Source organism: Pseudonocardia xishanensis, assembly GCF_039541715.1.
In the GTDB taxonomy this organism is placed as follows: Bacteria; Actinomycetota; Actinomycetes; order Mycobacteriales; family Pseudonocardiaceae; genus Pseudonocardia; species Pseudonocardia xishanensis.
Genome location: NZ_BAABGT010000002.1, coordinates 1 through 85693, shown reverse-complemented (window position 1 = coordinate 85693; position 85693 = coordinate 1). Strand labels below are relative to the sequence as shown.

Annotated in this window: 67 protein-coding genes and 3 pseudogenes; 45 read left to right on the top strand and 25 right to left on the bottom strand. The window is 70.0% G+C overall.

What is annotated here, in order from left to right:
• Positions 1-560 precede the first annotated feature (560 nt).
• On the bottom strand, positions 561-1271 hold the full coding sequence (locus tag ABD993_RS00365) for a hypothetical protein (RefSeq protein WP_345411487.1): 711 nt from the start codon (positions 1269-1271) through the stop codon (positions 561-563).
• Positions 1272-1629: 358 nt separating this feature from the next.
• Between ABD993_RS00365 and pglW the strand changes: the two genes are divergently transcribed.
• The 7 genes from pglW to ABD993_RS00330 all read left to right on the top strand — a co-directional run bounded on the left by pglW (position 1630) and on the right by ABD993_RS00330 (position 20720).
• Complete coding sequence (gene pglW, locus ABD993_RS00360; protein ID WP_345411485.1) at positions 1630-5793, top strand: BREX system serine/threonine kinase PglW; 4164 nt, start codon at positions 1630-1632, stop codon at positions 5791-5793.
• Between the two features lie 85 nt (positions 5794-5878).
• Positions 5879-9748 (top strand): BREX-2 system adenine-specific DNA-methyltransferase PglX, encoded by a 3870-nt coding sequence (gene pglX, locus ABD993_RS00355; RefSeq protein WP_345411483.1) that lies wholly within the window; start codon positions 5879-5881, stop codon positions 9746-9748.
• Positions 9749-10000: 252 nt separating this feature from the next.
• Positions 10001-13627 (top strand): BREX-2 system ATPase PglY family protein, encoded by a 3627-nt coding sequence (locus ABD993_RS00350; RefSeq protein WP_345411481.1) that lies wholly within the window; start codon positions 10001-10003, stop codon positions 13625-13627.
• Positions 13614-16229 (top strand): BREX-2 system phosphatase PglZ, encoded by a 2616-nt coding sequence (pglZ, locus tag ABD993_RS00345; RefSeq protein WP_345411479.1) that lies wholly within the window; start codon positions 13614-13616, stop codon positions 16227-16229. Before ABD993_RS00350 ends, pglZ begins: the two co-directional genes overlap by 14 nt.
• On the top strand, positions 16229-17542 hold the full coding sequence (gene brxD, locus ABD993_RS00340) for a BREX system ATP-binding protein BrxD (RefSeq protein ID WP_345411477.1): 1314 nt from the start codon (positions 16229-16231) through the stop codon (positions 17540-17542). Before pglZ ends, brxD begins: the two co-directional genes overlap by 1 nt.
• A complete protein-coding gene (locus tag ABD993_RS00335; RefSeq protein WP_345411475.1) occupies positions 17542-19635 on the top strand; it encodes a DEAD/DEAH box helicase in 2094 nt (697 codons plus the stop codon). Before brxD ends, ABD993_RS00335 begins: the two co-directional genes overlap by 1 nt.
• Positions 19636-20219: 584 nt before the next feature.
• Complete coding sequence (locus ABD993_RS00330; protein ID WP_345411473.1) at positions 20220-20720, top strand: Rv3235 family protein; 501 nt, start codon at positions 20220-20222, stop codon at positions 20718-20720.
• A 401-nt stretch (positions 20721-21121) separates the two neighbouring features.
• Here the strand turns inward: ABD993_RS00330 and ABD993_RS00325 are convergent, their stop codons facing one another.
• Positions 21122-22276, bottom strand: a complete 1155-nt coding sequence (locus tag ABD993_RS00325; protein ID WP_345411471.1) for a GntR family transcriptional regulator — start codon at positions 22274-22276, stop codon at positions 21122-21124.
• A 134-nt stretch (positions 22277-22410) separates the two neighbouring features.
• Here ABD993_RS00325 and ABD993_RS00320 point away from each other — a divergent pair, with 134 nt between their 5' ends.
• Positions 22411-23394 carry a hypothetical protein gene (locus ABD993_RS00320; RefSeq protein WP_345411469.1) on the top strand — a complete coding sequence of 328 codons (984 nt, stop codon included), beginning with the start codon at positions 22411-22413 and terminating at the stop codon, positions 23392-23394.
• Between the two features lie 99 nt (positions 23395-23493).
• Entirely contained in the window at positions 23494-24279 is a 786-nt protein-coding gene (locus tag ABD993_RS00315) for a hypothetical protein (RefSeq protein ID WP_345411467.1), read from the top strand.
• Between the two features lie 172 nt (positions 24280-24451).
• Here ABD993_RS00315 and ABD993_RS00310 read toward each other — a convergent pair whose 3' ends face one another.
• From ABD993_RS00310 to ABD993_RS00295, 4 genes are all read right to left on the bottom strand, one after another.
• Positions 24452-25483, bottom strand: a complete 1032-nt coding sequence (locus tag ABD993_RS00310; protein WP_345411465.1) for a serine hydrolase domain-containing protein — start codon at positions 25481-25483, stop codon at positions 24452-24454.
• Positions 25484-25554: 71 nt separating this feature from the next.
• The gene (locus ABD993_RS00305; protein WP_345411463.1) at positions 25555-26535 is read right to left on the bottom strand and encodes a hypothetical protein; all 981 of its coding nucleotides are present in this window, start codon (positions 26533-26535) and stop codon (positions 25555-25557) included.
• Positions 26536-26561: 26 nt separating this feature from the next.
• A complete protein-coding gene (locus ABD993_RS00300) occupies positions 26562-27047 on the bottom strand; it encodes a hypothetical protein (RefSeq protein ID WP_345411461.1) in 486 nt (161 codons plus the stop codon).
• Positions 27040-27639 (bottom strand): RNA polymerase sigma factor, encoded by a 600-nt coding sequence (locus ABD993_RS00295; RefSeq protein WP_345411459.1) that lies wholly within the window; start codon positions 27637-27639, stop codon positions 27040-27042. Before ABD993_RS00295 ends, ABD993_RS00300 begins: the two co-directional genes overlap by 8 nt.
• A 177-nt stretch (positions 27640-27816) precedes the next feature.
• Here ABD993_RS00295 and ABD993_RS00290 point away from each other — a divergent pair, with 177 nt between their 5' ends.
• The 8 genes from ABD993_RS00290 to ABD993_RS00255 all read left to right on the top strand — a co-directional run bounded on the left by ABD993_RS00290 (position 27817) and on the right by ABD993_RS00255 (position 37132).
• Positions 27817-28338: an RNase H family protein gene (locus ABD993_RS00290; protein WP_345411457.1), complete on the top strand. Its 522-nt coding sequence runs from the start codon at positions 27817-27819 to the stop codon at positions 28336-28338.
• A gap of 61 nt (positions 28339-28399) precedes the next feature.
• Positions 28400-29158, top strand: coding sequence for a hypothetical protein (locus tag ABD993_RS00285; protein WP_345411454.1), 759 nt, complete (start codon positions 28400-28402; stop codon positions 29156-29158).
• The gene (locus tag ABD993_RS00280) at positions 29145-29792 is read left to right on the top strand and encodes a hypothetical protein (protein ID WP_345411452.1); all 648 of its coding nucleotides are present in this window, start codon (positions 29145-29147) and stop codon (positions 29790-29792) included. The genes ABD993_RS00285 and ABD993_RS00280 overlap by 14 nt, the downstream gene beginning before the upstream one ends.
• 15 nt (positions 29793-29807) lie before the next feature.
• The gene (locus ABD993_RS00275) at positions 29808-30662 is read left to right on the top strand and encodes a hypothetical protein (protein ID WP_345411450.1); all 855 of its coding nucleotides are present in this window, start codon (positions 29808-29810) and stop codon (positions 30660-30662) included.
• A gap of 293 nt (positions 30663-30955) precedes the next feature.
• A complete protein-coding gene (locus ABD993_RS00270; RefSeq protein ID WP_345411448.1) occupies positions 30956-32134 on the top strand; it encodes an OmpA family protein in 1179 nt (392 codons plus the stop codon).
• 19 nt (positions 32135-32153) lie between these two features.
• Positions 32154-32585, top strand: a complete 432-nt coding sequence (locus ABD993_RS00265; RefSeq protein ID WP_345411446.1) for a hypothetical protein — start codon at positions 32154-32156, stop codon at positions 32583-32585.
• Between the two features lie 284 nt (positions 32586-32869).
• Positions 32870-34459 carry a type IV secretion system DNA-binding domain-containing protein gene (locus tag ABD993_RS00260; protein WP_345411444.1) on the top strand — a complete coding sequence of 530 codons (1590 nt, stop codon included), beginning with the start codon at positions 32870-32872 and terminating at the stop codon, positions 34457-34459.
• A gap of 222 nt (positions 34460-34681) precedes the next feature.
• Entirely contained in the window at positions 34682-37132 is a 2451-nt protein-coding gene (locus ABD993_RS00255; RefSeq protein WP_345411442.1) for a hypothetical protein, read from the top strand.
• A 4-nt stretch (positions 37133-37136) separates the two neighbouring features.
• Here the strand turns inward: ABD993_RS00255 and murD are convergent, their stop codons facing one another.
• The 3 genes from murD to ABD993_RS00240 all read right to left on the bottom strand — a co-directional run bounded on the left by murD (position 37137) and on the right by ABD993_RS00240 (position 40377).
• Positions 37137-38450, bottom strand: a complete 1314-nt coding sequence (murD, locus tag ABD993_RS00250) for a UDP-N-acetylmuramoyl-L-alanine--D-glutamate ligase (RefSeq protein ID WP_345411440.1) — start codon at positions 38448-38450, stop codon at positions 37137-37139.
• Complete coding sequence (locus ABD993_RS00245) at positions 38425-39750, bottom strand: MurL-like N-terminal domain-containing (RefSeq protein ID WP_345411438.1); 1326 nt, start codon at positions 39748-39750, stop codon at positions 38425-38427. The genes murD and ABD993_RS00245 overlap by 26 nt, the downstream gene beginning before the upstream one ends.
• Positions 39751-40209: 459 nt before the next feature.
• Positions 40210-40377, bottom strand: a complete 168-nt coding sequence (locus tag ABD993_RS00240; protein WP_345411436.1) for a hypothetical protein — start codon at positions 40375-40377, stop codon at positions 40210-40212.
• A gap of 1064 nt (positions 40378-41441) precedes the next feature.
• Here ABD993_RS00240 and ABD993_RS00235 point away from each other — a divergent pair.
• Entirely contained in the window at positions 41442-41642 is a 201-nt protein-coding gene (locus tag ABD993_RS00235; RefSeq protein ID WP_345411434.1) for a DUF397 domain-containing protein, read from the top strand.
• Between the two features lie 7 nt (positions 41643-41649).
• Here the strand turns inward: ABD993_RS00235 and ABD993_RS00230 are convergent, their stop codons facing one another.
• Positions 41650-42495: a helix-turn-helix domain-containing protein gene (locus tag ABD993_RS00230; RefSeq protein ID WP_345411432.1), complete on the bottom strand. Its 846-nt coding sequence runs from the start codon at positions 42493-42495 to the stop codon at positions 41650-41652.
• Between the two features lie 379 nt (positions 42496-42874).
• Between ABD993_RS00230 and ABD993_RS00225 the strand changes: the two genes are divergently transcribed.
• From ABD993_RS00225 to ABD993_RS00160, 14 genes and pseudogenes are all read left to right on the top strand, one after another.
• Positions 42875-43267 (top strand): hypothetical protein, encoded by a 393-nt coding sequence (locus tag ABD993_RS00225; protein WP_345411430.1) that lies wholly within the window; start codon positions 42875-42877, stop codon positions 43265-43267.
• A gap of 33 nt (positions 43268-43300) precedes the next feature.
• Positions 43301-43585: a hypothetical protein gene (locus ABD993_RS00220; protein ID WP_345411428.1), complete on the top strand. Its 285-nt coding sequence runs from the start codon at positions 43301-43303 to the stop codon at positions 43583-43585.
• A gap of 190 nt (positions 43586-43775) precedes the next feature.
• Positions 43776-47060 carry an FtsK/SpoIIIE domain-containing protein gene (locus tag ABD993_RS00215; protein ID WP_345411426.1) on the top strand — a complete coding sequence of 1095 codons (3285 nt, stop codon included), beginning with the start codon at positions 43776-43778 and terminating at the stop codon, positions 47058-47060.
• Positions 47057-47947, top strand: coding sequence for a hypothetical protein (locus tag ABD993_RS00210; protein WP_345411424.1), 891 nt, complete (start codon positions 47057-47059; stop codon positions 47945-47947). The genes ABD993_RS00215 and ABD993_RS00210 overlap by 4 nt, the downstream gene beginning before the upstream one ends.
• Entirely contained in the window at positions 47944-48165 is a 222-nt protein-coding gene (locus tag ABD993_RS00205; protein WP_345411422.1) for a hypothetical protein, read from the top strand. The genes ABD993_RS00210 and ABD993_RS00205 overlap by 4 nt, the downstream gene beginning before the upstream one ends.
• 15 nt (positions 48166-48180) lie before the next feature.
• Positions 48181-48444, top strand: coding sequence for a hypothetical protein (locus tag ABD993_RS00200; protein ID WP_345411420.1), 264 nt, complete (start codon positions 48181-48183; stop codon positions 48442-48444).
• Positions 48441-48902: a hypothetical protein gene (locus ABD993_RS00195; protein WP_345411418.1), complete on the top strand. Its 462-nt coding sequence runs from the start codon at positions 48441-48443 to the stop codon at positions 48900-48902. Before ABD993_RS00200 ends, ABD993_RS00195 begins: the two co-directional genes overlap by 4 nt.
• A 19-nt stretch (positions 48903-48921) precedes the next feature.
• Positions 48922-49521, top strand: coding sequence for a hypothetical protein (locus ABD993_RS00190; protein WP_345411416.1), 600 nt, complete (start codon positions 48922-48924; stop codon positions 49519-49521).
• A 54-nt stretch (positions 49522-49575) separates the two neighbouring features.
• Positions 49576-50241 (top strand): hypothetical protein, encoded by a 666-nt coding sequence (locus ABD993_RS00185; protein WP_345411414.1) that lies wholly within the window; start codon positions 49576-49578, stop codon positions 50239-50241.
• Complete coding sequence (locus ABD993_RS00180; protein WP_345411412.1) at positions 50225-50770, top strand: hypothetical protein; 546 nt, start codon at positions 50225-50227, stop codon at positions 50768-50770. Before ABD993_RS00185 ends, ABD993_RS00180 begins: the two co-directional genes overlap by 17 nt.
• Before the next feature lie 145 nt (positions 50771-50915).
• Complete coding sequence (locus tag ABD993_RS00175; RefSeq protein WP_345411410.1) at positions 50916-51251, top strand: hypothetical protein; 336 nt, start codon at positions 50916-50918, stop codon at positions 51249-51251.
• Between the two features lie 214 nt (positions 51252-51465).
• A complete protein-coding gene (locus tag ABD993_RS00170; RefSeq protein WP_345411408.1) occupies positions 51466-52428 on the top strand; it encodes an MvdC/MvdD family ATP grasp protein in 963 nt (320 codons plus the stop codon).
• 649 nt (positions 52429-53077) lie between these two features.
• On the top strand, positions 53078-53335 hold the full coding sequence (locus tag ABD993_RS00165; RefSeq protein ID WP_345411404.1) for a hypothetical protein: 258 nt from the start codon (positions 53078-53080) through the stop codon (positions 53333-53335).
• A gap of 1179 nt (positions 53336-54514) precedes the next feature.
• Positions 54515-54967 (top strand): annotated as a pseudogene (locus ABD993_RS00160) (transposase); the annotation flags it as partial.
• 348 nt (positions 54968-55315) lie between these two features.
• Here ABD993_RS00160 and ABD993_RS00155 read toward each other — a convergent pair.
• Positions 55316-55657 carry a PIN domain-containing protein gene (locus ABD993_RS00155; protein ID WP_345411399.1) on the bottom strand — a complete coding sequence of 114 codons (342 nt, stop codon included), beginning with the start codon at positions 55655-55657 and terminating at the stop codon, positions 55316-55318.
• 1 nt (position 55658) lies between these two features.
• Complete coding sequence (locus tag ABD993_RS00150) at positions 55659-55844, bottom strand: hypothetical protein (RefSeq protein ID WP_345411397.1); 186 nt, start codon at positions 55842-55844, stop codon at positions 55659-55661.
• 282 nt (positions 55845-56126) lie between these two features.
• On the opposite strand from ABD993_RS00150, the pseudogene ABD993_RS00145 reads away from it, so the two are divergent.
• From ABD993_RS00145 to ABD993_RS00130, 3 genes and pseudogenes are all read left to right on the top strand, one after another.
• Positions 56127-56384, top strand: a pseudogene (locus ABD993_RS00145) (transposase); the annotation flags it as partial.
• A 63-nt stretch (positions 56385-56447) separates the two neighbouring features.
• Positions 56448-57565 (top strand): annotated as a pseudogene (locus ABD993_RS00135) (IS256 family transposase); the annotation flags it as partial.
• A gap of 441 nt (positions 57566-58006) precedes the next feature.
• On the top strand, positions 58007-58951 hold the full coding sequence (locus ABD993_RS00130) for an alcohol dehydrogenase catalytic domain-containing protein (protein WP_345411395.1): 945 nt from the start codon (positions 58007-58009) through the stop codon (positions 58949-58951).
• Between the two features lie 37 nt (positions 58952-58988).
• Here ABD993_RS00130 and ABD993_RS00125 read toward each other — a convergent pair whose 3' ends face one another.
• The 6 genes from ABD993_RS00125 to ABD993_RS00100 form a co-directional block, all read right to left on the bottom strand.
• Positions 58989-60329: an MFS transporter gene (locus ABD993_RS00125; RefSeq protein ID WP_345411393.1), complete on the bottom strand. Its 1341-nt coding sequence runs from the start codon at positions 60327-60329 to the stop codon at positions 58989-58991.
• A gap of 221 nt (positions 60330-60550) precedes the next feature.
• Positions 60551-62479 (bottom strand): flavin-containing monooxygenase, encoded by a 1929-nt coding sequence (locus ABD993_RS00120; RefSeq protein WP_345411391.1) that lies wholly within the window; start codon positions 62477-62479, stop codon positions 60551-60553.
• Positions 62480-62505: 26 nt separating this feature from the next.
• Positions 62506-65673: an acetyl-CoA carboxylase family protein gene (locus ABD993_RS00115; protein WP_345411389.1), complete on the bottom strand. Its 3168-nt coding sequence runs from the start codon at positions 65671-65673 to the stop codon at positions 62506-62508.
• On the bottom strand, positions 65670-67241 hold the full coding sequence (locus ABD993_RS00110) for a class I adenylate-forming enzyme family protein (protein ID WP_345411387.1): 1572 nt from the start codon (positions 67239-67241) through the stop codon (positions 65670-65672). The genes ABD993_RS00115 and ABD993_RS00110 overlap by 4 nt, the downstream gene beginning before the upstream one ends.
• A gap of 28 nt (positions 67242-67269) precedes the next feature.
• Positions 67270-67761: a nuclear transport factor 2 family protein gene (locus ABD993_RS00105; protein WP_345411385.1), complete on the bottom strand. Its 492-nt coding sequence runs from the start codon at positions 67759-67761 to the stop codon at positions 67270-67272.
• Between the two features lie 40 nt (positions 67762-67801).
• Positions 67802-69493 (bottom strand): class I adenylate-forming enzyme family protein, encoded by a 1692-nt coding sequence (locus tag ABD993_RS00100; protein WP_345411383.1) that lies wholly within the window; start codon positions 69491-69493, stop codon positions 67802-67804.
• Between the two features lie 260 nt (positions 69494-69753).
• Here ABD993_RS00100 and ABD993_RS00095 point away from each other — a divergent pair, with 260 nt between their 5' ends.
• Both ABD993_RS00095 and ABD993_RS00090 read left to right on the top strand, forming a co-directional pair.
• Positions 69754-70866, top strand: a complete 1113-nt coding sequence (locus ABD993_RS00095) for an LLM class flavin-dependent oxidoreductase (protein ID WP_345411380.1) — start codon at positions 69754-69756, stop codon at positions 70864-70866.
• 190 nt (positions 70867-71056) lie between these two features.
• Positions 71057-71749: a TetR/AcrR family transcriptional regulator gene (locus ABD993_RS00090; protein WP_345411378.1), complete on the top strand. Its 693-nt coding sequence runs from the start codon at positions 71057-71059 to the stop codon at positions 71747-71749.
• Between the two features lie 46 nt (positions 71750-71795).
• Here the strand turns inward: ABD993_RS00090 and ABD993_RS00085 are convergent, their stop codons facing one another.
• Complete coding sequence (locus ABD993_RS00085) at positions 71796-72617, bottom strand: mycofactocin-coupled SDR family oxidoreductase (protein WP_345411376.1); 822 nt, start codon at positions 72615-72617, stop codon at positions 71796-71798.
• 98 nt (positions 72618-72715) lie between these two features.
• Between ABD993_RS00085 and ABD993_RS00080 the strand changes: the two genes are divergently transcribed.
• Complete coding sequence (locus ABD993_RS00080; RefSeq protein WP_345411374.1) at positions 72716-73396, top strand: TetR/AcrR family transcriptional regulator; 681 nt, start codon at positions 72716-72718, stop codon at positions 73394-73396.
• Between the two features lie 36 nt (positions 73397-73432).
• On the opposite strand, the gene ABD993_RS00075 is transcribed toward ABD993_RS00080, so the two are convergent.
• The 6 genes from ABD993_RS00075 to ABD993_RS00050 all read right to left on the bottom strand — a co-directional run bounded on the left by ABD993_RS00075 (position 73433) and on the right by ABD993_RS00050 (position 78553).
• The gene (locus ABD993_RS00075; protein WP_345411372.1) at positions 73433-74155 is read right to left on the bottom strand and encodes a carboxymuconolactone decarboxylase family protein; all 723 of its coding nucleotides are present in this window, start codon (positions 74153-74155) and stop codon (positions 73433-73435) included.
• Entirely contained in the window at positions 74152-75855 is a 1704-nt protein-coding gene (locus ABD993_RS00070) for a class I adenylate-forming enzyme family protein (protein ID WP_345411369.1), read from the bottom strand. The genes ABD993_RS00075 and ABD993_RS00070 overlap by 4 nt, the downstream gene beginning before the upstream one ends.
• Before the next feature lie 79 nt (positions 75856-75934).
• Positions 75935-76441 carry a nuclear transport factor 2 family protein gene (locus tag ABD993_RS00065; protein ID WP_345411366.1) on the bottom strand — a complete coding sequence of 169 codons (507 nt, stop codon included), beginning with the start codon at positions 76439-76441 and terminating at the stop codon, positions 75935-75937.
• 44 nt (positions 76442-76485) lie between these two features.
• On the bottom strand, positions 76486-77259 hold the full coding sequence (locus tag ABD993_RS00060; RefSeq protein WP_345411364.1) for an enoyl-CoA hydratase-related protein: 774 nt from the start codon (positions 77257-77259) through the stop codon (positions 76486-76488).
• Positions 77256-78080 carry an enoyl-CoA hydratase-related protein gene (locus tag ABD993_RS00055; protein ID WP_345411363.1) on the bottom strand — a complete coding sequence of 275 codons (825 nt, stop codon included), beginning with the start codon at positions 78078-78080 and terminating at the stop codon, positions 77256-77258. The genes ABD993_RS00060 and ABD993_RS00055 overlap by 4 nt, the downstream gene beginning before the upstream one ends.
• Positions 78077-78553 (bottom strand): nuclear transport factor 2 family protein, encoded by a 477-nt coding sequence (locus ABD993_RS00050; protein WP_345411361.1) that lies wholly within the window; start codon positions 78551-78553, stop codon positions 78077-78079. The genes ABD993_RS00055 and ABD993_RS00050 overlap by 4 nt, the downstream gene beginning before the upstream one ends.
• 364 nt (positions 78554-78917) lie before the next feature.
• Here ABD993_RS00050 and ABD993_RS00045 point away from each other — a divergent pair, with 364 nt between their 5' ends.
• From ABD993_RS00045 to ABD993_RS00015, 7 genes are all read left to right on the top strand, one after another.
• A complete protein-coding gene (locus tag ABD993_RS00045) occupies positions 78918-79418 on the top strand; it encodes a flavin reductase family protein (RefSeq protein ID WP_345411360.1) in 501 nt (166 codons plus the stop codon).
• Positions 79418-80557: a 3,4-dihydroxy-2-butanone-4-phosphate synthase gene (gene ribB / locus ABD993_RS00040; protein WP_345411359.1), complete on the top strand. Its 1140-nt coding sequence runs from the start codon at positions 79418-79420 to the stop codon at positions 80555-80557. The genes ABD993_RS00045 and ribB overlap by 1 nt, the downstream gene beginning before the upstream one ends.
• A 42-nt stretch (positions 80558-80599) precedes the next feature.
• A complete protein-coding gene (locus ABD993_RS00035) occupies positions 80600-81754 on the top strand; it encodes an LLM class flavin-dependent oxidoreductase (RefSeq protein ID WP_345411358.1) in 1155 nt (384 codons plus the stop codon).
• A gap of 28 nt (positions 81755-81782) precedes the next feature.
• Complete coding sequence (locus tag ABD993_RS00030) at positions 81783-82181, top strand: nuclear transport factor 2 family protein (protein WP_345411356.1); 399 nt, start codon at positions 81783-81785, stop codon at positions 82179-82181.
• Between the two features lie 63 nt (positions 82182-82244).
• Positions 82245-83348: an LLM class flavin-dependent oxidoreductase gene (locus tag ABD993_RS00025; protein ID WP_345411355.1), complete on the top strand. Its 1104-nt coding sequence runs from the start codon at positions 82245-82247 to the stop codon at positions 83346-83348.
• Between the two features lie 50 nt (positions 83349-83398).
• The gene (locus ABD993_RS00020) at positions 83399-84514 is read left to right on the top strand and encodes an LLM class flavin-dependent oxidoreductase (RefSeq protein ID WP_345411353.1); all 1116 of its coding nucleotides are present in this window, start codon (positions 83399-83401) and stop codon (positions 84512-84514) included.
• Positions 84515-84775: 261 nt separating this feature from the next.
• Entirely contained in the window at positions 84776-84904 is a 129-nt protein-coding gene (locus tag ABD993_RS00015) for a hypothetical protein (RefSeq protein WP_345411351.1), read from the top strand.
• The last annotated feature ends 789 nt before the right edge of the window (positions 84905-85693 follow it).

Sequence of the window (85693 nt, the reverse complement as noted above, 5' to 3'; positions counted from 1 at the left end):
ACCCACAGCGTCACCGATGTCCTGATGCAGACTCGTCACCCATGTCCTGAGACATGGCACCAGGTCGTGACGGCTTCTGCGGCTTCCGCGACTTTTGCGGCGGACTCCGGTCGACAGAGTCCGGTGTCAGTCCATGCACTGGGATCGCGGTACATCTCGCGCAGCGTGTGCTCGGCCGCCAGGATCCGCCGCCGCGGGAACGCAGAGCGAGATCCAGGTCAGGCGAAGGCCGCCATGATCAACGATCCGTTAAGGAACGGCTGGGAACGGAGATGCCCGTGTCGGGCCGTCCCACGCCCCCGAGGCCAGATCATTCTCCAGGTCGTTGACGAAGCACTCGTGCGCCTCCTCACTGAGGGCGTCGAGGACGCCGTGGCCACGTGCGGCTCCCATATCGTGACGAGCACCGGGCAGCCGGAGGCTTGTCAGGGACGAGTTGATCTAGTCAGTCGCCCGTCTACCAGGAGCTTCACTCAGTCCGCTGACGGCGAGCCGCAGCAGCTCGCGCTCGCCTCCGACCAAGATGGAAAGGGCTGTGTGCCAGAGCGGCCAAGCCGCTGCTACTTCTCGCTGCCGTCCTCTTCCGGGAGCTGAGCAATCTCCTTTGGCTTCGAGGCGGTCCAGCCGAGGAGCAGACGGGTCCGGAGCGGCGCCTTGACTTTGGCGAACTCAGGATGACTGTTGAGCCAGGCCTGCTCCCACTTCTGGGTCTCCTTCTCCTCTTCGGCATAGACCGTCTCGCGCAGCTCCACGTCGAGATCGGCTAGCGACGCGATGATCCGTTGTAGGTGCACCGGCTTCTCGGGCGGCCCACCCCCTCGGACAACGGCGGCGCACACCTCCTGTGCGTAGTTGAAGGCAGCGGCGCGGATCGAGTACGTCGACCAGTAGAACAGCCCCATCATCACCAGTGAGGTGGCCTCATGAACTATCTGTAGGCAAGTCTCGACGTCGGACCGGGCCTGCTCCGGCAGTTGTAGCGCGGCGAGCCTGATCTGCCGACGCACGGCGTTCACCTCGGCGCTGTGCTGGACATTGGCCTCGCCGGAGATCTCGTCGCCCTTCTCATCTAGCTCGTGGTAGTCCACTAGCAACGAGCTGACCTGGGTGGCCGCAGCGATCTCCCGGCCACGCGCCTCCTTGGCTGCCTCAACCTTGAGACCTCGGCGGTGCTGAAGCCGGCCTGACCAGATGGTGCTACCGGAGCCAACGATGGCACCGCATAGGCCAGCACCCGCGCTGACGATCGCTGTGAGGAGGGTGGGATCCACGGCCAGCAAGATAGATGGCCGTCGGCCCGATCTCGGTAACGGCGCCTCGCGTGTCCCCGGCGTCAGTCGCATGTCCCGCGTACGGATCATTCGGCTCGCTGCGGTGGGCGTGCTGATCGTGAGCGCGGTGTTGTTCATCGTGTTGCAGTCGCGACCTGGTGGCGTCCAGTCAGGCGACCTTGACCTCAGGCGGTGGCGGCAACCCGTCCGGCCAGCTCAGGGGTGCGACGGCTCGCGTATTCCCCGGGAGTGGCGTTCGTCGACCAGAGCGATCACCTGGAGGAGGGGCCCACCCGGACTTCTCACGTCTGCGAGGCGCCTAATAGCCTGATGGAGGACTACAGGGGGGGGAGGCCGGGTGGAAGCGAACTCGAGCCGGTGGCACGAGATCACCCCGTCCTCGTTCGCCCATGAGCAGGCCGCCCTCCGCTACGTTCGTGACCTGCTGCCGGATCGCCCTGCTGTGCAGGCCTGGAGCAACTTCACCTTCGTCTCTGACCAGGGCCACCTCCGTGAGGTCGACCTGCTGGTCCTCACCGAGACCGGCCTGCACCTCGTCGAGATCAAGAACTTCCGCGGCCGGCTGTCGAACCGCGGCTCCACATGGGCGCTCTCCGGTGGGCGCACCTTCGACAACCCGCTCCCGCTCGCGGACCAGAAGGCCAAGGAGCTGAAGTCGCTCCTCGCCCGCGCGGCGGCGAAGGACCGCGGGATCCGCATCCCGTACGTCAGCTCCGCGGTGTTCCTCGCCGAGCCCGGGATGCAGTGCGAGCTCGACGACGCCCAGCGCCACCACCTCTACGCCCCGGACAACGCGAAGAACGACCTCCCGAGGCTCGGCGCCGACCTGCTGCTCGCCGCACCGCGCCACCAGCCGCCGCAGGCGGAGTTCGTGCGCTCGCTTGGACGCCTCCTGAAGAAGGTGGGCATCCACCGGACGAAGAAAAGCGTGACCGTCGGGCCGTGGCAGATCGACCCGCGGCCCTACGACAGCGGCCCGACCTGGCAGGACCACCACGCCTCCCGCGAGGACATCGCCGGTGCCTACCGGCGGATCCGCGTCTACCTCTATGAGCGCGAGTCGGACCGCGAGGCTCGCGACTCCGTCCGCCACGCCGCCGAGCGCGAGTTCCAGGCCGCAGCGGGCATCGACCATCCTGGCCTGCTCGTCCCGCGGGACCTTCTCGACCACGAGATGGGCCCGGCGCTCGTCATCGAGCAGCACAAGGACGCCGAGCGGCTCGACCACTTCATGGCGGGCAAGGGCGCCGCGCTCGACCTCCCGGCGCGCCTGCGGCTTGTCCGCCAGCTCGCCGAGGCCGTCGGCTACGCCCACAACCGCCGACTCGTGCACCGCGCGCTCTCCCCGCGCGCCGTGATCGTCGAACCCGGGGCCGAGGGCTGGGCCGACGCCCGGGTCCGGGTGGGGGAGTGGCAGTCCGCGGCCCGTGGGCTATCGTCGTCGAGCACCTCCAACCGCGTGGTCCCGACGACCCACGCCGCCCGTCACGTCGAGGCGGCCGCCGCCGCGTACCTGGCCCCGGAGTTCGCTGAGGACGCGGACGGCACGGTCGCCATCGACATCTTCGGCCTCGGCGCCACGGCGTATCTGATCCTCACCGGCCAGGCACCCGCGGACAGCCGGGCGGGCCTTGGCGAGCGGCTCAAGCAGGAGGACGGGCTCAACCCGTCCGCGGTAGTGGAGTCGCTCCCCAACGACCTGAACGTAACGATCGCGCTGGCCACCTCACCGCGGGTGGGGGACCGGTTCGCCGATGTCGAGGACTTCCTCCAGCATCTCGACGACGCCATCGCCGACGCTCTCCCGGCGGACGAGGGCGTCGATCCACTCGACGCCCAGGCCGGTACCGAGCTCCCGGACGGCTACCTGGTCACCCGGGTCCTCGGCACCGGCGCCACCGCCCGCGCCTTCCTCGTGGAGCGGGACGGGCTGCGCTCCGTCCTCAAGGTGGGCCGCTCCGCGAAGGCCGAGCAGCGGCTCGACGAGGAGGCCAAGGCTCTCGAGGACCTGCGCCACGACCACCTCGTCGTCCTCCGCCGCGGGGTCTTCGCGCTCGGCTCCCGGCACGCGATCGAGATCGACTACGCGGGCGACGAGTCGCTGGCCCAGCTCCTGAAGAAGGAGGGGATCCAGCTCCCCGACCAGCTGCAGAGCTTCGGCGAGCAACTCCTCGACGCTGTGGACTACCTGCACGGCAAGGGCACGTTCCACCGCGACATCAAGCCGGACAACCTCGGGGTGCGGCGGCCCGCGAAGAAGGCGCCGCTCCTCGTGCTCTTCGACTTCTCCCTCGCCGGCGCCGCGGCGGACGACTCCATCGCCGGCACCCGCGGCTACCGGGACCCGTTCCTCGGCTCCGACCGACGTCCGGTGTTCGACGAGGCGGGCGACCTCTACTCCGTCGCCGCCACCCTCCACGAGATGGCCAGCCTGGAGCTGCCGACCTGGGGGGACGACGGGACGGACGCCCAGTACGTCGACGAGCCCACCATCTCGTCCGAGATCTTCGCGGCGAGCCTGCGCGAAAGCCTCACCACCTTCTTCCGGCGGGCGCTGCACCGGGACGCGGACAAGCGGTTCGGCTCTGCCGTCGCGATGCGCAAGGCGTGGTCCGCGCTATTCACGGCGATGGACGAGGAGTCGCCCGCGCGCACCAGCCACACTGAGACCGACGATCCGCAGGAGCGGCTGGACGAGGCCGCCGCCGATGCCACGGCGAACACCGCCCTCGACGCCGCTGGCCTGTCGCAGCGCGCCGTGACGGTGGCGCAGAGACTCGGCGCGGACACGGTCGGGGAGCTCGTCGCCGTCCCGACCCGGATGCTGTGGAAGGCTCGCGGGCTCTCCCGCGCCACCCGCCTCGAGCTGGTCAACCGGGCGAGCTACTGGCGCAAGCGCCTCCCGGTCGCGGCCGACGAGCCCGGCGACGCCGCCGAGAGCCGGGGTGCCGGCCTGGACGGCATCGCCACCCGCCTCCTCCCGCCCGCGGGTGGGCGCGGCAAGGTCACCCCGCGCGAGACCGCGCGGATGCTGCTCGGCCTCCCGGACGGCAACGGCGAGCTTCCCGAGTCGCGGTGGCCCAGCCACACCGATCTCGCCGCGACGCTCGGCCGCGAGGCGGAGGAGCTGCAGCGGCTCACCCAGAAACGCCGCATCGCCTGGCTCGCGGACGAGACCGTGACCGGGATCCGCGAGCAGCTCGCCACCCATCTGCGCGGCCGCAACCGGGTCGCAGAGGCCAGCGAGCTCGTCGAGCACCTGCTGCTCACCCGAGGCTGCGACCGCGAGGACGATCCCGCACGACGGCGAGCGTGCGGCTACGCGGTCCTGCGCGCGGCCGTCGAGGCGGACTCCGTGGCGGAGGAGCAGACCTTCGCGACCCGACGGCACGGCGAGCGTGTGCTGGTCGCGCTGCAGGTCACCGAGGACGAGTCCTTCGACACCCCGAACGACGCCGAGCTGCTGGACATGGCCGTCGCGCTCGGCGAGGAGGCAGTGCGCCTCGCCGCCGCTGATCCGCTGCCGACCCCGGTTGCCGTGGTGCGGGCACTGGAGATCGTCGCGAAGCGCCACGAACAGGTCCCCGCCGAGCAGCGCCTCGTGCAGCTGGCCGCCGCCGCGACCACCGGCGTGCTGACCAACGCACGCCTGGAGCTCTTCCCCGTCGACCTGGACCCGGTCCGCGCGCTGCGCCTGTCGCAGGCCGGGGCCGGCGTCCCGCCGGACGGCCTGACCCCCGAGGCGCTCGGCCGACGCGTCGCGGCGAGGTTCCCCGGCATCCGCCCCCTGCCGGATGGGCCGGACCTGGCCAAGCTGCTGAACGATGCCGGGTTCGAGCTGCACTGGACCGGTGAGCGCTACGCCCCCCCTTCCACTGCGGAGGAGCTGAGCTCCTCGCAAACCGGGGTGTCGATCGGCGGCGTCGTGCCCGTCGTCTCGGTCGGGGAGAGTGGCCCGGATGACCGCCTCCAGTATGCCCTCCGCCAGGGCGGCGCGCGCGTGGTGACGTTCCGCCGGTCGCGGTGGGCTCCCACGAGCGTCCACATCGCCGCCGTGACCGGCGCCGAGGTGGTCGACGCATCGGCGGCGTTCGTCCGCACGCTGCGCGCGGTCGCCGCCGAGCGCCGGATCCCGGACTTCGGCGTCGTCCTCCGGGCGGACGCCCCGGACGCGGACGCTCGCGCCCAGGGCAACCTCGGACGGCTCGTCGGCGAGGCGTGGGAGCGCCTCGACCAGGAGTGGGCGCAGGCGGACGTGCTGGTCCTCGACGACCTCACCGCCTTCGCCCGCCACGACGCGGGCACCGCATTGCTCAACCGCCTGCTCGACGCCGCCCGCCGCGGCGGCCGCGAGCGCGGGCCGAGAGTGCTGGTGCTGCTGGTCGCCGCGGCGAACGAGCAGGACGCGCCTCGGATCGGGGACCAGGCCGTCGGCCTGGTGACCTCGGAGGAGTGGATCGTCGCGCCTTCGAGCTGGGCCGCGGCGACCTCGGCGGCATGAGCCGCCCCACGAGATGTGAGGTGCCGCCCGAGCGGGCGGCGCGGACCGGGTGCGCTGGGCGCACCCGGTCGGGAGAGGACGCACGATGATCGACTCGAAGCTGCTGCTTGCGGACCTGCAGAAGCAGGTTACCGCCCTGGAGCAGGATCTCGCGGAGCAGCTCGTCGCGCTCCCCGAGGTCGCCGCCCTGCTCGACGCCGAGTACGAGGCAGAGAAGCGCGCCCGCCGCGCGGGCAACGGGTCCTTCGCCTGGCGCCAGGAGCAGCTGACCCAGATCGCCGTCGCATGGGTCCTCGGCACCGTCTTCCTGCGCTGGTCCGAGGACAACAAGCTGATCGACCCGGTGTTGTCCGGTCCGGGGGAGCGACTCGCCCAAGCCGAGGACGCCCAGCTCGAGCACTACCGCCGCCACCCGGAGCACACGGACGCGGACTGGCTCGCCGAGCAGTTCGAAGTGCTCCGCGGCACGGACGCTGGCAAGCTCCTCTTCGACCCCGAGCACAACCCGATGTACTGGGTGCCGATCTCCCACGACGCAGCAAAGGCGCTGACCGCCTTCTGGCGCGGCTCGGACGGGGCGACGCTCCGCCACGAATTCACCGACCCGGACTGGGGCACCCGCTTCCTCGGCGACCTCTACCAGGACCTGTCAGAGGACGCGAAGAAGCGCTACGCCCTGCTCCAGACTCCACGCTTCGTCGAGTCCTTCATCCTCGACCGCACTCTCACACCCGCCATCGAGGAGTTCGGCCTCGACGGCCTCCGCCTCATCGATCCCGCCTGCGGAAGCGGCCACTTCCTGCTCGGCGCCTACGAACGCCTGGTCGAGGCGTGGAAGGAGGAGTCGTACTCGATCGAGCCGTACCAACTCGCCGAACGTGCTCTCGCCTCCGTCCACGGCGTCGACACCAACCCCTTCGCCGTCGCTATCGCCCGCTTCCGGCTCATGGTCGCGGCGCTGAAGACGGCAGGGGTGACGACACTGAAGCAGGCTGCAGGTCAGCGCTGGCGCCCTCTCGTAGCCTGCACCGATTCCCTGCGCACATTGGAGCGTCAGGAATCCTTTGAGCTTGTTGACGAGGCGATCGGCTATCGAGCCCGCTGGGAAGACATCCAGGACTTCGACGACCAGAAGCTCCTGTATTCAGGCAGCTACCACGTGGTGGTGGGCAATCCGCCCTACATCGTCCCTAAGGACCCGGACCAAAGCGAGTACTACCGCAAGCGCTGGTCTGCATGCTATCGGCAGTACCAACTAACTGTTCCTTTTGCCCAGCGCATCTTTGACCTTGCGCGGCGTTCGCAGGACGATGGCCTGGGCGCAGGTTTCGCCGGACAGATCACCTCGAACGCGTTCATGAACAAGGAGTTCGGGAAAAAGCTCGTCGAAGAGTTTCTACCGACTGTCGAACTGGCCTACGTGATCGATGCTTCGGGCGCCATCATCCCAGGCCACGGAACTCCGACGGTGATCTTGATTGGCCGGCGCGCAGCGCCAAGTCGACGTGATTCAGTCCGGGCTGTCCTTCGGGTCCAAGACGAGCCGGGAATTCCTGTCGATCCCGCAAATGGGCTGGTTTGGTCATCGATCGTTCGACAAGTCGAAAAACCTGGCTCCGAGTCTGAATTTGTTAGTGTCGTGGATATCCCTCGGGGTCGCTTAACTGGCCATCCGTGGTCGCTATCGGGGGGTGGCGCTGACCAGTTGATGAATCGGTTGCGTCAGTGTCGACTCAATCTTGGCGAGGGGATTCAGAGGCCTATCGGCCGAGCTGTTCGGATGGGTTCCGAGGAGGCTTTTGTTCGCCCGCGGAGGCGAACCCAGCTTGTGCCTCCTAGATCGATATGGCGCGGTCTTGTCGATGGTGGGGAGGTGAGGGACTACCAAGTCAAGCACCTCCCTCCCGTGCTGTATCCGTACGCCGACTCTGGGGCATCTACATTTCTAGAGCGCGAGCTGTGGCCGTTCAGGCGAACTTTAGAGGAGCGGCGCACGTTTTCCGGAAACATGGCTGATGGGGGGCGTGCGTGGTGGGAATACATGCAGCACACTGCATCGGCATATACGACACCGCTCTCGATATGTTTCGCGAATGTTTCAACTCACAATCATTTCGTGCTTCGGCGAGGCGGTGAAGTGTTCGATGCGCACGCTCCGGCAATAAAGCTCCATTCTAGCGCGTCAGAAGCCGACCATCATGCTCTGCTCGGACTACTCAATTCGTCTGTGGTTTGCTTCTGGCTCAGGCAGACCAGTCCGCCAAAGGGTGGTAGTGGAATCGGCAGAGGTATACAGCCGGAGCCCTGGATGGAGCGCTTTGAATTTAGTGGATCTAGCGTCGAGAAAGTGCCGCTGCCGTCGGGTGCGGTGCCCTCCGGTGTTGAACTCGACAGCCTGGCTTCCAAGCTGGCCGCTTTAACTCCGAGTCAGATTGTGGCTGATGCGCTGCCAACGAGGGATCGCCTAAATAATGCGAGACGGGAGTTCGAGACGCTCCGGTCGAAAATGATCTATCTTCAGGAGGAGCTTGATTGGCGTGTGTACAGATCGTATGGGTTGATCTCGGCGGAGGACTCCGTTGGAGTGAGTTGGGACGGCGAACCGGTCCCGCTCCTTCTTGGAGAGCGCGCATTTGAGATTCTCCTTGCGCGAAGGATAGCGGCGGGAGAGTCGGACTCGAAGTGGTTTGTCCGGCATAGGTCGGCGCCTGTGGTGGGAATGTCCGACGACTGGCCCGAGGAGTACCGACGAGTCGTCGAAGCAAGACTCGATCTGATGAAGAAGCGGCGGGAGCTTGCGCTGGTCGAACGGCCAGAGTGCAAGCGACGGTGGGTGTCGGAGCCGTGGGAGAAGCAGCAGGAGCGTGCGCTTCGGGGCTGGTTGCTCGACCGGCTCGAAGGACGCGAGTTGTGGTTCGAGGTCGACATCAACGGGGAGGAACAGCCTGCACCGCGGAGCGTGAGCGCCCTCGCTGATCTGCTCCGTACAGACGAGGACTTCACCTCGGTCGCGTCGCTCTGGGCGGGTGATGCGCTTGGCCGGCCGGACGCCGAACTGGTCGAGGTGATTGGTGAACTCGTCGACTTTGAGCACGTCCCCTTCCTCGCGGCGTACCGCCACAAGCCCGCGGGCCTCTCCAAGCGCGCCGAGTGGGAGCGGACGTGGGACCTCCAGCGCCAGGAGGATGCGGTCGCGAACCGGCTCGGCTTCGACGAGCCCACCCATGCTGGCGTTCGGGACAAGGTGCTCGCCGAGGTCGGCCCAGTGCCGGTCCCGCCCAAGTACGGCTCCGGCGACTTCCTGCGCAACTCTTACTGGACCCAGCGCGGCAAGCTCGACGTCCCCAAGGAGCGGTTCATCTCCTACCCGGCCGCGACCCGCGACGGCGACGGCAGCCTCCTCCTCGGCTGGGCGGGCTGGGACCACCGGCAGCAGGCGCAGGCGCTCGCTGTGCTCGTCGGGCAGCGGCGTGGGGAGGACGGCTGGGGCGCCGAGCGCGTCGCACCTCTCCTCGCGGGCCTGGTCGAGGTGCTCCCCTGGGTGCACCAGTGGCACAGCGAGGTCGACCCGCTCTACGGCGCCGCCCCCGGCGACATCTACGACGGCTTCCTCGACGCTCAGCTCGGCGAGCTTGAACTGAGCCGCGCCCAGCTCGCGGCCTGGCGCCCGACCGGCCGCGTGGACGTCGCACCCCTGCCGCGCCGAACGGCGTCACGCGCCCGCAAGGCTGACGGAGCCGAGCCCCGCACCCGCAGGCCGCGCACGGCCCCCGACTCGGCTCACCTTGACGTGATCGTGACCGCCGCCGCGCAGGGCCCGCTCTCCAACGAGCAGATCCGCGACCTCACCGGGCTCGACGCCCCAGGCGCCCGCGCTGCCGCCCAACACCTCGTCGCCGAGGGCCGCCTCGTCACCACCGGCCAACGCCGCGGCATGCGCTACCAGCTGCCCTGACTTGCACCGATACCAACCGGACCCGAGTGAAGGAGCCCTGTGGACCGCTTCTCCAACGACGCGATACTGCTCAGCGAGCTGTTAAAGCGCGCGCAAAGCGGGTCGCTGCAGCTCCCGGACCGCCAGCGTGGCTGGGTGTGGGGCGACAGGCCGAACTGACCGTGGCGCCTCACCCGATCGTGATCGCGGTGGGGGGCTCCTTCCGGCCGCCGACTAGGCTCGCGGCACGGTGCGACGAGGGGACTGCAGGACGTGACGACACCGGTGCGAGGTGGCCAGCCGCTCCTCCGTGAGCTGATCGACATCCCGGAGCGGATCCATCAGGGCGACTTCGTCCTGCGGCTCACCGAGGGTGTCCAGCGGCGGGCGGCGACGCTGGACAGCTACGTCATCACCCCGCAGCTGGAGACGGCGTTCGACCAGGCGCTCGGGCTGATCAGCTCGGCGCTGTCCGACGGACGGTCGCGGGCCAGCTACCTGCACGGGTCATTCGGTTCCGGTAAGAGCCACTTCATGGCGGTGCTGCACGCGCTGCTCGACGGGGACGTGCAGGCGCGCTCGCGGCCCGAGCTCGCCGGCGCGATCGCGAAGCACCAGTGGCTGGGGGACAAGAAGTTCCTGCTCGTCCCCTTCCACCTGATCGGCGCCGAGAGCCTCGAAGCGGCCATACTCGGCGGCTACGCGGACTTCGTCGCGAAGAACCACCCGGACAACCCGCTCTGGTCGATCTACCGCACGGACGGGATGCTGCGCGACGCCCGGCAGATCCGGGAGCGGATGGGGGACGAGGCGTTCCTCGCCGCGCTCCCGCAGACCGGTGGGCCGGACGAGTGGGGCGACCTCGGCGCGAGCTGGACCCGCGAGCAGCTCGATGAGGCCTTCGCCGCCCCGCCGGGATCGAAGAGCGAGCAACGGCTGATCGCGGACGTCGGCGACTCGATCATGCCGAGCTGGGCGGCCACGCTCCGCGGCGCGGCCAGCGCGTTCGTACCGCTCGACCACGGGCTCGTGGAGATCAGCGCGCATGCCAAGGGCCTCGGGTTCGACGGCGTCGTCTTCTTCCTCGACGAGCTCGTGCTCTGGCTCGCGGGCAAGATCGGCAACCCGGACTTCGTGGCGCGCGAGGTCGAGAAGGTCGCCAAGCTCGTCGAGGCGTCCGACGCCTCCCGGGCCGTGCCGATCATCAGCTTCATCGCCCGCCAGCGGGACCTGCGCGAGCTGATCGACACCAAACGCACCGGCGAGGAGTCGCTGTCCTTCCAGGACCAGCTCTCCTACTGGGACGGCCGCTTCTTCACCGTCACGCTCGAGGATCGGAACCTCGAGATGATCGCCGAGAAGCGCATCCTCAAGCCCGTGAACGCCGCGGCGGGGCAGCAGATCGCGGAGGCGTTCCAGCGCACCGACCGGCTGCCCGGCGCCACCCGGGACGTGCTGCTCACCGACGGGGACGGCGAAGCCTTCCGCCGGACGTATCCCTTCAGCCCGGCGTTCATGCAGACCCTCGTCCACGTGTCCTCGGCGCTGCAGCGGGAACGCACCGCGCTGAAGCTGATGCAGCAGATCCTGGTGGAGCGACGAGGGGACCTGCGGCTCGGCCAGCTCGTCCCGCTCGGCGACCTGTTCGACGCCATCGCGGACGGCAACGACCAGCCCTTCACCGAGAAGCTCAAGTACGAGTTCGACCGCGCGCGCTCGCTTTACCAGCGGACCCTGCGGCCGATGCTGTTGGAGCAGCGGAACCTCACCGAGGACCAGGCCCGTGGTCAGGTCGAGGCGAACCCCGCCCTCGTCACGGCGTTCCGGGCGGACGACCGGCTGGCCAAGACCTTGCTGCTCTGCGCGCTCGCCCCGGACGTCCCGGCGCTGCGCGGGATGTCCGCGCGGCGGCTCGCCGCGCTCAACCACGGCACGATCCAGGCGATGATCCCCGGCCAGGAGGTCGCGGAGGTCGCGCGGCGGCTGCGGTCCTGGGCCGGGCGGGTGCCGGAGCTGAAGGTCGGGCAGGAGGACGACCCGAGCGTCAGCATGGAGCTCGTCGGCGTCGACACCCAGCAGATCATCGACAACGTCGTCGGGCTGGACAAGGACGCGGATCGCCGCAAGCTCTTCCGCGGGCTCCTGCTCGGCGAGCTCGGCATCAGCGACAACGGGGCGTTCGACCTCGAGCACGCGATCGCCTGGCGGGGGAGCAGGCGCACGGTCGAGGTCGTCTACGGCAACGTGCGGGACCGGACTGAGCTGCGGGACGAGATCTTCGATCCCGCCCAGCCGGAGCACTGGCGGCTGATCGTCGACTTCCCGTTCGACGCCGCCCAGTTCTCCGCGGTGGAGGATCGGAACCGGCTCGTCGAGCTACGCGCGGACCGGGCTCGGCACACGCTCGCGTGGCTGCCGGGGTTCGTCACCGGCGCGGTGATCCAGAAGGCAGCGACGCTCGTCAAGATCCGGTTCCTGCTCACCGGCGGCAACCTGGACACCCACGCCACCCGACTCAGCGCGGACGACCGTCAGCGTGCCCGGGACCTGCTGCGCAACCAGGGCGACAGCCTCACCGCCGACCTCAAGATCGTCCTGCGGCAGGCCTACGGACTGGCCCGGGCGGAGGACGACAACGTCCTCGACTGGAGCGACCACCTCTTCAGCCTTGACCCGGCGCTGGACCCGCGCCTGGACGTCGGCCGGTCGTTCCCCGACGCGCTGACCTCGCTCGTCGAGCAGTGCTACGAGGCCACCTATCCGGATCACCCCGACCTGGACCCGCTGCGGACGGGCCGGCAGGTCAGCACGGCGGAGCTGAAGACGGTCCTGGCGGTAGTTCGCCGCGCCGTGGACCTGGAAGGCGGGCGCGCCGAGACGGAGAAGGGCGAGCGGGCCGCTCTCCAGCGCCTCGCACACCCGTTGCAGCTTGGCGAGGAGCACGGCGGCGCGTTCGTGCTGTCCCGGCACTGGGAGACCGAGTTCGAGCGCCGTGCCGCCCGGCTCGCAGGGGCGGACGTCGCCGTCCGGGAGATCCGCGGCTGGCTGGCGGACAAGGGCCTGGAGACACGCGTCGAGAACCTGGTGATCGCCACCTACGCCGAGCTGAGCAAGCGGGCGTGGGTGCGGGCGAACCAGATCGTCGAGGCGCCCGCCACCGTCGACGACGTGCGAGACGACATGGTCCTGCGCCCGCAGACCATGCCGGCCAAGGAGCACTGGGACCTGGCCGTCGAGCGTGCGGGACTGTTGTTCGGCGAGGACGTCAGCTCGCGGGTGATCTCGCCGCGGTCGTTGGCGCGCTTCGGTCGGGTGATGACGAAGGCCGAGCAGTTCCGCATTCCGGCCGCCGAGCTGGTGGCGGTGCTGGAGGAGCGGCTGCCGAGACTCGGCGTGGCGTTGCGCCCTGAGTCCGCCCGGCTACAGACGGCGAAGGCCGCCGACCGCGTGCTTGCCGCGCTTCGGCATGCGAGCGACGCGGCCGCGTTCGTCGATGCCCTTGCGTCGGCCACGATTGACGTCCCGCTGGTGACGCTCGGAAAGTCGATGACCTCGGCCGTTGCGGTCGCGCAGTCCCTCCGGAGTGCCGACTGGCAGGTGCTCGACCAGCTCGCGAGTCTCGACATGGCGGGAGCGGACGACATCCGGCACACCCTCGGTCTGGAGTCAGCGACGAACGAGGACGCCGCCCCGATCGCCGCCGCACTCGCGCAGGCGCGGAAGCACACGATCGACCTCCTCGTCGTGACCCCGCCTCCGCAGCCCCCGCCGCCTCCGGTTGTCGGGTGGAAGACGCTGCGAGGCGACCGGGCCACGGTGCTCCTGACCTTGAGCGAGCACGTCGAGGCGGGTGCCGAGATCGAGGTGCAGTACCGGGTGATCCCACGTGACCGCGACTGACACGGCGACAGCCGGCGAGCGAGCGATCCTGGGGCGCATCCGCACCCAGCTCGGCAAGCTCGCCCCCACCTGCCGTGCCCTCGGCATCCGAACCGCCGAGGAGCCGCGGTGGCGCGGTGAGCCCACGGCCGTGATCGAGGGACGGCGGCTGCGGATCGCCCCCTGCTCGTCCGTCCTGGGTGTGCTCGACGCGCTTGCCTCCGCTGCGGACGACGAGATCACCGTCCTGCTCACGAACCTCGCTGAGCGGGACCTCGGCGATGCCGTGCTCGCCAAGCTCCACAAGGGGCGCCTCCTCGAGGCGGACCGCTACACGCTCGTCCGGGACCTGCTCGGCGCGCGCTCGCTCGACCCGAGGATCAGCAAGGACGTCTGGCTCGTCGACGCGCTGATCACCCTCGCCAATGCCGAGCGGATCCCGTCCCTGACGGGGACCACGCTGAGCCGCCGCCGCGCGGTGTCGCTCGTGGTGCAGGCGCGTCTCGGAGCCGATCCCGAGCAGGCAGACCTCCCGGCCCTCGTGAGCGCCTTCGACGACACGCTCGTCAGGGCCGAGTGGCGTGGGCTGTCCGAGGCGGAGCGCCGGGGACTGGTGGGGGAACTCGTGAACAGCCACGGCCCCGGGGTCGGTGCGGTCGCCGCTCTTGCCGAGACGCGGGACGACCTGCTGGCGGAGCTGCTTGTCATCCAAGCGGTGACGGACGCGCCGGAGGACCACAAGCGCGCGATCGCCACGTTCGCCGTCGTCCAGCACCGCTTCGAGCAGCCACGACCGACTCGATCGGCTCTCGCTGAAGCCGGAGCCGCCGCCGTCGCGTCGGTCGACGCCGCGCCCGAGGCGCGGTTGGCACAGCAGATCCGGGTCGCGGACGCGAAGCTCGAGGAGCTCTCCGCCACGGAGCTGGCCGAGCACAGCCCGGTCCTGGGGCGCGGCTTCACCGAGCGGCTCGCGCGGGCGGCCCAGTTCCAGACCAAGGAGTCCTTCGCTGCGCTGGAGGGACACCGGTCCGCGAGGGCAGAGCGCCACCGCGTCGAGCGGGTGCGCGCGGCCGCTCGCCTGGAGCGGTGGTTGGTCGGCAAGCCTGCGACCGGTGTCGACACCGTGGCCGCGGGCCTCTCCCGGCACATGGCCGAGATCGCTTGGGTGGACCGGGCGCTCACGCAGGTTCGCGCCGGCGACCCCGACCCTCGTGTCGCGACGGTGCTGGCATCCGCGGCCACGCGCGCGGGAGGAGTGCGCGCGGACCTCGACCGGGCCTTCGCCGCTCAGCTGGCGCGACTGGACCGCACCCCGAGCTCGGTCCTGGCGGTCGAGACGTTCCTCGAGAAGGTCGTCGCGCCGCTGGGTGCACAGACGCGCGTGCTCCTCGTCGTGGTGGACGGGATGTCCGGTGCAGTGGCCACAGACCTCGCCGAGGAGCTGACGGCCCGACGTACCGGCTGGACCGAGATCGTTCGATCAGAGTCGCCGGGCCGCGAAGCGCTGGTCGCCGCACTCCCCACCGAGACCGCCTACAGCCGCACCAGCCTCCTGTGCGCGCGGCTCACCACCGGGGATCAGGCGAAGGAGAAGGCGACCTTCCCCGGCCACCGCTTCTGGCCCGCCAATGGTGCGGCGCTCTTCCACAAGGCCGCCGTCGCCGGTGCGGACGGCGCCGACCTCGGCTTCGATCTGGACCAGGCGGTGGGGGAGGAAGGACCCGCCGTCACCGCCGTCGTCCTCAACACCGTCGACGACTCCCTGGCGAAGGGGCGGCAGAGCCGGGACCCGCGCTGGCGACCCGACGACGTCGCGGGTCTATCCGCGCTGCTGACCCGCGCCGTCGGTGCCGGCCGAATCGTGCTCCTGGTCAGCGACCACGGGCACGTGCTCGAACACGGCTCGGTCCTCCGTAGCGCGGCAGGCGCAAGCGCACGATGGCGCCCCGAGAGTGGTGTCGTCGGCGCGGACGAGGTGTTGGTGACCGGCGAGCGGGTGCTCACCGCCGAGCGCCGGGCCATCCTGGCCGCGACCGAAGAGGTGCGGTTCGGGGCGAAGGCCCACGGCTATCACGGTGGCGCGACCCTCGCCGAAGCCGTGATCCCGCTGGTCGCGCTCCTGCCGCCGGGTATGGAGGCGCCCACCGGGTGGACCGCCACCAGCATCGCCCCGCCCACGTGGTGGGATGACCTCCCCGAGCCGGTCGTCGTGGGTCCGCCCGACCCGCCGCGTCGCAAGCCGGGCAAGCGGAAGCCCGAGCCGCAGGGCGACGGCCTGTTCGATCTGACGCCTGCGCCGGTCGCCGCGACGCGCGGATCGCGGCTCGTGGGTTCGCCGACGTTCGTGGAGGCGCTGTCCGAGCTGCCCGCGAACCGGGTGCCCGCGGCGGAGGTGTTCCGGGACGTCGTCGACCTGCTCGTCGCGTCGGGTGGGCGCGCCGCGCTCACGGGCCTCGCCTCCGCGGGCGGTGTCGCGGGCCGGAACCCGCGCGCGCTGGTCAGCGTGCTTCGGCGGGTTCTCAACCGGGACGGCTACCCGGTGCTGGAGCTCGTCGACGGAGGTCGCGCGGTGAAGCTCGACATCGCGCTGCTCGACGAGCAGTTCCCGGACAAGCGGTCCTGATGGCCATCGCCAGCCCCGCCCGCAGGCGGACGATCCTCGCCGCCCTCCGCCGCGGCACGGTGCCGGACAGCGGCCTCGACCTCTTCGCCGTCGGCCTCGACCGGCTCGTGCCCACAGTGGACGCCGAGCTGACCGCCTGCAGCGGGGGAGCCGCGGCGTTCACCGCGATCCGCGGCGACTACGGCTCCGGCAAGACTTTCGTCTCCCGCTGGCTGGGCGAGCGGGCCAAGACGCGCGGGATGGCGTTCGCCGAGGTGCAGATCTCGGAGACCGAGACTCCACTGCACCGCCTGGAGACGGTCTACCGGCGGCTCTGCGAGCGCCTGACCACCGCCAGCGACCTGCCCAGCGCCTTCCGACCCGTGCTCGACGCCTGGCTCTACGCGCTGGAGGAGGACGTCCTCGCGGACGGCACCGTCGACGCCGCGGACTCGGCCGCGCTGGGAACGGCGGTCGACGCGCTGCTGGAGCAGCGTCTCAGCGCCCTGGGCCGGATCGCGCCGGGGTACTCCGCCGGCCTGCGCGGGTATCGGCAGGCGTTGGCCGACGGCGAGATCGAGGTCGCGGACGGCGTGGCGGCCTGGCTGGCGGGCCAGCCGCACGTCGCGGCCGCGGCGAAGCGGGCGGCAGGAGTCCGCGGGGACATCGACCACTTCCTCGCGCTAGGGTTCTTGCAGGGGCTGCTCACCGTGCTCCGGGACTCCGGGCACCCAGGCCTGGTCTTGGTGCTCGACGAGGTCGAGACGCTGCAACGGGTACGCAGCGACGCCCGAGCGAAAGCGCTCAACGCACTTCGCCAGCTGCTCGACGAGGTCGATGGCGGCCGGTTCCCCGGCCTCTACCTGGTCATCACCGGCACCCCGGCCTTCTTCGACGGTCGTCAGGGAGTCGCCCTCCTGCCGCCCCTCGCGCAGCGCCTCCACACGGACTTCTCCACCGACCCGCGCTTCGACAATCCGCGAGCCCCGCAGGTCAGGCTGCTCGGCTTCGACCTGGACCGACTCGTCGAGGTCGGCGGACGTGTGCGTGACCTGTTCGCCGAAGGCGCCACAGACCCGCAGCACGTCGACCGGATGGTGGACGACGACTACCTGCGCGTCCTCGCCAAGGCGGTCGCCGGCGGACTCGGCGGCAAGGTCGGGGTGGCGCCGCGGGTGTTCCTGCGCAAGCTCGTCGGAGACGTCCTCGATCGGGTGGACCAGTTCCCGGACTTCGACCCGCGTCGCGACTACACGCTCACGCTGACCAGTGGCGAGCTCACGGACGCCGAGCGGCAGGCGACCTCTCCGGACGACGTCGAACTCGACCTCTGATGACGGCGCCGTTCGATCTGCTGCACCCCGTGGTTCAGCACCACGTGGTGAACACCCTGCAGTGGCCTACACTCCGGCCTCTGCAGGAGGCGGCGGTTGAACCCGTCCTCGCAGGCGTCGACTGCCTCCTGCTCGCTCCGACGGCGGGTGGAAAGACCGAGGCCGCGACGCTGCCGGTGCTCAGCCGGATGGCGCGTGAGGCATGGACCGGCACCTCGGTCCTCTACGTGTGTCCACTTCGGGCGCTGCTCAACAACCTCGAACCGCGGCTCGCGGACTATGCGGCCTGGCTCGGCCGCACCGTCCAGCTCTGGCATGGCGATACCACCCAGGGGGCGCGCCGCCGGACCCAGTTGGAGCGCCCGGACATCCTCCTCACCACGCCCGAGTCCCTGGAGTCCATGCTCGTCTCCATCTCGGTGGACTCGCACCGCTTCTTCGCAGACCTTCGCGCGGTCGTCGTCGACGAGGTCCACGCCTTCGCGGGCGACGACCGCGGCTGGCACCTCCTCCACGTCCTCGAGCGACTCGGGCACCTCGCGGGCAGGCCGTTGCAGCGCATCGGGCTGTCCGCGACCGTTGGCAATCCCGTCGAGCTGCTTGCCTGGCTCCAGGGAGCGGCGGTGGGGCGGCCCTCGACGGTCGTCGCTCCGCCCGCGGCGACGCCGACGTGCGACGTGCAGCTCGACTACGTCGGCTCGGTCGAGGGTGCTTCGCGCATCATCAGCAGCCTGCACCGCGGCGAGAAGCGGCTTGTGTTCGTGGACAGCCGTCGCCGGGCCGAGGAGCTCGGGTCGGCCCTGCGGTCGAAGCAGGTCGACACCTACCTGTCCCACTCCTCGCTGTCGGCCGCCGAACGCCGTCGCTCCGAGGAGGTGTTCGCTCAGGCCCGGGACTGCGTGATCGTGGCGACGTCCACCTTGGAGCTGGGCATCGACGTCGGCGACCTGGACCGGGTGATCCAGATCGGCGCACCCCGGACGGTCGCCTCGTTCCTGCAGCGGCTCGGGCGCACCGGCCGCCGGCCCGGGAGCTCCCGGAACTGCCTGTTCCTCGCGGTCGACCAGGACCAGACACTGCAGGCAGCTGGGCTGCTAACGAAATGGGCGGAGGGCTGGGTCGAACCCGTAGTCCCGCCTGCCGCGCCGCGGCACATCGTCGCGCAGCAGCTCCTCGCGCTGACGTTGCAGGAGCACAAGCTTGGGCGATCGACCTGGTCGGAGTGGTGGGGCGGGCTCGGACCAATGAGCTCCGACGGCGCCGAGATCCTCGACTACCTCGTCGAGAAGGGCTTCCTCGACACCGACGGGGGGATCGCGTTCATCGGCCCCGAGGCCGAGCGACATTTCGGCAGGCGACACTTCATGGAGCTGATGGCGGTCTTCACCGCGGCACCGGAGTTCCACGTCTACGCGGGTCGTGAGGAGATCGGGTCCGTCGGGGACGACGCGCTCCTGGCCGACACCTCCGGTGCGCCGCGTGTTCTCCTGCTGGCGGGACGGGCCTGGCTTGTGACCCATGTGGACTGGAAGCGGCGGCGAGTCCACGTCGAGCTGTCCGACCTCCCCGGTCGGGCGAAGTGGGGCGGCGACGGGGGCGGGCTGTCCTTCGAAATCACGCGCGGCATGCGGGATGTGCTGCTCGGCCAAGACCCCGCCGGCGTGCACCTGTCGAAGCGAGCCGAGACTGTCTTGAGCGACCTTCGTGATCACCACGAGGGCATCGTCGCTGAGGGCGCCACCGTCCTCCGACGGAGTGCCGACGGTGATGTGCACTGGTGGACGTGGGCGGGCGCGGCCGCCAACCGAACCTTGCACGCCTCGCTCGACCTCATCGACCCGCGCCAACGGATCGGCGATCAGGTCCTTCGACTTCGGCACGGCACTGACCTGCGGGCGGCGGCTAGCGCACTCCGAGGCGGACGAGTCCAGGATCTGCGGGAGCCCGCCGTCAATCCTCATGGTCTCCGCGGCCTGAAGTTCTCAGCTGCCTTGCCGGAAGCGCTCGCGACGACCACGGTCGCCTCCCGGCTTGGCGACCCGGCCGGAGCTGCGGCAACGTTGCGCGAGGACCGTCTGCTGAGGAGCGAGTAGAGCTTCCGGAACGACCCCGCCCGTGTCAGTCACCGCTGCGGCAGCTGACGGCGTCCACGGTCGCACCCACGGGGCCTCCGACGAGGGGGACCAGTTGCTGAGATTGATCAGGCCCTTCTCGCCGGGCTTCGAGATGAGGCGGTACCCAGCCTTCTTGTTGATCTCGATCAACGCTCGGCCCGGTATGTGGTGGAAAGCGGCTGCGGTCGACTTCTTCCCGATCTCGACGCCGGTTCGTTTGACTGTCTCCGCGCCGCTGCTTCCGAGTCGAGAGACGAGGCCGGCGCTGCGGACTGCCTCGGACTCGAGGTCGTAGCCCGGGGCCGCAGTGCGGCTTGGTCCGGCCTTCGGCCGGGCTGTTCCTTCTGGTGGGGCCGCTTACTCCGCCCGGTCTCACGGGAAAGGGTGCCTCCGGCATCGGCTGGCGCCGACGGCCCTGCGGGCCGCCCTTGCCCGCGAGCCTCGCCGGGCGGAGTCGGGCGCGGGGGAAAGGGCGGGCGCTTCGCACCGCGCCCCGCAGCCAGCCCCACCGATCAACTTCACCCAGCTCCGGGCTGGCTGTCGACCCTTCCCAGGAGGCGGCCATGACCATCACCCACGACAGCGAGGAGACCACACAGGACGCACTGCGACAGGCCCTGGACCCGGTCCGAGCGTGGGTGTGGGACGGCCGCGAGCTGCTCCCGACGTGCCCGACCTGCGGGCACCGCCCGGACCTGCCGCCCCCGGCGCCGCTGCCGGAAGGCGAGCCAGTCATCGACGTCGTGGCGGACCGGGCGGCGTTGCGGGAGGCCGCGCGCATGGTGGCGCTGCTGGTGGACGTGATGGACCAGCGTCGCCCGCCGCGTCAGGTCCGGGACCTGGTCCACCCGCGGGTGCTGCGGTACGTGGCGGCGGTCCCGGCGGACGGGTCCGGTTCGCGGGGCGGGGCGCGACTGCTGAGCGTGCACCCGGTCCAGCCGCACGAGGGTGCAGTGGAGGTGGCCGCGATGATCCGGCTCCGCGGTCGCCGCCGGGCGCTGGCCGCGTCGTTCGAGGCGTCCGGGGCGGCGGGATGGATGTGCACGACGATCCGGGTCCTGTGACCCCTCGGGTCGGGCGGGAGAAGGTTCCCGCCCGGTCCGGGCGGGTGGTGTCGACCTGGCGGGCGGTGTCGTCCCCGCGCTCGCGGGAACGGCGTGGTGCGTGCCGTCCCCGCGACCGCGGCGGGTGGGGCTCAGGGCCGCCCCGGGCCGGGAACCGCGGGAGGACCGCCGTTCGGCGGGCTGATCCGGGCGGGTGCCGGAGCTTGGGTCACTTCGCCCCCGCCGGACAAGGCGTGGATGAACCCGGCGCTGAGGTGGTCCGGCGCGCGTTGCTCGCTGATCGTCATAGCGAGCAGGCGCTCGGGCACCGTGCCGGCGGGGGCGTCACTCACCTCGCCGAAACCAGGGCGCGACCGGCCGGGAGGTTGCCGAGGTCGGTGCGGCACACCCTGGTGTGCTGTTCAGGTGGGGTCGGTCTGCTCGGCGATCCAGGCAGTGGCGCGTTCGACGGCGGCGGCGCGTTCGGGCATGCCTGCGGTCATGGCCCCGGTGACGTAGTGGTCGGGGCCGTAGCGGGCGGCGACTTCGGTCATGCGCTCGTCGAAGGTCATGGCCTGCCCCTGCGGGCCGACGGTCATGTCGCACAGCCAGAGCAGGTCGCGGACGGGGCCGGGTTCGTCATCGAACTCGGCGAGCTCGTCGGCCAGGCCGATCTGGTCAGCCTCGGACCGGGCGGCGGAGTGGTGGGCTACCAGGGCGGCGACGCGGTCGTCGAAGCCGCGGTCGCGCAAGAACCGGGCGCCGTCGAGGGGATGGAAGCCGGTGGTGGCGAGTTCGGGGGAGTAGCCGATGTCGTGCAGCCAGGCGGCGTTGACCAGGGCGTGGAAGTCCTGGTCGTCGAAGCTGTGGGCGAGCTCGACCGCGTGGACCGCGACGGCCTTGGTGTGTTCCCAGCGCTGGGGCAGGGCGTCGGCGAGGTACTCGCGGGCGAGGTCGTGGGCCCAGGCGTACGGGGAGGACGGGAACGGGGAGTCGATCAGTGGGGCGGACATCGCGGTGGCGATGTCCTGCACGCCGCGTTGGAGCGCGTCGAGCTGGACGGTGCAGCGGCCGGTCTCCCGCTGGGTGCGGGGCAGCAGGGACAGGACGTGCCCGGCGGCGCGGACGGCGCTCAGGGCGGAGTCCAGCACGGACTCGGCGACCTCGGAAGTCAGCCTCGGCGAGGCGAGTCGTTCGGCGTGGAGCACGTCCAGAGCGCGGCGGGCGGTGTCGGTAGGGACCCCGGTGCGGGCGGCGAGCTCGTCGGCGTCGGGGACGGCGCCGGTGGCGCGGGCGCGGCGCAACACATCGGCCAGGTCGAACGAGCCGGCCCCGGTCCGGCCGGTCACGAACACCCCCTGGCCCTGCCGTCCGACGACGAGCCCGTCCCCGGCGAGCTCGGCGATCGCGGACTGCACGGTCATCCGGGCCACCCCGAAGTGCGCTGCCAGCACCGCGCCCGAGGGCAGCTTCGTACCGGGCGGAGCGCTGCGGATCGCGGTGTGCAGCCGCAACGCGATCTGGCGGTAGGGCGGGAGGCTCGAGTTCGGGTCGAGCCTGCCGAGGTCATCGAGCACAAAGCCGACGGTAGCCAGGAGGCGGGGCTTCCCGTGGCGGAATGTCGAAACCGGGTCCGGCTCCTTCGGGGAGCGTGATCGCCGCGGCCGGGCCAAGATCGCAGGGAAGCTGACACAGACGGAGGGGTCACGTGATGTCGCAGCCTGATGCACGACGGGCGACACGCCTGTCCCGGGTTCGCGGGCTGCTGCTCGGGCTCGCGCTCGGTGACGCCGTCGCCGCCGGTGACGATCGGGCGTCGGGTGCGCTGACCGCGACGGTCACCACACAGCTGGCCTGCTTCACCTCCGAGGCCGTGGTCCGGATGTGGGTCCGGGGCGATCACAAGGGGATCGGGCCGGCTCTGGGCATCCATCGGAACGCCTACCGCCGGTGGGCGAGGATCCAGGGTATCGGGCTGGGCGACAACGACATCGAACTGGACGGGTGGCTCCACGAGGTGCCGAGGCTGGCCCGGCGACGAGGGAACGCGCCCGCCGTCGTGACCGCCCTGCAGAGGGGCCGAGGGGTCGAGGCGGCGCCGGCACCCGCCACGAGCGGCGGGCACCACGCGCTGACACTGCTGCTGCCGGGAGCGGTCGCGCCGTGGTTGACCGGCCAGCACGTTCGGCAGCTCGTCGCGGCCACCCACGGTGCTCCGGAGGCATCCGCGGCGGCGGTACTCGGGGTGGCCCTCGCGCGGGCGGCGCTGGACTCCGAGAGCACGAGCGAGGTTCTCAAGCTGTGCCGGGACGAGCCGCTGCTCGGCGGCGTCGCCGGTGCCGAGCTCCCGCTCTCCCGGATCGCCGCGGGTCACGATGCCGTGTCGGCGCTGCGAGGTGGGGTCGCGCTGCTGGCGCGGTGTCCGGAGGGTTCACCCGACACCGTCCGGAGTGCTCTGCTGTCGGCACGGCGGGCGGGGGTGCCCGCCGCGGTCGGGCCGGTCGCCGGGGCACTTCTCGGGGCAGTCCACGGGGTCGGGTCCCTCCCGGTCGACATGCTCGACCGCCTCGACGTCGCGTGGGTCGTGGACACCCTCGCGCGCGACCTGGTCGCCCAGGACCTCGACAAGCCGGGCGGATCCGAGTTCGAACCCGCTCGCGATGCAGCGTGGTGGAGTCGGTACCCCGGCGGGTGATGGGGCGGTCAGGAGGCTGTCGTTCCACGCCCGCGGAGGACGGGTCGGGGCCTGCGATAGCGTCCTCGACGACCCGATGCAGTACAAAGCCCCGGTCGCGTGACCATCGAGGGTCAGAGGCTTCCGGGGCTATTCGTCAGCCAGGATACACGGACCTGGCGTGATGTGGCATCTCCCGGTCTCCGCGACGACGTGAAAGTGATGATGAGCGAGCCTGACACGTGGATCGAGGACTGGCTCTCGGCGCCCCGGTTCGCCGTCTACCTCGTCGATGCCGCCAGCGACCGAGGCCTCGCGCTCGCCCGCTACCAGTGGAACGCCGACGTCGCCGCCGCGTTCCATCATGACCTCGGGCATCTCGAGGTCGGCCTCCGCAACGCCTACGACCGCGCGCTCTCCTATCGAGACCGGTCCGAGGATCAGCACTGGGTGTACGACCCGAGCCGGCACTTCCCGGTGCAGCGCCGCCAAGGCCGAGGCGGCAGCACCTATGACGCGAACGCCACGACTCGCCGGAAGATCGCCGAGGCCATCTCCGCTGCTTCCGACGCCGCCGGGTCCCAGCATCCGGCGCCGGGGAAGGTGATCGCCGAGCTCAATCTCGGGTTCTGGCGGTATCTCACGGTGCGGCGGCTCGACCAGCTATGGCGTACTCACCTCTACCGGGCCTTCCCCCGCGGCACGAGACGCGGCGACATCGGGGACCTGGTCGATGGCCTACATAGCCTGCGTAACCGCGTCGCTCACCACGAGCCGCTCCTCCGGATCCGGCTGGCCGACCGCCATGCGGACATTCTCACGCTCGCTGGGCTCCTCTCCGTGCCGCTCCGCGATCACATCGCGAACCACACCGCGGTCTCCGAGCTGCTCGCCACACGTCCATAATGGATACAGCGGCGCCGCCGAGCAGTCCCCGAACGTCTCGTTGTCCGATGGGGGCGGAGTAGACGCCGAAACTACTCGTCACCAGCTGAGCCAGGGTCTGCGAGCCCTGCATGGTCCGGCAGAGGTACTTTCGCGATTAATAAGAACCCGGCTGACGATTCTACTTTTCGCACTAGCGTGTCGACCACGTAGCTGCGACGGTGTCCAACAGCTCGGTGCACCACCTCGTGAACGGCTCCCGGTCACCCCGTTTCGGGTGGATGCGATTACTCAGGATGACGACGGCGTAATCGCGCGTGGGTTCGACCCAGATGCGAGTTCCAGTGAATCCCGACATGCCGTAGCTCCCCGTTCCGTACCTGGTGCCGCCGATTCCGTGGGTGGGTGGCAGCCACCAACCGAGGCCGAACTGCTCCCCATCCCGGTTAGAGGAGTGCCGACGCACCGACTCCAGGTGCAGGGGTGCCGTGTCTTGTAGGAGCGCCAGGGCGGCGTCGACGACATCGTCGAGCGTCCCGAAGGCGCCGGCGTGGCCTGCGACTCCGTCGAGCGCGAAGGCGTTCTCGTCGTGCACCTCGCCGACGATCAGGCGTTGCCGCCACGGACAGACCTCGGTGGCGGCAGCGACACCCGTGATTGGGCCATAGGTCAGGCCGGCCGCCGCGGCCACGTCGGTGAGCGGCGTAAAAGACCGCTCCGCCACGTATTCGCCAAGCAGGATGAAGCCGATGTCGCTGTAGACGGCCGCGCCTCCCGGTGCCGTCGACAGCTCGGTGCGCATGACGTGCTCGACCAGCACCGTCCGGGGTCCCAGGTCCAGCTCGTGGAAGGGACGGTGCGCTGGCAGGCCGGCCGAGTGCGAGAGGAGCTGGGCAGGGGTGCTTACACCGAACGGTCGGTGCCGGGCCCGCCCCCACTGCGCCGCCAGGGGCACGTCGAGGTCGACGCGGCCTGTAGCGACGAGGCTGAGCAATGCGGGAAGGGTGACCAGCACCTTGGTGAGACTGGCGAGGTCCCACCACACCTCGGCATGGACTCGGGTTTCCCCGGTGGAGTCCGTGCTGCCCGCAAACCAAGACGAGCGGGCCCCGGCTCGATCCACGATGCCGACCGCGCAGCCCGTCATTTGGCTGTGGTCGACGAGCCGGGCGACGTGGTCCGCCAATCGGGCGTCGAGGGGGAAGGCCCCGGCAGCCGCGTCCATAGCTACGACGTCGGGCCCGGCACCGGGCTCGCTACTTTTGCTGATCATGCAGCGCCTGAGATCTCTGGTGGCTAGTTTCGAAGCTGCGCGGCGAGGAGGTTGCGGTATCCGCGAATCGCCGATCGGATCTCCTGTAAGTATTGAGACGGCCCGAACGGCTGCGCGAGTGCCGGTAATACGTCGCCGGGGATGACTCCCACGGTCTCGACGGCGACTCCGAACGGTAATGCAAGCATCCGCAGTGCTGCCGCTTGTTGGGCGGGCACGTAAATCGCCGTGGTGACCGCCAGGAGCGACTGTCCTTTCTCGAGGCGGGCCAGGTGGCTGGCAAACCAGGCGTAGGTATCGGCGGTGTTGGCGCGGCGCTCGGCGGGCACGCTCGACGGCGCCGCTGCGACGTTCACCCGAAGCCCGGACGGGTCCTCGTAAGTCCGGACCGACCAGGTGCCACCGGGCAGGTCCGAAGTCGCGCCCTCCTGCGCGATCGGATTACCGAGCCCGAAGGCATGGCGGGTTCCTGCGTCCAGAGCCTCATACTCCTCTTCGATGGCTGGAATGCCAGCGCGACGGGCGAGCTCTGGTTCGTCGCCGCCGAATGGGCGATGCCCGCCGAGGGCCGTGACCACGGGGGCCCAAACCGTGCCGGACCGGATCAGCTCGGCCGCGTAGGCGGGGCGCACGAGGCACGCGCGCACCAATCCGCCGAGTACGAAGATGTGGTCGTAACGCGCCCGCGACGGCGGCACAGGATGGACGAGCCCGAGCGCCCGGGCCGCTGCGAGGACCAGGTTCTCCTGGTCCGGGGTGAGATCTAGGGTCGCGGCCAGGTTGCGCTCGGCACCGCGTCGGGTGTCCCAACGATCCGAGAAGGCGTCGAGTCGCTCCAAACGGCGGGCGACCTCGTCGCCGAAGCGGTCATCGCCGAAGAGGACGTCACTTCCACCGAAAGCCGCGACGAGCCGGCGCAGCGGCTCGGAACCAGTCCACGCAGCGATGTCGCCGGTCAGATCCTGACCCGTCCCGACGGCGGGGACGGACGCGAAAACGGTCATGTCGGGAGGCTACTCAGGGTGGCGAGTCAACCCGCGAGACGCTCGACGCGCACCCGGTCGGGCGCGGACTGCTGCGGCCCGGCCGGAATCACTGCCTGCCCGGTCATGCCGTCGCGCAGCTCGATTTCGACTGCTACCACCTCCTGTCCCCAGGCGAGGGTGACGCGGTACCGACCCGCCGATGCCCCGCCCAACCGGACGTTCCAGCTGCCCGCTGCCCGCCCCGCCCTGACGACGACCCGGCCACCGGTCGCCGGATCGACCGCGGAGACCGATCGTGGGGCTTCCGTCGCAGGGTTGTCGCGATAGGAGACCTCGGCCGCCAAGAGCAGGAACAGCTCCAGGTCCAGGTCGTCAGGCACGGCCCGACGCTGGTGAAAGCGGCCCACCAGCTTGCGCGCCTCGGCGAGCTCCTCTTCGGTCACCGGCTCAGCCATCAGCTCGTCGGCCTCAAGATGCGCGTCGACGATCCCGAGCAACCGGTCCAGGTCGTCCTGTGAGTGGTCAGACATCGTGATCATTCTCCGGTCGTGCCCCCAAGTCGATCAGAACGTCGCGCAACCGGCGCAGCGCCGCGTTCTTCCGGCTCTTCACCGTGCCTTGCGGAACAGCGAGTTCCGTCGCCAGCTCCTTTTCCGACATCGCCCGGAAGTCGCCCTTCACCGGGTCAAGACACAGGCCAAGGATCCTCTGGTGATCGGGCGGTAACCTGGCTATCGCCGCTTCCAAGATTTTCGCCATCCCCTCTGACCACACCCGGGCGACTACGGCCTCCGCCATGTCTCTGGGCTGAGTGCGCGGGCGGAGGAGGAATTCCCGGACCGCGCGGTCCCGTTCCCGCTGACGGGACCGGAGAAGGTCGACTGCAATGCGCCGGGCTACGAAGTACACCCAAGCTGTCGGCTCGTACTCCGGCAATCGTGCGGGGCCGGCCCACAATTCCTCGAGCGTGTCCTGTGACACGTCCTCGATCATGTGTACGTCGCCCGCGAAGTAGCGTCGCGCGACACGTCCGACGACGACTGCGGCGTCCTCGATCTTCATTCCGACGTGCTGGGCGAAGAACTCTTCGTCGGATCCGCCTTCCCACACCTCGCTCGCCAACTCACGCCCTTTCCGAGCACGACGCCCGGCGAGATCCGGGCCCGCGGCAGATTACACAGCCGACTGCTCGCCGTCATCAGTCGAGAAAATCTTCGTCGGATCCCGAACCTGGCCGCGAGCGGTGCCGTCCCCCTGCGACGGCGCCACCCGGCAGCCGCCCGACGAAGGGATCCGCCCGTGAACTTCTCGCTCGCGCAGCACGAGGTCTACACCGACGCCTCGGTCGGCCACCACTACGGTCGCCCGGTCGGCGGGATCGCCTGGATCGACAGTGACGGACAGTACGAGGTCGGCACCCACGTCACTCGGGTGCCGCTGGTCGCCGAGCTCGCCGCGATCCATCTTGCCTTGCTCGCACACCCCGGCCGCCCGGTGACCGTGGTCAGCGACTGTCGACCGGCACTCAAGGCGCTCGACCATGCCGCCCGCACCGGGGTCATCGCCCTCCCGCCCAGCCCCGGGGGCAACCGCGAGGCGGCCCGGCTGGTGCACCGGATCGGCCTGGAGCGGCAGGGCCGCGCGGTGACCCTGCGGTGGGTCAAGGGCCACGCCGGGCATCCGCTCAACGAGGCCGCGGACCGGCTCGCGGTGCAGGCCCGCCGGTGCGTGCAGAACGGCGGTCGTCTCCGTGACATCGCTGTGCTCGCCGAGCGCATCGCAGCCGATGTGCGGATCCCGGCCCCCCGCCGGGCGTCCTGACCCAACATCTCGGCGGGGCCCGCACCAGCGGGCCCCGCTTCCCCCGACCCGAGGAGATCCCGTGTCCCGCATCCGCTCCACCAACCCCCTGACCGACGACGTCCGGACCGCCGATCGGATCCGCGTTCTGCAGCGCTACCGGCTCGCAATCCGCGTGGGCGACTGGTGGGCCGGCCGCCGCGACGGGCGCCGCGGCCTGCCCGAGCGCGAGGAGAACACCCAGTGGATGCGCCGGCTGGCGGCCCAGAACCGCGAAGGATGCCAGGCGGTCCGACGGGCCGTCGACCGGAACTCCGCGTCGGCGGTGGCCCGGCTTCAAGGCCTGATCGCGGAGCTGGCGAACGTCGAGGAGCACCTCGCGGAGCTCACCGAGCGACTCGACACACTCCCCGAGGAGCCCTCGGCCGAGGAGCTGGCGGTGCGCGGCCCGGCCGAGGCTCACGCGTCGGAGGCTGTGCTCGCTACCCGGGCCCGGCGCCGGCACGCCACCATCCTCGCGGCCGCCCGCTCGAACCGTGACGCCGTGCTCGCCCGCCGTCGGGCCCTGCTGGTGGATGTCGAGCTGGTCCGGGCCGAGCTCGACATGCTGCACGCGCTCGGCCGGACCCAGGCCTTCCGGGTGGTGGAACACCACCGCAGGCGACTGCACGTCTACCTGCGGGCACTGGTCCGCCAGCACGCCGAACGGTCCCGCGTCGTCGACCTCTACGACCGGCACCCGGTCGATCCGCCGGAGTGGGCGACCGCGACGTCGCCCTGGACCACTGAGCCCACCCCGCCCACGATCACCGGCTCTGGTCGATGGCTTGAACTGGCCTGACATCGAACCGCGACTGCCGCGGCGCCGTCCCTTCTGTACATCCCCGTTCATGACTCCAGCCCCGGAGGACCCGATGCCCTTCCGCCGCCACCGCCCCGATGATCGCCCCGAGCTCGTCGACCCCGACCGGCTGTCTCAGGCCACTGCGCCGTTCACCAAAGTGGACCGGCCGGACTCGCTGCGCATCGTGCGCCACCCGAAGCCGCTGACGCCCGTGAACGCGGCGGACTGGGAGCTCGAGATCGTGCAGTGGATCGACGAGTTGCACGCCGCAGGCGCGCTCGATGAGGGCACCTTCGCCGTCGCGGACAAGATGATCGACACTCGGCTGGCCGCCGAGCTCGCCCTGGTCGACGACGAGGTGCGTGAGGGCACCGCCATCGAACGGGGCCTGCTTCGGCCGAACGACGTGGCCAACGCCCACCTCGCGCGGAACGAGGTGGAGGACCTGCGCGAACGCCGCCGCCGGCTGCACGCCGAGGTCGAGGTGCACACCGCGCGCTTGCAGGGCCGTGAGCCGGCGATCGAGCCCGACGACCTCGCCTCGGTCGGCCCCGCGGCGGCTGAGCCGCGTCCCTTGCCTGCGCCCTCCGACCTGAACGACCTGCACCGCCCGCCCGTCCTGCCCGCCTGAGCACCTGGAGCAACGATGACCCGCCCCCTTCCCGACGACGAGCCGCCCGCGGCCGAGCCTCCCGCCCGCTCCGCCCTGGTTCCGCTGCCCACCCGACCCCGTCGTCAGTCCTTGCGTCGGCTGACCGAGCCGCGCGGCTGGGTCGCGCCGCACCTGGTCAACGCCGGCTGGCAGCGGGTGCTGTGGTCCGTCGTCGTCGAGGCGGTAGTGCTCGCCATGAGCCTCGGAGCCGACCTGGTCTTCATCAAAACCACGCTCGACCCGCTGATCGGCCAGGACGAGATCCTTTCGTGGCTCGTCGCCGTTGCGCTGGGCGTGCTCAGCGCGGTTCTGCCGCTGCACGCGGGCGCCCACGCGCGCACCTTCCGGGCCGTCGGGCACGGTTGGGTGCAGGCGCTCGGGCTGACCGTGACGTGGCTGCTACTCGGGGCCGGCCTGTTCTGGCTGCGCTGGGCGGCCGCGGACCTGAACCCCGGCGACCTGATAGCCGATCCCGATGCCATCGACAGAGCCACCTCGGCCCACCACGTCATGGCGGTCGTGCTCGCCACGCTGTACCTCGCCACCGGGGCGGCCGCTGCTGTCGGCGGGTACCGGCTGACGAATCCGGAGGCCAGCGCCCTGCGGATGGCCCGAGCGGCGCTGCGCCGCGTCGAGGCCGCACTCGGACCGGCCGAGGCGGCATACGCGCGACTGCTCGACGCGGTCGCGGCCCGGACGGCAGACATGACCGACGCTGACCCCGCAGCCGAGACGGCCAGGCAGCTCCGCCGGGCCGTGGCCGACCACATCCGCGCGGTGGCGCGGGTCCGGATCGCCCAGCATCTCGCCGATCCATCGGCGACCGGGGGCGCATTGCCCCAGCCCTGATCGCCGCGGGTTCACAGCGCCGGCGAACCACCGGCTCGCCGGTGCGGTTCTTCCTACACCTACCCCCTGCACACCGGAGACCCGATGGACCTGTCCCGACTCCGCATCGTCAGCACCCGCACCCGCACGGGCTGCCGCCAATGCGACTCGCTCCTGGTCGCCTGCCCGCGCGGCGCCGCCTGCTCCGGTTCGTCGATCCCGGGGGCGGCACTGTGTCTCGACTGCTCATGGGGGTTGCGCTGCCCCCGCCACGGCCGCCGCTGGACCACCGCATGAACCCAACCGGAGGACCCATGTCCCGTCTCGTCCCCGTGGCACTCGCCGCGACCGCGCTCACCGCCGCCCTCGCCGCCTGCGGCGGGCCCGCCGTCCCGACCGGTGTGGACTGCGCGCCCGCGGAGGGCGCCCTCGTCCTAGTGGTGGGGGCACACGCGAACGCGCCGCTGCCGGACATCCCGGCGAGCCTGGGCTGCCTGATCCGGTCGTCGATCGCGGCGCACCGGCCGATCGGGGTGGTCGGCGTCGACGGCACCCCTGAGGTCGATCCGCGGCTGGCCGGCAAAGTGTTCTCCCTGCGCACCGGCAACTCGGCCGCGCTCACCCAGGACATCAACGCCGCCGCCGGGTCGGTGGTGAGTGCAGTCCGCGGACTCCACCCGGACAGTGACGGCGCGGACGTAGTGAGTGCACTGGGCATCGCCCACGATCTCGCCGTCTCCGCAGGGGGCGGTCACGCGACCGTGGTGGTGCTCGACCCGATGCTCCCGGACAGCGGGCCGCTCAAGCTGACCGAGCCGGGCTGGGCCGGGGCCGACCCCACCGAGGTCGCCGACCACCTCGAGCGCTCCGGCCAGCTGCCGCGGGCCGACGGGCTGAGCTATGAACTCGTCGGCGTCGGATACACCGCGGCGCCGCAGCAGCCGCTGCCTGCAGCGATGCGGGACAACGTCTCCGCGATCTGGACCGAGGTGCTGCGGCGCGGCGGGGCGATCGTGACCGTTGATCCCGCGCCGCGTCAGGGCGACGGCCCGATCACCCCGTTTACCACCCGCACCGTGCCGCTGGCCGAGATCGCGCAGCCGTCGCTGTGCGCCGGCCGACGGCTGGTGTTCGACAACGCCTCCGCGCTCGGCTTCGTCGCCGACTCTGCCGAGCTGCGCGACCCGACCGGCGCGGCCGCGGCGCTCGCCGGGGTGGCGGACTGGCTGCGCGGCGACGCCGGGCGGCGGGCCGACCTCGTGGGCACCACCGCCCGAGTCGGCGACTCCGCGGGCCAAGTGGCTTTGAGCCGCCGACGGGCCGAGGCGGTAGCGCAGGCGCTCGTCGGGCTCGGGGTGGCCGCCGGGCGGTTGCATGTCGAAGGCGTCGGCAGCGACTTCGACGGCTACGTGCCCGACGCCGGCGACCCGGCCGCGCGCCAGCTCAACCGCACGGTCCGCCTCACCCTGTCCGGCCCGTCAACCTCCTGCTGAACCGAACCGAGGAGTCCTCGTGACCACCCTGCTCTCGGCCCTCCTGCCGCTCCTGTTCCTCGGCGGCCTGCTCGCGGTCCTGCTGCGCGGCCGCCCCCTGCGCTTCCGACCGGGCGCCGCGATGATGCGGTTCCGGTCGCCGGCCGGACCGTTGGTGGCGACCTGGCTCGCCCTCGTCGCCGCCACCTGGGGCCTGCTCGACGCCGCAGCCAATGGCTGGCTCCCACTGCCGCCGGCCGTCCTGGTGACCCTGATGGTGGCGGCGGTGGTCGGGCTGGTCGTGGCCGAGCGGGTGACGCTGTTCGTGCTGGCCCTGGCCGGGCTCGCGGCCCAGCTCGGCGGGATCGCCGAGGACCACGGGCTACCGGCAGCGATCATTGTGATCGCGGGCGCCGGCCTCGTGACCTGGTTGTTCGGTGCGGCACGCGGTCTGCTCGGCGGTGCGCGATGACCGAGCTCGCCAGCGGGCCTGCGCCCCGGCTCCTCGCGGTTGACTGCCGCCGCGCGCTCGCCGTAAGCAGCGCGGGGGAGCCGGACCTGCCGCTCTTCCGGGCCGCCGCGTCTGCGGCCGGGGTCCTGCTGGAGCTGCCCGTGCCGGTTCGGTGGACCTGGACGATCCAGGCCGGCGGAGGCGAGCCGGTGTCGGCTCGGTTCGAGGTCGCCGGAATCGACTCGGCGTCGACCGAGCTGGCCGTGGAGGCCGCCACTGCTGCCTTGGGCGCGACACTGCCCTGGGTGAGCTGGGCCGACGCGCCCGCCCAGGAGCTGTCAACCCTGCCGGTCGCGGCGGACGTCGTCGCCGGGACCGCGTCTACCGAGCCGGCCGACAAGGCTGAGGCGATCTGGGGTCCCGACTTGCTGCTTCCGTTTTGGCGCGGGGTGCGGAACGGCCCAGTCCCGGTGCGGGTGACGCTGTCCCAGCGCGGCCTCGGGATCGGCGTGCTCGCCGTGTCCTCCACCGGTCCAGCCGCGTTTGTCTACGCGAACGCGCTCGCCGCCGCCCTTAGCCGCGGGCCGGGCGAGCTGGTGGCCGTCCCGCACCGAGGGGACGGCGAGCCGCTCGCGCTGACGGCGGTTCGGGCCGGCCGTTGCCTCGCGGCTGTCGGGCTACTCCCAGGGGCGTGGCCGAGTCGCGAAGCGGTCCCGCCGGCATCGATTGTGGCGCGGCTTGCGGCTCGCACGCCGCCGCACACCGTGCTGTTCGGCGGCAGCGGTCTGGGCAAGACGACGCTGCTGGAGGCGCTCGTCGAGGACCGGCTCGCCGCAGGTCGGACGACGGTCGTCATCGACCCTCACGGAGACCTCGCGGCCCGAGCCGCGGTGTCGGCGCAGGCCCTGGATCAGCCGGCGAGCTGCGTGGACTTCGGTGACATTGAGCAGCCGCCGCGCTGGAACCTCACCCGGCCGCCCATGGACGCCGATCCTCGGGAGTGGGCGACCGAGCTGCTCGACTCCATCCAAGCTTGCTGGGCCGACGCCGACCGACAATGGTTCGGCCCGGTATTCCGGCGCAGCATGCACAGCCTGCTGCTCCCGCTGATCCTCGACCCCCGTGGGCCGTGGCCGCTGACCCGGCTGCCTGACATTGCAGCCCCACGCTCGCCCCGGTCCTCGGAAGGCCCGGATTGGCGGACTGAGGTGCTCGCCCGGATCGGCGATCCCGCCGTGACCAGAGATCTCTGGGAAGCGGTCCGGATGATGGACGCCGACCGGGAGAGCCACGCGCGAACCTGGCTGCTCAGCAAGCTGGAGCCGCTGCTGCGGCACCCGGGGATGCGGCGGGTCGTCGAGACCCGGGACGGGACCGTCGACGTCGACGGGATCCGCAGCGGCCGGTCGCTGTTCGTCGCGGCGCCGGCTAGCGCGCTGGGCGACGAGGGCGCGACCGTGGTGAGCCTGCTCGTGCTGCGGCGGATCTGGGGCCTCGTGCGGCGCGAGGGGCCACCGTCGGGGGGCCTCGACGTCGTTCTCGACGAGGCGCACCGGATGCCGGCGGGGCTGTGCAGTGAGCTGCTGGCCGAGGGCCGCAAGTACGGGGTCCAACTACGGTTGGCAAGCCAGTCACCGAGCCTGCTGGCGCCGGAGCTGCGAGCGGCGCTGCTCACGAACGCGGGCACAGTCGCGACCCTAAGGCTGGGGACGCAGGACGCGGTGCACGTCGCTAGCCGCCTTGCCGCCCTGTCCCGGGACGAGCTGAGCACTTTGCCGCCGCACCAGGTCGCCGTTGCCGTCGACGGCGAGGTCGTCATCGGCGCGGGTCCGCCCGGCCGGGGGCCCGACGATGGCACACAGTTGCGGACCGCACACCGTAAGTCACTCGGCTGATACCGTCCAGCCACGCCCAGACGCCTGTTGGCGACGGAGTGTTGCCGGGCCCCGGCGCCCTCGGGTCTTCTTGCGGAAGACGATCAGGGCGACGCCCTCGGGCGCACGGCATGGGGGGCTCCGGCGATGGCGGACGAGCAGTGGCCGATCTGGACCGCGCCGGCACAGCCGGACCTGCACCGGGACGGGTACGGCGGGATCGCCAGGTTCGTGGTCCCCGCGGTGCTGGAGGAGCGGCTTCCGCATGCTTTCCCACTGGGCCTGCGGGCTCGCTCGGTCGGCCCTGACGGGTACGAGACCGACCGCCGCGTGGCGTCTGGTCTATGGGCCGCTTACGCCGCTCACGGGATCAGCTACACCGCGCCCGCCTGGCACCCTGCCGAGGGACAGCGGGTCCGCGATCCCGAGTGGCTGTGGCGGAACTCGGGCTCGGGCACTTGCCTGGACCTGGCGCTGCTGCTGGCGGCGGCGCTGCTCAACGAGGACCTGGACACCTCACTGGTGCTTCTCCGCGGCCGGGCGTCGGCCCACGCCGCGCTCCTCGTCCAGCTGGGCAGCGCACCCGGCGCCGCCGACCTGCCGATGGGTGTCGCGTTGACCTCGGAGGCCGGTGTCGGCCGAGTGCTGGACCGGGAGCTGTTCGTCGACGAGCAGGACGTGCTCTTCCTGGATCCGACGACCGCGGCCGCCGGATCGTCGGACCCCTCGATGGAGCGCTCGTCGGCTGCGCTGACAGAGCTCATCCTCAGTGACCGGTACGACGATGTGCACGTCGTCGACGTCGCCGTGCGGCAACGGCTCGGGGACATGCCCTTGCCCCCGCCCGCCCGGCGGGGCGCGCTGCGTAACCGGCTCGCGGTCCCACTACTGCCCGGTGCCTGGACCTTCCCCTCCCGTGCCCGCGTGCGCGGCACGCTTGCCACGCACGGGCGCGGGACGATCGTGCTGCACGGGCCGGAGGGCACCGGCAAGAGCACGTTGGCGCGCCAGTTCGCGGTCGCCGCCGACCACGGCTTCGGCTGGCTCCTTGCGGGTGAGAGCCGTCGTACCTATCAGGCGTCCCTCGCCAGAGCCGAGCTCGCCGAGCGTGGGCAGGAGATGACCGACCTCGATCCCGGAATCGAGGCGGAGCTGGCGGACGCCGCCCTCGACCGGCTTGCCGGCACGACCGGTGACTGGGTGGTGGTGCTCGACAACGCCAACGAGGGCCCCGAGCCGCTGCGGCGGCTACCGGAACCGCGCGACAACCAGATTCTCGTCGTCACCACGACCGGTGACCCCGGTCTCTGGCCGGGAGGCACCGCGGTGCCGTTGGCCCCGCTCGACGCCGAGGATCTCGATGACGTCAACGACGCGCTCGGCCGCGTGACTGCCGGAAGTCCTCTGTTGCTCGGCGCGTTCACCGCCCTCGCCGCGCTCGACGACCGGGCGCTCGAACTGCTGCCCGTCTCGTCCGTGCCTGACGTCGAGGCGGGGGCGCGCGTCTACTGGGAGCGGCTGAGGGCACTGCATCCGTCCTGGTGTGAAATGGCCGAACGATTGGCCTTCCTGCCTCCGGACTCCATCACGCAAGCTGTGGCGGACCGGCTGCAACCCGGCGTGGCGGCACAGCTTCGCGCCGCGGGGCTGCTTACCGCGTCGACGGACGACACCTTCGCCCTTCACCGGGTGTTCGGCCGCGTCATCCGCAGCAGATCACAGGCGCCGGCCCTGGCTGCGTCGGACGTGCTGGAGAGCCCGCTGGCATTCGAGGCGCTGGTCGGGCTCGGCGACACCCACCTCACCGCCCAACTCGTCAACGCCCTGCGAGGTCATGGCGACAGCCTGGCTCTGGCCCGGCTCGGCGCCCTTCAGGAGTTTCACGACGGCCTGCTGGACTCGCTGGCCACCTACCAAGAGGCAGAGAAGCTGCTGACCCACATCGCGCCCGAACCAGGCTCGGAGCTCGCGGGGGCACTCGCTGACTGCCTGCACGCCCGGGCCCGCGAGGTCAACCAACGCAGCAGCCGGCCACGCCCCGAGGAGTTCCGGGAGGCGGAGGCGGCCCTCGCGCGAGCCGTGATGCTGCGGGGCCGCGGACCCTCGGTGGAGAAGGAGAAGCACCGAGCGATCGGGGCATTGCTTCGTCAGCGCCAGGCCAGTGGGTTGGCCGAGGGCAGTCCGGAGCAGATCGCCGAGTACCGCGAGATCGCCGCGGAGCTTGACGGCTCGTGGGAACGACGGCGCTCGATGCTGCCCGAGGGGCACCCCCTCGTGGATCGCGCGCTGTTCAACCGGGCCGGTGTCCGAATCAAGCTGGCTCAGCTCGAACCGCAACGCGCTCCCGAGCACCTTGGCATCGCCGAGGCCGTCTACCGGCAGACGCTGGCCTTTCGGCAGCGTTTCTACGCGACAGGTAGCCCTTTGACGGCGGCCTCCCAGGCGGGCATCGCCACGTGGGCGTACTACGCGCTGCTGTACGCCACCACCGATGACCCCCAAGCGACATACCTGGAAGGGCTGGACCAGGCCGTGGCCTCCCTGCGGATTCGGATGGCTCGCCCCGTTCCCGGCGACATCGCGAAGTCGGCGCGGACCCTGACGAAGCTGGGCCTGCTGCAGGTTCAGGGCTCGAAGGGCGACGCCGCGGCCATCGCCCGGGAGGGACTGAAGGAGCTGGGGCTGCCGGACTGAAGTCTCAGGCGTCGCCGCAGGCCGCCATCGCGGCGGCGAAGGCCTCGCCCCGCTGCCGGTAGTCGCGGAACACCCCGAAGCTGGCCGCCGCGGGAGACAGCAGAACCACGCCGTCGCTCCGGGCCCAATCAAAGCCCGCGCGGGTGGCCGAGGCGAGGTCCGGCGCTGCTCGGACCGTGACGAATCGACCGGCCCCTGCGGCGGTGACGGCGTCGAGGATCCGCCCGCCGTTCTCCGGAATAGCCAGGAGCAGCAGCGGGGTGGTGCGCCGGCGCAGTCCCTCGCCGAGGGTCCGATAGTCGATTCCCCGGTCCTGGCCCCCGACGATCAGCGCGACGCGTCGGTCAGCGAAGGCGTCCACCGCCGCGAGAGCAGGCAACACGTTGGTGGATAGGCTGTCGTCGACGAACGTCACCCCGTCGATCTCACCGATCACCTGCAACCTGCTCTCCAGCCCGCCGAACCCCTCTGCCGCGGCACCAAGCGCCGGGGGGTCGTCCGCCTCGGGCACGCCCAGCGCGGAGAGCGCCTCCCGGGCGATGAGCGCGTTGCGGCGGTTGTGCCCCCCGAGCAGGCCCAACGGCTGCATCCAGGTCGCCCCGGCGTCGTCGGTCTCGTGCACCCACCGCACACGCGGCCCGAGCAGCGCCCGCCGTTCGCGTAGCAGCGCGCTGTCCCCATTGGCCACGGTGAGCTCGGCGCCCGGTTGGGCGGCGAGCGAGAGCTTGTCGCGGTAGTACGTCTCGGGATCGTCGCGGTGCCAAGGCAGGTGATCCGGGCTCAGCGAGGTCACGGCGACCACCGGCGGGCTGACCGGGACGTCGACCGCCTGGTAGCTGGAGACCTCGATGATCCAGAAGTCGAAGTCCGCGCCGACAGGCGGGTCGAAAGGTGGCACGCCGATGTTGCCGCCCACCAGCGCGCGGTAACCGAGCCGGGTCAGCAGATGCCCGGCAATGGCGGTCGTCGTGCTCTTGCCCTTGGTCCCGGTGATGCAGGCGACTCGACTGCGGTCGGCGCCCGCCAACCACAACCCCAGCCCGCCGACCACCGGGACCTTCGCCGCAGCCAGCGCGCGTACGGTCGGCCCGTAGGGCGAGACCCCGGGAGTCTTGATCACCACGTCGCAGTCGAGGAGGGCCTCGAGCCCTCCCGCTCCGGTCGCTAACACGCCCGCAGCGCGCGGCCGGTCGTCCACCAGCACCGGCTCGATGTCGCGGACCCGACAGGCGCGGACGTTCGCCTCGCCCTCGCGGCCGAGCCCGAGCACCCCGACCCGGCGGCCCGGCAGGTCAGCCCAGGAGAGCGTCGGGCGCATACCGGTCCGGGATGTGATGTTCGGAAAGGGGGGCCAGCAGGGTCTCGACGGACGGATCGATGAAGCCCTCGGACGCGCTGACGAGCGCCTTGAGGATCGGGTTGCCGCGCCGGTCAGGACGCTCGCCTGCCAGCCGGGCTGCCACCCGGCACTCGGCCTCGTCGCCCACGCACTCCCAGGGCTTGGCGTCGGGGTCGAGCGCCAACAACCTGCGAAACGTGCCGAGTAGCTCGGGCTCGGCGAGCGGCTCGGTCCCGGCGAACACCTGCCGCAGCTGCTCCGCCGGCACGAACGGAGCCAGCACGAGGTCGATGAAGCAGCACTTGTCACACCGGCCGCACCACTGCGACTGCCGGGTCGACCGGTCGATGTGGAAGGCGCGGTTGCAGCTGTGGAAGTGGTGCAGGTACCTCAGGTCTGTCGCGAACTCGCGGGCGATCCACAGCTCACTGAACGGGCGCAGCAGCGAGAAGTAGTCAGGCGCACCGAGCGCCTCAGCCACGACCGCCCGAAGGGTTGCCTCGAACTCGGCGCTCTTGGAGTACTGGTGGTTCAGTGGACGCCCGTTGACCACGAGCGTCGCTGAGGAGGCCGACCACTCGTTCGACATGACGACCGCGTCACGCCCGTCGAGCACCGCCGCGACCAGCGCGATCGCCGAGATGATGCCGGTGACGGGCACGTGCCCGTTGAGGAAGCCGAGCTCGCGCGAGCGCAGGATCTGCCCGTCGAGGACGCGTTCGGCGCGGACCACCGGGAGGCCTGTGAGGGCGGCGGGCTCCTCTATGGCAGCGAAGCGGTCTCCGGGGCGGTTGACGACGAACAACGCGGGGTCGTCCGCCCGTGGACGGATGAGCTCGACGCTCACAATCGAGTCAAGCCCACCGCCGAACGGGATCAGTGGACGGCCAGGCTTGGCGAGGTATGGCGTGGGGGTGTCGCGGGTACGCTCCGGCCCGACGATCTGCAGAGCGGACAGGTCCAGCTCGTTGCGGTGAGCGAATTCTCCGAGCCCATCCAGGTGGTAGCGGAGCAGCATCTTCCGCTCGAGCGGGGTGACCGCCGTGCTTGCGAGATCGATCACCGGCGGTGCGCCCGCCTTGTAGTATGAGATCCCGGCAAGGAGGAAGAGGAGACGCGCCGCCTCGGCCACCGCGGGCTGTGTCCAGTCACCGCCGCCAGGAAAGTTGAACGTCTCGTTGAACTCGCGGTCGTCGAGCCTGTATCGACACGTCAGACGATTGTGTCCGGGCTCAACGTCGAAGCCCACGTAGGTGAACCGTTCGGCTCGATGGCTCATGCGACACCCTCGCTGAGACCAGCGGCGCGAACGAGACGACCGCTGTTCGTTGTGACGCAACAGCAGAGGAGGCCCGAGCCCGGGGCGGTACAGACGGTTGTGAGGTGAACGCATCGTTCCGCCACGCCGGCCTCCATGAGCTGCAACGCCGCCACCGCGAGGGTTGCGGAGACTTTGAGTGCTGCACCTTCCGGTGCGGGCCAGGCAAGGGCAGGCAACTGCCCGCCCACCTCGCGGTGGGTGTTACCGACTGGGTTGATCGCGACCGGGGATGGCATCGACAGGAGTCTATCGTTGGGCCGCTGAGGCCGGACCGGCACCCACGGAGGCTGAGGCTGGTTTCGGGGCGACTCCCGGAAGCCCAGAAGGGGCATAGGTTGGCACATCTTAACTGCATAATCATTCGCTTGAGATGAAGTATCGATTTGAGCATTCTAGAGTTCGACTGAATCGAACGTGTTAGGTCATTTTGATGAGGGAGTCTGGGATGATGATCTCCCAATCTTCCGACAAGGTCTGGACGGATAGCCGGTTAAGGCTTCCAACGTACAATGCGATGTCGGCGGAGAAAAATTCATGAATGGCGTTCAAGATGTCCGGTGGCGTCGATGCGAGCACCTCGGCCATCTTGGATACTGTAATGTCTACTAATGGCGCGACGCAAGGAAGAACGAGTTCTTCAACGAGATCTCTCTCGAAACGTCGGTCGGACAGATGATCGAGCAGGTCTTCTGACCATCTAGGGGGGAAGTAGAGCCTTAGCAAGTCTGAGCTGGTCGCGACGAAGAGGTCAGAGGCGTCTACTAGCTGCGCTTGCGTATATGACGCAATGGGTTCGAGTCTTGCGATTGCTGACGTAGCTCGGAGACTGGAGGCAGTCGCCTCAAGCTCGCCGATCCCACTCGCATGCCGCTGAACTAGTGCATCTGCCCATGCCCGGTATGCAGGCTGAGTGCTCCCGGGCGCCGATCCAGGATGCGCGCCTGTAGATGTGTAAACGGTTGTTGGCACTTATCGCTCCCGCAGGGTGCTCGGTTAGGGATTGACGCGGTCGGTCATTGACATCATAATCATAGCATTAGTCGATTGTCTTGCTGAATCGAGCGCGTGAGAGGTGAATCCAGAGTGAGTTGGCCGCCTGAAGCTAAGATCTCAGAAGTAGTTGGAGGGGATTGGCCTGTCAGTCTGCGGAGCTTTGCTCAGTGGGCAGTCGCCGATGCTCCCTCGATATATCTCTTGCATTGCGCGCAAGAGATCGTTGAAAGTCTCATAAGGGCCGATGCTCTAGATGTGACCGCGCTAAAGAATGTCTGCCAGCTGTCTGGTGTCGCGGCAGCGTACTCGACTGAGAGCATTCACCAGAAGATGGATGCGCTACGAATTATCAATGTCCGTATCGCAGCTATGGGCCTGGACCAGCCTCTCAATATGGGCTGGGAGATATAGACGACGAGGCAGTTATTGCTACTATCGACCACTTGTTCAAGGTTTTCCAGCGCCACCGGGCGAAGCCTGCGATCTGTGTGCCCACTGCGCCGGTCGGTCATCACACCAACCTCCAACCCGCTCGCCTGGTTTAGGCGCGGGCGCTGTCGGTGGAAATTCTTCGTCGGATCCGAACCAGCCTCAGAACAGCGCCGTCCCTGCTGTGACGGCGCCGCCCGGTCGCCGTCGGACGAAGGGACCCGCCCGTGAACCACGAGCCGACCTGGCAGCGCAGCAGCTACAGCCAGGGCTCCGACCAGACCTGCGTCGACGTCGCGATCTCCGCGATCGCTGTGCACGTCCGCGACTCCAAGGACCCCGACGGCCCGATCCTGCGGTTCAGCACGGTCGAGTGGGCGGTGTTCCTGCGCGGCGTCCACGGTGGCGAGTTCGAGCTGCCGCGGTGAGCCCCCGTCAGCGCAACGCGCGGAGTCGGCCGGAGATCATGTCTCTGGTCGCCTCCGGCGCCAGCGCCTTCTCTGTGCTGTCCATCAGGGACCGACGGTAGATCTGCACCTCACCCGGGTCGTCGACGAAGAGGTTGCGTGACAGCTGCTCGGCGAACACGACCGGCGGTACTCTGTCGTCGAAGCCGAATAGGGAGAAGCCCACGCCGGCGGAGGCGTGGGCGCCGGCGCTGAACGGCAGGATCCGAAGGTCGACCGTGGACGCACTGGACATGGCGAGGAGGCTGCTCAGCTGCTCGGCCATGACCGCCAGTCCACCGACCGGACGGTGGAGCACCGCCTCGTCCAGCAGCACGGTTACGGCTGGCCGATCCTGCCGACTGAGCACCTGCTGGCGGCGCATCCGCAGCTCGAGACGCCGCTCCACCACAGCCGACCCGGCCGCGCTAGCCGACTCGAGGAGGGCGCGGGCGTACCCCCGCGTCTGCAGGAGGCCGGGGACGAGCGAGGTCGTGTGCTGCTCGATGCGGGCCGCTCCGTCCTCGAGCCCGTAGAAGGTCGCAGAACCGGCTGGGACGACGTCCGCGAACTCCTGCCACCAGCCACGGCTGCGGGCCTCGCGTGCCAGCTCGGTCATGAGCTCGCGCTCGGCGTCCCCGAGCCCGAGGAGCTCGGCGATCGCCCGGACGTCCTGGACGTTGGCGCCCACCGCTCCCGTTTCCATTCGGCTGACCTTGGCGGGCGAGCACTCCAGCCGCTGTGCGACGTCGTCGAGGGTTAGTCCCGCCGACAGTCGATGTCGCCGAAGGCCCGAGGCGAGGCGCAGCCTGCCGACCACGGCGTTGCGTGCCATCACCCACCCCCTCCTTGTCTCGTCGGGCTGGGTACAGCATACTGTGCTGCAACTTGCCCTCTGCAAATTGCAGTCGCAGTGGTGGGGTCTGCGAGGGGAAGACCACCAGGTGTCCGCCTGGCAATGGACCCGAACCGTGCAGCAAGTAACGGAACGGGGGTGGCCCGCGAAGCAGGGTTGACCCGAGAGCGTCCGGAATCATCGTCAGTTTGTCCAAAGGGGGCCGGAATGGGTGCGTGTCAGTCGTGCCGTGGCAAGGGGCGATGCCCCCGTTGTTCGGGCTCGGGAAAGACCGGTGGAATCATCACGAGCGTGTGCGACACCTGCCGGGGTCGACGCGTCTGCATCGAGTGCAATGGATCGGGGCGCAAGTAGGGTCATGGGAATTTTCTCGCGCAGGCCGACCGTTCCTCGGATCGAGCCGACGCCCACGCACCTCGACATCGAGTGGTTCCGCGACTACGTCGACGACGTGTTCGATCGTTCGGGGGTCGACCCGAACGATCGTGAGAACACCGTGGGTCTGCTTGGCAGGATCACCTCGATGCTCGGGCTGACGGCGCGGTCGCCGATGCTGCAGAACGACGCTGCCTGGGCGTGGGAGCAGACCCAGGCCTATATCGGCTCCGACGAGGGGATGCCCTGGAACGTCGCTTCCCTCGTCGCCGGGTGGGACGTGCGGTCCGTGCCCGTGATGGAGCAGGAGCTGGATAAGTTCCGTGTCATGGTGATCGACGCGGGCCGCCGGTTCGGCGAGTTCCGTGACGAGTAGATGTCTCCTGGAGAGAAGGACATGTCGAGCGGTGTGATCGCAGTCTTCTGGCTCGTCTTCCTGGGCGGGGTGCTCGTGTCCGGGTTCGTCCTCCGGGCCAGGGCGGGTATCGGGATATGGCGAGGGATGAAGGTGCTCGGACCGGATGGGTTCGGGCTGGGCTGGACCGTCACCGCGGCGCTCTGTTCCCTCGTGTGGCCCGTCACCCTCGTGCTGTGGCTCGCTCGCGGCCGACCGGAACCGCGCGTGGTGTTCAACGAGAAGGCGGCCGAGCGTCGTCGACGGTTGGAAGCCGAAGGGGCCGCCGATCGAACCTGACCGCGGACTTCGATTGCGTCATTGCGACGGGATATCGCTCGTCCGGTGATCGCCCGACACCATTCCAGCGGTAACGACCATCGACACGGCGCCGAGTAGGTCGGCATCCAGTGTGTCTGTCGCCCGGATTCCGTCGAAACGAGTCCGTGATGCGGACACCCCCCGAGGAGAAAGGACGCGTGGAGCCCACGTGACGATCGACGAGGCCGGAGTCTCCCCGCGGGCTCGAATGGAAGACCTCTCCACTCTCGAGACACTGGCGCGGACCGGGCCCGATATCGCGCAGGCCTCAGCGGTCGTCGACGCCGCGATGAAGGAACTCGTGGCCGCGGCGGCCGACGCATGCCGTGCGTGGCACCCGACTCTCGCGGACGACCTCCGCCGGGCCCGTGGGGTCGCCGCGGAGCTCTCGGAGGCCTTCACTCGCCGATGGGGCGCCGCGGTCGAGATGAACAGCGCGGTGACCCCGCTGCCGGTCGAGACGATCCCGGAGTGGATCGACGCCGCCGAACGCATGATCGACACAGTGGCACGCGCCTACGTCCCGCTCCGCCAGTCGAAGCGGGACCAAGCCCGATGGCTGGCCGCCGCGGCGGTCGCCGAGGTGCTCAAGGCCCGCGAGCGAGTCGAGTACCGCGCAGCCGAGGAGGCGTTCGACCGCTACCGGGCTCGCATCGTCGCCGAGCTCGACGGGGCACTGGGCGAGCGGAGCGAGGCAGTCGATCGCGCCTCGCGGGCAGTCGTCCTCCCGGCGGGCACCGGCGGCCTTGACGACCTCCGCCTGCTCGACGCCGTTCCGCGAGCAGGGGTCGGTCCGCTGCGGCTGGCCGTGGGAGCGCTCGAGCGACCGGAGTGCGCGGTGATGCTCAGCATGGCGGCGCCGTCCGTACGGAACCGACAGGTCACCCGCCTCGTCCTACGCACCGTGCCCAACCGGATCCCGTTGATCATCGACCTGGACCGGCATGGTGGGCTGATCACGGACGATCCCGGCACCGCGACGTCGCTGTTGCTGCGGATGCTCGCGCTCCTGCCTGCCGGTCGCCTCCGCGCCGACGTCTTCGACCCGCAGGCGCTGGGGGACAGCGTGCGCCCGATCTTCGCGCTGGGCGACGACGCGGTCCGAGTGATCGGCAACAAGGTGCGCACGGACGCTCGCGAGCTCGGCCAGCTGCTCGCCGAGATCGAGGACCACCTGACGTTCGTCACGCAGAAGTATCTCGGCGGGACGTACACCACGCTCACGGACTACAACGCCGCGGCGGGAGAGGTCGCCGAGCCGTATCGCCTCCTCATGCTCTACGACTTCCCGCGAGGGTTCCGTCGTCCGGACGGATCGCGGGACGAGGACGTCCTGGACCGGCTGAACAAGATCGTGGAGGCGGGCCCGCGCTGCGGCGTCTTCACCGTGGTGGTCGCTCCGGCGGGCGACGCCGAGCAGGTCGCTCAGACGCTGGGCGCGCAGTTGCCCACCCTGAACCGGGATGCCGTGCTCGACCGAGCGCTCGTCAGAGGGCTCACCGCCCTCGGCCCCACCGCGCTGACCGAGGGCATCGAAGACCTGCGTGGCTGCTCCTCGGACGTCGTGTCGGGCCTGGCGGCCGGCGCGACCCCCTTCCTTCAGTCGGTGCTGGCGCCACTGGTGTTCCGGCCGGATCCGGACCCCGACCCGCGTGTGGTCGAGGCGCTGATCGCCCACATCGGTCGTGGCCTGGCGACCGTCGACGACGTCCGGGTCGGGGTGCAGGGTCTGCATCGGCTCGCCCTGGCTGCGGAGCGCAAGGCCGCCGAGCGCGGCCTCCGCGCCCCGGCACCGCTGGCCGACCCGGCGGATGTGCTGAGCTGGTGGCGGGGCGACAGCACCTCCGGGATCTCTGCAGCGTTCGGGAGAGTCGGCGCCGCTGAGGTCGGCGAGCTGACCTTTGCCTCCGAGTTCCCGTCCGCGCTGCTGGGCGGGCGACCCGGTGCTGGCAAATCGGTGATGTTGCACGCGATCCTCGGGTCCTTGGTGCGCCGGTACGGCCCGGACCAGCTGGAGCTCTACCTGGTCGACATGCGCGAGGGTGTCGAGTTCCAGGTGTACGCGGCAGGGGGGCTGCCGCAGGCCAAGGTGGTCGCCGTCGAGTCCGATCGCGAGTTCGCGCTGTCGGTGCTGCGGAGCATCGAGCAGGAGCTGGAGCGGCGTGGGGAGATCCTGCGCCGTACGGGCGGCGAGCAGGTCGAGCTGGCGGGCTACCGCCGTACCACCGGGCAGCCGATGCCACGCACGCTCGTGGTGATCGACGAGTTCCACATGCTCTTCACGGTCGACGACGCGATCGCGAGCGAGGCCGGGCGCCTGCTCGACCGCATCATCCGGCAGGGGCGCGGCTTCGGGATCCACGCACTGCTCGCGTCCCAGACGCTCGACGGGATGATCGCCCTCGGGAAGCACACGCTACGGCTGGTCCCGGTGCGTGTCGCCCTCCAGTCGGACGAGGCCGACAGCCGCATCATCCTCGGCGAGGAGAACCCCGACGCACGCCTGCTGACCCGACCTGGCGAGGGGATCCTCAATCGACGAGGCGGGCTCCGGGACGCAAACGAGCGCTTCCAGGCGGTCTTCTCCGATGCTGAGGAGCGAGAGCAGTTGGTGCGCGCCCTTCGCGCATTGGCCGATGGTCGTGGCCACACCGCGCGTCCCGCGGTGTTCGAGAGCCGCCGCCTCTCGGAGCCGGACGACACCACGATTGCCGCGCTCCGCGGCGCGGTCTCCTCGACCGCCGTCGCAGTGCCCGTCGGGCTGCCGATGACGCTCGGTGGTCCGGTGGCGCTGGAGCTGCGCCGGGAGGCCGGCGGCAACCTCCTGGTCGTCGCGGACGAGGAGCGGGCCCGTGCCGTCCTGGCGCTGACGATCGTGGGGTGCGCGTCCGGGGGAGGGCGTATCCACGTTCTCGATCTCGCTGCCGCCGGCGAGGCGTGGCCCGCCACGCTGGAGCGGATCGCGCCCCTCGGCGGTCCGGTGACGACGACCCGGCGGAACGGGCTGCCGGGCCGCCTCCGCGAGCTCGCCGATCTCGTCGCGGAGCGGACCGAACGATCGGAGCTCCGCGCCGCGCCGGTTCTGCTCGTCGTCTGTGGGCTGCATCGAGCGCGCGACCTGGACGTCGACGACTACTCGGACGACGGACCCCACGCACTCCTGCACCGGATCCTCGTCGACGGCCCGGACGTCGGGGTGCACGTGGTCGCCTGGACCGACAAGCGCGCCGGTCTCGAACGGCGTCTTCGCCGCGAGGCGCAGCGGGAGTTCGCCGTCCGGCTCGCCGGACGGATGTCGGCGGAGGACAGCCGCGTCCTGATCGACGACGAGAGCGCGGCCGGGATCCCGGCGGAGCAGCTAGTGCTCGACGACCAGGACCGCAGCACCCGCACCAAGGTGCGGGCGTACGCCGCGCCCACGCAGGACTGGCTCGATCACGTGGTCGGCCGATGACCGGGCCTGCCCGCAGCCACACCGAGGCGGTGGCGGCGGTGGGCCGGGCACTCGCCGCCTACGAGACTCAGGCCGGGGTGGCCGCCGACGCCGCGCTGGTCGCCGCGAGGCGGATCGCCACGGATGCCGCGGCCGCGCAAGCCGACCGACAGCGACATCTCGAACGGGCCGAAGCGGATCTGCGGGCGTGCCGTGCGGAGCCCGAGGCGAGATGCACCGCCGAGCAGGCACGGGTCGTTCAGGAGCAGCATGGCCTCGAGGTGGCTCGGCGCGCGGTCTCGATGGCCGAGCGCGCGGTTCGCGACCTCGCGGCGAGCCGGGTCCGGTTCCGGTCCGAAGCGGCCGCGCTGATCACCCCAGGTCGCACCATGACGTCGGTGAAGGGCGCCGAGCTCGAGGCCTATCTGAGCTCCGTGGGCCTGCGGGCGGTGGCGTCCGCAGGGCCGGGGTCGTCCTCGGCCGGACCGGTGTCAGCGCAGCGACCGTCGGGAGGCGGGGGGCGTGACATCGGTGGGCTTCCCGAAGGATTCGAGCTCGTCGCGCTCGATCTCGTCGACGTTCCGGACCCTGTGACCGGCCGGGACCAGTTCGGCAAGGGTTACTCGCCGGAGGACATGGCTTGGGCGTTCTCGGCCTTCGACGACGTCGTCCTCCCCGCTCTCCGCGCGGGAGAGGGGAGTGAGTACTTCGCGAGCCTGGACGCGGCCGAAGGACGCATGGGCACCCGCAGCTACAGCGACACCTATAGCGGGTTCCTGGGGTCGGACGCGATCGTGCTCGAAGCCCGGCCGGGGGGTCGCTACGAGCTGAGCGAGAACGGTCGACACCGGTTCTGGGTGGCTCAGCAGACGGGACGGCCGACCGTGCCTGCACTGGTTCGCCGATGACCGCCGTAGCCAGGGCAGCGGAGGCGCTGCGCGACAGCACGGCCCGCCGCAACCAGGCGATCGACGATGCCGTCGCCGTCTGGAACGACGCGGCCTTCCGCGCGCTCCAGAACCGGATTCTGTCCCCGCTAGCACTCGCCGAGTCGCGGTTCGGCGTCGCCCTGCAGAGGGCAGAGGCCGAGCTGTCGCAGGTCGAGCGGATGCTCGCACAGCTCTGAACCCCAAGGAGAACCATGCCCGGGCGTGTGCACGCCAACCCGGACGACCTGAAGCGGTTGCGCCAGACGATCGACCGTGCCCAGCGCGAGATCGCGCAGGCCGTCCAGTCGATGAAACTGGGCCTGGCCCGCACGGACTGGGACGACGCGGGGCGGCGCAAGTTCGAGGAGCGGCTGGACCAGACCGTCGCCTCGATCCGCAGGTTCGACCAGGCGGCTTCGGAGCTGAAGCCGTACCTGGACCGCAAGGCCCGCGAGCTCGAGGCCTACCTCCGGTGAGCGGTTCCGCAGGACTCAGCGGGGTCGGGCGGATCGTCGTCCGCCGCGCCCGGCTGCTCGCTGTGGTCCCCCTCCTGCTCCCGCTCGTGGCATGGCTCATCCTGCCGGTGCCGTCGCCGCTCGACGACGGATGGTGGCAGGCACTGCCGGACCGTTACGAGTCGTTGCCGTCCGACGTCCTCCTCGGCGACGCCCTCGCCCTCGGCCTCGTGACCACCGTGGCGTCGATCGGGTTCCGGGCGAAGGGCTTCGTGCGGCTGCTCGCCGTCGTCGTGGTGGGTTCGACGGTGGTCGCGGTGGCGCGGGCGCTCCAGGGCGGGCTGTGCGGTGCCGGCGACTGCCTCGACTCGGTGGCTGCGCTCGGCGGGGTCCTGATCGCATGGCTGGTCGCCGTGGCAGCCGCCGTGACGGCATGGATGGCGACGCTCTCGTTCGACGGCGCACGACGCGCCACCTGAGGTGGAGGTCAAGTAGCTCATGGCATTGTTCGGCAAGCGCACCAACCGCGGGGTCCCGCCGGTCCCCGTCGCGCCGGCGACGATCACCGACGACGACCTCGGACGTCTCGCCACGCTTCTCTCGCGGTTCGAGGAGGCCATCGGCAGCGACCCGAGGACCCGCGCCGCCGTGCTCGACATCGCGACGGCCGGCGGCGCGTTGTCGGTCGAGGACAACGTGCGACACGCGGCCGCCACCGGCCAGGCCGACGTCGACCAGCCTTGGCGATGGCTGGGCCGCGCGGCCGAGGCGGCCCAGCGGCGAGGGGACTGGGAGCTGATCGCGCACATCGGTCTCTTCGCTGGGATGTTCATGACGAGTTTCGCGCCGCACCTGACGCTCGCGGACCAGCTCGACATGCGTCTGAGCGGGGGATCCGCCCAGTCCCTGGGGGTGATCTACACGGTCGTCCTGGACGTCCTGCCATCCGCTCCACGGGACTTCGTCGTCGTCGACCATCCGACGGGCCGGATGACGGTGGACAACGTCCTGCTCATGTGCGCGGTCAACGCCATGGATTTGAGCGACGACCTGCTCTCGCCGTCCGCCGCGGCGCAGGCCGCGGCGATAGTGGGCTGAGCGATGGGTACACCGAAGCCGAGCAGGGGCGACGATCTCGTCACGGCCCGGGCGGTGCAGGCGGTCGTCGCCATCGCCACGCCGATCGTCGGAGGTCTGGCCGTGGCACCTGCTGTGCCGACGCCGCGAGCCGGGGTGCGCGGGCGTGGCGCTGCTCTCGCCGGTCGGGCGGCCGTGGCCCTCGCCCGGCCGGAAGAGGGAACCCTCGACGAACGATGCGAATGGTGGATCAACCGCGTCGGGGGCTTCGCCACGGTCGGTGCGACAGCGGCCTCGTCGGTCGGACCGCTCGCGGACTCGGTGGCGGTCCCGGACCTGCTCGGTGCCGCGGCCGAGTGTCTGGTGGCGTGCGGGATCGCCAGGGAGTACGGCGTGACCGATCCCGAAAGCCTGTCCCGCCTGGTGGCACACGTCATTCTGGGTCGAGACGATGTGCAGCTGGTCCCGGGCCGAACGGTGGAGGACCGGCGCACACCACCGGGCGGTGCGTCACTCGCCCGCGAGGCGGTGCGGCTCGGCCTCGCGGTGCGGTCACTAACCGGCGAGATCCGAGATCGGCGCTCGGACGACTCCGCCCGGCGCGGCCTGTTGAGGCGAGCGCCGGTGGTAAGGGTAGTCACCGACTTTCGCCGCGGCCGGTCGACCCTCGCCGTAGTAGCGAGCCGCACTCGGGCATGGCTCGAACGGGAGAAGGAAGGTCTCGATGAACCAGGCCGTTGAACAGCTTGAGCGAATCGTCTCGATGGCGCAGGAGACGGTGAAGGGAGCAACCGACGGGTTCACGATCCCGTACTCAATGTTCGACATGCTCGAGACAGGGGCGGGGTTCGGTCTCTCGAGGGGGTACGGGCTGTCGCTGGTCTACGGCGACGTGACGGATGCGGCGCCGGGTTCCTGGAGCCTTCAGATCGCGTCTGCGCTGGCTGTCGACGTGCCACATCGCCCGGAGATCGGGATGTGGGTCAACGAGATGAACAGTCAGGCCGTGCTGGGGAAGTACTACTACCGCGTAACCCAGGACGGCACGATGAGCGCCGCGATATGGGAGATGTTCGCCTGGAGCCGGCTGTTCGAGGACCTCCGCGGGGCCGCGGGCCAGGCAGTGCTCCAGTGGCTCATCGAGCACCTCCGCGAGGCGTTGAACGCCTCGAGCGAAGTCGCCGCGGGATTCATCGCGCGTTTCGGCGGCCGTCAGCTCATGCCCAACGAGGACGACATGACCACGCTCCTGGTGATCTCCAGCGGGTAATGATCTGCGCCGTTCCGAGCACTACGAAGATCATGTTGTGCAACCTTGGCTTGGGATGACGAGATATCGCCCGCGCGGGCCTTGACGTTCCCAGGTGCAAACGTCGAAGATTACAGCATCGCTGTCGCCCAGCTCGGAGGATCGAATGCTTGACCATCTCCCACTCGCTGTCCGCGATGCCGCCGAGCGCGAGCTGCCTCAGTCAATGATCGATGCGCAGCATGCCATCAGAACACCGGAGGTTCAGGCGATTATTCGCGAGCTAGCCAAGCACAATCTTGCTGTTTGCATGCCGCATATGCATGCCGTAGGCGAATTCGTGGAGCAACCAGCTGACGTCGTTCAGGTTGAAATCAAGTCTGATTTTGTCTCGACTGAGATGTTCGCCAGTCTAGGCACCCTGCCTGTTTCGTGGCGGTGGCACGAGGGGCGAGTGACCGTCACCGGGTCCTGCCATGTCCTGCACCGGAAATGTGACTGACAGCAAAGCCGTTTGAAATGCTTTGGGCGAAGGCGAGGCAACTAGTGGGAGCCATCCCGTCTTTCCTGTCGTGAATGCTGGACTTCCGTTAGCGATGCGTGGTGCCTCTCTTGATGAGCGGTCAAGCACTCGGCTGCCCGACGCCGTGGTAGAAGCCCGGATAGCAAACGTTGACGCCTCACCAGTCGTGAAGGGCTTGTCCGAGCCATTAGTGGTGATCATCACCCAGCGATTTGATCCTCATGCAGACGTAGTCGAGGCTGCACTTGCGCGTTCGAGCGCCCAATCATTCCGGATCGACATTGAAGATGCTCATCGCTTCTTGTTTAACTGGGACAGTGAAAGCCAGGGCGTTTCTCTAACAAGCATTGGCTCTGACCATGGACTGACCATTAACGATGCGGCGTCTTGCTATTATCGACGACCGGTTGGAGCTGTAGGGCATCCGGCATTAACTGGGCCGTCCGCGAGTTTCACAGCTCGCGAGATGCAGAAATTCTTAGAAGGAATTTACTGCCTTCCGGGACTTAGGTGGATCTCGTCGCCAGTGTCACTTTGGAACGCGGGTGCGAAACCCGGGCAACTAGTCATAGCTAAACGTCTAGGCCTTGATATCCCGAGAACGGCAATAACCAGCAACCCAGGGAAGGCGGTCAAGTTCGCACAAGCATTGGGCACTGATATGGTTGTCAAGCCCCTGGATTCGGGTACTCTTGATGTCGCTTCCGGGAGTCTTGAGTTTTCAGCTAGACGACTGACTCTGTTTGAGCTAGTCCGAGATGCCTCATCAATCAGTCTCGCCCCGACGCTACTTCAGGAGTACATCCAAAAACGCTCCGAAGTGCGGGTAACCGTGATTGGAGGTGATGTACATGCAGTTGAATTTGAACCCCGCGATCTTGAGGAAACAATCGATTGGAGTCAGCTACATTCCGGACTTGAATATCGAGTCATCTTGCTACCTGAAGACCTACAGACGCGCATCCGCAAATTCGTCACGTGGTACGGTCTTGAGTTCAGTGCATTAGATTTCGCCCGAAGTACTAGCGGGGACTTAATTTTCCTTGAAAACAACCCAAATGGAGCCTGGTACTGGCTGGAGCTTGAAACTGGTCTGCCGTTGTCGGATCGCATGGCCGAACTACTGACGCGCCCTCGCTTAGCAGCCACTTGCTGACGGCATTTGCCCAAATTTTCAGTTGCACGCACAGCACGGCGAAGAATCAAAGATCAAACCGGCTGCCAGGGTCCTTCGAGGCATATTGGAGGAGTCATTCAGACTGCGCCGGCAGCCAAATCGTTACTTGGGGCCGCCGCACCTAGACGTCATCGATAGTGACTTTAGGTGTTAAAACGCCCAGATGGGGCCACCCCGGGTCCGATCGAGCACCGCGTCAGGCCGATCGACTCCAGACCTGTAGGGAGGCGCTCCTTGCTGGACGGATCTACATCGTGCCCAAGCCGTTCCGAAGGAGTTCCGCCGCGATGTGATCGCTCGCCCGCGAGGGTGGCTGGTCCGCGGCCCAAGTAGCTCTTAGCTTCGGGATCTTCGAACCTTGCCTGCAACACACGCTCAAGATCGCCCGACCACGAAGAGGCATGACCCCTCGAACGCAACGGAGAACCTGCCGGAGACCGGGCAGAGCGAGCTCGAGCAGGAGAACAAGATCCTGCGCTGGCGACCTTGGATCAGCGGGTACACCCGACTTCCAGACTCGTAACGCCTCGGATACTCTCGGCGATATTTACTTGCAGCACCGTCCCGGGAAGCACTCCTCGGGCGTCCAGCCGCGCAGCAGCAAGACCTCTCGATAAGGAGCTCTGAGGTGTTCGCCAAGAAGTCAGCCGCTTACAAAGAGGCTGAAGATATAATCAACAGCCTGGCTTACTCATTCTTGAGAGGTTCCGTTCACGAGTCACCCGGAGCGCGAAATACACTGGGCGACCAACTGGCCAATCTTGCCCCCGAGCTCACGGCCAAGGAGCGAGCCAAGCTGCGATCTAACCCTCCGAATATCGTTGCAGCGTTTCCGCAAGAAGCAAAGCGCAACTTCGAATCCTTCCTAAATCACGCTTTCGGCTAAAATAGGTCGAATGGCCGGGTCCCATTTGGCCGTATTCAACGATAGGCCGCAACATGTGCCGCAACGCGACCCCAGCCTTGGACACGCGCGCAGTCAGACGCGGGCGGCTGAGGTTAGCTAACAAAGCTTAGGGGCCCGCCCGTAACCCTTGACTTTCGATTTTGGGAGACCGATGGCACTGCTCGATCATCAACGAGTCTGGACTTTCACTGTTTCTGGTACAGCTGAACAGTGTCTGGCGGCGTTCACGAGGGCACTGACCGGCAAGAGTTCGTTGAGCATGCGTAAGGTCAAATGGGACGTCAAGCGAGGCGCTACCGAGTCAGGCGCGCCGGTAGTGACCGGAACCTACGGGGGGCGAGGGGGCCTAGCGGGCGCCATGACTGGCGGCAGGGGGAGTCGCACCGCTCAGGTCGAATCGGTCGCACTTGGTTCGCAACTGACCTTTGCTATTGGTGAATATGACGAGGCGTCAGGTCGTTGCACGTGCGTCATGAACCTAGCCTCACGAGGTACAAGGTTCGGCCTTACGGCCGACGCTGGCTTCTTCCGGAGCTACATGAACGATGTCGCCAAGCAGCTAAGATCTCTCGACTCGGATATGCAATTAGTGAAATCAGGCTGAACGGACGGCTGCGGCGAGCCACAAACGGAAAATTTGAATCCAATCGTGGCGCAAATGTCTGGTTAACATGCCACCGTGCCGTCGAGCCAGGTCGACCGGCGCGCCGGCACAGCCTCGATGGCTCCGGCGACCACAGCATTACGACAGCGGCCACGACGGTCTCGTCTACGTTCAACTACCGGCATATCTATGTGCACTCCGCTCGCCGGCGCGAGGGCGCAGCATGACCTGCTCGCGTGGAACATGCGGACGATTCTGTTCGCAATCGTGAACACTCCGGCCGACCTCGGCCCCGTAGAGGGACGGTGATCACGAGGTGTCCGCCGACCTGGACGACTAGCCGACCGAGGTCCAGCCCTCGCGTGGCACGGCCGTTCACGATCGCGAACGATCTCGCCCGCTTGCCGGTGATCGTGCAGTGGGCGGCTTTAGCCCGGGCTCTTCATGGCGGGCTGGGCGGTAGGTGACCCCCGAAAGGAGAAAGTGCCTCGTGACCAGGTAGGACAGGGCTTGCTGAGGGCTCTGTTCACCGCGGTCGAGGAGGCACTTTCCGAGTGCAGGTTACAACCACCCGTCCGAAGATCATCGTGACCGCCGACGGGGCCGGGGTCGTGTCCCACGCAGGGTCGCGTCTGCTGGCCGACGTTGCTGACCGCACCACTCTGACTGGCGAGTTGTCGCAGGTTCTGGACGTGTTGCGGCGGCCGGGAACCCGACATGATCCAGGCCGGATTCTGGTGGACCTGGCGGTCGCGGTCGCCGACGGCGCGACCACGATCTCCGAGATCGACGTGCTGCGCGACCAGACCGAGTTGTTCGGGCCGGTGGCGTCGGACTCGACGTGCTGGCGGCTACTCGACCGCCTCGACGACACCGCCCTCGCCCGGGTAGCCGCGGCGCGGGCGAGGGCACGGGAGGTGCTCTGGGACCAGCACGCCGAACGCCACGGACGCCCGTTCCCGCCCGCGCGCGTGGCCGGCCAGGACCTGGATGCCGATGTCGTGGTCGTCGGTACCGGGGTGGACGTCGGTGTGGAGATCGCGGTCGGGTTGGCGGACGGTGTTGCGGCGCCGGCCTCACCGCACGCGGAGCTGCCGAGCGTCGCGACGAAAGGACGACCGTGAGGCTGAGGGTGGTGGCCGGCCGATGGCGTCTCGTCCGAGCTGGGCAGGTGGTGAGGGCTGAGTTCACGTGGATGGCCGGGCGGGGAGCCCTCCCCGTTGCTCCCTTTGGAGCAGCGTCCTCAAAGTTGCGGACGCCGACGGGCGTGGCCGCCTGATCCCCGGCCTGATGTGCTCAGGTGGAGACGAGTACCAGTCCCTCGTGTGCAGCGAAGTCGCTGAAGTCTTTGACGTTCAACGTCGCGAGGGGGAGGTTGTAGGCGAGGCAGGCGGCGGGGATCCAGCTGTCGTTCTGGGGGCGTGGGCGGCCGCGGCGGGCGGCGTAGCGGTGATCTCGCCCCAGATCCTGGCGACGTCGTCGGTGTAGGGGAGTGTGGGCCGTGCGGTGAGCCATGCGTCGAGCGAGCCTCGGCGGGCGGTTCCCCACTGGCTCATGATTGACCAGCGGGTGAGCTCGCCGTAGGTGATGAAGGTGATGCCGTGTTTCGCTCCGGCGAGCTCCTGGGCGAGCGGGGCGGGTACGCGCCTTTCGATGACCTGGGAGGCGACGTCGGTGTCGAGGATGATCCGTTGCACGTCAGCCGATGCTGGAGCGGCGCATCTGGCGGAGGTCGGCGAGGAAGTCGTCGAGCTCGGCGTCGTCTTCGAAGATCCCGTCCTGTGCGAGCTCGTCGATGCTGTCGACTGCTACTGCGTTGGCGAAGATCTGGTCGACGGTGGGCGCCTTGTTCGAGGAGGGCGTGGGCCCGGGTTGGGTCGTCATGCTGCCTCCTTCGGAGCGCTCGGACGTGGTCTCATGCTAGCCCGTGGCCGTCGTCGTGCGGATTAGCAACACCGCCGCGAGAGGTGCTCCGGCGTGGAACCAGATGTGGCACGAACATGGGTCGTCGGGAGTGCTCAGAGGGCATCAGGGTGTGCTTGATGGAGGTGGGAGGCGCAGGTAGAAGCCTCCGAGCATCCCGACTCGCTGCCTTCCAAACTAGCTACGCGGGTGAACCGTCCTGGCCGGTGGAGAGGCTCCTGATCTAGCAAGGAGACTGGAGCTGTGGGAGCACCTCGGAAGTTCGATGAGGAGACCCGTGCCCGCGCGGTCCGCCTCTACCAGGACCGTCTGCGTGATCACGGCGAGTCGAAGCTGGCCGCGCGCCGACACGTCGGTGAGCTGTTGGACGTCAACCCGGCGACGATCCGGAATTGGGTCGAGGCCGCCGAGCGCGAGCCCGATTCCGGGTCCGGCTCGGTCGGGAACGGTGATGATGCGGCGGCCGAGTTGCGGCGGTTGCGCGCCGAGAATGCCGAGCTGCGGCGCGCGAACGAGATCCTGAAGACTGCCTCCTTGGACTCAACCGGTCAGCGCAACAATGCGGGCGAGCGCTCCGAGCAGCGGACGAACACCTTCAACGGCTACCGCCACCGCGACTTCGACACCCGCGCGGGCACGATCGACGTGGCGATCCCGAAGCTGCGCAACGGCTCCTATTTCCCGACTGGCTCCTCGAACGTCGACGTCGTGCCGAGCGGGCTCTGACCACAGTGGTCGCCACCTGCTACCTGCTCGGCGTCTCCACCCGGCGGATGGAGAAACTCGTCGAGTCGTTGGGCATCACCAGATTGTCGAAGTCGCAGGTGTCGGTCATGGCCCAAGATCTCGACGCGCAGGTCGCCGAGTTCCGGTCCCGCCCACTCGACCAGGGCCCCTACACCTTCGTCGCCGCCGACGCCCTCGTGCTCAAAGTCCGCGAGGGCGGGCGGGTGGTCAACGTCCACGCCCTGCTCGCCACCGGAGTCAACACCGACGGACACCGGGAGATCCTCGGCCTGCAGGTCAGCTCCGCCGAGGACGGCGCCGGCTGGTTGGGGTTCTTCCGCGACCTGACCGCCCGCGGCCTGTCCGGGGTCCGGCTGGTCACCTCCGATGCCCACGCCGGGCTGGTCGCCGCGATCGGGGCGACGCTGCCCGGCGCGGCCTGGCAGCGCTGCCGCACCCACTACGCGGCGAACCTGATGGCCGCGACCCCGAAGGCGTCCTGGCCGTGGGTGCGGGCGCTGTTGCACTCGGTCTACGACCAGCCCGACGCCGCCTCGGTGCACGCCCGGTTCGACCGCGTCCCCGACGCGGTCGCCGACAAGCTCCCGAAGGTGTCCGAGCACCTCGACACCGCCCGGGCGGACGTCTTGGCGTTCACGAGCTTCCCGCGCGAGCTCTGGCGCCAGATCTGGTCGAACAACCCCTCCGAGCGGCTCAACCGCGAGATCCGCCGCCGCACCGACGTCGTCGGGATCTTTCCTGACCGCGAGTCGCTGATCCGGCTCGTCGGCGCTGTCCTGGCCGAGCAGCACGACGAATGGGCCGAAGGACGCCGCTACCTCGGCCTCGACGTCCTCGCCCGCTCCCGCGTCACCGCCGTCCCCGACAGCACGACCAGCACCGAGGAGGTGACCTCCACCGACACCATCCCGGCGCTCAGCACCCGACAGAACTAGAAGATCACGCGGAAGTCGTCACACACCACGCCAGCGGACTTGACCGTCGACTCCTTGACATTCATGTGTCAATGCCGTGAGCGCTCACGGGACAGCCGCGGGTCCGGACTCGCAGCTCCGACGCACTGGTCGGGCGGCGGTGGCTCTGATCCGGAGCTGTGGACGGGGAGCCCGCTCAACCGACGGCTCCGGTCGCTACCGTCGCCGCGGTCGAGTGGGTCCGTGTGACTTCCCTGCCCGACGCCTCCGATTCGTCTGGTCGGACATGTGAACGCGGGTGTCCACGTAGGCGGATGCTCGGCGCGCCCGCCGAGCGTGAAAGCGGGGAGTACTCTACGGATCGATCCTCGGAGAGCTTGCGCCCGCGCCCGGGGAGCGTGGCCGTCGGTCGACATCGACTCCCGGGCCGTCCGATCCCGCGGGTGGCAGGAGGAGAGTCCCATGAAGGCATGGCAGTTCACCGGTGTCGACGAGCCCCTGGAGCGGGTCGACCTCCCGGACCCCTCGGCGGGGGAGGGCGACCTGGTGATCGACGTCCGCGCCGCGGGCCTGTGCCACAGCGACGTCGGCTTCATGGACGGGACCATCACCTCGCTGCTCCCGCACCTGCCGATCGTGCTGGGGCACGAGGTCGCGGGTGTCGTGGCGGAAGTCGGCCCTGGCGTCGAGGGGTTCGCCGTGGGGGACCGCGTCGGCGTGCCCGCCGTCACCTACGGCCCGGGCACCGCGATGAACGGCGCCTTCGCCGAGAAGGTCCGGGTGCCCGCCGCGCTGGTGGTCCCGATCCCCGACGCCGTGTCGTTCGAGCAGGCCGCGCCCGCCACCGACGCCGGGCGCACCGCATACCGCGCCGTCCACACGGCCGGGAAGGTCAAGCCCGGCCAGGCGGTCGGGATCATCGGCTTCGGCGGGCTGGGATCGCTCGGCGTGCAGATCGCGATCGCCCACGGCGCCACCGTCTACGTCGCGGAGATCGACGAGGCGGCGTGCGCCGCCGCGCTCGAGATCGGCGCGTCGGGGGCGGCCGCCGACATCCGGGACTTCGAGGACCGCGACCTCGACGTCGTGATCGACTTCGCGGGGTACGGCACCACTACGGCGGCCGCGATCGACGCCGTCCGGCCGAACGGCCGGGTGGTCCAGATCGGCCTCGCCGTGGAGATGGCCACGATCTCGGCCCAGAAGATGGTGCTGAAGGACCTCACGTACGTGGGCGCCTCGAACGGTGAGCAGCACGAGTGCGTCGGCGCCCTCGACCTGCTCGCGGCCGGGAAGATCCGGGCGGACGTGCTGCCGATCTCGTTCGACGAGATCCCGGCGAGCCTGGAGAAGCTCAAGCGGGGCGGGGTGCGCGGCCGGTTCGTCGCGCTCTACCCCGAGAGCTGAGAGGTGGGGGCGGGCGAGTCCGCCCGCCCCCACCCGCTCAGTCCTCCAGCGCCTCGAGGTGCTGACCGCGTTGCCCGCGGGTGATGAGCAGCAGCCCGACCAGGCTGATCACGCCGCAGCCCAGCGTGTAGTACGCAGCCGAGAGCGGGTCACCGGTGGCGTCGGCGATCGCCGTGATCAGGTACGGTGCCGTGCCGCCGAAGATCGCGACGGTCAGGGCATAGGTCAGCGAGACACCCGCCGCCCGGTTGCGGGTGCGGAACCGCTCGGACAGGAAGGCAGGCATCGGGCCACCGACCACGCCGATGAGCACCCCCGCCACGAGCAAGGCGACGAGCCCGCCGCCGAAGCCGAGCGAGATCAGCATGTACATCGGGTAGGACAGCACCACGACGCCGATCGTCCCCGCGAGGAGCACCGGTCGCCTGTCGACCCTGTCCGACAGCGCACCGAACAGTGGCATCGACAGTCCGGCGACCAACCCGGTGACCAAGGCGAGCACCGAAGACTCCACGAAGCTCATCTGGTAGCTCTTCGAGAGGAAGGTCGGCATCCCGACCATGAACGTGTTGCCGACCGCGTTGTAGACGACCAGGACCGCCGCAGTCACGAGCAGGTAGCCGAACGGGCGGCGGGTGGCCGGGGCGGCGGCGGGCGCGCCCTCCGCCCGCTCCGCTGCGACCTCCTTGAAGTGCGGCGTCTCGTCGACCTTGAGCCGGATGTAGACGACGATCATGCCCATCGGCAGCGCCAGCAGGAAGGCGATCCGCCAGCCCCACGACGCGAGGTCCTCCGGCGACAGGCTCAGCGACAGGATGGTCGCGACGGCTCCACCGAGGACGTATCCCAGCGTGGTGCCGGTGAACGACCACGCCCCGTACGCGCCGCGCTTCTCGGGCGGCGCGGACTCGACCATGAGCGACACCGCGCCGCCCATCTCGCCGCCCGCGGAGATGCCTTGCAGGATCCGGCACAGCGTGAGCAGCACCGGGGCGAGGGCGCCGACCGCCGCGTGGGTCGGCAGCACGCCGATCGCGGCGGTGGCCAGCGCCATCATGCCGATGATGATCAGCAGTACCGGCCTGCGTCCCCAGCGGTCGGTCAGCGGGCCGAAGATCGCTGCCCCGAGCGGTCGCAGGAAGAACGCCAGGGCGAACACGAGGAAGGTCGAGAGCACGCTCGCCGTCGAGCTCTCCGACGGGAAGAAGAGCGGCGCGATGATCGTGGCCATGTAGGCGTAGATCGCGAACTCGTACCACTCCACGAGATTGCCCAGGGACCCGGCGAGGAGCGCGCGCCGGGATGCCTTCAGATCGATGACCTGGGTGCTCGCGTGAACCGTGCCGCTGGGCGTGCGCCCGACGTCGTCGACTGACACAACTCCTCCTGAGTCGCTGCGCCCGGACCCTCAGTGCCGGGCCTCGGCTCCCGTTCGCGCCATCGCTCGATCGGGTGTTGCGGACATCACGCTCGCACGGCATGGATCGCGCTGTCAACGTCGATGTAAACGAAAGTGCGGCGCTGATCTGCGGTTATCCGTGCACGACGACGCACCGGGCCCGCTCGGTCCCGGTCCGTCGTCGGCGATGCGCGAGAAGCTCAGCGGACGGTGTAATCGCTCAGGTCGAACGTCTTCGTCATCTGCCAGTACTCGGAGTTGAGGAACGGCATCACGAAGATGACCCGGCCCCGGGAGTTGCGGTAGTAGGTCTGCATCCCCGGGTGGCTCCACACCGTGCGCTCGTGCGTCCGGTCGACCAACTCGTTGTACTTCTCGGTCACGTCGGCGCGAGCGTCGAGGGCCCGGATCCCGTGGTCGAACTTCGCGGTGAGCAGTGCGCGGACGTAGCGCATCTGGACTTCCATGAAGTAGAGGAAGCTGCCGCTTCCCGGGAACGAGTTCGGGCCGCCCAGCATGAAGAAGTTGGGGAACCGGGGGACCGAGACGCCGAGGTAGGCCTTGGGGTTGTCGTCCTCCCACACCTCGCTCAGGTGGGCGCCCTCGTGGCCGCGGACGTCGACGCTCGCCAGGAAGCGCGCCGCCTGGAAGCCCGTGGCCCAGATGATCACGTCCGCGGGGATCTCCGTGCCCGACGCGGTCACCACGCCATCGGGTCGCACCTCGGCCACGGAGTCCGTGACGAGGTCGACGTCGTCACGCTTGAGGGTCGCGAACCAGCCGTTGTCGAGCAGGATCCGCTTGCCGAACGGCGGGTAGTCCGGCAGCGCCTTCTCGATCAGGTCCGGCCTGCCCTCGAGCTTCTCGGTGAGGTAGCGGGTGAAGAACTCCCGGTGCCCGTCGTTGCGGGCGTTGACCGAGCGCTCCGGGTGCTCCCACTCGGGGTCCATCCGCAGCGCCTCGATCACCTTGTCCCCGAACTGCCAGAACTGCCGGATCCAGTACCAGGCGAAGTAGAGCGAGCAGCCCTGGAGCAGCCTGCGCAGCTCGGGCGTGATGGGCTGCAGGAACTTGTCGAACGGCGCCACCCACTGGGGCGACCGCTGCACGATCGTCAGGTGCCCCACCCGTTCCGCGATGGCGGGGGAGATCTGCATCGAGCTCGCGCCGGTGCCGACGATCACCACTCGCTTGCCGTCGAGCTCGAGGTCGTCGGGCCACTCAGAGGAGTGGAACTGCGTCCCGTTGAAGGTGTCGAACCCGGGCAGGTTCGGCATCGTCGGGCGGTTCAGCGAGCCGACACCGGTCAGCACGACTTCCGCGGTGAGGGTCTCCTCGACCCCGCCCGAGCGCACGCGCAGGTCCCACTTGTTGCGCTCGCCGTCGTAGGTCGCGGAGAGCACCTCGGTGTTGTAGCGGACGCGCTGGTCGGCGCCGAGGTCCTTCAGCGTCTGCGCGAAATAGCGCTGGATGTCGTCGCGCAGCTCGAAGTGTCTGCCCCAGTCGTTGCGCGCGAACGAGAACGAGTACAGGTGGCTGGGGGTGTCCACACCCGCGCCGGGGTAGGTGTTGGTCCACCACACCCCGCCCGCGTCGGGCTGGCGCTCCAGGATCTCGTAGTCGAGCCCCATGTCCTCGAGCTGTTGTGCGGCGGCGACGCCCGCCACGCCCGCCCCGATCACCAGGATCTTGAAGCCCTCGGGGGCGTGGACGGGCGGCAGCGCCAGCTCCGGCTGGTCCGGGTCGATCCGGCGGGCCACCTCGGCGGCCAGCATCTCGCCCTGCACCGGGTCGACCGGCTCGCCCATGCAGACGCTCATCATCCGGGCGGTCAGCTCGGGGGAGGGGGCGGTGACCGCCGGACGCTCGCCCGCCTGCAGACGCAGGATCACCGGGACCGCGGCCTCCCGGATCTCGGTCTGGATGTCCTCGGGCAGACCACCGGAGTCGTGGTCGACCAGGCCCTTGCCCCGCGTCGGCAGGTACGGGGCGGCGAGCCAGCGCTCGTCGCCGCTGAACTGGAACAGGACCATGAGCAGGCTGGGCACGTTCGCGGTGGCGACGGCCTCGTGCACCTGCTCCTCGGTCATGCGCTCGGCCGCGGCGCCGGCGGGGCTCGGGCTGTCCATCGGGGTCCTCCTACGTGGTTCGGTGGTCACCAGGTGTCGATCCGACGCCGGGTCGGGGCGAGGCGCGGTGCGGTTCCGTCGGTCTGGGTGCGGGTGTCGAGCACACCGCTGACCCAGGAGCGTGTGTCGGCGGGGTCGATGACGTCGTCGAGCTCGAAGACCGACGCGGCGTTGACGGCGCTGCCCTGGGCGACGTAGTCGGCGAGCAACTCGTCGTAGCGAGCCCGGCGGCGTTCCGGGTCCTCGATGGCCTCCAGCTCGCGGCGGTAACCCAGGGTCACAGCGCCCTCGGGGCCCATGGCCCCGAACTCCGCGGTGGGCCAGCCGACGATCGCGTCGGGCACCCGGAAGCCGCCGCCCGCCATGGCCTGTCCGCCGAGCCCGTAGGCCTTGCGGACGACCACGGTGCAGAGCGGGACCGACAGGTTGGGGCCCGTCACGAACAGCCTGCCGAAGTGCCGCACCCCGCCCGCCCGCTCGGCGTCGGGGCCGACCAGGAAGCCGGGGGTGTCGCAGAGCGAGAGCACCGGCAGCCCGTGCGCGTCGCAGAGCTGCAGGAACCGGGCCGCCTTGTCGGCGGCGTCGGCGTCGAGCGCACCGCCGCCGACCGCGCCGTCGTTCGCGAGCAGGCCCACCGGGCGGCCCTCGATCCGGACCAGCGCGGTCACCACGGCGCCCCCGAAACCGCGGCGCAGCTCGAGCACGGAGCCGGTGTCGCACAACAGGTCCACGAGCGCGCGAACGTCGAACACGCGGTGCCGGTCCTCCGGCACGACGTGGCGCAGCAGCCGCTGGTCTGCGCACTCCCACTCGGCCGCAGGGTCCTGGAAGTAGGACAGGTAGCGGCGGGCGACGTCCGCGGCCTCGGCCTCGTCCGCCACAGCGACGTCCACGACGCCGTTGGCGACCTGCACGGCGAGCGGTCCGATCTCCTCGGGGGAGAACCGGCCCAGCCCGCCGCCCTCGATCATGGCGGGCCCGCCCATCCCGAGGTTCACGTCCTCGGTGGCGATGACCAGGTCACAGGCACCCGCGAGCGCGGCGTTGCCCGCGAAGCACCGCCCAGAGGCGATCGCGACGGTGGGGACGAGGCCGTTGAGCCTGCCCAACGCCACGAACGTGCCGAGGTCCATCCCCGTGGCCTTGGCCGCGTTGTCGACGTCCCCCGGTCGGCCGCCCCCGCCCTCGGCGAACACCACGACCGGCGTCCCGCGGCGGCCGGCGAGCTCGAACAGTCGCTCGGTCTTCTTGTGCACCTGCACACCCTGGGTGCCCGCCAGCACGGTGTAGTCGTGGGCGAGCACCGCGACCGGTCGGTCGTGCACCGTGCCGAAGCCCGCCACGAGCCCGTCGGCGGGGGTGTTGCGCTCGAGCTCCTCGACCGGCCGACGGGTCCGCTGGGCGGCGATCACGAGCGCGCCGTACTCCCGCAGGTCGGTCCCGGGATCGCACAGGGCGGCGACGTTCTCCCGGGCCGTGCGCTTGCCGAGCCTGCGCCGCTTCGCGACGGCGGCGGGTCGGCTCTCGTCCGTCCCCACCGCGTGCCGGCGCCGGACGTCGGCCAGGTCGGCACGGACGTGGGCGGGGTCCACCGCGACCGGCGCCTCGTCGTGGTCTTCCTCCGCGAGGGCTTCCAGCTCGGCGACGGTCTCGTCCTGACAGACCCGGTCCCCGACGGCGGGGTGCAGGGCGCGCACGATCCCGGCGACGGGTGCGGTGACCTCGTGCTCCATCTTCATCGCCTCGACGACGACGAGGGGGGTGCCGCGGCGTACCCGCGCACCGACCTGCGCGGGTAGCGCCACGACTGTTCCGGTGACCGCCGTCCGGACGGCGGTGCTCTCGGCGGTGCTGTTGGCGGGGTCCCCGGCGGCGCCGCTCTCGGGCGCCGCGAGCTCGTCCACCCAAGTGGTCACGACCTCGCCCTTGCGCAGCTCGGGGCGGGCGAGCAGGTCCCGCAGCCGCGGGAGGTCCGTCGGCACGCCCTCCAGGACGAGCTCCGCGAGCGCGGCGTCGAGACCGTCGACCGCGGCGGCCAGGTCGCCCCCGGGCTCGAGGACGACGACCTTGGCGAGCAGCGGGTCGTAGTCAGCCGCGACGGTCCGGCCCTGCTCGACGTGGGTCTCCACGCGCACCCCGGCGGGCACGGCGAACCGGCCGACGGGTCCGCTCGGCGGCCCGGTCAGGGTGATCCGCGCCTCGACGGAGATTCCGTGCGGCGTGGTCGGCAGCGCCAGCTCGGCGAGGGCGGCCCCCTCGGCCACGGCGAGCTGGGCGCCGACCAGGTCGAGGCCCAGGACCTCCTCGGTGACCGGATGCTCGACCTGCAGCCGCGGGTTGACCTCGAGGAACACGTACTCGTCGCGGTCCGCGTCGACCAGGAACTCCACGGTGGCCAGGCCGGTGAGGCCGACCTCGGTGCCGAGCCGGTGCGCGTCCGCGGCGAGGCACTCGCGCACCTCGGCGGGCACGGTCACGGCGGGCGCGATCTCGATCATCTTCTGGTGCCGCCGCTGCACGCTGCAGTCCCGGTCGCCGAGCACCGCGACCTCGTGCCCGTCGCCGAGCAGCTGGACCTCGACGTGCCGGGTGCGGGGGAGGAAGGCCTCCAGGTACACCCCCGCACGCGCGAACGCACGCTCGGCCTCGGACCGGCAGCGTGCCAGCGCACCGAGCAGCAGGTCGGGATCGGAGACGACGCGCATCCCGCGTCCGCCGCCGCCTGCCCGGGCCTTGACCATGACCGCACCGGCCGCGCGAAGGAACGTCAGGGCCTCGGCGTCGGTCGGGTCGTTGCGGGTGGCCCCCAGGACCGGAATCCCCAGCCGCTCGGCGAGCAGGCGGGCGGACGTCTTGTCCCCCAACAGCTCCAGGGTGTCGGGGGAGGGCCCGACGAACCCGACACCGCGCTCGGCGCAGAGCCACGCGAGGGCGGGGTCCTCGCTGAGGAACCCGTAGCCGGGGTGCAGCAGGTGGCAGCCGGTCCGCACGGCGGCGTCGACGACCTGTGCGGCGTCCAGGAACGGGGCGGAGCCGGTGCCGTCGAGCGCGACGGCCTCGTCCGCGGCGCGGACGTGCGCGGCGTCGGGCTCGTCGGCGGCGTGGACCGCCACCGCGCGCAGCCCGCGGGCGTGCGCGGCGCGGATGATCCGCAGCGCGATCTCGCCGCGGTGCGCCACCAGCACGCCGGTCATCCCAGCTCCCTGGCGATGACCCGGCCGCTGCCGGTGCGCGGGAAGGACTCGTGGACCTCGACGACGTCGGGGACGCCGCGCTTGCCGAGGTTCTCGACGCACCAGGCCCGGAAGGCGGCCTCGTCGTACCCCTGCCCGGGGATCACGTGCGCGACGACGAGTGCGTCGAGGGTGTCGTCCGCGCGCGCGGTGATCGCGACGTCGTCGACGAGCGGGCAGGACTGCATGTCCAGCTCCAGGGCGTAGGTGGAGAGGTTCTCCCCGCCGCGCCGGATGATGTGCATGCGCCGGCCGCGGAACTCGAAGCGGCCGTCCGGGTGGCGGACCATTACGTCGCCGGTGCGCAGCCACGCGCCGGTGTCGTCGCCGACGAGGGTCTCCGCGGTCGCGTCGGGGGCGTCGGCGTAGCCGAGCATCAGGCTCCGGCCGGGTATGCCGCGCACCCACAGCTCGCCGGGCTCGCCGTCGGCCGCGTCGGCGCCCGACTCGTCGACGAGCCGAACCCGCTCGACGCCCACGAACGGTCGCCCGATGGTGCGCCGGTCGTCGACCTCCCACGGGGCGCCGCCGAGCACTCCGGTGACGGACTCGGTCTGGCCGTAGATCTGCCGGGTGTCGATGCCGGGCAGCAGCCGGTCCCAGGCCTGCCGGTCGCTCTCGCTCAGGTTCATCCCGTACTGCACGAGTCGCAGGCCGCCGGGATCGACCGGGCCGCCGCGCTCGAGTGCCTTGTGCAGCGCCATCCGCATCGGCGGGGCCACCATCGAGCTGACCGTGGCGCCGGTCCAGCGGGCGGCGTCGAAGTAGGCCGAGGCGCTGAACCGGGGCACGATCGCGATCGAACCGCCGGTGACGAAGGCCGGTGCGCAGAGGTAGACCTGCCCGTTGGTGTGGAAGAACGGCGAGCACAGGTAGTGCCGGTCCGTGGTGAGGAACCCGGTGTTGCGGGCCAGCCGCTCAGCGCCCATCACGTAGTTGTGGTGGGTGAGCTGCACGAGCTTCGGCGCCCCCGAGGTGCCCGACGTCGGCAGCAGGCCCGCCACCAGGTCGGGGGTGGCGTCGGGAGCCTGGGCGGCCGAGCTCGCCAACCCGTCGATCGCACCGCGGGCGGCCTCCGCCCCGACCTCCGTCGGCACCACCAGCCGGGTCTGCAGGCCGGAGCGGGCGATCGCCGTCCGCATGCTCTCCGCCACGGCCGCGGAGGCCACGACCAGGACGGGCCGGGTGGCGGCGACGGCCCGCTCGAAGGCGAGCACGCCCGAGTCGGGGTCGACGACGTGGACGACCGCGCCGTTGGCGGGCACGGCCAGCCACAGTGCGACGGCCAGCGGCGAGTTCGGCAGCGCGAGCACGACCGTGCGCTGGTCGGCCGCTCCCGCGGCCGCCAGCCGCCTACGCAGCCCGTCGACGTCCTCGACCAATCGCGCCCACGTGGTGCGCTCCAAGCCCTCGGGGGAGGACGGGTGGGGGAGGGACACGAGCACGTCCTCGTCGCCCCGCCGCGCCGCCCAGTCCGTGGCCAGCGACCACAGCGTGCGGCGGGCGGCGACGTCCGTGTCACCGGTCATATCGGCCCCTCCCCTCGGATTCGTACGGTCAGACGCGCGGGATCGGGTTCAGCGCGTCGCCCTTGGCGTGGTAGTTCTCGGTGCCGACGTGCTTGAGCTCGCGCCGGGCGATCTTCCAGCCCTCGGGGGTGCGGACGAAGACATCGTGGTACTGGCCCATGACGATGCCGTCCGGGCGCTCGCGGTTGTAGCGGTGCCAGGCGTAGACCTGCGAGCGGACGGTGGCCGTGTCGTCGTCGGTGAACGCGATGACCACGTTGGACACGTGGTGGCTGGTGCCCGCGAAGAACCCGCCGATGCCGAACTTCTCGTGCTCAAGCGTGGCCAGGTAGGCCTCCGCCCCGTCGGCGCCGTGCTCGCCGCCGTAGGAGATGTGGCAGTCCGGGATGAACAGCGCGACCAGGGCCTTCGGCTCGTTGTGGTCGAGGTGGTGGGCGTAGTCGAACAGGACCTGGGTGATCTCGTCCTTGTCGGCCAACCGTTGGACGGTGGCCAGCAGGTTCTCGTTCGTGACCTTCATTCGGCACTCCGTTCCCGGTCCCGGGGGACCGTTCGGTGGATCAGTGGGTCTGGGAGTCGAGCAGCGCGCGAAGCCCGCGCTTGTTGATCTTGGTGGCCGACATCGGCCATTCGCCCGGTCCGAGGAAGTGGATCTCGCGGGGGATCTTGAAGCGGGCGATGCGCCCGCGGCAGAAGGCGATCAGGTCCTCCGCGGTCGCGGCCTGGCCCGCCTTGAGCTCGACGAACGCGACGGGCACCTCGTCGAGGCGCGGGTCGGGGACGCCGATGACCTCGGCCCACTCGACGGCGGGGTGGCGGGCGAGGAAGGACTCGATCTCGACTGCGGCCACGTTCTCCCCGCCGACCTTGAGCATGTCCTTGAGCCGACCGTGGAAGGCGACGTGTCCCTCGGGGGTCCAGCTGTAGAGGTCTCCGGTGTGCAGCCAGCCCTGCCCGTCGAGGGTCTCGGCCGTCTTCTCGGGGTCCTTGTAGTACCCCTCCATGACGTTGTAGCCGCGAACCAGGATCTCCCCGGGCACCCCGGAGTCGGCCAGGTCCTCGCCGGTGAACATGTCGATGATCCGGATCTCGATGCCGGGGCACGCCGCGCCCTGGGCGGTCGCCCGCAGCTCCTGCGAGTCGTCCGGACCGCTGATCGCGTAGATGCCCGCGGTCTCGGTCATCCCGCAGGCGGCGACGAGCTCGCAGCCCGGGAACGCGGCCTGGACCCGCTCGAGCAGCACGCTCGGCCCGATGAGGAACAGCGAGCGCAGGGCGGGCAGCGCGGCGGGGTCGAAGTCCGGGTGGTCGAGCACGGGCTGCATGACCGCCGGGAACCAGGGGAACGCCACGGTCACGCCCTCGCGGGTGAGCAGGTCCAGGGCGCGGCCGGGGTCGAAGTGCGAGTCGGACAGGAAGGTGCCCGCGGTGCCGACCGAGCCGAGGAACGGCCCGAGGGTGGCGACGTGGAACAGCGGCCCCGCCGACCAGCTGACATCGGCGTCGCCGGTGCCGAGCCGGTAGCGGGCGCGCTCCACCGGGCCGCGGGTCATGGCCTCGTGGGAGAGCATGCAGCCCTTGGGGTTCGCCGTGGTCCCCGAGGTGAAGAGGATGACTCCGGTGTCGCGGACCCGCACCCGCGCCGCGAGCGCGTCGACGGCCGCGGGCGGGGTGGCGGCCGCGATCTCGTCGAACCGGGAGCGCGGCAGGAAGCCGGGGGCCTGTTCCCCGGAGAGCAGGACGGCGGCGCGCAGGGCCGGGGCGGAGTCGAGCGCGAGCCCGGCGGCGTCCGGCGCGTCGGCCAGGCCCGGCAGGCCGCCGCGCAGGAGCTCGGCGAAGTCGGTGTACTGCCCCGGGGCGGCCGTCGTGAGGACCGCGGCGAGGTCGCCGTGGGACACGATGTAGCCGAGCTCGTCCGCCCGGTGCCGGGCGTTGAGCGGAACGATGACCCCGCCGATCAGCGAGATGCCGAACAGGGCCTCGACGAACTCGACGCCGTTCGTGGCGAGCAGGCCGACGTGGTCCCCGCGGCCGAGGCCCAGCCCGACAAGGCCCCGGGCCATCGTGCGTGCCCGGTCCAGCAGCTCGGCGTAGGTGACCCGACGGTCCGGGAACACGATGGCGGCGCGGTCCGGGGCGGCGGCCGCCGCGCGGACTAGCAGCCCCCCGATCGTGGTGACCTCCGGCCAGCCGGGTGACGTGCCGCGGGCCGGACCGGCCGACGGCGACATCGGTTCCTCCAACTGGGACATGTCCCACCCTTCTCCGCGGCGACGAGGAGTCCTTGTGACTGCCACTCGACGATATCTACACCAACGTAAATGCACAACCATCGATGCGGCCAGGGGTTCGCGGACGACCCTAGCTGTTGGTGGCGGCGGAACCGGGGACCGGTTGACGTTTTACATTATCGTAGATACCGTCGTGGCCACGGTCACGTGGACCACGCGCCCCGTGCCGTTCGACACCGCACAGCCGACGATCCTCGAGTTCACAGGAGAACCCACAGACCATGAAGGCTGGAATCTTTCACGTCCCGTACCTGCAGCCGAAGCGTTCGCCGCGGCAGGTCTTCGACTACTCGGTCGAGATCGCCCGTGAGGCGGACCAGGCCGGCTTCGCCGATTTCATGATCGGTGAGCACGCCACCCAGGCCTGGGAGAGTGTCCCGAACCCGGAGATCGTGATCGGGGCGTGTGCTCGGGAGACCGAGCAGTTGCGGTTCGCGCCGATGGCGCATCTGTTGGGTCTGCACAATCCGGGGTCGCTGGCGATCCAGGTGGGGTGGCTCTCGCAGGTGTTGGAGGGCCGGTACTTCCTGGGGGTCGGTCCGGGGGCGTACCCGCGCGACGCGATCCTGCGCGGCCAGCCTGAGGACCTGTCCGAGGCCCGCCCGCGGCGCGACGAGGCGTTGAAGATCATGCAGCAGGTCTGGGAGCGCAAGCCCTTCCACTTCGAAGGCGAGTACTTCACGGGTGGCTTCCCCGAGGAGGCATCGGACTCCGACGATCCGGGCTCCGAGTACCACATGATGCCGGACTTTTCGCCGTGGCAGGGGGCGGAGAACCTCGAGATCGCCATGACGGCGCTGTCGTTCAACTCTCAGTCGATGAAGTACGCCGGCACGCAGGACTTCTCGCCGATCTCCTTCTTCGGCGGCCTGGCGGGCGGCAAGTCACACTGGAAGATGTTCGAGGAGGGGCAGGTCGAGTCCGGGTTCGCACCGGACCGGCAGCGGTTCCGGATCTGCCGTGACATCGTGGTGGCGGATACCGACGCCGAGGCCAAGCGGATCGCGCTCGAGGGCGGTCTCGGCGAGTGCTGGGAGAAGTACCTCGTGCCCGTGTACAAGGAGTTCAAGATCCTGCAGGGCTACATCGACGACTCCGGAACCGGCATCGACATGTCCTCGCTGGACATGGACTGGATTGCCGAGCACGTGTGGATCTGCGGTTCGCCGGAGACGGTGACCCGCAAGCTGCAGGCCATGAACGAGGCGGTCGGCGGGTTCGGCCAGATCGTGATGAACACCCACGACTACATCGACGACCCCAAGCCGTGGGTCGAGTCGATGCACCGGCTGACTTCCGAGGTCATCCCGAACATCACCGACGTCGCCGCCTGACCGGTCGCCCGGCTCGACCACGAGACGCCGCCATCGCCTCTCGGGCATGGCGGCGTCCGGCGTGTGCGGGGGAGCGATCCGCGCCATTGCCGGCGCGGTATCCGTGAATCGAGAATAGTGCGCCGATTTCGCGGCGACCGTGTCCCGGGGGACGCGTCCATTCACCCGAATTGCGGTGTAGTATACGCACATGGCCCCCTCTTCCCGCCGTCCTTCGGCGTCCAGCGGCAGTGGTCTCGCGCAGCGCCGCCGCAGCGCGCAGGTGGAGGGCGGGGCGGCGTACCAGGCCAAGCGCAGCGAGCTCCTCCAGATCGCCGGGGACGTGTTCAAGCAGAAGGGCTACGAGGCCGCGACCCTGAACGACGTGGCCGAGCGCTTCGGCACCGATCGCGCCGCGATCTATTACTACTTCGCGGGCAAGGACGAGCTGTTCCAGGAGGTCTTCCAAGCCACGGCTAAGAAGGTCCTGGACGAGAACCTCGCCGAGGCGATCCGGATCGCCGCGCTGGAGACCACCGCGCAGGAGCGGCTGCGCATGCTGATCGAGCTGCAGATCAACTCGTACGAGGCGAACTACCCGTACGTGTACGTCTACATCCAGGAGGACATGGGCAAGGTGTCCTTCCAGGCGACCCCGTGGGCCAAGGAGATGGTGCGCAAGACGCGCCGTTTCGAGGGCCTGGTGACCGAGGTCATCACCTCAGGGATAAAGGCTGGGGAATTGCGGGAGGACCTTTCCGTGCCGCTCGTCGTGAAGACCCTCTTCGGAATGGTGAACTGGACACACCGGTGGTTCAAGCCGGGGGACCGGAAATACACCGCCCAACAGACGGTGGACACCTTTTCGGCCATCTTCTTCGAGGGCCTGCGCAAGCAGGCCTGAGCCCGGAGGGGCCGGATCGGGCCCTGCCGATCCGGCCGCCGGGGGACTATCTGGCGGTGAAGCCGGCGTCGACAGGCAAGGTCACGCCGGTGACGTAGCGGCCGTCGTCGCTGACCAGGTAGAGGATCGCGTTGCTGATGTCGACCGGGTCCGTGAGGCCGACCGGCATGAGGTTGGCGGCCATCTGGCCGGCCTGCGGGTTCTCCGCGAGATAGCGTCCGATCACGTCGTTCTCGACCATCGGCGTCGCGACGCCGGTCGGGTGCACGGTGTTGACCCGGATCCCGTGCGGGGAGAGCCAGTTCGCGAAGCTGCGCATCAGCCCGACCACGCCGTGCTTGGCGGCCGCATAGCCCTGCACACCCGCGGACCCGTCGGCGCCGCGACCGGTGAGGCCCTGGGTCGAGCTGGTGAGGACGATTGCGCCGCCCTGACCCCGGTCGACCATGTCCTGCGCGGCGACGTGCACGGTGTTCCACACACCGATCAGGTTGACCCCGATCACGTCGTGGAAGGCCTGGACGGGATCGGGCTCGCGGCTGCCGAGCTGGCAGATGCCCGCGTTGCCCAGCACGATGTCGACCGGCCCGAGCTCGGCGACCCCGGCCGAGTAGGCACCCTTCAGCCCGGCGAGGTCGGTGACGTCGGCCTTTACTGCGTGGATTCGTCGGTCCAGGCCTTCGACCTGCTTGACGGTCTCGTCCAAGTCGGACTGTGTGGACATCGGGTAGTCCACCGTGGCCACGTCTGCGAGGGAGTCGACGGCGATGATGTCCGCGCCCTCCTGTGCGAGGCGGATCGCGTGGCTGCGGCCCTGACCGCGGGCGGCGCCGGTGATGAACGCGACCTTGCCTTCGAGCTTTCCCATCTTCTCGTCTCCTTCGGCGAGTCGGGTTGTAGGTCCGAGACCTATCGTACAGTGAAACGGGGAGTGTAGTACGTTTTGTTGCCGGCTACGGTGGGGTCATGAGCGCAAGCCCCGCCCGTCCGCGGAAGGACCAGATCCGCAACCGCAAGGCGCTCATCGCCGCCGGCAAGGAGGTCTTCGCGGAGCGGGGTATCGACGCGCCGATGGACCTTGTGGCGCGGCGCGCGAACCTGAGCAACGCCTCGCTTTACCGGCACTTCCCGCGCCGGGAGGACCTGATCGCCGAGGTGCTCCTGACCAACCTGGGACGTGCGGAAGTCGCGCTGGCGGAGGGACTGGCCCACGAGGACGGGTGGGCCGGTTTCGTGCACTACCTCGGCTGGCTGTTCGCCGAGCAGATCGACAACCCCGCCTACCTCGGCGCGCTGCGGGCGATCCCCGCCGGGCGCAGCGCCGAGGTGGACCGGCTGCGCGACAAGCTGCTGACGGAGCTCGAGGACCTCATCGCGCGGGCCAAGGACCAGGGCGCGCTGCGGCGCGACCGCTGGCTCGAGGACGTCTTCCTCTACCTGTCGCTGAACGAACAGCTCGCCCATGCGCACACCGACCCGCACAGCGCGTCCCGGCGCCTGCTGGAGCTGGCACTCTCCTCCCTGCGCCTGGGCGACGACGGCACGTCCACGCAGGACGTTCCCGAGCCCCCGTCCGTGCTGGCTCTGCGTCGCACGGTCGGGCACGAGGTGGCGGGCCTGCCCCTTGCGGAGACCGCCGAGGAGTAGCGCCGGCATCAGGATCGCGGCCTCATGGTCGGGCCGTCACTCCTGGACCGCGGCCTCGACGCCGGGGTGCGACGGCGCGGCCGCGGCGATGTCCAGGGCATGGCGGATCGCGACCCGACCCACGCCCAGCCGCAGGGCGTTGGCCAGGTGCATCCGCATCCCCGGCAGGTAGCGGTGGGTCGGGGTCGCGTCGGCGGCCAACGACATGAGCTCCTTGACCCGGCCGCGGACCGCACCCGTCCGCCACGGCACCGCGCAGTAGTCGAAGAACGCCTCGTAGGCCTCGGGCGACTGGCGCAGCAGCGCGTCGAGGAAGCCGGGGACCTCGCGATCGAAGTCCGCCCAGTACGGGTCGTCGCCCACGCGCTGCGCGCGCAGGGCGAGCCGCTGCTCGTCGAGCGGGGCCTCCGCCGCGGGCTCGCCGCGCTCGCGCAGCGCGGCGACGACCCGCCGGGAGCCCTCCATGAGGGTGTGCACGCCTAGCCCGGAGACCACGACGAGGGTCTCGTGGACCTCCGCGGCGGTGGCGCCCGCGTCGAGCGCGCCGCGGACCTCGCGGTCGATGCCGTCGGGGTCGAGGGTGGTGACCGAGGCGTTGACGGCGAGCCGGATCAGCGCGACGGAGACCTCGTCGAGGTCGGTGCCCTCCGGGGCGTCGGCGAGCAGGGCCTCCGCCTCCTCGCGCAGGCGCGCGAGGGAGACCAGCGTGGGCGTGCGTCTGGTCTGGTCGTGCTGGGTCCGTTCGTGCTGGGTGGTCATGAGGTCGGCAGCTCCGTACCGAGTGCGGCCAGGCGGGCGCGCAGCTCGTTCTTGTTGATCTTGGTGGCGGACCGCGGCCAGTCGCTCGACGCCACGAAGTGCACCGACCGCGGGATCTTGAAGCGGGCGATCTCGCCCGTGCAGAAGTCGATGATCTCGCTCTCGGTGACCAGGTGACCGGCCTTGACCTCGACGAATGCCACCGGCACCTCGTCGAGGCGGGGATCGGGACGCCCGACGACCTCGACCCACTCGACGGCGGGATGGCGGGCCACGAACGCCTCGATCTCGATCGCGGCGACGTTCTCGCCGCCGACCTTGAGCATGTCCTTGAGTCTGCCGTGGAACACGACCTGGCCCTCAGGGGTGAAGCTGTAGAGGTCCCCGGTGTGCAGCCAGCGATCGTCGTCGAGGCTCGCGGCGGTCTTCTCGGGGTCCTTGTAGTAGCCCTCCATCACGGCGTAGCCGCGGACGAGGATCTCGCCGACGACGCCGGGCTCGGCGTCCGCGCCCGTCTCCACGTCGACGATCCGGATCTCGATGCCGGGGCACGCCTTGCCCTGGGCGGAGGCGCGCAGCTCGGCGGAGTCGTCCGGGTCGCTCAGCGCGTAGATGCCGGCGGTCTCGGTCATCCCGCAGGCGGCGACGAGCTCGCAGTCCGGCAGGGCCGCCTGAACGCGCTCGAGCAGCACCCCGGGTCCGATGAGGAACATCGAACGCAGGGCGTCGAGCCGGGACGGGTCGAAGGCCGGCTCGTCGAGCAGCGGCTGCATCGTGGCCGGGAACCAGGGGAAGGCCACGGTGGCGCGCTCGTCGGCGAGCAGCGCCAGCGCGCGCGTGGGTTCGAAGTGGACGTCGGTCAGGAACGTCCCGCCCGCGCCGACCGACCCGAGGAACGGGGCGAGCGCCGCGATGTGGAACAACGGGCCCGCGGCCCAGGTCACGTCGGCCTCGCCGGTGCCGAGCCGGTAGCGGGCGCGCTCCACCGGGCCGCGGGTCATCGCCTCGTGGGAGAGCATGCAGCCCTTGGGGTTCGCCGTGGTGCCCGAGGTGTAGAGCATGGCGGCCACGTCGCGGACGCGGACCCGGGAGCGGAGCGTGTCGATCGCGGCGTCCGGCTCGGCCGCGGCCAGCTCGTCGAACCGCGCGCGGTCGAGGCACCCGGGTCGGTCGGCGCCGGAGAGCAGGACGACGGAGAGCAGGGCGGGCGCCTCGGCGAGCTCCAGGCGGCCCGGGTCCGGGGCCGCGCCGAGCGAGGGGAGCCCCGCCCGGAGGATCTCGGTGAAGTCCACGTACTCGTCCGGGCGCGCCGTGGTCAGCACCGCCCGAAGATCGGCGTGCTCGACGATGTAGCCGAGCTCGGAGGCCCGGTGACGCGCGTTGAGCGGGACCACGACGGCGCCCAGCAGGCTGATCCCGAAGAATCCCTCGACGTACTCGACCGAGTTCGAGGCGAGCAGGCCCACCCGCTCACCCGGCCGGACCCCGAGTGCCAGCAGGCCCCGGGCCACCGTCCGTGCTCGCCTGTGGAGCTCCGCGAAGGTGTACCGCTCGCCGGGCAGGACCAGCGCCGCGCGCTGCGGGTGACGGCGGGCCGACCGCACGAGCAGGTCGCCGATGGTCGACACCTCGATCCAGTCGGCGCCGCGCTCGATGCGTCCGGTGCGCTCCGTGGCGGGGCCTGCCTGGCCTGCGGTCATGGGTTCCTCCTGACACGACACCGGGTCATGGTGGGCCGCGGGGCGGCGGGGTGTGGGCGCCCGCCGCCCCGCGGACGGATCAGCTGCGCGGCAGGTCCGCGGGCGCCGGGTCGGCCCCGGGCCAGCGGGCGCGGTTCTGCGCGGTCAGCGAGGTGCCGACCTCGTCCCACGGCCCGACGTGGATGATCGCCATCTCGCGGCTGGCGAACGCCCAGCCCTCGCCGGTGCGCACGTAGGTGTCGTAGTAGCGCACCGCGCCGTAGACCGTGGTCCCGCCGCGGGCCAGCTCCAGGTGCGCGCCCACGACGCCGCTCGCGTGGTCCGCGTCGGTGAAGGTGATCAGCGTGGTGTTCTGCGTGTGGACGGTGACGCCCATGTTCTGCCGGTCGGTCTGGATGAACTTGACCACCGACTCGCGGTCCGACCCGCCGGGGAAGGCGCCCGCGGAGAACGACCCGTTCTCGGCGAACGTGGCGCCCAGGGTGTCCCAGTCGTCGTCGTCGGCGGCGAGGAAGTAGCGGAGGACGAGGTCCTCGATCTCGGCCCGGTCCTCGAGCCGGCGGATCCGTGCTTCCAGGTCTGACATGTCTGCTCCTCGTCGAGAGAAATGCTCGGATCGTGCAGGTGCGGTCAGCGTCCGGTCCAGACCGGCTTGCGCTTCTCGGCGAACGCCGCGAGGCCCTCGAGCTGGTCCTTGGTGCCCGCGTACGCCTCGATGGACTCGTACTTCGTGCCCAGCGCCTGCTCCAGGGTCATCCCGAGGCCGCGCAGGGTGGCCTCCTTGGCTGCCTGGACGGCGAGCGGGGCCGCCGCCTGGATCTTGGTGGCCCACCGGTCCGCGGCGGCACCGAGGTCCGCGACCGGCACGACCTCGTTGACCAGCCCGTACTGCTCGGCCTTCGCGGCCGGAAGACGGTCGCCGGTCAGGATCAGGCCCATCGCGACGTGGTGGGGGAGCCTGCGCACGGCGCGGTGCAGGATCCCGGACTCGCCGATGATCCCGGCCTTGACCTCGGGGATGAAGAACTGGGCGTCGTCCGCCGCGACGATGATGTCGGCGGCCATGACCAGCTCGAACCCACCGCCGATGACGTAGCCGTGGACGGCCGCGATCAGGGGCTTCTTCAGCGTGACCAGGGGCCCGCCGACGCCGGTCAGACCACCGCCGAGCGCCATCCGGCCGTCCCGGTCGGTGCCGCCGGAGACGTCCGCGCCCGCGCAGAACGCCTTGCCCGGCGTGGCGTCGAGGACGGCGACCCAGATGTCGGGGTCGGCGTCGATGTCGGTCCAGGCGGCCAGCAGCGCGTCGTCCATCGCGGGGTTGATCGCGTTGAGGGCCTTGGGATTGTCGAGCGTGACCCGCGCGACGTGGCCGTCCTTGCGGTACTCGATTCCGGAACTCACGGGGTGTCCTCTCCTGCGGGCTTCTTGAACTCGGCGATGGCGGCCTTGAGGCCGACCTCGCCGATCCACTCGCGTAGTTGCAGCACCGACGGTGACAGGTGCAGCAGGGCGTCCATCTCGGGGACCTGGGCGGCGGCCGTCCGCACGCCCATCGCGTCCATTGTGCGGTTGACCGCCAGCTTCTTGATGCGCAGCACGTCCGACGGGATGCGGGCCATCCGCTCAGCCATCTCCTCGACCGTGCGGACGACGTCCTCGGCGGGGACAGCGTGGTTCGCCCAGCCCCACTCGACGGCGGTGCGCCCGTCGATCGCGTTGCCGGGCAGGAACGCCAGCTCCTTCGCCCGCTTCGGCCCGACGAGCGGGGCCCAGAGCGGCGCGATGTAGCCGCCGCCGAGCGGCAGGGCGGGCTCGCCGATCGTGGCGTCCTCGGCGACGATCGTCAGGTCGGCGAAGACGCACATCTGGGTGGCACCGGCGATGCAGTAACCGTGCACCGCCGCGATCACCGGCTTGGGGTGGTCCCAGATCGCGAGGTAGCGGTTCACGTTGCGCGCCAACCGTTCCCGGTCGGCCACCGGGTCGGCCGCCTTGGGCGTGCCGACCTGCTCGATGTCGTAGCCCGCGCAGAACCCCTTGCCCTCGCCGCGGATCCCGACGACCGGGCCGCCGGTGTCGGCCAGGCGCGCGAGGGCGTCGGAGAACTCGTCGAGCATGGCGTTGGACAGGGCGTTCGCCCGGTCCGGGCGGTTGAGCACGATCCAGCTGACCGCGCCGCGGTGCTCGACCCGGATGTCCCGGTACTCGGGGAGCTCGGTCATGCGCGCCCGATCGGGATCTGCTTCTTGACGTGGAAGTCGACGACGCCCGAGGCGCGCAGCTCGCGGCGGGCGAAACGCCACGCGCCGTCCACCTTCACCAGCTCGTCGTGGTACTGCCCGAAGAAGTGCCCGTCCGGGCGGTCCTTGGTGTACTTGTGCCACGCGTAGAGCACCGAGCGCACGGTCGCCGTCTCCAGGTCCGCCCCGAAGTCCACCGCGATGTTCGAGACGTGGTGGCTGGTCGCGGCGAAGAAGCTGCCGATGCCCGAGAGCGTCTCCCGGTAGGCGGCGCGACCCTCGGCCCCGAAGTCCGGCCCGTACGCGACGTAGCAGTCCTCGGTGAAGAGCTCCGCGATCTCGTCCGGGTGGTTCATGTCCAGGTGGAACGCGTAGTCGAAGAGCAGCCGGTGCACCTTCTGCGTCTCGATGAGCTCCGCGACGGACGTGTCCGTCGGCTGCTGTGTCGTGGTCACGACGGGATCCCTCCATTCGACCCGGGAGGGGGCCGGTGCGCGGTCCACTGCCCGCCCTCGACGGACGGGGTTCCGATCACCGTTCCGACCGTCATGGCCGCCACCTCCCTGGGAGCAGTCTCGCCGCAGACTATCCACGCGCGTGTAAACGGTCAACGCTCGCAGCGGACTCGATCTCGGGCCTATGAAGTCGGGTTCACCGTGGTGGGCGGCCTGCGTGGGCTGCGGTTGACAGTTTATGCGAGTGTAGATACTTTCGTGGCACCGCTCACACAGACGTCAGCTCGGAGCCAGCTCAACATCGGCGTCGACCGGGCCCGGCCCGTCCGGGCGGCACGCACGAACCTCGAAGGAGAGGGGTCGCATGATCGAGCTCGAACCCGTCGCTGGGGATCCGCTTCAGCTGCGTCGCGCGTACGGCTGCTTCCCCAGCGGCGTCACCGCCGTCTGCGCGCTCGACGCGGCGGGTGTGCCGGTGGGCATCGCCGCCAGCTCCTTCACCTCGGTGTCGGTGGACCCGGCTCTGGTGTCGGTCTGCGTCCAGCAATCCTCCACCACCTGGCCCCGCCTGCGCGAGCTGCCCCGCCTCGGGGTCAGCGTGCTGGGGGAGGAGCAGAACGCGGCGGCCCAGCGCCTCGCGAGCAAGCAGGGCGACCGGTTCGCCGAGCTGGACTGGGACGCGACGGACGACGGCGGGGTCCTCGTCGGCGGCGCCGTCGCGTGGCTGGACTGCTCGATCCACGCCGAGGTGCCCGCGGGGGACCACATGATCGTCCTGCTCGCCATCCACGCCCTGCGCGCCGAGCCGGACCGGGCGCCGCTCGTGTTCCACGGCAGCCGGTTCCGTCAGCTGGCGGCGATCTGATGGACCCGAACCCGAGGAACACCGTCGACGTCGCCCTCACCCAGATCGCGGCGGGCCGACCGGTCGTCGTCGTGGACGACGAGGACCGGGAGAACGAGGGCGACCTCATCGTCGCCGCCGAGCTGGTGGACGCCGCGACCATGGCGTTCGTGGTGCGGCACACGAGCGGCTTCGTGTGCGTCGCGCTCCCGGAGGCCGAGTGCGGCCGCCTCGGGCTCCCACCGATGCACCACACCAACGCCGACGGGTTCGGCACCGCCTACCGGGTCACCGTCGACGCCACGGAGGTGGTCTCCACGGGGATCTCCGCCCGCGACCGTGCCCACACCTCGCGCCTGCTCGCCGGCGCCGCGACCGAGCCGGGCGACCTGACCAGGCCCGGGCATGTCGTGCCGCTGGCCGCGCGCGCCGGGGGAGTGCTGGAGCGCGGCGGCCACACCGAGGCGGCGGTCGACCTGACCCGACTGGCGGGCCTGCGCCCCGCGGGTGTGCTGTGCGAGATCGTGAGCGTCCGCGAGCCGGGCCGGATGGCGCGGCGGGACGAGCTCGTCGAGTTCGCCGTGGAGCACGACCTCGCGATGATCACGATCGCGGACCTGGCCGAGTTCCGCCGGGCGCGGGAAGGCGGCGTCGAGCGCGTCGTCGCCACTCGGGTGCCCGTCGGCGCGGGGGCCCTGCAGACCGTGGGCTTCCGCGGTGTGCCGGACGGCGCCGAGCACGTGGCGTTCCTCGGCGGAGAGCTCGGCGACGGGCACGACGTGCCCGTCCACGTGCACGTCGAGTGCCTGCTCGGAGACGTCTTCGGCTCGCGACACTGCGGCTGCGCGCGGCGGCTCGACGCGGCGATGCGGGACGCCATCTCCGGCGGTGGGGTGGTCGTCTACCTGCGCCCGGGGCGGCCGGGTCTGTCCTCGCTGCGGACGCTGCAGGAGCGGGAGGCGGGCGTCGGGCGGCTCGACCGCGACACCGCGTGCGCCCCGCTCGACCAGGCCGGGCTCCGCACGGCGACCGCGATCCTCGACGACCTCGGTGTCCACTCGCTGCGCCACCTGCACAACCCGCCGTCGGTGCGCGCCGCGCTCGAGGCCACGGCCCCCCTCCGGCCGGTCCGGGCGGGCCGCTCCGGCGAGGTCGCCTGACCACGGCCCCGACGGCCTTCTACCACGAGGGAGACCCCCACGGTGAAGTTCCACCTGATGCAGACCGGCGTGATCGGGCGCCGCTACGAGCTCGAGGCGGGCATGGCGGGCCAGCGGCCCGAGCTCTACCAGCGCTTCCTCGAGGAGATGAAGGGCTACGTCCAGCTCGCGGACGAGCTCGGCTACGAGTCCTACTGCAGTCCCGAGCACCACCTGCAGGTCGAGGGCTTCGAGATCACCAACCACCCGGGGATGCTCGGCCTCTTCGTCGGGTCGCACGCGAAGCGGCTCAAGGCCGGAATCCTCGGCTACGTCCTGCCGACCCACAACCCGGTCCGGGTGGCCGAGGAGATCGCGACGCTGGACCACATGCTGCAGGGCAGGCTGATCGTCGGGTTCACCCGCGGCTACCACGCCCGCTGGGTGGACGCCTACGCCGCCGTCCGCGGGGTGGGCGCCACGAACGTGGCGCACGCCAAGGCGCGCAACGACCAGGACGCGATCAACCGGGAGATCTTCGAGGAGTCCGTCCAGGTCGTGAAGAAGGCCTGGGAGAACTCGATGTTCTCGCACAAGGGGAAGTACTGGGAGTACCCGCCGGAGGGCGGGTCCGCCGGACACCCCGGCTACGCCGAGTTCGGCGCGGGCCAGGACGAGAACGGGATCGTCCGCGAGATCGGCATCGCGCCCCGGCCGTACACCCGCCCGCACCCGAAGCTCTACGGCGCCTTCGCCTACTCGATGCGCACGGTCGACATGTGGGCGCGCGAGGGCGGCAAGCAGGTCGTGTTCGCCAACGACCTCGACTTCTGCGAGGCGCTGTGGAACCGCTACACCGAGACGGCGCGCAAGGCCGGTCGGGACGTCAAGCGCGAGGACGTCGGCGCGTGGGGCGGGTTCCTGATCCTCACCGACAGCAAGGAGGAGGCGCAGGCGCTCGAGGCGGAGCACCGCTGGTTCTGGGACAAGTGGTTCATCCCGCACGGCCAGCAGTTCCCCAACGTCCTGATCGGCACGCCGGACGACATCTCCCGGCAGATCGAGCAGGCCCACGACCGGCTCGGGTTCGACGAGTGCTTCCTGATGTTCGGCCAGGGGCACTTGGAGCCGGAGCGGCAGAACGCCGAGCTGGTCCGCTTCGCCGAGGAGGTCGCCCCCCGGTTCGCGACGAAGGACGCCGCGGGCGCCTTCGTCTGAGTCCCCCGCCCCCGCAGGAGAGGCAACGATGCCCAGCACTGAGGACACGAAAGCCGCCGTCACCCGGTTCCTCGAGATCTTCTCCGAGGGGAACCCCGAGAAGACCCTCGCCGCCCTCACCGACGACGTCACATGGTGGGTCTCGGGGAAGCTGGAGGGCATGTCCGGCTCCTACGACAAGGAGTCGTTCGGAAAGCTGATCGGCGGTGTGGCGGACGTCTACACGGCACCGCTGCGCATCACCCCGCGTTCGATGGTGGCCGAGGGCGACTCGGTGGCCGTCGAGGCCGACTCGTACGCGGAGCTCAAGGACGGCAGGGTGTACGACCCGCGCTGTCACTTCCTGTTCCGCGTGGCGCCCGACGGGCGCATCGCCGAGGTGCACGAGTACCTCGACACGCAGCACGCCAAGGACACCTTCTTCTGACGAGCCCGACCCACTCGACCTTCTACCAAGCCTGACCCACTCGACGAGGAGAGACAGGACACGATGGAATCCGGACTCATCCACATTCCGTACATGCGCCCGGAGCGCAGCTCGCGCGACACCTTCGACTGGGCCCTCGCCAATGCCCGGGAGGCCGACAAGGCGGGCTTCACCGAGTTCATGGTCGCCGAGCACGCGACCCAGAAGTGGGAGTGCATCCCCACCCCCGAGCTCGTGATCGCCGCCGCCGCGGTCCAGACCGAGCGGATCAAGTTCGCGCCGATGGCGCACCTGCTCCCGCACCACCACCCCGCCGACCTCGCGATCCAGGTCGGGTGGCTGTCGCAGATCCTCGAGGGCCGCTACTTCCTCGGGGTCGGGGCGGGCGCCTACCCGCAGGCCTCGTACCTGCACGGCATCACCGACCTGCAGAACAACCCGAAGCGGGTCCGCGAGTCGCTCGAGATCATGGAGAGGATCTGGAAGCGCGAGCCCTTCTTCCACAAGGGCGAGTACTGGTCCGCGGGATACCCGGAGGAGGTCGACGACGGCGAGGGCCACGACGACCACAAGCTCGCCGACTACAGCCCGTGGGGCGGCAAGCTCGACATCGCCGTCACCGGTCTGTCGGTGAACTCGCCGTCGATCCGGTTCGCCGGTGAGCGCGGCTTCATGCCGGTCTCCATCTACTCGGGATCGTCGATCCTGAAGACCCACTGGGAGACCTACGAGAAGGCGGCACTGGAGTTCGGGCACACCCCGGACCGATCGAAGTACCACGTCTCCCAGACCGTGTTCGTGGCCGACACCGACAAGGAGGCGAAGAAGCTCGCGATGGAGGGCGGCATCGGGTACGCGTTCGAGCGTTACCTGTGGCCGATCTGGGAGCGCTTCGGGATGCTCGAGGGCTACATGAACGACGTCGGCGCCACCAAGGCCGACGTCGACCTCGAGTGGATCTGCGACAACGTCTGGGTCGTCGGCTCGCCGGAGACGGTCATCGACAAGCTGAACAAGCTCTACGAGTTCACCGGCGGCTGGGGCGTGCTGCAGGTGGAGACCCACGACTACATGGACGACCCGTCGCCGTGGTTCCAGTCCCTGCAGCTCATCGCGCAGGAGGTCGCCCCGAAGATCCAACTGCCGTTCAGCTCCCGCGCCGCCTGACCGCGCCGCCCCATCCCGACACCCATCCCTATAAGAGCACTGGAGTCACGATGAAGAGTGGAATCTTCCACGTCCCCTACATGAAGCCGAGCCGTTCGCCGCGGCAGGTCTTCGACTACTCGGTCGAGATCGCCCGTGAGGCGGACCAGGCCGGCTTCGCCGATTTCATGATCGGTGAGCACGCCACCCAGGCCTGGGAGAGTGTCCCGAACCCGGAGATCGTGATCGGGGCGTGTGCTCGGGAGACCGAGCAGTTGCGGTTCGCGCCGATGGCGCATCTGTTGGGTCTGCACAATCCGGGGTCGCTGGCGATCCAGGTGGGGTGGCTCTCGCAGGTGTTGGAGGGCCGGTACTTCCTGGGGGTGGGACCGGGGGCGTACCCGCGTGACGCGATCTTGCGCGGCCAGCCTGCGGACCTCTCGGAGGCCCGCCCGCGCCGGGACGAGGCGCTCGAGATCATGCAGAAGATCTGGGACCGCAAGCCCTTCCACCACCAGGGCGAGTACTTCACGGCGGGCTTCCCAGAGGAGACCGAGTCGGACGAGACCGGCGACGAGTTCCACATGATGCCGGACTTCTCGCCGTGGAACGGCGTGGAGAACCTCGAGATCGCGATGACCGCGCTGTCCTACGGCTCGGCGTCGATGAAGTACGCGGGCGCCAACAACTTCTCGCCGATCTCGTTCTTCGGCGGCATGGAGGTCGGCAAGTCGCACTGGGCCAAGTACGCCGAGGGCCAGGAGGAGAACGGGTTCACCCCGGACCGCATGCGGTTCCGGATGTGCCGGGACATCGTCGTCGCGGACACCGACGCGGAGGCGAAGCGCATCGCGCTCGAGGGCGGCCTCGGTACCTGCTGGGAGAACTACCTCGTGCCCGTGTACAAGGAGTTCAACATTCTGCAGGGCTACATCGACGACTCCGGAACCGGGATCGACCAGGCCGACCTGGACATGGACTGGATCGCCGAGCACGTGTGGATCTGCGGCTCGCCGGAGACGGTGATCGAGAAGCTGCAGGCCATGAACGACACCATCGGCGGCATGGGCCAGATCGTGATGAACACCCACGACTACGCCGACGACCCCAAGCCATGGGTGGAGTCGATGCACCGCATCGCCAAGGAGGTTGTGCCGAACATCAAGGACGTCGCGGCGGTGGTCTGACTGACGACCAAGGACGCGGGGCGCCGGGACATCTGGTGCCCCGCGTTAGCATGCGTGGCGGAAACTTGAACGCGGCGGCGCTCCGGGAAGACGAGCTGCCGCTGGCCCGTCCGCTGGGCGGCGACGTGCGATCGGTGTGAGTGTTGCGAGCCTGCGTTCGACGGGACTCGACGCCCTCGCCGCCGAGACGGCCGAGCACGTGGCACGGGGCTCTCGGTCGTTCAAGATCAAGATTGGGCAGGGGGCAGCGTAGACGACCGGATGCCGATCGCCGTCGTGCGCGACGCGGCCGGTACGGAGGCGGAGATCGCGCTCGACGACAACCAGGGACCCACTGTGCCGGAGGCGATCCGCAGGTTCGACGACCTGGAGGACGAGGACCTCCTTTGAGTCGAGGAACCGGTCCACGCCGACGACCTCGCCGCCACGCTCGCGTCCGCAGCGCCGTACACCGCGATCCAGACCGGGGAGAGCTGTTGGGGGGACCGACGCCATTGCGGCGGCCATAAGCGCCGGTGGTCGGACTTCGCGATGGTCGGCCCGATGCGGATCGGCGGAGTCACGGGCTGGCTCTCGGCCGCCGCGGGCTTCGCTGTGAGCCGGGTGCGTGAGCGCGAGGACGTCCGCCGAGCGAGGACCGAGTCGAAGCATGGATTGGCGGAGGTTCGGCCCATGCCGATCTCGCTCGCCGACTGGCCGAGCGCGTCGGTGGAGTAGCGGTGGTATTCGGGGGTCGATGGAAGCCGACATCCCAGCCCGGTCGCGAAGTGGCGCAGGTCGTCGTGAGGGTCGCCCTCTCCGCACTCGGCCGGCCGGATGAAGCTGCACCGGTCTGGCGGGCGGCGGGATCTCCACGGTCATCTGGCTACAGCTCCCGAGGATGTCGACCTCAAACATCGCCTTCATGGCCGAACCGTCCAGAGGCCGGCGGGCTTGGACGAGCGACGTCAACGGGATGCGTCAGGAGTCGGGTAGTCGCGTCGGTGACGGGCTGAGTGGACGCGATCGGGTCGTCTGGCTCGGCGTGGCGACAGGCCCACGCGTCGAGTTCGAAGAGAATCTGGTTGGCCCCGGATTCGGTGGAGTCGGGTAGCTGGAATCCTGGTCACGTGACCCCCGAGGGGGTTCGTGGGCAGGCGTGGGTATCCGCCGGAGTTCCGGCGCGAGGTGCTCGATCTC

What these genes read in the sequence shown, in the direction of transcription:
- pglX (WP_345411483.1), top strand. Translation starts at nt 5,879, where the DNA reads ATGATCGACTCGAAGCTGCTGCTTGCGGACCTGCAGAAGCAGGTTACC.
- brxD (WP_345411477.1), top strand. Translation starts at nt 16,229, where the DNA reads ATGGCCATCGCCAGCCCCGCCCGCAGGCGGACGATCCTCGCCGCCCTC.
- ABD993_RS00335 (WP_345411475.1), top strand. Translation starts at nt 17,542, where the DNA reads ATGACGGCGCCGTTCGATCTGCTGCACCCCGTGGTTCAGCACCACGTG.
- ABD993_RS00330 (WP_345411473.1), top strand. Translation starts at nt 20,220, where the DNA reads ATGACCATCACCCACGACAGCGAGGAGACCACACAGGACGCACTGCGA.
- ABD993_RS00320 (WP_345411469.1), top strand. Translation starts at nt 22,411, where the DNA reads ATGTCGCAGCCTGATGCACGACGGGCGACACGCCTGTCCCGGGTTCGC.
- ABD993_RS00310 (WP_345411465.1), bottom strand. Translation starts at nt 25,483, where the DNA reads ATGGACGCGGCTGCCGGGGCCTTCCCCCTCGACGCCCGATTGGCGGAC.
- ABD993_RS00305 (WP_345411463.1), bottom strand. Translation starts at nt 26,535, where the DNA reads ATGACCGTTTTCGCGTCCGTCCCCGCCGTCGGGACGGGTCAGGATCTG.
- ABD993_RS00300 (WP_345411461.1), bottom strand. Translation starts at nt 27,047, where the DNA reads ATGTCTGACCACTCACAGGACGACCTGGACCGGTTGCTCGGGATCGTC.
- ABD993_RS00275 (WP_345411450.1), top strand. Translation starts at nt 29,808, where the DNA reads ATGACCCGCCCCCTTCCCGACGACGAGCCGCCCGCGGCCGAGCCTCCC.
- ABD993_RS00270 (WP_345411448.1), top strand. Translation starts at nt 30,956, where the DNA reads ATGTCCCGTCTCGTCCCCGTGGCACTCGCCGCGACCGCGCTCACCGCC.
- murD (WP_345411440.1), bottom strand. Translation starts at nt 38,450, where the DNA reads ATGCGCCCGACGCTCTCCTGGGCTGACCTGCCGGGCCGCCGGGTCGGG.
- ABD993_RS00245 (WP_345411438.1), bottom strand. Translation starts at nt 39,750, where the DNA reads ATGAGCCATCGAGCCGAACGGTTCACCTACGTGGGCTTCGACGTTGAG.
- ABD993_RS00240 (WP_345411436.1), bottom strand. Translation starts at nt 40,377, where the DNA reads ATGGCCGAGGTGCTCGCATCGACGCCACCGGACATCTTGAACGCCATT.
- ABD993_RS00230 (WP_345411432.1), bottom strand. Translation starts at nt 42,495, where the DNA reads ATGGCACGCAACGCCGTGGTCGGCAGGCTGCGCCTCGCCTCGGGCCTT.
- ABD993_RS00225 (WP_345411430.1), top strand. Translation starts at nt 42,875, where the DNA reads ATGGGAATTTTCTCGCGCAGGCCGACCGTTCCTCGGATCGAGCCGACG.
- ABD993_RS00210 (WP_345411424.1), top strand. Translation starts at nt 47,057, where the DNA reads ATGACCGGGCCTGCCCGCAGCCACACCGAGGCGGTGGCGGCGGTGGGC.
- ABD993_RS00205 (WP_345411422.1), top strand. Translation starts at nt 47,944, where the DNA reads ATGACCGCCGTAGCCAGGGCAGCGGAGGCGCTGCGCGACAGCACGGCC.
- ABD993_RS00200 (WP_345411420.1), top strand. Translation starts at nt 48,181, where the DNA reads ATGCCCGGGCGTGTGCACGCCAACCCGGACGACCTGAAGCGGTTGCGC.
- ABD993_RS00190 (WP_345411416.1), top strand. Translation starts at nt 48,922, where the DNA reads ATGGCATTGTTCGGCAAGCGCACCAACCGCGGGGTCCCGCCGGTCCCC.
- ABD993_RS00180 (WP_345411412.1), top strand. Translation starts at nt 50,225, where the DNA reads ATGAACCAGGCCGTTGAACAGCTTGAGCGAATCGTCTCGATGGCGCAG.
- ABD993_RS00175 (WP_345411410.1), top strand. Translation starts at nt 50,916, where the DNA reads ATGCTTGACCATCTCCCACTCGCTGTCCGCGATGCCGCCGAGCGCGAG.
- ABD993_RS00150 (WP_345411397.1), bottom strand. Translation starts at nt 55,844, where the DNA reads ATGACGACCCAACCCGGGCCCACGCCCTCCTCGAACAAGGCGCCCACC.
- ABD993_RS00130 (WP_345411395.1), top strand. Translation starts at nt 58,007, where the DNA reads ATGAAGGCATGGCAGTTCACCGGTGTCGACGAGCCCCTGGAGCGGGTC.
- ABD993_RS00120 (WP_345411391.1), bottom strand. Translation starts at nt 62,479, where the DNA reads ATGGACAGCCCGAGCCCCGCCGGCGCCGCGGCCGAGCGCATGACCGAG.
- ABD993_RS00115 (WP_345411389.1), bottom strand. Translation starts at nt 65,673, where the DNA reads ATGACCGGCGTGCTGGTGGCGCACCGCGGCGAGATCGCGCTGCGGATC.
- ABD993_RS00110 (WP_345411387.1), bottom strand. Translation starts at nt 67,241, where the DNA reads ATGACCGGTGACACGGACGTCGCCGCCCGCCGCACGCTGTGGTCGCTG.
- ABD993_RS00105 (WP_345411385.1), bottom strand. Translation starts at nt 67,761, where the DNA reads ATGAAGGTCACGAACGAGAACCTGCTGGCCACCGTCCAACGGTTGGCC.
- ABD993_RS00100 (WP_345411383.1), bottom strand. Translation starts at nt 69,493, where the DNA reads ATGTCCCAGTTGGAGGAACCGATGTCGCCGTCGGCCGGTCCGGCCCGC.
- ABD993_RS00095 (WP_345411380.1), top strand. Translation starts at nt 69,754, where the DNA reads ATGAAGGCTGGAATCTTTCACGTCCCGTACCTGCAGCCGAAGCGTTCG.
- ABD993_RS00090 (WP_345411378.1), top strand. Translation starts at nt 71,057, where the DNA reads ATGGCCCCCTCTTCCCGCCGTCCTTCGGCGTCCAGCGGCAGTGGTCTC.
- ABD993_RS00085 (WP_345411376.1), bottom strand. Translation starts at nt 72,617, where the DNA reads ATGGGAAAGCTCGAAGGCAAGGTCGCGTTCATCACCGGCGCCGCCCGC.
- ABD993_RS00080 (WP_345411374.1), top strand. Translation starts at nt 72,716, where the DNA reads ATGAGCGCAAGCCCCGCCCGTCCGCGGAAGGACCAGATCCGCAACCGC.
- ABD993_RS00075 (WP_345411372.1), bottom strand. Translation starts at nt 74,155, where the DNA reads ATGACCACCCAGCACGAACGGACCCAGCACGACCAGACCAGACGCACG.
- ABD993_RS00070 (WP_345411369.1), bottom strand. Translation starts at nt 75,855, where the DNA reads ATGACCGCAGGCCAGGCAGGCCCCGCCACGGAGCGCACCGGACGCATC.
- ABD993_RS00065 (WP_345411366.1), bottom strand. Translation starts at nt 76,441, where the DNA reads ATGTCAGACCTGGAAGCACGGATCCGCCGGCTCGAGGACCGGGCCGAG.
- ABD993_RS00055 (WP_345411363.1), bottom strand. Translation starts at nt 78,080, where the DNA reads ATGACCGAGCTCCCCGAGTACCGGGACATCCGGGTCGAGCACCGCGGC.
- ABD993_RS00045 (WP_345411360.1), top strand. Translation starts at nt 78,918, where the DNA reads ATGATCGAGCTCGAACCCGTCGCTGGGGATCCGCTTCAGCTGCGTCGC.
- ribB (WP_345411359.1), top strand. Translation starts at nt 79,418, where the DNA reads ATGGACCCGAACCCGAGGAACACCGTCGACGTCGCCCTCACCCAGATC.
- ABD993_RS00030 (WP_345411356.1), top strand. Translation starts at nt 81,783, where the DNA reads ATGCCCAGCACTGAGGACACGAAAGCCGCCGTCACCCGGTTCCTCGAG.
- ABD993_RS00025 (WP_345411355.1), top strand. Translation starts at nt 82,245, where the DNA reads ATGGAATCCGGACTCATCCACATTCCGTACATGCGCCCGGAGCGCAGC.
- ABD993_RS00020 (WP_345411353.1), top strand. Translation starts at nt 83,399, where the DNA reads ATGAAGAGTGGAATCTTCCACGTCCCCTACATGAAGCCGAGCCGTTCG.
- ABD993_RS00015 (WP_345411351.1), top strand. Translation starts at nt 84,776, where the DNA reads ATGCCGATCGCCGTCGTGCGCGACGCGGCCGGTACGGAGGCGGAGATC.